Below are 115,030 nucleotides of genomic sequence, written 5' to 3' on the forward strand. Positions count from 1 at the left end.
GCGTGGACTACCAGGGTATCTAATCCTGTTTGCTCCCCACGCTTTCGCGCCTCAGTGTCAGTTACAGACCAGAAAGTCGCCTTCGCCACTGGTGTTCCTCCATATCTCTACGCATTTCACCGCTACACATGGAATTCCACTTTCCTCTTCTGCACTCAAGTCTCCCAGTTTCCAATGACCCTCCACGGTTGAGCCGTGGGCTTTCACATCAGACTTAAGAAACCACCTGCGCGCGCTTTACGCCCAATAATTCCGGATAACGCTTGCCACCTACGTATTACCGCGGCTGCTGGCACGTAGTTAGCCGTGGCTTTCTGGTTAGGTACCGTCAAGGTGCCAGCTTATTCAACTAGCACTTGTTCTTCCCTAACAACAGAGTTTTACGACCCGAAAGCCTTCATCACTCACGCGGCGTTGCTCCGTCAGACTTTCGTCCATTGCGGAAGATTCCCTACTGCTGCCTCCCGTAGGAGTCTGGGCCGTGTCTCAGTCCCAGTGTGGCCGATCACCCTCTCAGGTCGGCTACGCATCGTCGCCTTGGTGAGCCGTTACCTCACCAACTAGCTAATGCGACGCGGGTCCATCCATAAGTGACAGCCGAAGCCGCCTTTCAATTTCGCACCATGAGGCGCAAAATGTTATCCGGTATTAGCCCCGGTTTCCCGGAGTTATCCCAGTCTTATGGGCAGGTTACCCACGTGTTACTCACCCGTCCGCCGCTAACTTCATAAGAGCAAGCTCTTAATTAGTTCGCTCGACTTGCATGTATTAGGCACGCCGCCAGCGTTCATCCTGAGCCAGGATCAAACTCTCCAATAAAGTTTGTCTAGCATCTAAAATAAAAATTGACGTTTCACGTTGTTTGTTTCGTTCAGTTTTCAAAGAACTCGTTTGTCGCTCATTTGCGACTTCCTTATGTTAACATCTTCGTTTTTCGATGTCAACTAAGTTTTTTAATTTCTTTTTTCGCTTTCTGCCGTTTCGCATCAGCGACGGTTATTAATATAGCATGTAGAAAAATGAAATGCAATACTCTTTTTAAACTTTTTTATAAAAATAGCCAAGTTTCTTTATTAACCTCATATACTTAAATAAAATAGCCATTTTCACCCTATCCAATTACTACATATATTCTAAAAGCTAACACCTCATTTGGCAGGAAATCATAACCCCGTTGTTAAAAAGCTTAAGTTATAAATGCATATTGTACTCATTTATTATCGCTACATTGCATTGAACAAACTTATAAGGAGGAATATACATATGGACTATACCGATTTACTAATCAAGCTAGGTCTCTCTGCCATTTTAGGATTCGCTATTGGTTTAGAACGTGAGTTAAAGAGAAAACCACTCGGTTTAAAAACTTGCTTAGTCATTTCCATTATTAGTTGCCTCCTTACCATTGTTTCTATTAAATCAGCTTATACTTTACCTCATACAGACCATATAAACATGGATCCACTTCGCCTTGCAGCTCAAATAGTTTCAGGCATCGGCTTTTTAGGTGCTGGCGTTATTTTACGAAGAGGTAATGACAGTATTGCAGGATTAACTACCGCTGCTATGATTTGGGGCGCTTCGGGTATTGGAATTGCTGTTGGGGCTGATTTTTATCTTGAAGCAATTTTCGGCATGTGTTTCCTTATGATTAGTGTCGAACTTATACCATTAACAATGAAATTTTTAGGTCCTAGGTCATTCAGACAGCGAGATATTACCGTCAAACTAGTCGTACGCAATATGGATAACATCCCTATTGTTATTGAAGAAATACAAGAAATGGACATAAAAGTAAAGAACATAAAACTCAAAACACTAGAAAATGGCTCCCACTTTCTACACCTTAAATTATCTGTTGATCAAAAAAAGCATACAGCTGATGTTTATTATACCTTGCAGCATTTCGAAAGCGTTCAGCAAACAGAAGTTGAAAGTATGTAACACTTTCTATATAACGTTAAACGACTCTCTAAAATAGAGAGTTTTTCTTTTTTTCAAAATGGTAACAATGTAGCTATACAAAATGAGGAGGAATATAAATTTGAATTCACGTACCAATATAATAGATGTATTTCGAGACTCCATTATTTTTCGTTTAGTTACCTTCATTATCGTACTTATTACTGTGTTTGGTTTTCTAATATACAAATTAGAACCGAAGTATTTTTCTACATGGTTTGATGGTATATGGTGGGCGATTGTCACCACATTTACTATCGGTTACGGTGATTACGTCCCGCACACACCTGTAGGAAAACTCATCGGCATGCTCCTTATTTTACTAGGAACAGGATTTTGCTCCTATTATATGGTGCTATTCGCTACTGAAATGATCAGTAAACAGTATATGAAAATTAAAGGAGAAGAAGCGGCTTCTTGTCATGGCCATATGATTATTGTGGGGTGGAATGAACGCGCCAAACATGTAGTAAGTCAAATGCATATTTTACAACCAACCCTTGATATCGTGCTCATCGATGAAACACTTTCTTTGCTTCCAAGGCCGTTTCACCATCTGACCTTTATTAAGGGGTGTCCACATCACGATCAAACTTTGTTAAAAGCAAATATCAAGACTGCCCATACCATTTTAATAACAGCAGATAAAGAAAAAAACGAAAGCTTAGCTGATACACAATCGATTTTAAATATTTTAACTGCGAAAGGATTAAATCCAACTATCCATTGCATTGCCGAACTACTTACTTCTGATCAAATTCAAAATGCAACAAGAGCTGGAGCAACAGAAATTATTGAAGGGAATAAGTTAACAAGCTATGTCTTTACTGCGTCCCTTTTATTCCCTTCCATTTCAGGTGTATTATTTACACTTTATAATGAAATCTCAGAAAGCAAATTACAACTAATGCCCGTTCCTGCATCCTATATTGGAAAAACTTTCGAAGTTTGCAGTAACCTGCTTTTAAAACAAGATACTTTACTATTAGGTATACAGCGTGATGAACAATATCACATCAATCCTGTTCATTCTTTTATTACTATTGAAAGTGACGTCTTTATCGTAATTAAGCATTGATAAGATGCTGCTCTAGCTCTTTTACCAATACCTTTCCAATATCAACATATTTTCGTTTTATATCGCCATCTGCATCTTTCGGTTCTGCAAATTGATCTAATCCACTTGTCCCAGCTGCAAGCGTATTTACTTGATCATCAAGTTCGTCTTGATATACATGTGAAAGAAGATACGGTGTTTCAAGACGAACTATTACCCCTGGTACATCAAGTTCTCCTTCCACTGCTGTAAATGGTACTCGTAAAAACTGATAACCATCTTCCTCATCTATTTTATAATCGAAGCATCCTTTGTCATAATCCCAATTGCCACCGATGCTATACCCAAGTGGTTTCAACGTTTCCTCTAGCTTAAAAAGAGCATATGTATGACCTTCTAAATTTGATTGAATCGGAATCAATCTATTCATCCTTTCTAGACTTTTTCCTTAGCATGCCCGTTCCGATATGAATATATCGGCGGAACTAACATATATATCATATCGATTTACCAACAACATCTGACACTTCGCCTTCCACATTTAGACCATAAAAAAACTGTTGGGGGATCTTCCCAACAGTTTTTTTTGCTACATCGGTTCTGAGCAAGCCGCTTCCGCTTTTCTTCTGTCCAGCTTCAATGGCTAGAATGGTCGGTGGCTTCGCTTCTTCCGCCGAGGCAAACTACGCCTCTATGTCTGAAGCTCCATCCCCCTCCCATTCTGAGCAAGCCGCTTCCGCTTTCCTTCTGTCCAGCTACGCCTCCTAGTCCCTTCCGTCTAAGAACCTTCCGCACGAGAAAGTAAAAACACTTTCTGTACGGAAGGTTCTTAGCCATCGGGCCTAAACAGTCGGCTTCGCTTTTCTTATTTCAAACGTTCTTCTAATTCTGCTTTTAGTTCTTCGAATCCTGGTTTACCAAGTAGAGCAAACATGTTTTTCTTGTATGCTTCTACACCTGGTTGGTCAAATGGATTTACGCCTAGTAAGTAGCCGCTCATCGCACATGCTTTTTCGAAGAAGTATACAAGGTAACCGAATGTGTACTCATTTAATTCTGGAATGTTTACGATTAAGTTTGGTACTCCGCCATCGCTATGTGCAAGTAATGTACCTTCGTATGCTTTTGTGTTAACGAAGTCTACTGTTTCACCAGCAAGGTAGTTTAAACCATCTAAATCGTTCTCATCTAATTCGATTTTTAGTTCATGTGTAGCTTTTCCTACTTTAAGAACTGTTTCAAATAAGTCACGACGTCCTTCTTGAATATATTGACCTAATGAATGCAGGTCAGTTGAAAAGTTTGCTGAAGATGGGAAAATACCTTTTTGATCTTTTCCTTCACTTTCGCCAAATAACTGTTTCCACCACTCAGCAAAGTATTGAAGTGCTGGCTCATAGTTAACAAGCATTTCGATTGTTTTTCCTTTGTTATATAGAGCATTACGTACAACTGCATATTGGTAAGCTGGGTTTTCTTCAAGCTCTGATTTTGCAAAGTCATCATGTCCAGCAGCTGCACCTTGCATCATTTCTTCAATATTTAAACCGCTCACTGCAATTGGTAATAAACCAACTGGTGTTAATACAGAGAAACGACCGCCAACATCATCTGGAATTACGAATGTTTCGTATCCTTCTTCGTCAGCTAATGTTTTTAAAGCACCACGCGCTTTATCAGTTGTTGCATAAATACGTTTACGTGCTTCTTCTTTACCATATTTCTCTTCTAATAATTTACGGAACAGGCGGAATGCAATTGCAGGTTCTGTTGTTGTACCTGATTTTGAAATAACGTTAATGGAGAAATCTTTACCTTCTAATACATCCATTAAATCTTTCATGTAAGTGGAGCTAATGTTTTGTCCAACAAATAGCACTTGTGGAGTTTTGCGTTGTTCTTTAGAAAGCGTATTATAGAAAGAATGGTTTAACATTTCGATTGCTGCACGTGCTCCTAAGTAAGAACCACCAATACCTACAACAAGTAAAATGTCAGAGTCATTTTTAATTTTCTCTGCACTCTTTTGAATGCGAGCAAATTCTTCTTTGTCATATTGAAGCGGAAGCTCTACCCATCCAAGGAAATCGTTCCCAGCCCCAGTTTTTTCATGGATTGCATGATGTGATACTTTTACTGCATCACGTAAATACGTTAGTTCGTGTTCACTGATGAACGATAACGCTTTAGAATAATCGAACGTTACATGTGTGCTCATCTTTTTCCCTCCAATTATGTATATGTATTTCTGTATTCACTTTAGCGAAACTGAAGTTGTAAATCAAGCAATTGGAGAATTGTAAACGTCACCAATATATATTTTTTTTTAAAAGTTCATTTTTTGCATAAAAATTCGCACTTTTCGGTATAGATGTATATACATCCTATAATGGATATTTTTTATGTATAAAAACTACACAAGACAACCATTCTATAAAAGAGTTAAGTTGTATAAGGCGCACTTCCATTTTCGGATTTCGCTTTATATCCACCAAGGTGGATTCTTACTACTCACATGCACTAAAAGCTTGCTTATGCTTCAAATTTAAGGAGGACTATTCAAGATGAGTACTTTACAACGTATTGCATTAGTATTCACTGTAATTGGTGCCGTCAACTGGGGACTGATTGGATTCTTTCAATTTGATTTAGTAGCAGCTATCTTTGGCGGACAAAATTCAGCACTTGCACGAATCATTTACGGTATCGTTGGTATTTCCGGGCTTATCAACCTTGGTTTATTATTTAAACCATCTGAAAATCTTGGAACACACCCGGAAACACGTGAAGTTCGATAATAAACAAGTATACTTCGCGTTCCTTATCCGACATACGAATATGATTGCATGCAATCATATTTGCTAATATATATCATAACCAAGTAAAAGAGGATCGCTGTTTAGCGATCCTCTTTTACTTGGTTAACTGTGATTCTTCAATCCACTCTGTTAACTTTTCGCGAAGCGTATTAAACCCTTTATCAGATGGCTTTGGTACGATGATTCTTCCTTGCTTGCGCTTTGCTGCTTTTAACGATAAACTCATTTTTCTGTGTTCTTCATCAATTGAAAGTACCTTTACTTCTACCGTATCTCCGACCTTTAAAAAGTCATGAATATCTTTCACATATCCATTTGTAATTTCAGATATATGCACAAGCCCTTGCGTTTCTTGATCCAGCGCTACAAATGCACCGTAATCTTGAATTCCAGTTACTTTCCCTTTTACAACCACTCCTGTTGTGTATTGTTCTGACATATGAAACACTCCCATACGTTTACCATTTTCTCTGCTCTTTGCAGATTGCAGTAAAAGTACCCACCTCAAAATTCAGACAAATATAGCTACGCGAAGTGAGTAACTGCTCATAAATACGCGATTGGTGAAAGCATACTCTCAAGCAAACAAAATATATCACTCAAGAAAAACTTCACTCTATATTAGTAAATTATACCACCAGCTCCTCTTTCATTCAAAATCCATGAAAAAGTTTCCTTTAGTACGTATAATTTTCAAATATTGGGATAGAATACTAACACATGGCTTTCTAGTATTCCCCCCCTTTTATGGACAAAACGTATTCTGTTTTGTCCTTTTTTTATTTTCAACAAATCGTTGCATGCGCTTCATCGCTTCCATTAACTGCTCAAGCGAAGTTGCGTAGGAACAACGAATAAATCCTTCACCGCTCTCACCAAATACACTTCCAGGTACAACTGCTACTTTTTCTTCTAACAATAATTGTTCTGCAAATTCTGCTGAGGATAACCCTGTTGAAGAAATCGAGGGAAACACATAAAAAGCTCCTCCTGGCACATGGCATGTTAAGCCCATTTCGTTAAACGATGTCGTCATAAAATTACGACGTTTTTTATAACTGTCTCTCATTCGAATGACTTCATCATTCCCAAAGCGAAGCGCTTCCAATGCTGCAAACTGTGACATCGTCGGTGCGCACATCATTGAATATTGATGAATTTTCAGCATTAATTCTGAGAAATGTACAGGAGCCGCAATCATTCCAAGGCGCCATCCCGTCATCGCAAATCCTTTTGAAAATCCTGAAATTAAAATTGTATGGTCACGCATATTTTGAATGCTTGCAAAACTCGTATAGGCCTCGTCATATACAAGCTCTGCATAAATCTCATCCGATAATACAATGAGATTATACTTTTCCACGATTGTCGCTAACTTTTCTAATTCATCTCTGTTTAAAAGTGCTCCCGTTGGATTATTTGGAGAGCAAAGTAAAATAGCTTTTGTTTTTGTTGTAATAGCTGCTTCTATTTGCTCCGGCTGTACTTTAAATGCCGATTCTAAAGAAGTTGCTACTGGAACAGGCACTCCCCCAGCTAATGTAACCAGTGGTGCATATGATACAAAGCTCGGTTCGATGATGATCACTTCATCGCCTGGATTTACAATGGCGCGCATCGCAACATCTAATGCTTGGCTCGCTCCAACCGTAACAATAATTTCTTCATTTGGGTCATACGAAACATAAAATTGCTTTTGAAGATACTTTGCTATTTCTTGACGCAACTCCAATAATCCTGCATTTGCAGTATATGCTGTATATCCTTCCTCTAACGAACGAATACATGCTTGCCTTACATGCCATGGTGTAACAAAATCCGGCTCTCCCACTCCAAGTGAAATAACACCTTTCATACCTGCCGCTAAGTCAAAAAACTTACGGATACCGGATGGTTGTAAAGATTCTGCTGCTCTTGATAGTTCAAACTGCTTCATGGTGCCACCACAATTCGTTTATCATCATCCGTTTTGTCATAAATAAGTCCCTCATGTTTATATTTTTTCAAAATAAAATGAGTTGTTGTTGAAACAACCGATTCAATCGTTGCTAATTTTTCCGAAACAAACGTTGCTACTTCAGCCATACTTTTCCCTTCTAGCGTAATAGAAAGATCATATGTCCCTGACATTAAATAAACCGATTTCACTTCTGAATAACGGTAAATTTGCTCAGCAACTGCATCGAATCCAACTCCATGCTTCGGTGTAACTTTTACATCAATCATCACAGTTAAACCGCTATGTTCTTTTACTTTTGTCCAATCAATATGTGTAACATAATCCACAATGATTTTTTCTCTTTCTAATTTCTCAATCATTTCTTTTACTACTTCTGCTTCTATATTTAACATTTTCGCTAATGTTTTTACGGATAAACGACTATTTTTTTCAAGACAAGCTAACAATTCTAATTCTTTTTCAGTCACCATATTCCTCATCCTTCCTTTTATTTGTTTTTAAATTATACAGATATCCTTTTATGTTTGAAAAGAAGATTTTTTTAGAGAATTATGTAAAAATAAAAAAGAAAGGGGCTGAAACCGTGAAGCCAAAAGTATATATTGCTGATCGCGTTCCAAAATTTGTAGAAACATATATCTCTGAGCATTGTGAATATGAAAAATGGGATAGTAGCGAGAAGATACCTCGTGAAGTTTTATTAGAAAAAGTAAAAGATAAACATGGCTTACTTAACTTTGGTGCAAAAATTGACGAAGAGTTGTTACAAGCAGCTCCTTACTTAAAAGTTGTAAGTAACATTTCTGTTGGCTATGATAATTTTGATTTAGAAGCGATGAAGCGTAAAAATGTAATTGGAACAAATACTCCATATGTATTAGATGACACTGTTGCCGATCTTGTTTTCGCTCTTATGTTATCAGCAGGACGCCGCGTATGCGAACTTGATTCTTATGTGAAACAAGGGAAATGGGACGATGAAATTAAAAAAGAACATTTCGGGTTAGACATCCACCATAGTACAATCGGGATTATTGGAATGGGGCGAATTGGAGAGGCTGTTGCAAAACGAGCAAAATTCGGATTCGATATGAACATTCTTTATTATAACCGTCGCCGTAAAGAAGAGGCTGAACAAAAATTTGATGCCACATATTGTGATTTAAACACGCTATTAGCGCAATCAGATTTTATTGTCCTTCTAACTCCATTAACAGAAGAAACATATCATCTCATTGGAGAAAAGGAATTTTCATTAATGAAAGAAACAGCAATTTTCATTAATGCTTCCCGCGGGAAAACAGTCGATGAGGCTGCATTAATTGAGGCCTTGCAGCAAAAGAAAATCTTTGCAGCAGGTATCGATACATTTACACAAGAACCAATTGAAAAAGATAATCCACTCTTATCTTTAACAAACGTTGTTACTTTGCCCCATATTGGATCTGCGACATTAAAAACAAGACACGAGATGGCAATGACAGCTGCAAAAAATCTAGTGGCTGGGTTAGAAGGGAATACGCCGCCTAATATTGTGCGTGGATAAAGTGAAACTTTAATCGGTCGGGGGTCTTCATCTTCCCACCGATTATTAGCCTTTACCAATTGAACTTTTGAGGAATAAAACTAAATTATAAAAAAGGCAAGATGGATCATCCTCCATCTTGCCTTTTTTTGTTAACATAAATCTTTTTCTACTAGGAGATGATATGAAAAAAAACAATGGAGTGAAAGAAAATGAAACATGAGATAGAGCATCCTTACTTCACTTTTTCCACTCGCGGTACTACTGTTCATTACGAGTTATATGAACACCAAAGTAAAGAGGAAAAACCAACTTTTGTACTCGTTCACGGTTTTCTATCGTCCTCATTTAGTTACCGGCGGCTCATCCCATTGCTTGTCAAAGAAGGAACCGTTGTCGCACTTGATTTACCACCGTTTGGAAAAAGTGATAAATCAAATCAATTTACATATTCCTATCGTAATTTAGCAACTGTAATTATTGATTTAATGGAACATTTAGCATTACAAAACATCGTGCTAGTTGGACATTCAATGGGCGGACAAATCTCACTCTACGTCAATCGCCTACGTCCCGATTTAATTACAAAAACAATCTTACTATGTAGCTCAAGCTATTTAACAAGGGCAAAGTTTCCGCTCATCTACTCTTCCTATTTACCATTCTTTCATTTATACGTAAAAAATTGGATTATAAGAAGGGGCATTGTTCATAATTTAATGAATGTCGTCCATGATCACTCTTTAATTGATGATGAAATGATGGAAGGTTATGCTGCTCCCTTTTACGATAACCGTATTTTTCCTGCTTTAACGCGAATGATTAGAGATCGGGAAGGGGATTTATCGTCAGCAGAATTACGAAAAATCGAAACACCAACTTTACTCATTTGGGGCGAAAAAGACCGTGTGGTTCCTGTTCATGTCGGGCACCGATTACACGGTGACTTACCAAACTCTAAATTTATTTCATATAAAAATACAGGACACTTACTACCAGAAGAAAAACCAGAACATGTATATGAAGAGATCATGGCATTTTCAGCACAGTAATATTCATATATCGATTGCCACGTACAACATGCATTCCTAAAAAAGGCTGTCGAAACACCCGACAGCCTACAATGAACAGCTTCCACCTTCTTTTAGTACAAGTAATTCCTCTGCTAACTTCTCGCATTTTTCGATAGCTGGTACTTCTTCAAACGACATGAAATAAATGTGTTGTATTTTTTTCGCAATATATTTCGGATCATCAAACGCGCTTACCACGTACACAACATCACTTGCTTCTGTTTCATAAAATTCTGGTCCCATTTGAAAGGGATCCCAGTTCTTCACCATTTCCACCATCTTTTCATATACACCCATCTACTTCCCGCCTTTTCCACTTTTTAAATCTTTTCTTTATCGTATCATATCAGCTATGCTAGAAGAAGTAAGGAACTTTCACAAAACCATGAAGGGAGCAAAAATATGCAGCAATTTCATAAAACTGTAAATCGTCGTGGGACCCATAGTGTGAAGTGGGATACATACGAGAATGAAGAACTATTACATGCATGGATTGCCGATATGGATTTTCCGATTCCAGAGCCAATTCAAATTGCACTACAAAAACGTCTTGAACATCCTATTTTCGGCTATACAATACCGCCAGAAGAGATTACCAATACAATTTGTCACTGGACAAAAAGCCAATACAATTGGGAAATAAAAAAAGAGTGGATTGTATTTAGTCCAGGTATCGTTCCGGCTCTTAGTACAAGTGTGCAAGCTTTAACAAATGAAAATGATTCTGTGCTTGTACAACCACCTATCTATCCGCCATTCTTTGATATGGTCATAAAAAATCAGCGTCATCTATGTGAAAACCCGTTACATTTGCAAAATGGTTTCTACACAATGGACTTTGAACATTTAGAAACACAGTTTAAGCAAGGTGTAAAACTCATGCTTCTTTGCAGTCCGCATAATCCTATTGGACGCGTCTGGACAAAGGCTGAACTTACACAACTTGGAGATTTATGTGAACGATACAATGTAACCGTTGTCACGGATGAAATCCATGCCGACATTATTTTCTCAGGTCATACCCACACACCATTCGCTTCTTTATCTAAATCATTAGCGGCGCGTACCATTACTTGTATGGCACCAAGTAAAACATTTAATATTGCGGGGTTACAAGCATCCATCGTTATTATTCCAGATCAAAGGATTCGGGATGCTTTTACATCTGTGCAATACCGCCAAGGTTTTCATGGACTAAATATATTTGCTTATGTGGCAATGCAAAGTGCCTATACAGAGTGTAACGAATGGTTAACAGACATCCGTTTATATATGGAAGAAAATGCTCAGTTTGCTCGTGAATTTATTGAAACGCATATCCCTGCACTTTTTGTCATTCAGTCAGAAGGCACTTTTTTACTATGGGTTGATTGCTCTTGCCTTGGACTCTCTCAAGAAGAACGCACAAAGCAACTTGAAGAAAAGGGCAAAATTATTGTGGAACCAGGTGAAAAATATGGAACAGGTGGAAGGCAGCACATTCGTATTAATATCGGTTGTCCAAGAAAGCAACTTGAAGAAATACTGCGCAGACTGAAGTATACATTTTCATAATCAACTAAAGAAGCTACCTTTTCGAAGATAGCTTCTACTTTTTCTTGGCGGCTGCTGCCTTTTCTACAATGACACCACAAGCAATTCGATTCCCTGCATTTCCAGCAGGCTGCGACATTCCATCATCAGGCTTTTCCGTAATAATGATAGATGCACCATCTTTTCGATGAAGCGTTGTTTTTCCTTCTTCAAGTGATACATTCGGCGCCTCAATTTCCGCTTCAATCGTGCCTTTATCATCTGCAATTACATTCGGCAAATCACCATTCTCTGCACCTTTTGGATTCATAAGTCCGTGTTTCTTTTTCTCATCTAAATTAAAATGATTACCAGCTGATACAAAATGAGGTGCTTTACACTCCCCCATTTCATGAATATGTAATCCATGAGCTCCCGGTTTGAATCCTTCTGCCTTAATAGATATTTTCACACCACTTGTTTCTTGTTTCACTTTCGCTGTACCTACTTTATCACCAGAGGCGTTATGTAATTTCACCTCGATTTCTTTTGGGTTTCCTTTATCGCAACCTGTCATAAGAAACAGCAAACAACACCCAAATAAAAGCTGTTTTTTCATCACAATTCCCTCCAAAATACATTCTGCCCTTAGATTGTCCGAGCATAGAGGGAAACATACCACACGAAATTACTGTTTCTTCTCAGCTAATAACTTCTTTTCTACCTTCTGTAAACGTTCAGCTTCTCTCTTTGATACGCGAATAAACATGCGCCATGTTGCAATTGCACCGATGATAAATAAAACACAAACAATCCCGGGAATAATGTATTCCGTTTTATCTTCTGGAAAATATAATGGCATCATAAAAAAATCACTCCTTTATTTTTTCTATAGCCTGACTATATTCAATAAATCCCACGTCAAAATACATCTATACCTGTGAATTCATCGATGCATATGATGCATACCTTCATCACTTTAACTCATCAGAATTTTCTGTCACATTTCAAATTATAACATTTCTTACACACAAATTCATTCCCCACCAAATGATTTCTTTGACTCTCCCTTGCTCTTTCCTTACTATAAAATTGAGGTGAAAAATATGAGCGAAACATTCCAAATTGGTGATATCGTTACTGGCATTTACAAAACAGGAAAATATATCGGCGAAATTACAAACAGCCGTCCTGGGAGCTACGTTGTCAAAGTATTAGCTGTTTTAAAGCACCCTACGCAAGGCGATTTACATAATGTGAAACAAGCCGATGTACCATTTTTCCATGAACGACGCGCTTTAGCTTTTCGCGAACAAACCAATATTCCGCAACCAATGGTGAGAAAATATGAAGGGGATATCCCTGATTATAAAGAATCTCTGAAGGCGGCATTAGAAGCACAAATGAATATATTTTCGGAAGATGATTCTCCTTTTGCACAGCGTAGTTTGCAAACACTCCAGCAATTAAAACAAGATTACAAACTGTAAAAACAAAACGACCAAATTACACAGTTTGTAATTTGGTCGCTATTGTGTACTCACTTTCTTTAACACTTTCGAAAAGTCGATAAGCTCCCCTAAAGTCGGTGGAGATGGCTTTACTAAATATTCTTTGTCCTTTTCGACCAGCTTAAAAATATTATAAGTCGTCATCGCATCATCAAGCGCACAATGATGCTTTCCTGTTCCTACTTTCCCGTATGCCTCAATCGCTTTCCATAATCCAGTTTGATTCCGTTCTCCAAAGAAACGTTTATACTCGAGAGATAAATCTCGGCATTGTCCTGAAAAAGGGAACGCTACACCTACAGCCTCACAATTATGCTTCAGTACTTTCATATCCATATTGCCCCACGTGACAATCGTTGTTTGACAACGCTTTTCATATTGGACAAGCTTTTCGACAAGTTCCAAAAAAGAAATCCCTCCGTCTACCGCTTCCTGTTTAATCCCTAGAAATTTTTTGCACCGCTCTGTTAAACATGAAAAAGTTTCCGGCCTTACATAAGATGAATACGTATCTTCCACTACACAATCCACAACTGATACGAGTCCTACCTCAATAATCTCCGGAAAAAATCCCTTTGGCTTTTTCCTATTTTGTGGCATCGTGAACTCGAAATCTAAAAATAAAAATTGTTTTTCATCCATACGATCCCTTCCTTATCATTTCGTCTACTTTCTCCTCCTACACGAACATTCTCGAATGCTAATCATTCAGATTGGATGTATCTTATGTATATGTCAAATAACCGCAAATATTTTCAAAAAGGAGAAAAATTCATTTCCATAGAAAATATGACAAAACAAACCCTTTCATTTACATCCGACATTTTTCTACTTTATAATGGCTTTAAGTGTGTTTCTTCCAAAAATTTATGACACACTAAGAAAAGTTACCCGAAAGGAGATGGAATTTTTGCACGAAACAACGCAAGAAATCGCAAACTGGCAATATTACTTTGCAATCGCAGTCTTTCTAATTACATATGCCATTATCATTTCAGAAAAAATTAACCGTGCTGTTATCGCACTTCTTGGTGCAGCACTTATGGTAATAGTAGGTGTTGTTGATTTACACAATGCTTTTACAAAACATATCGAGTGGGGAACAATTACGCTACTGATCGGTATGATGATTTTAGTTAACATCACGAGTAAATCGGGCGTGTTCCAATATGTCGCGATTAAAGCTGCTAAACAAGCACAAGGAAATCCAATTAAAATTTTAATTTCTCTTTCTTTACTTACCGCACTTGGTTCCGCATTTCTAGATAACGTAACAACTGTACTTCTTGTTGTTCCTGTTACTTTATCTATTACGCGCATTTTACAAGTAAATCCTGTTCCATATTTACTTTCTGAGATTATTTTCTCAAATATTGGGGGAACAGCAACATTAATTGGTGACCCACCAAACATCATGATTGGTTCTGCGAATAAGCACTTAGATTTTAATGCTTTCTTATTCAACTTAGCACCAATCGTACTTATCATTATCGCTGTGACAGCAACAATGATTTATTTTATGTACCGCAAGCAGCTCATCGCTGATCCTGTACAAGTTAAAAAATTAATGAGCTTAGATGAAAAACAATACATTAAAGACCCTGTATTAATGAAAAAATCTTTAACAGTACTTGTTCTTACAATTATCGGCTTCATGACTCATTCTATTTTCCACATTGATGCAGCGGTAATCGCATTAACAGGCGCTACTGTACTTATGCTAATCGGTGTAAAAGAACATGAAATCGAAGAAGTATTTGCTCACGTAGAGTGGATTACCATTTTCTTCTTTGCTGGTCTATTCGTACTCGTTGGTGGACTCATTGATATTGGACTCATTAAAATGCTAGCTCAAAAAGTAATTAATTTAACAGGCGGAGATATTTCTTATGCATCTATCCTGATTTTATGGGTATCTGGTATTGCATCAGCAACGATCGATAACATTCCATTCGTTGCAACAATGATCCCTCTTATTAACGATATGGCAGTCGGTCTTGGTCTATCACCTTCTGATGCACAAATCGATGTACTATGGTGGTCATTAGCATTAGGAGCTTGTCTAGGTGGAAACGGAACATTAATCGGTGCTTCCGCTAACGTAATCGTAGCAGGAATCGCAAGCCGTGAAGGACATAAATTTAGCTACATGGAATTCTTAAAATTCGGTTTCCCGATTATGATCGTTTCATTAATTATTTCTCACATTTATATTTATCTGCGTTATTTAATGTAGAAATAAAAAGCGGCAGTGGCTCGCCCAGAATGTGAGGGGGATGGAGCTTCTGACATAGAGGCGCTCTTTGCCTCGGCGGAAGAAGCGAAGCCACCGAACATTCTAGCCGCTGGAGCTAGATTCCTTAAAAAGCACAAGTGGCTCGCAAACAAAGAAGGGCTATCGTTGCAACGATAGCCTTTCTTTTTCATATATCGGTGATTTTTTCAATATATCGACCGTTTCTTCACATATATCAGCGATTTTTTCAATATATCAACCATTCGACACAACATATCGACTGTTCGACAATGTTCAACAGAACACCTTAATTAAATCCTAATATTTCGTTGGCTCATTTCGAATTAAAAACAAATGAATCGGAAGAAAAATAGAACATGTTATCACATGAATAATCGTAAATAATACCGAGTTCGTACCATACCGGTCCAAAATGGCATATACCAAATAAATTGACAGAACAAGCGAGACTCCTGTTGCTAGCACACTTATAATCGGAACAAAATTTAAAATAAAACATAGAACATATATCCCAAATACTTTCCACCCTGCCTCTTCTTTCAAAAATCCAGGCAACTTCTCCCTTGCCAAATCCCCCCATACTTTACTATTTAAAAAAGGAATAAAAGCAAGAACACCATCATTAGCACCATCATCTTTCGCCATCGTATAAAGTGCAAATGCCGTTAATATATACGCAAGGATACCCCAAATTACAATAATTAAAATAAAAGTAAAACTAAGCGCTAAAAAACCAGCAAATATACCTTGATCTTCCATCGCTCCCTCTCCCTTCTACTCTCATCATATTTTTTATATCCATTTCCAATCACTTCTTTATATAATATGAATAAGAAGCCTGAAAGGAGAACGATTTTATGCATCCATTTGTAAAAGCCTTACAGCAACATTTCATTGCACATCAAAACCCTGAAAAAGCAGAACCAATGGCTCGATATATGAAAAACCATTTTCCATTTCTCGGTATTCAAACACCGGAAAGAAGAAAGCTATTACGTGAAGTCATACAAGTACATACACTTCCAGACAGAGAGGAATTTCAAATCGTCATTCATGAACTTTGGTCTTTACCAGAACGCGAATTTCAAGCCGCCGCTCTCGATTTATTACAGAAATATAAAAAACATCTCGATAAAACTCACATCCCCTTTTTAGAAGAGCTCATTATAACAAAGTCATGGTGGGATTCCGTTGATGGTATCGTCCCTACATTCTCAGGAGACATCTTCCTGAAATATCCAGATGCCATTCCTACCTATATTCCGAAATGGATCGCTTCAGAAAATATATGGTTACAGCGTGCTGCAATCCTATTTCAACTCAAATATAAACAGCAAATGGATGAAGCACTTCTCTTCTCGGTTATCGGACAGCTTAAGTCTTCAAAAGAATTTTTCATTCAAAAAGCAATCGGTTGGGTACTTCGTGAATATGCGAAAACGAGCCCAAATGTTGTATGGGAATACGTCCAAAACAATGAACTCGCTCCTTTAAGCAAACGTGAAGCGATTAAGCATATTCGTGCAAAAATGAGTGTCCCTTCAGAATAAAGAGTAGTAAAATAGGCGAGACTCTATCATAAATACAATCGTTCTTCTATTGTGATTTAAAAAAGAACATGATAGAATATGGTCATTATTATTAAATATAGTAGCGATGACGGACTTATAAGTACTTGCACAAAAAGCGATTCAGGGACAGTGAAAGCCTGAAAAAGCAAGGAAACGGCAGTCTCGAGCAATACGTGATAAAGTGGATGCGTGTTTACACACATCAACTAGGGTGGAACCGCGGGTATATACAAGCTCGTCCCTAGGCATAAATGCCTAGAGACGAGCTTTTTTGTATTTAAAAGCGGAAGCGGCTTGCTCAGAATGTGAGGGGGATGGAGCTTCTGACATAGAGGCGCTCTTTGCCTCGGCGGAAGAAGCGAAGCCACCGAACATTCTAGCCGCTGGAGCTGGATACCCTTAAAAGCGGAGGTGGCTCGTTCAGCTCTGACTGGCTAAGGTTCTTTCACACAGAAAGTGCTTTTTACTTTCTCGTGTGAAAGGTTCTTAGACACGAAGAGCTTGCCACCGGAGCTGGATACCCCTAAAAACGGAAGCGGCTTGCTCAAGAAAGCGCCTGCTCAACAAGTACACTCTGTCATCGCCAATACGTTAACTTTTAAAAGGAGGATTTTAATATGTATTCAATGGAACAAGTTGTAAACTTAGCAAAGCATCGTGGTTTTGTTTTCCCTGGTTCTGAAATTTATGGTGGTCTTGCAAACACTTGGGATTACGGTCCACTTGGTATCGAATTAAAAAATAACGTAAAAAAAGCTTGGTGGAAAAAATTCATTCAAGAATCTCCATACAACGTTGGTTTAGACGCAGCAATTTTAATGAATCCAAAAACTTGGATCGCTTCTGGTCACGTTGGTAACTTTAACGATCCAATGATCGACTGTAAAAAGTGTAAAGCGCGTCATCGTGCTGATAAATTAATCGAAGATGCTTTAGATGCAAAAGGCATCGAAATGATCGTTGATGGTCTTACTTTCGATCAAATGGCTGACTTAATGAAAGAACACGAAGTAAAATGTCCAGACTGTGGTAGCCAAGAGTTCACAGAAATCCGTCAATTCAACCTAATGTTTAAAACATTCCAAGGTGTTACTGAATCTAGCACAAACGAAATCTTCCTTCGTCCTGAAACAGCACAAGGTATTTTCGTAAACTTCAAAAACGTACAACGCTCTATGCGTAAAAAGCTTCCATTTGGTATTGGCCAAATCGGTAAAAGTTTCCGTAACGAAATCACGCCTGGTAACTTTACATTCCGTACACGTGAATTCGAACAAATGGAACTTGAATTCTTCTGTAAACCAGGCGAAGAACTAGAATGGTTCACATTCTGGCGTAACACTTGTAAAAACTGGTTACTATCACTTGGTATGAACGAAGAAAGCATGCGCCTTCGTGACCACGGTGAAGAAGAATTATCTCACTACAGTAACGCAACAACTGATATTGAATTTAAATTCCCATTCGGCTGGGGCGAACTTTGGGGCGTTGCATCTCGTACAGACTTCGACTTAAAACGTCACATGGAACATTCTAACGAAGACTTTAACTATATCGATCCACAAACGAACGAGCGTTACGTACCATTCTGCATCGAGCCATCTCTTGGCGCAGATCGTGTAACATTAGCATTCTTATGTGATGCATATGAAGAGGAGCAATTAGAAAACGACTCTCGTACAGTTCTTCGTTTCCACCCTGCTTTAGCACCATATAAAGCAGCTATCTTACCATTGTCTAAAAAGCTATCGGAAGGCGCTGGGGAAGTATTCGCAGAACTAGCAAAAGACTTCATGGTAGATTATGACGAAACTGGTTCTATCGGTAAACGCTACCGTCGTCAAGACGAAATCGGTACACCATTCTGTATCACATATGACTTCGACTCTGTGGAAGACAAAGCTGTTACAGTACGTGACCGTGACACAATGGAACAAGTTCGTATGCCAATTAGCGAATTAAAAGGCTTCTTAGAGAAGAAAATTCAGTTCTAATTATGGAAAGGCTGCCTCTTGGCAGCCTTTTTTATGTCTCATATTGCCTGAAGGTTGATATATATAAATCCAATTTGATTTTCTAACATATAAATTGTGGCTATGAAGACAGAGACTTTCACTCATTTTCTCCTTCTGTTTTACATGGCATGAGGCTAAAAAAGGCACTAACCGCTTCTGTACATGAGCGGATCCTCTTTCCCACCTAAAAGGAAGGGGGGTATGTTGGGTTTTCAATCCGTATTTATATATTAATAACTACTAAAAAAATAGGCTGCCCCCGGCAGCCTATTTTTCTCTTTTCTCTTTAATTGCGACTGTACATCTTGAAATGCATAGTAAATCATCATTTTCATCAATGATTCGTACATCCCAAACCATTGTGGTTTGTCCTTTATGGATTGGTGTACCGATCGCTGTTACGATTCCATCACGTTTTGAGCGAATATGATTTGCATTGATTTCAAGTCCAAAGCAAATACACTTTTCTTGATCAATTAAATTATAGGAGCCTACGCTCGCTACCGTTTCTGCCAATGCAACTGATGCACCACCATGTAAAAAACCAAACGGTTGGTGTGTACGTCCATCTACTGGCATCGTTGCCACCACTTTCTCCTCTGTCATTTCTAACAGTTCAATCCCAAGTGCATCCATCAATGTTTTTGGCATACTACTTCCCCCTTTTCCTTATTAAAAAATGTATAATTTCCCCTATTTCTTTTCAAACTATCCATAGCGTTTATCTAAGGAGGTTCCATCTATATGAAAAATAAATTCTGTATTCTATTACTCTTAGTCTCCTTGCTCATTATTGTACCAAATTGTACGAATGCAGCCCACCCTTCTGACCTGACAATCGATATTAAGACTGTTACGCAAAAAGGTAAGAAACCTTATTTAGAATATCAAATTAGTAGACCTTACTTTAGTAACTTTTACGATCCGGAATTTCAAAAGAAGTTGAATACATACTACAAGACAACGACAGATCGTTTTAAAACAACATTAACAAAAGAAGCGAAAAAATACTATAAAGAAGCTCAGGAATCAGATGCCCCTTTCCACCCATATGTTGCAAATGTTGATTATAAAGTCACATTACAGCAGTCTCCCTTACTTAGCTTATATGTAAATTATTATCAATATACAGGCGGAGCACACGGCCTCTATACATGGAAAGCAAATACATTTGATTTAAAAGAAAAGAAAATATTACGCTTAGCCGATTTATTTCAAAAGGGCAGCAACTATAAAGATATTATTCGTACAGAAATCGTTAAACAAATTAAACAAGATGAAAGTATTTACTTTCCAGATGCAGCTGAGAAAGTGATGAGTACAAAGAAATTCAATTACTTTTTAGAACCAGATAACCTTGTCATTTATTTCTCTTTATATGAGATCGCTCCTTATGCAAGTGGAATTCCGCAATTTCGGATTCCATACACATTATTTAGGGAATCACTAGAGCCTAACTATCAAAACATTTTAATTGACAATAAATAGATGAATTAGCTACGATAATGTTAACCTAACAACAGCAGGAGGTTAACATTATGAAACAATTACGTGCTTTAGACTTAGCACTAGCTGCCATGTTTGTTGCACTCATGGCAATCGGTGCGAATATCGTATCTTGGGCACCATTTTTACAAGTAGCTGGTGTTCCACTTTCTATGCAACCATTTTTCGCTATTTTAGCGGGACTTCTTCTTGGAAGCAGACTTGGTACCTTATCTATGACTGTTTATATGCTTGTTGGAGTTGCAGGAGCACCGATTTTCGCAAATTTCAAAGCCGGATTTGGAGCACTGTTAGATCCTACTGGCGGTTTTATTATCGCATTTATTATTGTTGCTTACATATCAGGAAAACTAGTAGAACAAAGAGAAAAACCACAGTTCGGTACATTTGCAATTGCTTCTTTTACCGGAATTATTTTAACGTATATCATCGGTACTACTTATATGTATGCAGCTGTAAACTTTTGGATGGGCGGAAATATGAGTTACAAAGCAGCTTGGGCAATTATGATGTGGTTTGCGGTGAAAGATATTCTTTTTACAATTATCGGTGCTGTCATTGCCCCTCGCATATATTATGCAGTTCGTCGTTCTGCTTATCAACATTCTCATTCGACACTATAATAATGAAAAAAAGAGTTACTCCGCTGCGTGGAGTAACTCTTTTTATATTAAGATTCTTGCTTCATTTGCTCTTCTAAAATTTTCTTCATCATAACAAGCATGTCATCTCTTAGCTCTTCATGCTGAAGTGCCATTTCAATTGTCGTTTGAACAAAGCCTACTTTTTCCCCAACATCGTAACGCTTTCCTTCAAAGTCATAAGCAAATACACGTTGAATTTCATTTAAGCTTTGAATCGCATCTGTTAATTGAATTTCGCCACCTGCACCAATATTCTGGTTTTCTAAGAACATAAAGATTTCAGGTGTTAAGATATAACGTCCCATAATCGCTAAGTTTGAAGGTGCTGTACCTTGCGCTGGCTTCTCAACAAACTTTCGAACTTGATAACGACGACCCTCTTGTTCTAATGGATCAATAATTCCATAACGATGTGTTTCTGTTTCTGGAACAGTTTGTACACCGATAACAGATGAAAGTGTTTTATCATATTCATCCATTAATTGGCGTAAACATGGCTTTTCAGCTTGAACAATATCATCACCTAATAAAACAGCGAATGGTTCATCACCAATGAATTTACGCGCGCACCAAACTGCATGCCCTAGTCCTTTTGGTTCTTTTTGTCGGATATAATGAATATCAACCATTTTAGAAGAAGCTTGGACTTTTTCAAGTAACTCATATTTTTTCTTCTCTAATAAGTTTTGTTCTAGTTCGAACGCATTATCGAAATGATCTTCAATTGAACGCTTTCCTTTACCAGTAACAATAATAATATCTTCAATTCCAGATGCCACAGCTTCTTCTACAATATATTGAATTGTTGGCTTATCTACAATTGGAAGCATTTCTTTCGGCATCGCTTTTGTTGCTGGTAAAAAACGCGTTCCTAATCCAGCAGCAGGAATAATCGCTTTTCTCACTGTTTTCATAATAAATACCCTCTCTTCTGTTCTAATCGTCACATACCTTTTCTTATTGTATGGTGTAATGCTCTAAATTCTATTAGGTGAAACTTTAATCGGCCCTTGGTAATCAAAATATTACAGGCAGTATACAACATCAATTCTTTTCTTCTTACAAAGCCTTACATATGAAATATCATTGCTCATTATACATAGAGCAGGTTTCTTCCAGATGCAAGAAAAAAGGAGGCCGTTCTACGTTCTCCTCTTTTCTCTTCCACTAATGGAAATAACACTCTATCTTATTATAAACGATTCATAACATCTTCTTTAATAGCAAGTAACTTTTGTTCACTATTTTGTAAGGAATCATCTTTCACACCAAAATAAAACTTGATTTTTGGCTCTGTTCCAGATGGACGTAAACAGAACCAAGAACCATCTGCTAATTGATATTTTAACACATTTGATTTCGGTAAGTGAATCTCTTCTGTACTTCCATCTTTTAGTGATGTAATGATGCTTGCTTTATAATCCTCTACTGAAGTTACTTTTAAATCAGCTACTTCTTTTGGCGGATTTTCACGGAATGATGCCATCATTTCTTGAATTTTTTCTGCACCATCTTTTCCTTTTAATGTTAGCGATACAAGGTCTTCACGGAAGAAACCGTATTTCACAAACACTTCTAATAAACCATCGTATAACGTTTTTCCTTGTGATTTATAATATGCAGCTACTTCACATGCAAACAATACAGATTGAACTGCATCTTTATCACGGCAAAACGGACGAATTAAGTAGCCATAGCTTTCTTCATAACCAAATTGGAATTCATACTGTCCGCTTTCTTCATACTGCTTAATCTTCTCACCGATAAATTTAAATCCAGTTAATGTATCTACTGTATCTAAACCGTACGCTTTTGCAATTGTGCGACCAATTTCAGAAGTTACGATTGTTTTTAATACAACACCGTTTTCTGGAAGTGTGCCGTTTTGTTTCTTTTGTGATAATAAATAGTCAAGCATTAACGCACCTGTTTGGTTTCCTGTTAATACTTGATACTGACCAGCGTGATTACGAACAGCTACGCCAAGACGGTCTGCATCCGGATCTGTTGCGATTAACACGTCTGCTCCTACTTTTTCACCGTCGCGAATCGCAAGTTCAAACGCTGCGTGCTCTTCTGGGTTTGGTGATTTTACTGTTGAGAAGTTTGGATCTGGTAACTCTTGTTCTTTTACAACCGTTACGTCTGTAAATCCAACTGCTTCTAAGCCGCGACGCGTTGGAATATTCGATGTTCCATGCAGCGGTGTAAAGACAATCTTTAAATCTTTTCCAACTTTTTGTACCATTTCTTTATTGATAATGACTGTTTTTAACTCTGCCAAGTATGCGTCATCTACTTCTTTTCCAATGATATGTAATAAGCCTTCTGCTTTCAATTGCTCCACATCAGCAACTTCTACTGTTAATTCATCTTCTACTTCATTTACATAGCTAATTAACTCGTCTGCTTCTTTTGGTGGTAATTGCCCACCATCTTCTCCATACACTTTATAGCCGTTATATTCAGGCGGATTATGACTCGCCGTAAGAACGATTCCACTTACTGTATGTAAATAACGAACTGCAAAAGAAAGTACTGGTGTTGGACGTAAACTTTCAAATACATATGTCGTAATACCATGTGCGCCGAGAGTTGCCGCTACTTCCATTGCAAATTCAGGTGATTTATGACGTGAATCATATGCTACAACAACGCCGCGCTTCTTCGCTTCTGCACCTAATTTTTCAATAAAGTGTGCTAGTCCCTTTGTTGCTTTTCGAACAGTATATACGTTCAAACGGTTCGTACCAGCACCCAGCTCCCCGCGCATACCACCTGTACCGAATTCTAAGTTTTTATAGAAGCTATCTTCTATTTTCTTTTCATCTTGCTGCATATTTTCTAGCTGTTCTTTTAATTCTGCATCTAAGCTTGCATAGGATAGCCAGCGACTATATTCTTGTTTCCAATCCATTTTCTAATCTCCTCTCGCATGTCATAACTACATTATATGAAAAAAACGACAGGTATCTCAATATATTTTAAAATCTAACAGGATTTTACTGTAAGCATTTGTATACACTAACCCTATATACTTTAAACAAAAAGGTGAGAAAAATGGAAGAATGGGGATTATCTGAAGAGTTAAAAATAAAAACGAAACAAATGATCGAAGTTGTAGAGGGCGAATTACGTGATATGAAGCAAACTGTTGAAAAAGACGGTGAGTGTATTTTATGTAAAATGGAAGAAATTCATCATTTACTAAGTAATGTTCAAACACTAGCAGCTTCTTATTATTTAAAGGCATATTTATCACCCTATACATCAGGCTATGCTCCCATTACAACAGCAATTCAACATTTAGGTGATAGAAAACATGGTGCGTTAATTGTTGTCGAAAGAAATGATTCACTTAATTCCCTTATTCAAACTGGAACAAAACTTGAAGCTTATTTAACTGTTCCACTGCTGGAATCCATCTTTTATCCAGGCAATCCGCTTCATGACGGAGCTGTTCTCATTAAAGGAAACCATATTGTTTCAGCTGCGAACATTCTTCCTTTAACAAAAAGCATAGAAATCGATTCAAAACTAGGAACACGACATCGGGCTGCAATTGGTTTATCAGAAAAAAGCGATGCACTCATATTAGTTGTCTCTGAAGAAACGGGTCGCAGATCCTTTGCTTTAAATGGAACGTTATATACAATTTCTTTATAAAAAAGGCAGCGTAGTCCGCTGCCTTTTCTATCCCTATCTTATTCTTCTCCAAAGCGTTCAACCAGTGTCGCAAGTGTACGAACCATTGCACCTGTCGCTCCAGCTGGGCCTAAATCATGTGCACTCGTTGTATCAGATGTTCCAGCAATATCTAAATGTACCCATGGCGTTTCTTCTGCAAATTCGCCAAGGAATGTTCCGGCCATTACCGCATGACCTTCGCGGCCTGGTGAGTTATTTAAATCAGCAAATTTGCTGCCTCGAACGCGTTCTTTATCACGCTCGAAAATCGGTAATTGCCAAATTGGCTCATCTGTTTCCATGGATGCTTCTAATACTTGTTCAAATAATGCTTCATTATTTGTCATTGCACCTGTTGTGTGATTTCCAAGCGCAACGATAACACCGCCTGTTAATGTTGCAATATCAACAAGGTAGTTTGCACCAAGTTTTTTTGCATACGTAATACCATCAGCTAATGCCAAGCGGCCTTCTGCATCTGTATTTAATACTTCAATTGTTTTACCACTCATAGATGTAATGACATCATCCGGTTTAAATGCAGTACCACTCACAACGTTATCAGTTGATGGGATAACAGCAACTACGTTTTGCTCTGGGCGAAGTTCACCGATAATCTCCATTGCGCCAAGAACTGCTGCGGCGCCGCCCATATCACCTTTCATTCCTACCATGCCTTCGCGTGGTTTTAAAGAGTAACCGCCTGTATCATATGTGATCCCTTTTCCAACGAATCCGATCACATCCGTCCACTCTTCTTTTCCTTTATAAATAAGAGCAATCATTTTTGGTGGCTCTGTAGAACCTTGGTTTACAGCAAGTAACGCACCCATACCAAGCTCTTCCATTTCTTCTTTCTCAAGCACTTTATAATCCATATCATATTTCTCAGCTAATTCAACTGCATACTCTGCAAGTGTTGTTGCTGTTAATACATTAGGCGGCATATTTACAAGTGTACGAGCTGAATTTGTAGCACGTCCATGCACATATCCTACTGTTAATGCAGCTTCAATTTCTTTTGCATCCTCCGCTGTAATAACCGCAAAGTTTTCTAACTCTACACTTTCTTTTTTGTCCGTTTTATATGTTTGTAAATCATATGTACCAAGACAAGATACTTCAGCTGCAATATGCGCAACATCAATTGCATCTAATTTATCTGTTACGAAAGAATCAAGTAAAATTGCAGCTTCTTGCACTTTGTCAGCTTTTAATGTTTTAAATGCTTTACTAAGTGAAGCACGTAACGTTTCTGTTGAGTATGATTCCTTTTTGCCAAGACCGACAAAATAATAACGTTTTACATTTGTTTTTCCTAAACTATGTACTTTGGAAATAGCTTTTTTCTTTGCACTCAGCTCTTTCTCTTCTAATAAAACTTGTAATTGTCCATCAAATGCTTTATCTAATTCCTGTACAAAACTACTCACTTTTTCTTCTTCAAATAAAGCAACGATAACTGCTTCATGACTCGCTAATTCTTTTTGTACTTGAAACATGTTCAAACCCCCTAGATTTCTCTACTTTCATTATAACTGTATTTTTCCAGAAATGCGATAATTCTAACTTTTCTTTCACTTCATATATAGAATCAGCTCCGGTAATGACGGCAAATGATGTAATGGATAGTCTTCCACTTCCCCGCCCCTTTTTCTTATATAAATCCAACTTGATTTTCTAACATATAAATTGTGACTATGAAGAACAAAAAGAGACTTTCACTCATTTTTTCCTTCTGTTTTTATATGGCATGGGACTAAAAAAGACACTGACCGCTTCTATGCATGGCCGGATGCTCTCGCCAATCTAAAAAGAATGGTTTGCTATTCGTTTTTTAATTTGGATTTATATATTGTGAACCAAGACAAAGAAAAAAGTCTAGTGTTAACCTCACTAGACTATCTCTGTTTCAAATATTGACCGCGAAACACTTGCAATGTTTCATCTTGGTTCAACATCGTTAACTGCTCTTCTGTCAACTTACCGTTCCCCATTTTCACTACGTATACATTTACTTTTTTCTTACCCCACTCACTATATACATCTTGAACCGTTTCATAATATAAATCGAGTCTATTTCCTTTTATAGCTCCCCCTTTATCTGCTACCACACCATATCCATAGCCTGGTACAAAAAGGATGGTCCCAATCGGAAACACACTTAAATCAGCTGCGATTGTAGAATATATGTCACGTTTTGCCTTTACACCTGAATATGTAATGCCATACTCTGGGTGCCCGGGCCTTTTACCAGTTGATTCTATCCCTGACGTATAACCAGTTGCTGTCATTTCCATTACACGATATTTAGACCAGTCTTTTCCCTGTTCTAAAGCATTTATCACTTCTTTACTCGGAACAACTTGTTGTGCTCTTTCTGCTGCATGTACTTCCTTTACATTGCTTTCTTGATATGTTTTTATAAGCTCTGTTAAAGACACTCCAGTGAATGCTTGCCATGTCACACATAATGCTGCTACAAGTAAACAAGTCATCATAATGCGAATACCATAACGTTTTAACATTTTTATATTCCACACTCCTTCATCGTTCATCATTCCCTATACGATAAAAAAATATGCAGAAAAAAATCCCCAGTAAACTGGAGACTAGAACATTTGATATCCACTTTTCCGAAGCTTCTTTATAACAACTCCTGCTAGAATTGCCCCGAGTAACCCTGTTGATAAAATAAAAAGATCGGCTTGTCCAAGACGTAAAACGCTTGTACCAAATAAAGAAAATGTTTCCTTAGGTTTTGAAAAATAATCCCAGACACTTGCTTTACTAATAATCAACATACAAACAATCGGATAAATGATAACCATCACCCAAGTAGCACGTAAAATCATGTTGAGTAAAAATCCAATTCCAAAGAAAAGTATAAAAAACAACATCATTGAAATCAGTAATACTGGAATACTCACTTTTCCCCACTCCTTCCATATATATTCAATCTAATTTCCCAACATATATTCATTTTAATTTTCAAGCATCTAAGTCGCGGCTATGAAAACAAAAGAAGATCTCCACTCGCTTTCTACTTTTGTTCTCACTTGGCATGGGACGAAAAAAGGCACTGACCGCTTCCATGCATGGCCGGATGCTCTCTCCCATTTAAAAAAATGCCTTGATGTTAGTTTTTTAATTTGGATTTATATACTTCTTATCCCCTGCCGTAAATACATGATACGATGTATATCCAAATTGATCTCCTGGATTTAATGTTGTATCCATCTTAAGAACCGGTCCTGTATTCCCTTCTAATAAATAACGAATTAATATGGAAGTATTTTGATCATATGCAATATCTTTCGGATATAAAAATGCGACTTCTGACAATTCCTCCTCTTGAACAGTAACCTCTTCTCCTTCTGGTTCCAATAGAAAAATAATCATGTTATCACTAATTTCATCACGAATAACACCAGAGCGAATACCAATCACTCCTTTTACATGTGTAGTAACGCCTGTCTCTTCCAAAACTTCACGTTTTACAGCTTCATCAATGGTTTCACCTTCATTGACAAAGCCCGCTGGTAATGACCATTTCCCTTTTAATCCGCTATATTTTTTCTTAACGAAGAGCCATCTCCCATCTTTTGTCGCTACTAGTCCGCTTACAGCTAGCCAAACTTTCCCACGCTTCCCCATGATGCAAAACCCCTTCCGATTAAACGAACAGAATATTCATTCTTTTCTATGTATTATACTATATTTTTCAGTGAGAATAATATAATCTTCCTTGTTCTTCAGTTACTACGTTTCTTTCTACCCTTCTACACCTTCCGTATATTTGATATAATGTTAATATATGTAATTTTATCACTTGTAAAAAGGTCTCGAATCACTTCAAAATTCTTCCTTGACATCACACCTATTCATTGCGAAAGGAGTTAAAAGTAAAATGAGAAATCCATCAAAAAAATCCAATATTGTATTTGTAACATTAATTTCTGCATTACTCTTCTGCGCTGTCTTAATTGTCTCTTCACTTTCACCACTTGCTAATTTAGGACCTAATGCAAATAAATTTAACTCTTTAGGCATGTGGAAATCAATCGGCACGATTTTACTATTTTATATCGTACCTCTATTTCTTTATATCGTAGGGGTGAAGACAATGCGATTCATTATGGCTTTTCTTTGCGGTATGGGGCTATTCATACATCTCGTGATACTTACAGTCGTATGTATTGTAATACGCGTAAGTGACTATAACGCCTCCTCTTTCTTAGGAGTCATCATTGTTTGCACAGCGGTAATAATCACAAACATCATTTGGTTTTTTGTTGCTTTTCGCCCAAAAAGAAATTCTACTTATACACTGAATGTACGATGAAATAGAAGTTTAAGAAAAGCTTGTATTACACAAAAAGCAGAAACGACTCATAGCCGTTTCTGCTTTTTTCTACTATATCCCTCTTTTGATTTTCCAACATATAAAACACGGCTGTGAAAACAAAAGTGGATCTCCACTCGTTTACTTCCCTTGTTTTAATATGGCATGGGGTAGGAAAAGGCCCTGACCGTTTCTACCCATGGCCGGATGCTCTCTTCCATCAAAAGAGAAAGTTTTTTTCATTTATATTTATATATTAAAAGAACTTCAATTTACCTTTTTTCAGAACTAATAAAGGTCCGCCAAGTAAGAATAAGTAACGGTTATCGATTACTTTCTTCATGAACGAAGCTTTCCAACCTGTTAATTTTTTACCCATAACAACGCCCATTGCATCGTCATGTCCTAATGAACATACAGATCCTTTATTATCGAATACGAATTTTTTCATTTCGCCTTTACCACGAACTAACACAGCTAAGTTGTGCGCAATGTTGTAACCTTGTTGAATCGCAATTTGCGCTGTTGGTGGGTATGGACGGTTAATTTCTTCATTAATGATTAACGCTGCGTCACCAACCATAAATACATCTTCATGACCTGGAGCATGCATATACTCATCAACTTTTACACGTCCACGCATTGCTTCAAAGCCAGACTCTTCCACAATACCATTACCGCGAACACCAGCAGCCCAAACAACAGTTTCAGATTTAAGTAATTCTACATCGTCACCGTTCGCAACAAGAATACCTTCTTCAGTTGCTTCTTTAATTGCTGTACCAATGCGGAATTCTACACCTTTTTTCTCTAACTGTTTTACAGCGTACTCCACTAATTCCGGATCGAAACCAGGAAGTGCAGACGGAGCAGCCTCCACACAGATGATACGTGCTTTTTCACGTGGAACATCATACTCTTTGCAAAGTTCAGGAATTCGGTTTGCAAGCTCACCTACATACTCGATACCTGTAAATCCTGCACCACCAACAACGATTGTTACTAACTCATCACGCTTTTCAGTCGCATATTGAGAGAACTTGTATTCCATATGCTCACGAATTTGACGAGTTGCATTAATGTTAGTAATCGAGAATGCATGCTCTTTCAATCCTTTAATGCCAAATGTTTCAGACTCAAAGCCAAGACCGATTACTAAGTAATCATACTCTAACTCAGCATTTTTTAAAATAACGCGTTTTTCAGCTGCTTTAATTTCTACAACTGTATCTTGTACAAAGTTTACTTTATTTGTATCAATAACGTCTTGAATGTCGAGACGGATTTTATCATGATGTAATGTGCCAGCTGCACTTTCATGTAACCAAGTTGCTTGGTAGTGATAGCTGTTGTTGTTTACTAACGTAATTTCAGCTTCACTTACAGATAATGCTTTTTGCAGACGAACAGTCGTAATCATCCCGCCATAACCTGCACCTAAAACTACGATTTTTGGAGTTTTCACTCAATCACAACCCTTTTCTTTATATAATAGTAATGAAAAATAAGACCAAAGTGTTAAACACTTACTTTGTCAAGAATGTGGAATTCCTCACATTCTCAAGCATAACAAAACTTATTCAAAAAATCTTACGAAATTTGTCATAAAAAATTAACATAATACTTTCCTATATTAGTCGGTTTCATTTCATAATTCAAGCACCTAGCGAATTATCAATATTTTAAAATAACATAGCGTTTTCAAGGGTTTTCCAACCTTTTTTACATGTATTTTCCTAGTTGGTATATTTTATACATTTTTAACTTAACTATGCACAAGCTTACATATAATTCAGTCATTTCTTGCAGTATTCTAAACCTAAATATGTTATCATTTATTGTAAAGTGTAATCTTATTTGCAGGATTTCCGTATACATATGAACAATATATGGAATCAATATCAAAATTCCATCTATAGGGGGAATAAATAGTGACAGAAAATCAAAAAGTTTACGACATAACGATTATCGGTGGAGGTCCAACAGGATTATTCACAGCGTTTTATGGCGGCATGAGACAGGCCAGTGTAAAAATTATTGAAAGCTTACCGCAACTTGGAGGACAATTATCCGCACTATACCCTGAAAAATATATTTACGACGTAGCCGGATTCCCGAAAGTACGCGCGCAAGAACTTGTTGATAATTTAAAGGAACAAATGAAAAAGTTTGACCCAACTGTTTGCTTAGAAGAAGCAGTTGATACCCTTGAAAAGCAAGCCGATGGCGTATTTAAGCTTGTAACAAATAAGGAAACGCACTATTCTAAATCTGTCATTATTACAGCTGGTAATGGAGCTTTCCAACCACGCCGTTTAGAATTGGAGGGTGTGGAAAAATTCGAGAAGAAAAATCTACACTATTTCGTTGATGATATGAATAAATTCGCTGGGAAACGCGTCGTTGTATTTGGTGGCGGCGACTCTGCAGTGGACTGGACAATGATGTTAGAACCAATCGCTGAACAAGTAACAATCGTTCATCGCCGTGATAAATTCCGCGCTCATGAGCACAGCGTAGAAAACTTAATGAACTCTCGCGCAGATGTAAAAACACCTTACGTTCCAGTCGAATTAATTGGCGAAGACAAGATCGAACAAGTTGTATTACAGCATGTAAAAACGGAAGAAAAAGTTGTGATTGACGTTGATGATGTCATCATAAACTATGGCTTCGTTTCTTCTCTTGGTCCAATTAAAAACTGGGGCCTAGACATTCAAAAAAACAGCATCGTTGTAAACTCTAAAATGGAAACAAACATCCCTGGTATTTACGCAGCTGGTGATATTTGTACATATGAAGGAAAAGTAAAACTGATTGCATGTGGATTTGGTGAAGCTCCAACAGCAGTAAACAATGCAAAAGCTTACATCGATCCAAATGCAAAACTGCAACCAATGCATAGTTCTAGTATGTTTTAATTTATAGATGAAACGGACTCCTTTCGTACGAAGGGGGTCTTTTTTTATAATCCTCTCCTCCTCTTTAAGACAAACTACAACACAAATATATAAATCCAATAAAAAAAACGAACATCAAACCATTCTTTTCAGATTGGCGAGAGCATCCGGCCATGCATAGAAGCGGTCAGTGCCTTTTTTCGCCCCATGCCATGTGAAAACAGAAGGAAAAAATGAGTGAAAGTCTCTGTCTGTTCTCCATAGCCATAATTTATCTGTTAGAAAATCAAATTAGATTTATATAGAAAGGTGGTTTTGATATGGATATTAGATGGAAAAGTGAAGATGTTATTTTTGACACACTAAGGGAAGCTGAAGTATGGGCTGACTCGATCGCAAACGAAATATACGGAAGAACGATTGACGGGTATATAACACCTGACTATAAGATTGCTTACGCTCTGTCATTTTTCTTAGCTTCTGTTCCTACCTTCATCGTTCACACAGAAGAAGCGGTAATTACAGATTCATTTATTTATAAAGTCTGGGTAACCACTTTAACCAATGCTGGGTAAAAAAACATTCAAAGGATACCTCTCAATCCTCCCCTTCTCTGTATAATTATGGTACAATCAAAAGGAACGTTTGTTCTCATAAAAAAAAAGGGGGATTATAAAACATGATTCAACCAAAGATTATTAAAAAAGAAGCTTTCCAAGCCATCGGTATTTCTATCACAACAAATAATGAAATGGAAACATCAGCTGAAGGACAGATTCCTCACCTATGGAACCACTACTATCAAGATCAAGTCATGAATCAAATTCCTAATAAAAACGCTCAAACAACACTAGCATTGTATTCAGATTACGAGTCCGATGAAACCGGAACATATACATACACAATTGGTATGCCGGTCTCTTCACTAGACACAATCCCTGGAAATATGAAATTTCTTACAATACCTACTCAGACATATGCAGTATTTACAACACGTAAGGGTCCTGTATCAGAAATCGTATACGAAACATGGCAAGATATTTGGAACTGGTCAAAAGAAAATAAACGCGCTTTTACAATTGACTTTGAGCTCTATGATGAAAGAGCTATTGATCCAAATGATGCACAGGTTGATATTTATATCGCACTCGCTTAATCCATTTCATACATTAATATTATTCTGCACTCTTTACCTCAAAAGACACAGCGAATCTTCGCTGTGTCTTTTTTGTTACTACACTACATTTTATAATGCAATCCATATTTATCAGTTCATTACATATACATTCAATTTCTCCAAACCTTACAAAACTGTGAGTTTTTTGTAAGATGAATCGATAGTACTTTACTGCATTCTACCGCATACTAAAAGTACAACAACAAACAATATTTCATGAGGTGATATATATGAACGGAAATAAATTATTATCTGCTTTTTCATACTGGAGTGTTTTCTTTGCTCCTATTTTATTCCCAATTATTGTTTGGATTATAGGTGAAAATGAAACGAAATCCCATGCAAAACGAGCGCTATGGACACATATTATTCCAAGTATCGCAGCCTTTGTAGGAATGATTGTAGTAGGAATTATGGGACTTGGTTCCAATCAACCTGATGTGACACTTGGCATCGGTGCGATTATTACTTTATGCATTTGTAGTATTATTAGCCTATACTTCTTTATTTGGAATATCGTAAAAGGAATTCAAGTCATGAAATCCTAACATGAAAAGCCATCAAACACTCCAAGCGGAGAGAACGTCTGATGGTTTTTTTATGTTTTCTACTGTAAGATGCCCCCCTCTTTTTTTGTCTTTAAAAATCCACTGGGCAAATCTTCTATTATTGTCTACAATGAAAAAGTACAGTATAGAAATATTAAAAACTGTATAAAACGATTGTTAACAGGATTTTATATTCATTTAAAATTGGTACATAGAAAGGAAGCAATATGGAGGAACTACAACAAAACAAATCTGCTCCAGTAGAAAGTGGAACACCTTTGCTAAAAAATACAAATTTCCTATTTCTCTGGGCAGCTACATTATTCTCAAGCTTTGCTTTAGCCTTTTTTACATTTTCCCAAACTTGGTACATAGCCAAAACATTAAATCTTGAAGCCTCACTAGGCGTTGTCTTTGTTGCGCTTAGCGTCCCAAGACTTATCTTTATGATTGTTGGAGGAGCTGTGGCAGATAAGTTTCCGAAAAAAAATATTATGTTTTACTCAAATATCATTCGTGCGCTTCTTGTCGCAACAATTTTAACTTGGTTTATCGTTGGTCATGTAACATTATATACGTTTGCTTTGTTTGCCTTGTTTTTTGGATTAGCGGATGCCTTCTTTTGGTCAGCGGACGGTTCCATTCTCCCTGAGCTTGTAGAAAAACACCGTTTAACACAGGCAAATTCACTTACACAAATGACAAACCAAGCGTCAGTCATTTTAGGACCTGTATTTGGTGGAATCCTCATTAAATTTAGTAATTATGAGACCATCTTTACCATTACCATTCTATTGCTCATTGTTGCTGCTATACTCGTCCAAAAAATTCAATATACCGTGCAAGTAGAACAGGATGCAGACAAAGGAATGTTTACATCTATTAAAGAAGGCATTTTGTACGTAAAGGAATCACCTTTTCTTTCAACATTCCTTATCTGTAGTGCCTTTCTAAATTTATTTTTAATCGGTCCAATGCAAGTTGGTTTCCCATTATTTATCAAAAACGTTCTTCATGGTGACTCGCTTCAATTTAGTTACTTAGAAGCCGCTGTTGGAGGCGGAATGGCAATTGGTGCTGTCATTGTTGGACTTAAAAATATTAATCGCAGACGCGGACTATTTTGCATCATTATGATGCTATTATCTGGCGTTTTCTTCTTATCCATTAACTTCAGTACAGCACTTTGGCAAGCACTACTCGCAGGCGCATTTTACGGTATTACCATTGCCATGGCCATCGTTCCATTAATGGCAATGATTCAATCTACTGTCAAAGAAGAAATGATGGGGCGTGTCATGAGCTTACTGATGCTGTCATCTATGGGCTTCATCCCGCTTTCCTATGCATTTACATCGCTCGCGCTTGCAGCTGGTATTCCGATTGTGACGATTATGAAAAGCGGTGCTATCGCTGTTATTGTCTTTGTACTATTTGTGGCGATTCGCGTTCCTGTTGTACGAAAATTCGATTGATCGAAAAGAGTCATGTATTATACGCATGACTCTTTTTTAAACGGATCGAATAAATCTACCTTTCTACTCCTTCTTATAGCCGCTCCCCACTCTAACCCAATATCTAAAAATAAATCGCGCATCGTACTATACAAAAGAGCCTTAACATCTTTACGAATTTCTCCTAACTTATACGCCCTGACAACACTTTTCACCCGCCATATAAGCTTCGCTCGCATATCTTCATCGACCATAAGTTGTTCCAAAAATACGCCTTGCTCTAATAATCCGCTCTTTTTATAAGCCAGTTCTACCTTACTCCAAAGTATATTAATCGTTTGCGGATTTCGTGACATCGGTACAATCGCATGTACAAACTGAACTGGAATATCATGACGACAATATGTTTCATCAAGCACATACGTTGTTTTTTCTTTTGTACTTCTTTAGAAAGGTTTTTAAAAAGAACCGTTTCCCTTTCTTCCCGTACCCCTTCCTCCTTACATCCATCTACACTTTCTCTCTTTTCACATGCGGACATTTCCATACGGTCATCCATGCGGTCAAGTGCAGTTTTACGAAACACATATAAGTTTGCACTATATCCCCCTCGCTTATATCTTTCTTTCGTAGGGATCTGCTCAATAATCCCAAGTTCCTCTAGTTTTGCAACAGAGCGACGCACCGTACGAATGCTTTTCTCTATCTTAGTCGCAATCGTCGCCATTAACGGACAAGCAACTCCAACTGTTTTTTGCTTTTCATTTACTGCATATCTTCCTAAAAACTGAATCACTAAAAAATCTGTTTTATTTATATTCTCTTTATAACGCACTAAAATTTGCTTTTGGTATGTATTAAATTCTTCTCTACTTTGAAATTCGCTATATGTTTTCATTAAATAATAGAAAGTTCCCATTTTTATCACCCCATATATAAATAGGTGCGATAAAGCAAAAGGGGTAATTGAATAATTTAAAAAGCGTAAAACATAAAAACAGGTCGCACTACAACATGCGACCTGTTTTACTTATCAATAAAAGCTATTGCTTACAATTAACCAACCCAAACACCATCATTATTAAATTTGTAATATTTACCATCAATCCATTTTGTTCCTGTTACCATCGTACCGAAAGAATCAAGGTAGTACCAGCTTCCACCAAGCTTTAACCACCCTTTATATTCAGATCCATCGCTCTTAAAGTAGTGCCAGTAATTACCGATTTTTTGCCAACCTGTTTGCATTACCCCGCCGTTATCAAAGTAGTAATATGTATTATTGATATAACGTTTTCCTGTTTCCATAATTCCGTATGATCCAAGATAATACCATTTTCCTCCATTAGATAACCAGCCTGTTTGTTTTGCTCCACTACTATTTAAGAAATACCAAGATCCTTTAATTTGAACCCAACCTGTTTGCATTGCTCCCGTGTTTTCATTTAGATAATAATATGTATATTTCCCTGTTTTTTTATCTTGAATGGAAACCCATCCTTTTTCCATTATTCCATATGATCCAAGGTAATACCATTTTCCTCCAGTTGCTAACCAGCCTGTTTGTTTTGCTCCACTACTATTTAAGAAATACCAAGATCCTTTAATTTGAATCCATCCCGTATGCATTGCTCCAGTGCTTTCATTCAGGTAGTAATATGCATATTTCCCTGTTTTTTTATCTTGAATTGACGTCCACCCTTTATGCATATATCCAAAAGAAGGATCAAGGTAATACCATTTCCCTCCAGTGGATAACCAGCCTTTTAGCTTATTACCATTTTGACCATAGTAATACCAATATCCATTTTGTTGAACCCAGCCCCTAGCCGCCTTAGCATAACTTACATTTGTAACTTTAGAAACTGTGTTATTCTGTTGAATAGCTTTGTTTCCATCTGCATAAGCTGCTGTTGGAATTAATAATGCAGCAGAAAGTAAAGATGTCATAATTACCTTTTTCATAAATTTTCCCCTTTTCAGAATATATATTTTCTATGCTATTTTACCAATTATCTGTAATACATTAAATGTTTTTTTTACGATATTTATACAAATAAATTATAAGATAGTTATAAAATATAGATGATGTGTCTTTACTCTGCAATTTACTATATACTTTCATTAAATTATATAAAGATTAATGAACGATGATTTGATGATTCCTAATGACATGAGGTGAAAAACATGATTGTAATTAGTGCTTGTTTAGCTGGTATTGCTTGTCGCTATGATGGAAATGACAATCTAATCTCAAAAATAGAAGAGCTATTACAGAAAGAGGAAACCGTCCTTGTTTGTCCAGAAGTATTGGGAGGTTTGCCTACACCACGCCCCTCCGCAGAAATCATCGGTGGAAACGGTGACGATGTACTAGATGGAAAAGCAAAGGTAATAGATAAAGACGGAAACGATGTAACAGAAGCTTTTGTACAAGGAGCTTATAAAGCGTTGAAAGAAATAAAAGATTTAAATCCCGAATACATCATTTTGAAAGAAAAAAGTCCGTCTTGTGGTAGTTCTACTATTTATACAGGAGAATTTAATGGAAACAAACAAGAAGGTTACGGTGTGACAACAGCTTTATTTCGAAGACATGGCTTTACAGTAATTTCAGAAGAAGATTTTGAAAACAAATAAAGGAGTTGACCTACAAGGTCAACTCCTTCTTCATTATTTCACACCTAATTTTTCTTTCACTTTCGCAGGAAGCTCGTCTTTTTTCACTTCTTCCCAAGCTGTTACACCTTTTTCATCAGAGTGGAATACACGTAGGAACGCTTCTTTACGAAGGTTTTTCACAGCTGTAAATTCCATTTCTTTTTCTTTACCATCTTTATCAAATGCAGGTAACTTGTACTCAAATGATTTGTGCTTCTGACCACCATCTGCTTGTTCAATTTTTTCTTTTCCATCAACTGTAATTTGAACATAGTACTCATCTTTTCCCATACGGTTTAAATCGCAACCAACTAACATTGTCGCAAATACAACTAAAATACTAAAAAGTGCAATATATCTTTTCACGTCATTCACCTCATGTGTTTTTTATTATGTTGTTATCATAGTCCTTTTTCATTTGAGGAGAAATTCAAAAACGTGACATGAACATTACACTTTTGTAAGATAACAAAAATAACCTCCTCACTTATATGTGAGAAGGTTAAGATTAACACTCTTCCGGCTTACCAGCATTCGTCGCTGTACGGAAAGATGATCCACATCCACATGATGCGATTGCGTTTGGATTATCAATTGTAAACCCACCGCCAAGCATCGATTGCTTGTAATCAATTTTTACTCCTTTTACAATCGGAGCACTTTCTTTATCAATAACAAATTCAACACCAAAAAACTCAAGAACTGTGTCGTCTTCATTTGGTTCTCTTTCAAATCCTAAACCGTAAGAAAGACCGCTACATCCACCGCCATGTACAGCAAGGCGAACGTATTTCTCTCCATCTTCAGCATCTTTCAACATATCCTTAATTTGAAATGCTGCTTGTTCTGTTACATCAATCATGAAATCCACCTTCCTTTCTTCTCTCGTTCTATTATACATCTTTACGCTTATATCTTGTACTCATACACTCCGCGGCAAATTACTTCTGCTGGACCTTTCATCAAAACGTTCCCTTCTTCTGTCCAGGCAATCATTAAATCGCCGCCTGCTAGATGAACCGTAATTTCTTCGCCGCGCTTCATTTTTTCATTTAACACTGCTGCCACAACTGCTGCACATGCCCCTGTTCCACATGCCTGCGTCACGCCTGACCCGCGTTCCCAAACACGGAAATTCATTTCATTGTCATTTACAATTTCAATGAATTCAACATTCACTCGTTCTGGGAACATTTCATGTGTCTCAAGCACCGGTCCTAATGTTGTAAGCGGCGCTTCTTCCACATCATCAACAAAAATAACCGCATGCGGATTTCCCATTGAAACACCTGTAAAGACATAGCGGTGATTATTATATAAGAAATCTTCACGAATGAATGGTGTTTCCCCTTCACCAAGCATCGGCAACTCTGCACGAGTTAAACGAGGCGCTCCCATATCAATTTTCACTAATGTAACAATATCACCTTCTACTGTTACTTCCGCTGTTACAATTCCAGCTAATGTTTCAATTGTAAAAACAGTTTCTTCTACTAGTTTATGCTCATACGCATATTTCGCTACGCAGCGCAGTCCGTTCCCGCAACTTTTCCCTTCTGAACCATCGTTATTAAACATACGCATTTTTACTGGCGCTATTTCCGATGGACAAATTAAAATCATGCCATCTGCTCCAATGCCAGTATTGATACTCGAAACCTTTTCCGCCACAAGAGCTAGCTCTTCCTCTGGAATTTGTTCTTCAAACATATTTACATATATATAACTATTTCCAAGACCATGCATTTTTGTAAAAGAAAATTGTTTCATCCTCATTCACTCCAAAAAAAATTTGTTGTTTTAAGTATAAAATGCATGCTTTTGGAACACAATAAGAACGTCCCCCGTTTCTCATATTTGACAACATTTTGATGGCTTTTATATAAGAGCCGTTCTTACACAAATCGTGTAAGAAAAAAGCCCTTCTCGGAAAGGGCCTTTTTTTATTTTATCGCGCTATTCACGGGCAGACCAATTAGTGAGAACTAATAATCAGTGCACTGAAGCCCACTGGTTAAAATTCTACTTTATACAAACATCCCTGCTATCGCAGCACTTAATAAATTGGCGAGTGTCCCTGCTACAATCGACTTTAATCCAAATTTAGCAATATCACTACGACGCGTCGGTGCCATTCCTCCAAGTCCACCAAGTAAAATAGCCACCGAAGATAAATTAGCAAATCCACAAAGAGCAAATGTAATCATTGCCGTCGTTTTTTCTGAAAGATTCCCCATTTGAGGAGCAAAATCAGTAAACGCTACAAACTCATTTAAAATTAACTTTTCTCCAATAAAACTTCCTGCTGTAATCGCTTCTGTCCACGGTACACCAATAACAAAAGCAAGCGGTGAAAAAATATAACCTAGTATGAGTTGTAGTGACAAATTGGGATAACCGAAAAGACCACCGATTCCACCAACAATTCCATTTAACAGTGCAATGATTGCAATAAATGCAATTAACATTGCCCCAACATTTAAAGCAAGTGATAATCCATCTGCAGCCCCACGTGCAGCTGCATCAATAACATTAGCTGGCTTTTGGTCATCATCTTTTGTGTCTTCCTCATGTGCCTTATGTACTTCTGGCTTTTCTGTTTCCGGAAATAATAGTTTCGCCATAATAAGTCCTGCTGGTGCCGCCATAACACTCGCAGCTAACAAATATTGAAGCGGTACGCCAAGCGCAGCATATCCAAAAAGAGTTGATCCAGATACAGACGCTAAGCCTCCGACCATAACTGCAAATAGCTCTGATTTCGTCAGACGCGGCATGTATGGACGAATTACAAGGGGTGCTTCTGTCTGTCCTAAAAAGATGTTTGCTGTAGCAGATAGCGATTCAGATTGACTTGTACCTAACAACTTTGCTAGTGCCCCACCGATAATTCGAACGACCCATTGCATAATTCCTAAATAATATAAAACAGCAATAACTGATGATAAAAAAATTAAAATTGGCAGTACACGAAACGCAAATACAAATCCAGCCATCTTCGTCGGATCCCCTAAGCTGCCAAATAAAAATAAAATACCGGCATTCGCAAAATCCATAATTCTTTGGACGAACTGTGTCACCTTCTCTAAAACCATTCGTCCTACATTCCACTCTAGCACGATAAAGCCAAATAATAATTGAATGGCAAGTCCGCCAAATATAGTACGTGCCGAGATCGCTCTTCTATTATTTGAAAGTAAATATCCAATCAGAAGAATAACGATAATTCCAGCGAGTCCCCAAATAATATTCATTTTGTCACCTCAAAGATTCAAATTCTTTGTTAGCATTTCCTTCGAAAGAATTTTTACTCTAATAGAATAGATGGCATAAAAAAAGACGTTGCTCATTTGCAACGCCTTAAAACATTGGATTTTCATCTAAGTAATCATATACATTTTTCACAAGTTCTTCTACTGTTGCCCCCTGCACAACTTCTCCGTTTACAAGTGCAAAAGGTCCTTCAAAACAAATACCACAATACCCTAAGCAGCCATACTCCATAACATCTAAATTCGGATCTTTTTCTAATTTCTCTAGTGCTGCTTGTGAGCCACTTGCAAGATTACCTACACAAAATTCGATTAATGGTTTAATCAAAATGCTCCCCCCTGTATCTCTAAAAATGAATCTATAATAAGAAAACTAAGCTGTTTCTTGTTGTTTTCATTACACTTGCTAAAATATTTAGTTGCTTCACTGTTTCATTTCAAACTAAAAGATCTTCGTTATATCAATTCACTTCGATTTCTCAGCATACAAATCACTGCTATGAAAACAGAAAAAGACCTCTACTTATTTCCTCCTTCTGCTTTCATGTGGCATGGGGACAAAAAAAGGCACTAACGACCGCTTCTATCCATCAGCGGACGCTCTCCACCCCAAAAGAAGAAGTTTATGTCAACTACATAACTTAATTGAAACAGTTTGCTCACTTTTCTTCTTATTGTACAACAGAGTACACATTCATGCATTGTTATTTGTTCACAAATTCGATATAATTTGAGTGAGTAAAGTCAAAATATTTTTTCAATATATAATTGTATGATTAGGGGATATTTCAACAGAAAAGGGGTAATCCATCATGAAACACCTCGTATTACTAGGTGGTGGCTACGGTGGGATGAGAATTCTGCAACGGCTTCTGCCAAACAATCAACTTCCAGATGATGTCCAAGTGACATTAATCGACAAAGTACCATACCACTGTTTTAAAACAGAATATTATGCATTAGTAGCGGGCACAATTTCAGAAACGCATATTCGCATTCCGTTTCCAGAGCACCCGCGTCTCAACATTCAATACGGTACCGTAACAAATGTTGATCTTGAAAACAAAGTCGTCCATCTCGATGGCGGTGAAGAAATTCAATATGATGATTTAATTATCGGACTTGGCTGTGAAGACAAATATCACGATGTTCCAGGTGCAAAAGAATATACACATAGCCTGCAATCTATTGAGCAAACACGTAAAACATACGAACAATTAAACAGTTTAGAACCTAACGCAACAGTTGCAGTTGTCGGTGCTGGATTAAGTGGCGTTGAAGTGGCAAGTGAACTTCGGGAAAGTCGTTCTGATTTGAAAATTTACTTATTTGATCGAAAGGATCGCATTTTATTCCCTTTCCCAGAAAAATTAAGTAGATACGTAGAAGAATGGTTCGTAAAGCATAATGTTACAATTATACGAAACTCTAACATTACAAAAGTAGAGCCAAACATTGTGTACAACCATGATGAACCGCTTGAATGTGATGCAATCGTATGGACAGCTGGTATTCAAGCAAATGAAGTTGTTCGAAACCTTCCAGTTGAACAAGATAGTAGTGGACGGGTTGTATTAACAAAATATCATAATATTCCGAATAATGAGCATGTTTATGTTGTAGGTGATTGCGCATCCTTACCGCACGCACCATCTGCACAACTTGCCGAAGGACAAGGTGAACAAATTGTCCAAATATTATTAAAACGTTGGAACAATGAAACACTTCCTGATGAACTACCTGTTATTAAATTAAAAGGTGTTCTCGGTTCTCTCGGTAAGAAACACGGATTCGGACTATTAGCAAATCAACCATTAATGGGACGTGTACCTAGACTTTTAAAGTCCGGTATTCTTTGGATGTATAAATATCATAATGGTTAAGAAAAAAAACAAGGGCAGGTTGCTCTTGTTTTTTTCTATTTTTCTCCTTTTTTGATACGATATGAATAGAATCAGAAAGGAGAAAATTATGTTTCTATTAAAAAATGTAATATATAAAGATATCCTGCACGTTCCTTACTTAGAGATTCACAAAGAAAAAATCACCTGCATTATCGGTGAAAGTGGCAGCGGAAAAAGTACATTACTTCGCATGCTTAATGATTTACAATCACCAACAGCCGGTGAAATTGAATATAATGGGACTTCTATTTCGTCTTATCCACCTATTCAATTACGCCGTGAAATTGTTATGCTAGGTCAAACACCACCTATCTTTGATGGAACAATAAAAGATAATTTGTTAATGGGACTTCGCTTTTCAGAGAAACCTTTTCCACCTAATAAAGCACTTCAAAAAGCACTAACAATTGTAAACTTAGAAAAAGATGTAACAAGTACCGCCTCTTCACTATCTGGTGGTGAAAAACAAAGACTCTCCTTAGCTCGTGTTTTACTTATGGACCCACCTGTTTATTTATTAGATGAGCCAACTTCTGCATTAGATGCTGATACAGAGAGGCGCGTCATGAAACAGTTTTCTGCCATTGCGAAACAAAAAAAGAAAACCGTTATCTTTATTACCCATTCACAAAGTCTCCCAGAAGAAATCGCAGATGACATTATTGAAATTAGTAAAGCTAAAGGTGCTATTAGAAAGGAAGTGCACGCACTTGAAGGGCGTTATTGAACTACAAATTTGGCAACTTGCTGCAGCATATATTTTCATTATCATTTTAATCGGACTTGTAAAACTAAAAGGAATACCTCGTGAAAAACAAATTACGATTGCTACATTACGCATGACTATTCAACTTGTACTTGTTGCATACGTACTTACATACATATTTGAAAATAGCAATCCATTTTATACAATTGCTATCATTACTTCTATTACGACATTTGCTATTTTTAACATTTATAAACGAGTAAACATCCCTATGTCAAAAGAATTGAAACGTGTGGCCGCACTCTCAATGATTGCGGGATCAATTGGGCCTCTTTTATTATTTATCTTTGTCATTATTGGACACGACCCTTGGTATGCTCCGCAATATATCGTTCCAATCGCCGGAATGCTTATCGGGAATGCGATGACCGGTATATCCCTCGGTGCGAATACATTCTTAAACAACATGAAATCAAGGCGCGAGCAGATTGAAGGAGCACTTATGCTTGGGGCCACTCCAAAACAAGCAGCTGCCCCCCTTGTAAGAGATGCTTTCGATTCAGCTATTTTGCCAACAATTAATTCCATGGTCGGAATGGGAATCATTAGCCTCCCAGGTATGATGACAGGGCAAATTTTATCAGGTGTTTCACCGTTTACCGCTATTCAATATCAAATTGCAATTATACTTGGTATTTCTGGAAGTACAGCTTTTTCTGTCATTATCTTTTTACAACTTGGGTATAAAACATTCTTTAATAAACGGTGTCAATTGAAAGAGATGGAAAAATAGTTAAGTATTTCAATCCAAATTATGGATATCATAGTAATAAATCTTTAAATTTGTATCGTTCAATAACGGAGGTATGCATAATGTATTATGTTAAATTAGTTAAAGGACAATCCTTCTATGCTTTTGATCATCGCTTCTTATTAGATCAAGAAGAACAAGTTACACAAAGGATTTTTAAATACCTATGCAAAAATGAGTTTTTCGAAGTACGTAAAGATGAGGATACTTCCACCGCGTAATAGTGAGTAGCTAAGTAGTGTGTAGGTTTAGGATCAATAAATTACTTTCTCTACAAACAGACCTCTATAGTAACTACTGCAGAGGTCTTAATATTTCATCCCTTATAATTTTTATATTATGTTTTTCTATTAAATATATTAAAATACTTATAGTTTCATCATGTTTTACACTAAGTTAAAATTTTACTTCATTTAAAATAAATCAATTTGTATTTCCCCCGCATTCACAGGCAGTAAAACCACCACTGATGGAAGTTTCACTTTATAAAGGTTTCGTTCTGCTCATTTTATACCAAAAGTAGAATCCAATAAAAAAAGCGTCGATACTATTTCTAGTATTGACGCTTTTTTTATCCTTCCCACTTCCTCCGGCACTCCTCTATCCCACTAAGCAGATACTTCTTCGTCATATCTGCCCGTTTCCAAATGGAAATCGTTCGTTTCTTTCCTTGATTATGACGTATCCGTTCTACCTCTTGTAACAAAGGCATCCATTTCCCAGAGGACGATTCCATCATATATTGTAATCCCTCATCTTTTGAAACAATTGTTTTATGCTCTAATGTATATAAAATACGCCCCATTGTGACAACAGCTGATTCTACCCATTCTTCAATTAGAAACAAGTATGGTTTTGACGCCTTTTCACTCCAGTACTGCTCTACGTTATATTTCATCGTTTCTACAACCTTACTCCATGGGGCCTCAAACAGAAGTTCACTTGCTTCTTCTCCAGTCACAGTAATTCCACGGTTCTTCAGTGTCCACCATGTCACAGCATTCACATCCCAGTGACCTACGTTAACTTTCCCGTCAGCACAATAGACATACTGCGGCATCTCTTGGTTTTGCTTCCCTAAATCAGCAAGTGGGATATACATACCGTCCATCCGTCCTCCGAGCTTACTTTCACTCAATTTTTTATGTAAATCACCTATTTGCAACTTCTCAAATTCACTGACTGTCTCTCTCGTTACCGTTACAAAATCAACATCACTCGTACCCAAATGAAATGCCCCTAGAGCAATTGAACCGTATACATATACCCCTACTAATTGTTCATTTAAAAAAATGTCTTGTAGTCCATTCACATATTGCTCCATTAGGTCCTTTACTTCTTCTGGTAACTCCTGTTTCACTACACCCTCCACATACATCCCCCTTAATAAAATTACCTTTAATAACTATTTTTTCCATATGAATTTGTAAGAAAAGCCTTTGCAATCACAAAGGCTTTTGTATTATAAATATTTCTCAATTTCCTCGTATACGTCCTTCAAACGAGGATTTCCTTCTCCAACGATTTCACCGTTTACAAGAACAACAGGATAAAATAAATCTTCTTCAATTACACGCTCTGCAAAAGCTTGCTTCTCAGCATCTTCTTGCTCTTCTTGAATATCAATGTATTCAAACTTGAATTTATCATCTTGTCCTTCATATTTGCGACCAATTGCCGCTTGTAGCCATTCAAATGTTTCGGCCGAAGACGGCATTCCAACGCAGCTCGCACAAATTACTTTCGCCCCATATACTTGAACATTTACCATCGTTTCTCCCCCATTTCCCTGTTCTAACAGTACCCTCTGGGGACTTCCCTCATAAGCACATCTCTTTACAAGTTCAATTCTTGTCCCCTATACTGAAAAAACACGTTGTAAACATGATACAATATTTTGACAATAAAACAAGAACAGAAAAAATAGATTTTCCCCTGTATCTTGATTATAATAAAATGGATGAAAGGAGTCGATAAAAATGGAAAACCCAAATATGCAAGAACAAGTACTAGAAGTATTAGATAAATTACGCCCGTTCTTACTTCGTGATGGCGGTGACGTTGAGTTAGTAGATATTGAAGAAGGTATTGTAAAACTACGCCTTATGGGAGCATGCGGTAGCTGCCCAAGTTCTACAATTACACTAAAAGCTGGTATCGAACGCGCACTACTTGAAGAAGTACCAGGCGTTATCGAAGTAGAACAAGTATTTTAATCTAAAAGCGGAAGCGGCTCGCTTAGAACCACTTTCACTAAATATTTATAAAAAAGAGACCACAATTGGTCTCTTTTTTATAAATTTCTATTAAGATAACCAATCCAATTTTCGAATTCCTAGCTTGTCGATAGGTAAACGAAGGAATTCATAAAAATTCTTCATAAATTGCTCTGAACGGTTCACATCGTGTAAAATGTCTTCTAAGTGATCTCGATACATGCTTTTTTGTTCTTCATCTGCGGTCAGATAGTACTGTTCTACCGTTTCAAAGTAGCGAAGCGGAAAGAGAAGACGCGCAAAGAGAAGACGCCACCCAAAAGAAGAAAGTGGATAATTTTTCTGATAATCCGTTACAAACTGAAAAATTGTTTGTTCCCAGCCTTTCTTCTTTTCCATCGATACATAGCGAATCCATTCTGCCAAATCTCTACTTGGATGATCATATACCCAATCGATGGGAATTTTTAATTTATTCGTTTGCTGCCATAATAAAGGAGTGAAGCGTTCTTGGCAAATTGTTGCCGCATCAGCAAGCTGAGGTGTATCATCTATTTCTGTATCCACAACATATTGAATTGCATTTTCAGCAATGCCTAAATAATACGGAAAAGACTCCATAAATAGTTGATCGAATACATCTGACGGCTGATTCATAAGTTGTGATTGCCAAAACTTCTCTAATTGATCCAGCCTTTTTTCCCATAATGACTTCCATTCACCAATGCGACTTAATTGTTCTATTTCTTCAGGAAAAAAGGCGCCTCGTTTATGGAATAAAGAAAGCTCGCTACCTAACGAAGTAGCATGTCGATCGAGCAAACGCATACCTTTTAATAAACAGTAATTTTTTTCTTCTAGCTCACTTACATAGTAACCGTGCACTGTCGGAACAAAAGTCGCAACAGTAATATCCCCTTGCTGGTTCATATAATCGCTTAATTTTTTCATTTCAACAAGTACATCTTCCTCCATATTCCCAATTGGAAGAAGTACATAAATTTTATTGCGAATCCAAAAGCTTTTATAGGGGCCAAGGGGGATTAATTCTTTGACATGCATTTGATAATGCTCATAAATATGCTGAATCATCATAGTCGCCACCTATGGTTTTTCTATATATATATGAGCTTGTGCTCGCCTTTCATTCCTATGCACATGATAAAGCAACAAAACGTATACAAATAATAAAAAGAAAAAAAGGTGATAACATGAAAGAATCAAATCAACTACAAGAAAGAGCATTACAACTACTACAAGAGCGTGGTGTAACAATCGATGATATTGCGGAGCTTGTTCATTTTCTTCAAAAAAAATACCATCCAAAATTAGAGATGTCCGAATGTCGTTACAATGTAGAACGTGTACTATCCAAACGGGAAGTACAAAATGCACTCATTACAGGAATCGAATTAGACGTCCTTGCTGAAAAAGGACTGTTAAGCAAACCATTACAAGATATCGTAAAACGTGATGAAGGTTTATATGGAGTCGATGAAGTAATCGCACTTTCAATTGTAAACGTGTATGGATCTATCGGTTTCACAAACTTTGGATACATCGATAAATTAAAGCCAGGTATTTTAGAATACTTAAATGATAAATCATCTGGAAAAGTTCATACATTCCTTGATGATATTGTGGGCGCAATTGCTGCCGCTGCATCTAGTCGCTTGGCTCATCGCGCTGAGCATGCGGAATAAGATCGCATATGCAGGCTGTCAGTTTCATGCTGACAGCCTTTTTTATGTTATATTTCACCGAAGGCCGATATACTTACTCCAAATCATATTCCATCAGTACAAACTCTCTTCCTCTGCTCATGAAAGTTGGACCTGCTTGAAAACCAATATTTCTATATAACTTAATTGCACGTTTATTAAAAGTTGCTACACTTAAACGTATCTTTTTAGCCTGAAATTTACTTACGGAAAACGCTAGTCCTGTTTGAAAGAAAGACTTCCCCATCCCTTTCCCTGTTAGCCCTGGCTTCATACCAAGCCCAATATCCACGGTATCTTTTCCTACGTATAACTTCGCAGCCCTTCCTCCTGGAACTTGTGCATTTTCTCCAAAACAAAAGTAGCCAATTAGTTCTCCATGTTCATTACAGCAGCCATAGTATGTTCCATCTAATAGTTCCTCTATTACCTCTTTACTTCCCGAAAAGCTGTATAACGAATATGGTTCTTCATACTGCCATGTATTGATTTCTTTTGCTTCTGCCCCTGTTAGTTTGTGTATATCCATCTCTCTTCTTCCTTTCTAAAACTACTTACTAACAAAGTTCTACATGAATCCCGAAATTCACCTTCCATTTTTGAAAAGTTTGCAAATTTTTAAAATACAAAATTGTAAATTTTTTCTATCGTGTTACGATTAAATTAACCATTCAAAATAAGGTGGTGGCAACATGCAGTATTTTTCCTATCTATCCCTTGAAGAAAAACAAAAACTTTTCTACCAAGAACCAATTATCTTTTCAAAGGATATCGCAAAAGACCAATTAGCTTACGCATTAGGAGCTACCCTATATACACCTGGAACAAAAAGGACCATTGCAGAGGACATCGTTAGAAAAAAGCATGAAGATACAATGTCGATTGTAATTTGTTTAGAAGACTCCATTAGTGATGGAGAAGTGAAACTTGCTGAGGAAAACGTCGTCATACAAATGCAACTACTGGCTTATATGATTCATGCGGGAAAGCTTCATCCATCAAATATACCACTTCTCTTTATCCGGATTCGTGAACCAAAACAAATGCACTCACTCGTTCACGAACTAGGCAATGCCATTCATTGTATAAGCGGTTTTGTCTTTCCAAAGTTCACGCCTTCTAACGGAATATCTTATATCGATGTACTAAGACATATAAACGAACAACATTCGCTTTCACTGTATGGGATGCCTATTTTAGAATCTCCTGAAATTATTTATAAAGAAAGTCGTATCAAGGCATTGTTATCAATTAAATCCATCCTAGATTCATACCGTGATTTCATTTTGAATGTCCGAATCGGCGCCACCGACTTTTCTGGCATATTCGGCATTCGCCGTAACAAGGATACGACGATTTATGACATTTCAATTATTCGTGATTGTATTTCTGATATTATCAATATTTTTTCTAGGTCAGCAGATGAATATGTTATATCTGGACCGGTGTGGGAGTACTTCGGAAATAATCAGCGCGTACTCAAACCACAGCTCCGGCAAACACCGTTTCGTGAATCATTCGGAAGCGCTGGGCTTACAATGCGTGAGGACATGCTTCATCGCTATGAAGATGGCTTAATTCACGAAGTTTTACTCGATCAGGCAAATGGATTAATTGGAAAAACGGTCATTCATCCTTCTCACATTAAACTCATACAAGCTATGCATGTTGTAACATTAGAGGACTATTTAGATGCAAAAGCTATTTTCGAATCTGCAAAGACGTATAACGGCGTAATGAAAAGCAACTTTTCTAACAAAATGAATGAAGTGAAGCCACATTATAATTGGGCGCGTAAAACACTTCTGAAATCTAATATTTACGGGGTGCTACATGAAGAACAAACTTTCATCGATCTCCTTACCGAAAAATCAAAGCAAAACGTACACGTACCACATTTTAAATAAAATAACAGTTCATATCGATGTACGAGATAATCCATATTTATTATCACTAGATCAGCTATTTCAAATGGCTGCAAGAATCAATAAGAAGCGTGGTTTTTTATTTGTGAGCACCATTTTAGGGAAACATCTTCCCATTCCACCTGCAATCTCTTTAACTGGAGGCTGCACTCTTGCTGCAAGATATATGGAGGTGCTACATCGTACAAATCATCCGTATCAAAAAGAAATTCTCAATCTGATTTCTTCTAAAGATAGCACCGGTAATGAACTAGAGGCGATTCTTCAATATCAATTTCCTTTAGAAAAAGAAGTTTTATTTATCGGATTCGCTGAAACAGCTACAGCATTAGGACACGCTATGTTTCAATGTTTTCAAAATGCAAAATACGTTCATACAACAAGGGAGACGATCTCACAAATCGATTCCGTCATTACATTTGAAGAAGAACATTCTCACGCAACATCTCATCGTTGTTATGTGGACAAAAGCTATTTCCTAAATGAACAGCCTATCGTCCTTGTGGATGACGAAATGACAACAGGAAAAACCGCGCTAAATATCATCAGATCCATTCAAGAAAAGTTCCCAAGAAAAGAATATATTGTTGCTTCTTTATTAGATTGGCGCTCAGATGCACATCGAAAACAATTCACAGAGCTCGAGCAAGATCTTGATATTACGATTCATGTGATTTCTCTATTAAGCGGTTCCATTGACGTAATCGGTAGTCCGATTGTTACTTCCTCTTCACATGGTGAAATGGTTGATAAATCAATAGAATCTAAGATAGAAAAACATATACTGCCATGCCCTACTTTACCGTATACCTCTCTCTGGCATGATATCAGCTACATACACTACACAGGGCGCTTTGGCATTTCATCTGATGATCAAAAGCATATCCACTCTTTTGCTAAACAGAATGGCCATGCTTTAAAGAAAAAACGAAAAGGTCAACAGACACTCTGCTTAGGAACCGGTGAATTTATGTATCTTCCAATGCGTATTGCTGCTGAAATGGGAGAAAACATTTCCTATCAATCAACAACACGGAGTCCGATTCATCCTTACGTAGGTGATACACGTTATGCTATTCATAGTCGTTTTTCCTATGAAAGCCCTGAAGACAAAGCAGTTACAAATTATTTTTATAACATCCAGCCTGGAGACTACGATGAAGTCTTTCTTTTTATAGAGCGTGATTTACAAGAAGATGCGTTCCAGCCTCTTCTTACACAATTACAAACTGTTATTCCGCTCGTTCATATCGTCTCATTTAGCAGCTTAGTAGAAAGCGATGGTGAAAAAATATGACCAAAGTCAAAACATTACAGCTTATCGGTAGTTATGCGAAAGAAGATGCTATTTTTCTATTAAAAGATATTAGTGATGTTATAGAAGAAAGTACAACAGAAGACAGAGAACAAGCCATTCAATCGGGCACACACTACTCTGAAATGCTTCCGATTGAATATAAGCCATCTAAAGCTTATATGGATTTATTTTTTGCTTCCCTCGAGCAATACAAGCGTAAGCTAGCTGTTGCTATCGGCGTAGTAGCTGAGCAAATTATAAAGACGAAAGGAAAGAATCTTGTACTCGTCTCACTCGCAAGAGCCGGTACACCAATTGGCGTTTTAATAAAACGATATATTCGTTACCAATATCATCTCGATTTGCCGCATTATTGCGTTTCTATTATTCGAGGGCGCGGCATTGATGAGAATGCACTTCACTATATTTTACAGCAGCATCCAAATCAAACGATTCAGTTCATTGATGGCTGGACTGGGAAAGGTGCCATAAAGAAAGAACTGCGCCAAGCTGTACATACATTTAACGAAAAGAATCATGAATATATTTCAGACTGTATGGCAGTGCTTGCTGATCCAGGTCATTGTACTTCCATATATGGAACGCGAGAAGATTTCCTCATTCCAAGCGCTTGTTTAAACGCAACCGTATCAGGATTAATTAGTCGTACAGTTTTAAATGAAGCTTATATTGATTCAAATGATTTTCACGGCGCCAAATATTATAAAGAACTCGAAACAGAAGATTTATCTCATTTCTTTATTGAAGAAATCGCAGCGTTATTCCCTTCTATTAGCGCTGACGTAACAAAGCAACTAGAGCATGTTATCGCTACCTATACCGAGCCTTCTTGGCAAGGTATGCAAGACATCACCTCTATTCAAAAGCATTTTGGAATAGAAAATATAAATCTAATTAAACCAGGCGTTGGAGAAACAACGCGTGGTTTACTAAGGCGAATGCCTTGGAAAATTCTAATTCGTGACAAAAACAATCCAGACCTACAACACATTTTACTTCTTGCAAAAGAAAAAAACGTACCAGTAAAACTCTATAAGGATATGACATACTCGTGCTGCGGACTAATTAAACCTCTCGGGAGGAAAACCTCATGATTTTTGCAAGTGACCTTGATCAAACACTTATTTATTCACGTAAAGCATTTCGTACTTCTATAGAAGATGAACACATTCAACTTATCGAAACGTTAGACGGGAAAGAGATCTCTTTTATTACACACAAAACCATCTCTTTATTAAAAGAACTACAATTACAAGCACAATTCATCCCAGTTACAACACGAACAATTGAACAGTTTCAGCGCATCACACTATTTCAAACAGAGGTCATTCCGGAATATGCGATTACAAGCAACGGAGGCAATATCCTTCATAACGGTAAATTAGATGCTACTTGGAAAAACATACAAACGGAGCGATTAGCAGCATGCATGGAAAAAGAAGATGTTCTAACAGAATTTCAAAATATCGCTCATGAAGAATGGGTCATTTCACAAAAAACAGCTGATGATTTATTTCACTACTGCATCATTAAGCGTGACAATATTCCATACGACGAATTACATTCATTCACCACTTGGCTCAATAAACAAGGATGGGCTCATTCTTTGCAAGGCAGAAAATTATATTTTGTGCCAAAACCTGTGAACAAATGGGATGCCGTTCAGTATATACAAGAAAAACTGCAAGTAAAAACCGTAATTACTGCTGGAGATTCCTTACTTGATTTATGTATGTTAGAAAGGGCGAATCATGCAATTGCCCCTCTTCACGGTGAACTCGAAACAAATCAAAGAAGTTTATTACCTCACATCGAAAGAACAAATGAAATTGGTATATATGCAGCGGAGGAAATTGTGGATAAAGCACTCCAAATGATTCATCATTCTCTTCCTACTACCTAAATTGATAAAAGGAGCGATTAGAATGGGAACTATTACTTTAAGAAAAGAAGCAGTACGCGTTGTATTAGAGAAAAAGAAATTAACAGGTGTTGTCGCAAAAGTTGCGTTCGTATTAGACATTTCCGGGTCAATGCGAACACTATACAAAAACGGTACTGTCCAAGAAGTTGTCGAACGTGTTCTTGCTGTAGCAAGCCAATTTGATGATGATGGTTCATTAGATATTTGGGTATATGATAATGAATTTTCAAGGTTACCATCTGTTACCGAGAAAGACTTTGCTAATTACGTAGAAAATCATATTTTAAATAATAACTCCATTCATAAATTTGGCCGAAATGATGAGCCACAAGTAATGGAAGATATCATAAAAAAATATACGATTGAAGAAAAAAGCGAAGAGCCTGCCTTTGTTATTTTCATTAACGATGGGGGCTGTAAAAAAGGAATTCAAAAACCGGTTGTATTCTCTTCTAACCAACCGATTTTTTGGCAGTTTGTCGGGATTGGAAATGGCAAATTCGACGTTCTTAGAAAGCTAGATGAAATGGAAGGTCGATTCATTGATAACGCAAACTTTTTCTATATTCGCGATATCGAAAAAACAACAGATGAAACATTGTATAACAACTTGTTGAATGAACTTCCGACGTGGATAAAAGAAGCGAAGGAGAAACGGATTTTATCACAGTAAACCAAGATTTTGTTAGCCACTGTGGAATGTTACACGATTTTTTCATGTTCCTGTTGATAGAATCACAATATTTGACTAAGCACTCATCCGGTAACTAAAATGGTTACATTAAATTCTTTATTATTTGAACAAACTATCAACATATCCACAAATAGGAGGAACAAACATGAAACATCTAGTTGTTTATGCACACCCTAATCCACAAAGTTTTAACCATGCAATTTTAGAAACTGTAAAAGGTGAATTGGAAGAAAACGGTCAAGAAGTACGCGTTCGCGATTTATATGAATTAAACTTTAATCCGATATTAGGGGCCTCTGATTTCGTCTCATTTTCTCAAGGCAATATACCAGAGGATATTAAAGAAGAACAAGAACACATCACTTGGGCTGACAGCATCATATTTATTTATCCAGTTTGGTGGGCTGGCCTTCCAGCAATCTTAAAAGGATATGTTGACCGTGTATTTAGTCATGGCTTTGCCTATGCTTACGGTGAAAATGGTATCGAAAAATTATTGAGTGGTAAAAAAGGATTATTATTATCCACAATGGGGAATTCAAAAGAAGCTTATACAGCAAGCGGTATGTTTGATGCGATGAAGAAAACGACTGATGCTGGAATCTTTGACTTTACAGGAATTGAAACGTTGGAGCACACATTCTATACGAGTGTCCCTTCTGTTGATGATGGTGCACGAAAACAATATCTTGAAGAAGTAAAAGAGGTTGTGAATCGCGTATTTTAATGAAAACACTCCACCTTATGCCAAGGTGGAGTGTTTCATTTTATGGTGAGCTTAGGAAGATATCTTTGCAAAATATTTTCTAACTCTCTCATATCTTCTTGTCTAATTAGTAAGTTTACATTGTCATGCCACTTTTCTCGCCCACGATATAAGAAGATATTTTCTTGCGGATTTTCCCATGTGGATATTTTATAACCTTTTAATTCTGCATAAGAATAGTAATTCATCCCATCAATAACTCCTTTTTCATACACCTTGACATCTTTAATTAGATGAATCACGAAAAGGATCGTAAAACAAATTGTTACCATGTAAGCTCCTATTTTAAGTAAAAATAGTTCGAAACTATCAATTTCTCCATCTATATAACGAACGTATGTAAGTATAAGTTGTACAAAGAAATAAGCTGGACCAAGCAAAGTAAACCATCGGATTTTTTTGCGTGGATAAGTGGCAATAAGGTCCCCTATATCCTCTTGTACACCCCTGACTTTATTCATTTTCCATATAGCAAATCCTAAAATACATAGTGTAAAAATAAGAATACTAATAGACATGATATGCATTTCTATCCCTCCAATCTCTATGTCATATCCCCATCAAGAATATAGTCTCTTTATATACTAACAAAACAATTTTACCATTTATATCCATTATATAAATATGCAATTATGCATAAAAAAACAGGCAATCCAAACGATTGCCTGTCCACTATTACATTTTCTCAATCCACTCCGTTAAGTTATGCACAACATGCGTTGGCTGCACATCGTATTCTGTTAACTTCTCCACAGATGTGACTCCAGTGTGGACAAGAAGTGTATGCATACCAGCATTTATCCCCGCTAAAATGTCAGTATCGTAGTTATCCCCAACCATTAATGCTTCTTCCTTTGCCATACCAAGTACTTTTAGTGCTTGCTCCATAATAATAGATTCTGGTTTTCCGATGAAGATTGGCTCTACACCTGTGGATACTGTAACGACAGATGTTAGTGAACCGTTCCCAGGTAGTAAACCACGCTCAGTTGGAATCGCAATATCTCCATTTGTTGAAATAAATGTCGCACCATTACGTACCGCAAGACATGCTTTTGCTAGCTTTTCATATGTAATTTCGCGATCTAATCCAACAACGACAAAGTCAGGATTTTCATCCACAAGCTTAAGCCCTTTTTCCACAAGTGCAGCGTGCAATCCTTCTTCACCAATCATATAAACAGATGCATCTTGTTTACGCTCATAAATAAAGTTCGCTGTTGCCATGCTCGTTGTGAAGACTTGCTCTGGCTTAGCTGGAATATCGAAACGAACAAGTTTTTCTGCTACTTGTTCTGGTTTACGAGTTGAATTATTTGTTACAAATAAATATGGGAGATCGCGCTCCTGCAAGGCTTTTACAAAGTCACTCGCTTCTTCAATTTGTTCTTCACCGCGATACATTGTACCGTCTAAGTCGATTAAATAGCCTTTATACATCTATGTCTCTCTCCTTTTTGTCCTAGCGTTCATACCCTTCTTATATTACCCGCTTTTTCCAAAGAAAAAAACGCTTCGTCTAAAAGCGTCCCATAACGTTCATTTTTTTTCTTGTATGTGATACGAACAATGACAGTCACCATCACACATATTTGATAATACCTTCACATTTTCATCCGAAAACAACCGCTTATACATATTTTCTTCCTCCAAACAAAGCTGTGGATATTTTTCAGCAACGGCTTTTAATGGACAATTTTGTTTTTGTAATATGTATGAGTTTTCTTCCTCTTGCTTCACTTGGACCATATATCCATTTTCCTCTTGAATAACGGCAACTTCCCGAAGCTTTTGCAGTACATGATCTTGGCGACTTACTCGCTTTTGTAATTGCTCTTCCATTCGATTCGTTCTTGCCTTTAAGATAGCATTTACAAGCGTTTCATCACCAATTTCCTCTAAATCCTCTAACATACCTAAAGCAAATTGCTTATAATCTTTCGGAAATGAATCTTCCCCTTTTTGGCTTAGACCGTATACATATGTTGGTCTACCAACGTGCTGGCGCACCATTTTCGATTGAATAACTTGTTCTTTCTCAAGCTTACTTAAATGTCGGCGTACTGCCATCTCTGTAATCTCTAAAAATTCGGCTAGCGATCCAACGGTTTGTTCACCATTTCTTTTTAAGATCTGTACAATCTCTTCCTTTGTTGTACGAGCTTGCCCCATTGCTCACCCCTTCTTCCTATTAACCTATAATAAAAAGTAGAAGATCCCCAAAAGGTGATTGGGGATCTTCTTACATTTATTCTGCCACGAATGCAGATACAGGTCCTAATTCCTTTTCTAAATAACGTCGAATATTCGCAGGGTATTTCTGTACCACAGCGATTTGTTTTTGAATCGTTGTATATAATTCCTCATGGTTCATTTGAATATAATCTTGCATAAGCATTTTACGAAGAAGGATTACCTCTTTAATTCCTTTTCCTTCTTCATCACTTATAACTTTTTCATCCATTAAAATATCAATAATATCTTCATAACTTCCTGGATCACGCATAATAAATCCATCTATCATTGCATTTCCAACATCTAATATGCAATCCATGATAAGATGCGACATACGCTCTAATGCGTAATATTCAAAAGGCGTTTCATATCGCTGCTTCTCTTGAAATGTATCTACTGCTTGTTCTAAACATGTTAACATTTGTTCTATTTTTTTTCTGTCTACAAAGTACATGAATGTCACCCACCTAGAAATAAAAGCATTTATATTTCAATTGTAACCGTTTCCCTTGAAAAAATCGACAATTTTTCGAATTCACCTTTTCCTCGTTATTTGTTATAGTTATAACTGTATGATTTTTGAAATTGGAGGAATGTCACCTTGGAACGTGAACTCGCACTAGAAATTGTCCGTGTAACAGAAGCAGCAGCCTTAGCATCCGCACAATGGATGGGCCGCGGAAAGAAAAACGAAGCAGATGATGCAGCAACTACAGCTATGCGCGATATGTTTGATTCAGTAAACATGGCAGGTACTGTTGTAATTGGCGAAGGAGAACTTGATGAAGCACCAATGTTATATATTGGTGAGGAACTAGGAACAGGTAACGGTCCAGAAGTTGATATTGCCGTTGACCCATTAGAAGGTACAAACATTGTTGCAAAAGGTCTTGCAAACGCAATGGCAGTTATCGCAATCGCAGATAAAGGAAACCTTCTTCATGCTCCGGATATGTACATGGAAAAAATCGCGGTTGGTCCAAAAGCAGCTGGTAAAATTAGCTTAGATGATCCAATTGAAAAAACAATTGAAATTGTAGCAGAAGCAAACAATAAAAAAATTCGTGACCTAACGGTTATCATCCAAGAACGTGAACGTCATCAAGATATTATTGACCGTGTTCGTGCAAAAGGTGCACGTGTAAAACTATTCGGTGATGGCGATGTTGGTGCGTCAATCGCAACAGCTCTTCCCGGAACAGGTATTGATTTATTCGTTGGTGTTGGTGGTGCTCCAGAAGGCGTTATCTCTGCAGCTGCACTGAAATGTCTTGGCGGAGAAATGCAAGCACGCTTAGTGCCAATGAACGAAGAAGAAGAAGCACGTTGCCGTAAAATGGGATTAGAAGATCCTCGTCAACTTCTTATGTTAGATGACCTAGTATCAGGAGATGATGCAATCTTCTCAGCAACAGGCGTATCTGCCGGCGAGTTATTAGATGGTGTAAAATTCCTTGGCGGAGATTTAGCAGAAACATATTCTATCGTTATGCGTTACAAAACAAGAACAGTGCGCTTTATTAAAACACATCACCATTTAGATCATAAGCCTCACTTAAATTTAGACATTTAAAAAGGAGCTTTTGTAATATGGAAGAACGTTTCTTTCTTTACGACGATACAGTCGATACAAAAACACGTTTCGTTAGCTTTATGGGAGAAAATGAGCGCCACGATTTAGCGCTTTTATATTCCGATCGTCATTACGGTAAAACAATTGTCCTTGATATGCAGCGCAATAAATTTGCAATCATTGGAACCGATGATTTAAACGAACCGGGCTACTTAGAGCACGCATTTTCTGTCTCTGAAGAAATTGCAGAGGAACTACGCTCATTCTTATTTGAACTTATATAATATTATGCACCAGCTATTATAGTAGCTGGTGTTTTTTTACGAAATGTATTTTGAATATTCCGACTTTTTTGTTATAATTATGAGCAAATCTATTTGGAAGAAAGGACGTCTACTACGTATGCCAACATTTACTTTGTAATGGATCAGCAATTGAATAGCACTACTCTCAAAAAAGCCGTGTGCTTTATCAAGGGAGTAGTCTGTTCATTTCCCATTACAAAGGAACGTAACACATCTGTAGTATGATGTTGTACGGAGGTTCCTCTTAAGGGAACCTCCTTTTATTTTTATCCATTTCTTCCCTATTCATACTGCAAGACATCCAAATAGCTGTATTACGTTCCTTTATCCCATATATACGAGGTGAAGGAAAATGCAGAAAGTACAACTTTCTTGGAATTTATATGAAAATGAATTTGAAACAACTGCCCTAAAACATTGTAAAAACTGTGGGCATACCACCCTTTTTATTGATACAAATATTCGCAGGCATAACGCAAATGGAAAGAACATTTACCGCTTTGCTATTTATAAATGCCCGAAAGGTCATACGTGGAATAAAAAACTTCACATTTATAAATCGTTTTCTGATCATGTGGAAACGATTGATGTGTTTCAAAAAGAACAAGTTGAAACAACAACTACCATCTCGATTATGCAATATAAAGAAGCTGGTACTACAGAAATAACCATTGTATTAGAAACAGTCTTTGGCTCCCATCGCATTGACAAAGCTTTATCAACATATATTTCAGATTGGAGCCGCACATTGATTGTAGACAGAATAAAGAACGGACACATTCAGTTGAATGGACAGAGGATGAAACCAAATACAACGCTTTCTGAAGGTGACCTTATTTCAATTTGCTTGTAAAAAAGAAATCCTCTTACGCTTACCGTAAGAGGATTTCTTTTATTTCTTCACTTTTCGCAATACAAAGTGTGCACAACCAAAATTACAGTACTCATATAAGTACTCCGATAAAGTACTAATTTTCGTATCATATGTCGCACGTTGGTTACTATCATCAAAAAATCCGCGTAATCTGAGTTGATCGTAGCCCCAGTCACCAACGATATAATCATATTTATTTAAAATTTCTGCATAGCGCTCTTTAAATGCTTCTTCACGAAAACCGTCACGATTGTCTTTAATTACTTCGTACTGAACATTATTAATGTTCACCGTAGCATGAATCTCTTGCTTTTGCTCCATCACTAACTTCCTTTCTAAGCATTCTTCTTTTTATCGTATCACAAAGCCCAACAACCAACAATTTCAAATACAAAAAATTGAAAAGTAGTACATGCTATGGAGAAGGAGGTGATACATCGTGAAAAAACAAATAATACTCTCTCTTCTCACCCTTTCCTTATTTGCAGGGTGTCAAACAGCAAATAAAGCTGAAATGGAACGTGAGGAAGGCAGCCGTGTTCTTGTTTCCAATAGAAACGACATGTATCATACAGAAAATACAAATACAAGGCTCACAAGAGTCGGCTATTCCTCTAAACAAAAAGACGAAGTATCTAACAAACAAGTAGGCGCAATTAACCGTGAGAAAGTAGCTGAAATGATTACAAATATGACCGTACAACTCCCTGACGTCACAAATGCCGCTACGCTTGTCACTGACGATGAAGTATTTGTTGTATACCGATCAAATACTTCAGACCCTGGGCTAGTAACAGATCAAGTCTATAGAACTGCTTTGTCCATCGTTCCTCGCTATTATAAAGCATATGTATCAACAGACCAAAAATTGATTACACAAATTCAAGGGCTGCAATCTGGTACATTAAACAATAAGGAATATGAGCAAAGCCTTGATATGTTAAAACGCGAAATGGGGAAAAATCCACATTTAAATAATAGTCAAAATGCTACGCTAAGTGACATGATAAAGAAGTAAAGTGAAACTCTCCATCCAAATTATTGAAAAACAGGAGCTAGCAGGCTCCTGTTTTTGTTGTTATTTGTCGCATCGTCGATATCCTTTGTCGAATCGCTGATATATTGAGAAAATCGCCGATATATTTTGAGAAACGTTCGATATATTTAAATTTACGCCGATAAAATTTCATTTACCATTTTACACCAACAAAATCGATCACTAAAAGCCCCATCTTTTTATTTTTTACGCTTATCTGCATACACTGCCATTGCCTCACACATAAACTGTGCTAACCCTTCTCCAAACTGATCAATATTTTTTGTAAAGCGTTCATCATCGACATACATTTGCCCTAATCCTTTAAACGCCTCTAATGAATATTGACCAAAGTTTTGCAAGTAATCATACCATACTTGGATCGCTTCTTGCGCTTCTTTAGAATCAGGTGCACCATGCCGAAGTGTAGCAAGATTTCTATAAATATTATTAAACTCTTCTTGCTTTTCCTTAGACATACCAGCAGCTGCTTTATTCGCCTTTTCCACAGCTTCGTCTCCCCATCGTGTGCGTGCTTCTTCTTCATATGGGTTATGACTAAAATCAAATCCTTCAAATTTTTCTTTGTTCGTCATTTCAATCTCTCCTTTTGTATGCTGAATCGTCTTATCAATTGTCGCAATCACCTTATCCAGTCGAGCTCGCTTTTCAAGTAACATTTTCCGGTGCATCTGAAGCGCCTCTTGCCTGTCAAATGAAGGACTACTGATAATTTCTTTAATCTTCTTTAAAGGGAAGCCAAGCTCTTTAAAAAATAAGATTTGCTGTAATAGCTCTAGATTTTCATTGGAATACAAACGATAACCAGACTCGGTCGTTTCATCTGGGGTTAAAAGCCCAATTTCATCATAATGATGCAGTGTGCGCACACTAATACCAACTAAATCGGCTACTTCTTTTACCTTCATTGCCATGATTTCGCCTCCCTTAATACATACAATAAAGTATTACGCAACGTGAGAGTCAACTGAAAAAACTCTTTTTTAATACCTATATTTTTTCTAAGGTAAACGATTCCCATAATTCCCTGTATAATATAAAAGTACATATATTAGAAAGTGGTGAAAAGTATGGTTTCAAATGCTGTAATGGCCAGTATCATTACACAGCTTGTACTCTCGGTTCTCGTTCCGATTATAGTACTTGTTTATTTTCGAAAAAAATACCATATAAACTGGAAAATAGTTGGGATTGGCGTTCTTATCTTTATCGGATTTGCACAAATTCTCGAAACGCCTTTTCACGTATTTATGTTAGGGAACGAGACAACATCAGAAGTCTTAAAGAATCCATTTCTTTATGCCATCTATGGCGGACTCACTGCTGCTATCTTTGAAGAAACAGGACGGTTCATTGCCTTCTTCTACTTACTTAAGAAATTCCGAGAATATAAAGATGGTTTAGCATATGGAATTGGACATGGAGGAATTGAATCTATTTCAATTGGAGCTCTAGCTAGTCTCCAAACTCTATACTTTGCTATTTCAATCAATAATGGAAGTTTTTCAAAGCTTATTGAAAAAGCTCCTCAGCTCAGTCAAGTACAAGATCTATTGCTTAGCACGCCTTCCTATCTCTACTTACTAGGTAGCTTAGAGAGGATTTTCGCACTGATCCTGCAAATCGCTTTCACAATGCTTGTATTATATGGCGTAAAACATAAGAAATATATTTTTGTCTTATACGCTGTACTTTTCCACGCTTTTGTGGATTTCTTTGCGGCCCTATATCAGAAGCACGTAATCAACATATTCATTACAGAGGGCCTCATGGTTGTGTTTGCAATTTGCGCTTTTATCCTTATTCGCAAAATGAAAGAAAAACTGATTACAGAATCCACTACAAGCTAAGCCAACATGGCTTAGCTTTTTTGTATAGAGGACTTTTTCCCTCTTTGTCGAAGTATGTATCGTCAACTAAAAAAATGAGGGATGGATTTTGAAAAAACTTATTGTTATACGTCACTGCTCAGCTGCTGGACAAGAGCAAGATGCAGCACTAACAATTGCAGGAAGAGAGCAAGCAAACGCTCTTGCGAAGTTTCTCATAAATAATAACCTGCAAATACAGTCCATTATTTCAAGCCCGTTTACTCGTGCTATTCAATCCATTGCACCATTTGCATTACAAGCTAATTTACCAATTCAAGAAGACGACAGACTATCAGAGCGCATATTAAGCGAGGTTCCAATGGAAGATTGGCTAAACAAACTAGAACATACTTTTACAAATATAGATATTGCCTTTTCAGGCGGAGAGTCAACAAAACAAGCGATGAACCGCGTTGCATCGCTTATTCAAAATGTTTTAAACCAAGAACAACAAGTAACATTACTTGTTACACATGGAAATTTATTAACACTCCTTTTAAAATACTTTGATAATCGGATTGGTTTTCTAGAGTGGAAAAGCTTAAGCAATCCTGATGTGTATGAAATTACGATTGATGAACAAACAACAATCCACAGATTGTGGGGAGCTACTGTTGAAAACTGTAACACAAAATAATATTGAACAAGAACATATTTGCTGTGCAATGTCAGATAAGAAAGTGAAACGTGGTGTCGAGCTAAAAAAAGAGTGGTTACAAGATCGATTTGAAGAAGGACTTGTATTTAAAAAGCTAGATGTGAAAGGAAAAGTGTTCATTGAATACCTTCCAGCTGAGTACGCATGGGTACCTATCTCCGCACCAGGATACACATGTATCAATTGCTTTTGGGTATCAGGGCGCTTTAAAGGGCAAGGATACGGAACAGAGCTCTTAGAAGAATGTATTCAAGATTCTAAAGCAAATGAGAAGCATGGTATCGTTGTTATTTCAAGTAAGAAGAAACGCCCATATTTATCAGATGGCAGCTACTTAAAGAAAAAAGGATTTCAAGTATGTGATACAGCACCGCCTTATTTTGAATTACTTGTGTATAAGTTTGATTCAAATGCTCCTTCACCACATTTTATAGCAAGTGCCAAAAACATGAAAATACCAAATCAAAACGGCTTAGTTGTCTATTATACAAATCAGTGTCCTTACACTGATTATTACATTCATCAAGAATTAGCCAATATCACAAAGCAATATAACATCCCTTTTGAATACATTCAGTTGACATCGCGAGAAGATGCGCAGCATGCTCCTTGTGCCTTTACAACATACGGAGCTTTTTACAATGGAAAATTTTTGACACATGAAATTTTAAGTGCGAAAAAATTTAAAAAAGTGATGATGAAACTGCAACAAATATAGAAAGGGGTATCACCAAAATATGTACGAAGAAGTTATCTCTTTATTACATAAAACAAATGCTTCCTACGAAAAATTTGAACACGAACCCGTTCTCGATTATGAGACGGATCGAGTCGTTCGTGAACGTCTCGGCTTGCAAGGTGCTCCTAGTAAAAGCTTATTTTTAAAATCAAAATCTGGATTCTATTACGTTTTCTTCACACTGGAAGGAACTCGTCTCGAGAGAAATGAAATGAAGGAACTTACCGGTGAGCGCTTATCCATTTGTTCACCTGATGAACTAAGGGAACAAACAGGATGTATTCCTGGATGCGTCGCTCCTTTTGGCTATTCACAAGAAGTAACGATTATTGTGGATAGCTCCGTTTATAACTATGACAAAATTTTAATTACACCAGGTGTTCCGGAATTTACAATTGAATTATCCACAGAGGAATTAAAAAAAATTTTATCCACATGTCAAAATAATGTTTTGGAGTATAGAAAAGCAAATTAAAAAACCTAGGTAAAACATTTCTTTTAGGTGGCAGAGAGCGTCCGACCGTGGATAGATGCGGTCAGGGACTCTTTTCGCCCCATTCCATGTGAAAACCAAAAGATTCAACCAGTAGAGATTCCTCTTTTATTTTTATAGCCATAGTTTATGTGTCAGCAAATCACTATGAATGGATATCAAAAACAGAGCTAATGATTCAGCTCTGTTTTAATGTGCGCTAGATCCTGACATATTTAGTACTGCTACCCCGCCTATGATAAGTACTAATCCAACTGCTGTTTGCCACTTGAAGGCATCTTTCCAAACAAGCACACCAATTAATGCCGTTAAAGCTGTTCCTACTCCTGACCAAATGGCATATGCCGTACTAAGTTGTATATGTTGCAATGCTTTTGACAGAAAGAAAAATGCTGAGGCAAACCCTAACACGACTCCTATGCTGGGCAATACTTTTGTAAAACCATTTGAGACCTTTAACATGGATGTACCAAATACTTCACTTACAATCGCAATTGCTAAAAACAGAAAGGCTTTCATACAGTCCCTCCTAAAAAATCCTTCTTAGCATGTCACTAAGAAGGATTTTTTACAATTATTTTGCTGCTGCTGTATTTTCTTTCGCAGAGCGTACTTGCTCATCTGCATGATAAGAAGAACGAACAAGCGGACCAGCTTCACAGTGGCTAAATCCTTTGCTAAGTGCAATTTCTTTCAGCTCAGCAAATTCAGCTGGTGTGTAGTATTTAATAACTGGTAAATGCTTTTTAGATGGTTGTAGATATTGTCCAAGTGTTAAAATATCCACATTGTTCGCACGTAAGTCGTCCATTGCTTCAATTAAGTCTTCTCTTGTTTCACCTAGTCCCACCATAATGCTAGATTTAGTTGGAATATCAGGTTGCATTTCTTTTGCACGACGTAAAAACTCTAATGAACGAGGGTATTTTGCTCTAGCGCGAACTCGGTCAGATAATCGACTTACTGTTTCAATGTTATGGTTTAAAATATCTGGTTTTGCATCCATTAACATTTTTAAGTTTTCTTCTACCCCGCCCATATCAGATGGTAACACTTCAATAGACGTGAATGGATTTTTACGACGAACAGCGCGTACTGTTTCAGCAAAAACAGCTGCTCCGCCATCTTTTAAATCATCACGTGCAACCGCTGTTATAACAACGTGTTTTAAACCCATTTGTACAACAGAATCTGCTACGCGTTCTGGTTCTTGTAAATCAAGCTCTGTTGGTAAGCCTGTTTTAACCGCACAAAAACGACAAGCACGTGTACAAACCGCACCTAAGATCATAAATGTTGCTGTTTTTCTTACTGCCCAACATTCGTGAATGTTTGGACATTTTGCCTCTTCACAAACGGTATGAAGCTGCTTAGAACGCATCATTTTCTTTAAGCCTGTATAGTTTTCATTTGTATTTAACTTAATTTTCAACCATTCGGGCTTGCGCTTATATTCTGTTTGTTTTGCCATGTTATCAACTCCGCACAATATGAAATAGTTTACCGTGTTCGCTTCTTTCAATGTAACATATCTATTCTAACGTATGAAAGCGATTTGCTCAAATGAAGATTCCAAGAATTTTTACCAATGATTTACTATAATGAAATATCTCGTATATCCCACACTAAAAAGAGTGATGTTGTGAAAGGAGTTTATTTTCATGCTTCGAAAGATTGCCCTATTTCTTTCTATTTACTTTTTTCTTGGGCAAGGTATTGCCTATGGTGAAGTGGATCAAAATCAAATTTATGAAAAGCGCATGACATTATATAAGGAAACTGAAAAAAATACTAATATTCCATGGTATTATGTAGCAGCAATTGATCAATATGAACGTAACATTCGTAGCGTAAGAAAAGATATTCCGAAAAAACCTGATGCCGTCATATCCATTTACTTTAAACCAGAAATGTGGTCTGGTCCTGCCAATGCCACTTACAATGATACATTACCCCATACGATTTCTCTCTTTGGCGGGATTGGTTTAGACGGCGATAAAGATGGATTTGCAAATGCAAATAACGACCAAGATCTTTTACACACAATGGCAACTATTATAAAGAAGCAAGGGACTTCGGAAGACCGTATTAAAATTATGCTGTGGGAATATTATAGACGCGCAAAAACGGTTGAATTAATTACCGAGTACGCTCGAATCTATAAGCACTATGATCGCATTGACTTACAAGGAAATGCTTTTCCCCTTCCTGTCTATAGCGATAATAGCTACCGTAGTACATTCGGTGCTGGTCGCAGCTTTGGCGGAAGACGTATCCATGAAGGCACCGATATTTTTGCAGGACATGGTGTACCCGTAAGATCTACCTGCTACGGCATTATCGAAACAAAGGGCTGGAACCGCCTCGGTGGCTGGCGCATCGGTATCCGCGATTTATATAACAATTATCATTATTACGCACATTTAGGCGGTTTTTCGAAAGAAATACAACTTGGTCAAATTGTCGAACCAGGAAAAGTCATTGGCTTCGTTGGTAACACAGGCTACGGCCCTCCTGGCACATCTGGGAAATTCCCTCCGCACTTACACTTTGGTATGTATAAAGACAACGGCTATACAGAATGGGCTTTTGATCCATATATGCATTTAAGTTTGTGGGAGCGAAAAGAACGTGCAAATTTAAAAAACAACCGTAGCTAATCGCTACGGTTGTTTCCTTTTAGATCCTATAATGTCTTTTCAAACTTACTCATCCGTTATAGTATCTTGTTAATCATCCGCTTTCTTCCCTTTACTATCTGGCACAACAACTCCACCGCTTCCATAATAAGATGGTACCTCTCCTTGTACAATTCGCGTCGCAATCGGGATATGCTGTTTCACCTTAACTTCTTTTGTGCGAAAGGGAATAATCACCTGCAGCGTCACATCGACTTCCATGACCACTTCAATTGCGGTATTGTTAATCCCGTGTGGCTTTACATTTTGCTTAATATCCGTATTCACATGGCCGATTGTTGTAAAATCAATCGGAATATCTGGCCCTAAATTACCAAGGAGTGCATTATCCGTTATGCGCCCAAGGGGAACAGACATCGACACTCCGCTCTCTTCTGGCAAACCGAGCGCCTTCATATCCCCATTCTCTACTTGATGCAAATATTTCTCTATGTATGCAGTAGTCGATGTTAAAATCTCATTTACTTGCTTTGTATTTAAATCGATTGTGGATACTTTTCCATTCTTATCGTTTTGTACTTTCATTAATGAATCCACATCAAACCCTTCCTTAATCCGATCCTTTACTGCCTTCGTCATGACAACCGTTGCCATTTTATGTGTCTGCACTTCCCCATACTTGATCAATGTCGGCTGAATACTTTTATTCACAATCCAGAATCCTTGTAAAGTTAACAATAAAAAAATGATAAATGAGATGAGTAGTACATGCCGAAAAGGAAGCGGCCCTTTTCGAAACCGCGAAGCTTTTGGACGAAATGTACGCATAAGAAAACCCTCCTTCTTATATCATTTCTATGCAAGAAAGAGGGACGATATATGCTTATATCATTTTTAATAGTGCATCTTTTCCAATTGTTCCTGCTGGAATGCCTAAAGCCTCGGCCCCAGTCGTAACCGATTCAAGCGGTGCTTCAAGCAGTTGTTCAATTGTTCTCACACCAACTGCGCGGCCAGCAATAATTCCTCGGTCTCCTAATTTCTCATTTAAGAGACCGACATCTAAAGCGCCGCACATAATATATCCTTTATCGCTCATAACAGCCAGCAAATTTGTTTTTGGGAGCTTTACGCTAACCGCTATAAACGTATAGTTATCAATGATAATCGGTTCCACATTCACCATCGTTCACACACTCCTCTCTTTCTTATCTTTATGAAAAGAGAAAAATGAGTGTTACAGGTTAACTAGCCTATAGTTTAATGGAAGATGTATAAGTTATTAACATCTCTGCTAACACATCTCGTAACAGTTCTGGCATATAATATTGCTTTTCAGAAAGTGTGGATAGTTCTGGGTATAAGTACCCGAACGTAAACATATCAATCGTTCCAACAGTATATACGCGATCTAATTCTAAAGATTCCCCATTAATGAGCACATCTTTAAGTAAAATTTTATTTCCAGGAATCGTATCCGGAATAACTTCTATACCATCATAAATCATTTTCCCCATCACTTTCCCGCGAAAACCGAGCCCTTTTACTTCAAGCTCTTCCATACTTGGACAACGTGCTTTTAAAATAACTTCCCGTAATGTTTTACCTTTTACTTTTAGTGCACATGGATTAATAGGATGTGGACAAATGCGGTGAATATCGCCTCGTGTGACAATCCCTTCTTCTAATCCTTCTAATAATACACCCGCATTCACCATGCCCACTTCAGCATTACACCACTCTTTTAATGCACTTGCCAGCATACTAGGAAATGGTGTTTCCTTAAACCAATCAATTGGTAAAGGCTCCTTCAGCTCAACCACAGGCTCTGCCATTATATTTTTACTTTCTTCTTGCAACATTTCAATTGTGGATAAAGGTTTGTTATAAGCACTTAAACGCTCTGTTTTAATCGCTCTACCATCCTTTTTCAACAACTGCCCTGTTTCCTTATCCACAGTAAGCTGAACATGGCCGATGTAGCGCCCCCACTTTTCACAGCAACAAAGTAAAGTTCCATTCACGAGAACACCACGTTCAAATAGGTGATGTGTATGCGCTCCTAAAATTACATCGATATCATAATTCTCCGCCATATACTCATCGGCACTTTTCCCAAGATGAGAAAGTACAACTGTAATATGCGCTTTATCTTTTACTTCTGCCAAAATGGATTCTAAATGCATCATCGGATCTTCAATATGCCAATCTAACATTTTATAGAACTCCGGATAGGCTACTGTTAAACCGATTAAAGCTATTGTAATCCCCTCTGTAGTTGTATGAAGTTTATACGGCTTCGCCCAAGTAGGACGAACGCCCTCTTTTTCAAATAAATTCGCTACGAGCACCTCAAATCCAGCATGATCATATAAATGGTTTAAATGCTCCTTCGCTAATGTAATCCCTTCATTATTTCCAATCGTTACATAATCATATAACGCCTCGTTTAGTAACTTCGTATTCCCCAGTCCATTTGTTGCTTCCGTAATACTATGAAAACGATCCACGTGATCGCCAATATCTAACGTTAAAACAGATTCCCCCGCTTCTTGTCTTCGCTTTTTCTCTTCTAGTACAAACCTAGAAATTTGCGGCCAATTTTCAAAATGACTATGTATATCGTTTGTATGATAAAGGTGGATGATTGTTTCTTTATTGATATCCAGAGAAAAAACCTCCTCTCATTTCCTTACTGCATTTTACGCTACGCGCTTGCGATAATCCTGTAAATACTTTTCGCCTTTTCTTGCTATTTTACATTGTACTCTCATTAGGTGAAAAAGCAAAAAATTCTCCTTTTCATATAGAACTTCCCTTCTTTAAATATCTAACTTGTTTTTTGAAAGAAATATAAATTTCCTTCAAAAAACAAAAAATAATTCCCACCACTGATTATTAGCCTTCACCAATTGAACTTTTACGGGTAGTTAATCCGCTACCCGCCTTCTTTGCTTCTTCTGGGCTTTCAGATGGAAATCTTACTGATTGTTAATGTGGGAGAAATTTGAATATACTCACTCACATGAACATTTTTTATATAAAAATTCTGAAAATATATTGCATTTTTGATACGAAATATATATATTGTATATAGAGTGTATATACAATATAAAGACTAAGAGGGATTTGCATGCAAATAATTATTTCAAACAGTTCTAAGGAGCCAATTTACGAACAAGTTACCAATCAAATAAAGTCACTAATTTTAACTGGTGATTTAAAAGAAGGATCGTCACTCCCATCAATGCGCCAGCTGGCAAAGGACTTACAGATTAGTGTTATTACGACAAAGCGCGCGTATGAGGAGCTAGAAAAAGCAGGCTTTATTTATTCAATTGTAGGTAAGGGCTCTTTTGTTGCTGAACAAAATTTAGATGTAGTACGTGAGAAAAAATTAAAAGTGATTGAAGAACAATTATTGGCTGTCATTACTAATAGTAAGGAAATTGGGCTACCCTTAACGGAACTGCAAGAATTATTAACTATTTTATATAAGGAGTAAACGATATGGAAAATATAGTAGAGCTACACAATGTTAGTAAAACATTTCAAGGTTTTTCAATAAAACAATTAAATTTACAAATTAAAAAAGGATTTGTAACAGGCTTCATTGGCGCAAATGGTGCAGGGAAATCGACAATCATTAAAATGATAATGAACTTATTAAAGCCAGATGCAGGCGAGATTAAAATTTTTGGATTAGACTATGCATCGCACGAAAAGGAAATTAAAGAGCGCATCGGTTTTGTTTTTGATAGTAACGTATTTTATGAAGGCTTAAATCTAAAAGATATTAAGCGAATCGTCGCACCTGCTTACAAAAATTGGGACGATACCATATTTAAGCGTTATATAGAGCAGTTTGAATTACCGATGAATAAAGCGATTAAAACTTTTTCAAAAGGTATGCAGATGAAAGCTTCATTAGCGCTTGCGCTATCACACCATGCCGAGTTGATTATTATGGATGAGCCAACAGCTGGCTTAGACCCAATATTTAGACGGGAGTTACTCGATTTACTGCATGAATTAATGCTGGATAGCAATCGTACAATTTTCTTCTCTACACATATTACGACGGATTTAGATCGCATCGCTGATTTTATTACCTTTTTAAAAAGGGGAAAATTAATCTTTAATCAGTCGATTCATGAGGTGGGAGAAAACTATGCTCTCGTCAAAGGCAGTACGGATTTATTAGATCGCGATACAGAAAAAGCCTTTATGCATGTTCATCGTGCACCAACTGGCTTTGAGGCATTAACGAATAATGTAGCCGAAGTTGAAGAAATTTTTGGTAATGAGGTTATAATTGAACGTGCCTCATTAGAAGATATTATGTATTATTCGAAAGGAGTAGGGTACCATGCTTAATTTAATCAAGCGCGATTTAATTTTACAGAAGAAACAATTGCTAGTTTATTTAGGCTGCATTATCTTTTTTATTGTGATGAACACGCACCCTATTTTGCTCTTTACAATTACAAGTATTTTTATTCCCTTTAATACGCATGCCTATGACGAAAAAACTGAAACAAATATTTTATTAAATTCTTTACCATATACCCGTAAGGAAATTGTCGCTTCACGCTATATTGGGGCAATTGTTTACATGTTGCTAGCAATTGCTGTAACAAGTTTAATGCTTATCATCTTTCAAAAGTCATTTACTATAGAGCATATTGTAATGGGCAATACACTATTTTTGCTATTTGCAGCCATTACCTTTCCACTATTTTATCAATTTAAGCATAAGCATATGTCGTCCATTGTCATGGTTTCATTTTTAGCATCAGCTTATTTGGGTCCACCTGCTGTACAATTTCTAGCAACACAGTTTAGTACAGTTACCGATGCTATTTTCAGCTTATCTGTACCTGCATTGTATACCGTAGCTACATTTATTATCATATGTGCTTATATCATTTCATGGGGAGTATCATTCATCATTTATCAACGTAAAGCTTTTTAATTCAGAACATTTCCTATTATCAAAACTTCCTTAATGCATGATAGCATATACGCATCCATAACGAGATTATGGTTTCTTTATAGAAAACGAGAAAAACTCGAGATCTAAACATTTAGATCTCGAGTTTTTCCATGTCATTTATTGTCGAGCGGTCGATATCTCATGTCGAATCGCCGATATATTTGCCTCGCACAAAAAAGCGCCCTGCTTGGCAGGGCGCTTCCACTTTAAATATTAACCAATAGAACCTTCCATCTCAAACTTGATTAGGCGGTTCATTTCAACTGCGTATTCCATTGGAAGTTCGCGAGTGAATGGCTCGATGAAGCCCATTACGATCATTTCTGTTGCTTCTTGCTCAGAAATACCACGGCTCATTAGGTAGAATAATTGTTCTTCTGATACTTTTGATACTTTCGCTTCGTGCTCAAGTGAAACGTGATCGTTTTTAATCTCGTTGTAAGGGATTGTATCAGATGTAGATTGGTTATCCATGATTAACGTGTCACATTCGATGTTAGAGCGAGAATTTGTCGCTTTTGGTCCGAAGTGTACAATACCACGGTACGTTACTTTACCACCATGTTTTGCAATCGATTTAGAAACGATTGTTGAAGATGTATTTGGTGCTAAGTGAATCATTTTCGCACCAGCATCTTGGTGTTGGCCTTTACCAGCAATCGCGATAGATAATGTTAAACCACGAGCGCCTTCGCCTTTTAAGATAACTGCTGGGTATTTCATCGTTAATTTAGATCCGATGTTACCGTCAATCCATTCCATCGTTGCGTTTGCTTCACAAACAGCACGTTTTGTAACTAGGTTGTATACGTTGTTCGCCCAGTTTTGGATTGTTGTGTAACGGCAATATGCATCTTTCTTAATGATAATTTCTACTACCGCACTGTGCAGTGAGTTTGTTGTGTAAACAGGTGCTGTACAACCTTCTACGTAGTGGACGTGTGCGCCTTCGTCTACGATAATAAGCGTACGCTCGAATTGTCCCATATTTTCAGAGTTAATACGGAAATACGCTTGAAGTGGCGTATCAACTTTTACACCTTTTGGAACGTAGATGAATGATCCACCAGACCAAACTGCAGAGTTTAATGCTGCGAATTTGTTATCAGTTGGTGGGATTACTTTTCCGAAATGCTCACGGAAAATATCTTCGTTCTCTTTTAATGCGCTATCTGTATCTTTGAACACGATTCCTAGAGCTTCTAGGTCTTCTTTCATGTTGTGGTATACAACTTCAGATTCGTACTGTGCAGATACACCAGCTAAATATTTTTGCTCAGCTTCTGGAATACCTAATTTATCAAATGTTGCTTTAATTTCATCAGGTACTTCATCCCAAGACTTCTCAGATTTCTCAGATGGTTTTACGTAGTACGTAATTTCATCGAAATCTAAGTCGTTTAAGTCGCCGCCCCATTGTGGCATTGGCATTTCATAGAACTTATCCAGTGATTTCAAACGGAAGTCTAACATCCACTGTGGTTCTTCTTTCATACGTGAAATCTCTTCAACGATTTCTTTTGTTAAACCGCGTCCAGCACGGAAAATCGAAACGTCTTTATCCTTGAAACCATATTTATAATCGCCGATATCTGGCAGTTGCTTCGCCATGTTGGTATGTCCCTCCTTAGATAACCTCGTTTTTAGGAACCCTTCACATTACTTATCTTCGTTTAAGCCTTTTTCTAACGCTTTCCAAGCTAATGTTGCACATTTAATACGTGCTGGAAACTTGCATACGCCTTGTAATGCTTCAATATCTCCTAAATCTACGCTGTCATCATACTCTTTTCCTAGCATCATGTCAGAGAAAATTTTAGAAAGCTGAAGTGCTTCTTCAATTTTCTTTCCTTTTACTGCTTGCGTCATCATCGAAGCTGAAGACATAGAGATAGAACAACCTTCTCCTTCAAACTTCGCTTCTTGCACAATCCCATCTTCTACTTTCATCGTAAGTTGAATACGATCGCCGCAAGTTGGGTTGTTCAAGTTAACTGTAACACTATCTTCTAACACGCCATGGTTACGAGGATTTTTATAATGATCCATAATAACTTGACGATATAACGTATCTAAATTATTAAATGACATTTGTGAAATACTCCTTTGTTTTCGTTAGCGCTTCAACAAATGTATCAATTTCTTCTTTTGTATTATATAAATAGAAGCTTGCACGTGCTGTAGAAGAAGCTTTTAACCACTTCATAAGCGGTTGTGCACAGTGATGTCCTGCGCGAACCGCAATGCCTTCTACGTCTAATACTGTTGCCACATCGTGAGGATGTACTTCATCAATATTAAATGTCACAAGACCAGCGCGATGCTTTGGACCATAAATTGTTACGCCATCTACTTCTGATAGTCTTTCTAAAGCGTACTGCGCTAATTCATGTTCATGCTTTTCAATATTATCAAGACCGATCTCTTCTAGGAAATCAATTGCCGCTCCAAGTCCAATCGCGTTACCGATAATCGGTGTACCCGCTTCAAACTTCCACGGAAGTTCTTTCCACGTAGAATCTTGCAAGTCTACGAAATCAATCATTTCACCGCCAAATTCAATTGGCTCCATATTTTCTAGCAATTCCTTCTTACCATATAATACGCCGACACCTGTAGGCCCGCACATTTTATGAGCGGATAACGCGTAGAAATCACAGTTTAAATCTTGTACATCCACTTTCATATGAGGTGTACTTTGCGCACCATCAACGACCATAATTGCACCGTTTTGATGAGCGATTTCTGCAATTTCTTTTACAGGATTAATCGTTCCAAGTACGTTAGACACATACATGATAGAAACAATTTTTGTATTCGGTGTAATTGTTTGACGGGCATCTTCAATAGAGATAGTTCCGTCTGGCTGAAGCGGAAGATATTTTAAAGTTGCGCCTGTTTTCTTCGCAACTTGTTGCCACGGAATAATGTTACTATGGTGCTCCATGTAAGAGATGACGATTTCATCGCCTTCTTTTACATGTTCCAGGCCATAGCTGGCTGCTACTGTATTTAATGCAGTTGTTGTTCCGCGCGTGAAAATAATTTCTTCCATTGATTTTGCATTAATAAACTTGCGAACTTTCTCGCGTGCACCTTCATACGCATCGGTAGCTTTCGTACCGAGCGTATGAACACCGCGATGCACGTTAGAATTATATTCTTTATAGTAACGCTCTAACGTTTCAATGACTTGAATTGGTTTTTGAGAAGTTGCTGCACTATCGAAATATACAAGTTGTTTACCGTTCACCTTTTGATCAAGAATTGGAAACTGTTTGCGTATTTCATGAATATCCATTAGCGAACTTTCCTTTCAATTACCTCAACAAGCTGTGCTTTTACTCCTTCAATTGGAAGCTCATTTACTACAGGTGCTAAGAATCCATGGATGACTAAACGTTCTGCTTCTCTTTTCGGAATACCACGGCTCATTAGGTAGTATAGTTGAATTGGATCTACGCGACCTACAGAAGCTGCGTGACCTGCCATTACATCGTCTTCGTCAATCAGAAGAATTGGGTTTGCATCACCGCGTGCTTTTTCATTTAACATAAGAACGCGAGAAGATTGCTGTGCATTTGATTTAGATGCACCGTGTTCAATCTTACCGATTCCGTTAAAGATAGATGTTGCGCTATCTGTTTGTACACCGTGTTTTAAAATGAAGCCTTCAGAGTGTTTACCGAAGTGAACAACTTTCGTTGTAAAGTTTTGTGTTTGAGACCCGCGGCCAATTGTTACTGTTTTTGTATCAGCAAATGATCCGTCGCCCATTAAGTTCGTTACGTTCTCTGAAATTGTATTTCCGTCATTCATAAGGCCTAATGCCCACTCAATACGGCCGTCACGTCCTACAACACCGCGGCGGTTTACGTAAGATGTTACATCTTTCGCTAATAGATCAACTGCACCGAATTTCACTTGTGCACCTTGTTCTACGATTACTTCTGCCACGATATTTGCAATACCTGTAACAGTTTCATGTGCTACGTAGTTTTCTACGTATGTTGCAGAACTGTTCGCATCAGCTACAAATAATACGTGGTTATATACGTTTGCTTCTTCGCCGTCTACTAAGAATACAGCTTGAAGTGGCGTTTCAAGAACAACGTTTTTCGGAACATATACAAATGCTCCGCCGTTGATTAATGCTGCATGAAGTGCTGTTAAACGATGTTCGTCTACCTTCACACCGTCTTTCATTAAATACTTTTGTACTAGTTCAGCATGCTCATTTGCAGCTGTTACGATATCCGTGAAAATAACACCTTTTTCTTTCGCTTCATCAGCTAAAGAAACGAATGCAGTTGTACCAGTGCGGCCCACTAGTACGCTGTTATTTTCATCGATTAAGTTTTTCACCGTTTCTGGAAGTTCCGCTAAAGAACTTACAGGCTCTTGCTTAGGAGTAGCGCCTTTTCCGATAAAATCCCATTTATCGATTTTTGTTTTATCAGGCGTTGGCATTGGAAGTTCAGTTGCTTGTGCAAGAGCTTGTAAGCGGAACTCAGTCAACCAAGCAGCTTCGTTAACTTCGCTAGCGCGCTGACGGATTGTTTCTTGATCGAAAGGTAATGTACCGATTGTCATGTTTATGCTCCTCTCTTACGCTTCTTGCTCTGCTGTTTCGTCTTCAATACCTAGTTCTTTTTTAATCCAGTCGTAACCTTCAGCTTCTAGACGTTGTGCAAGCTCAGGGCCACCAGATTTAACAATGCGACCGTTCATCATAACGTGAACGAAGTCTGGAGTGATGTAGTTTAATAAACGTTGGTAATGCGTAATCATTAGGCAGCCGAACTCTTCGCCGCGCATTTCGTTAATACCTTTAGATACAACTTTTAATGCATCGATATCAAGACCAGAGTCGATTTCATCTAAGATTGCGATTTTTGGCTCAATCATCATTAATTGAAGAATTTCGTTACGTTTTTTCTCACCGCCAGAGAAACCTTCGTTTAAGTAACGTTGTGCCATTTCTGGATCCATTTCTAGGAACTCCATATTTTTATCTAATTTACGGATAAATTTCATAAGAGAAATTTCGTCGCCTTCTTCACGACGTGCGTTAATTGCAGAACGTAAGAAGTCAGCGTTTGTTACTCCGCTAATTTCACTTGGATATTGCATTGCTAGGAATAGACCCGCTTGTGCGCGCTCATCTACTTCCATTTCTAATACATCTTCACCGTCGATGATGATGCTACCTTCTGTTACTTCATATTTCGGGTGACCCATAATTGCAGAAGATAAAGTTGATTTACCTGTTCCGTTAGGTCCCATAATTGCGTGGATTTCTCCACCTTTTACTTCAAGGTTTACACCTTTTAAAATTTCTTTACCGTCGATTGATACATGTAAGTCTTTAACCGTTAATGTAGAACCAGTCATCTCAATACCTCCATTAATCCTCTATATACATTTTAAAAATTCCTAAAACATTCACATTCTCATTTTATTCTCATTCTAATTTTATATCAAATAAAATGATATCGCAAACGCTGAAAAAAAGTAACACTTTTTTCACAAATGTATATAAGTATTTCCCTCACATCCTACTATGATACACCTTTCTTCTTATTTATATAAAGAAAAAAGGGCTGGAAATTTCCTAGCCCCTTTCATGTCTACTCATTTACCGGAAGTACTGCTCCCTTATATTCTTTATTAATAAAATCTTGAATTTCTTTTGAATGTAAAACTTCTACTAATTCCTTAATTTCTTTTTTCTTTTCATCGCCTTTACGAACGGCAATAATATTTGCATACGGAGAATCTGATCCTTCAATTGCAATTGCATCTTTTGTAGGATTTAATTTTGCATCAATTGCATAGTTTGAATTAATGAATAACGCATCACCTTCATTATTTTCGTATAGCTTTGGCGAAAGCCCTGGCTCAACATCTGTTTTAAACTTCAAGTTCTTTGGATTCTCCACGATATCTTTGACTGTCGCTTTAACGATATCTACACCATCTTTCAGTTTAATGACGCCGCCTTTTTGCAATAATGCAAGCATACGACCGCGTTCTGCTACGTTATTACTCATAATAACCGTTCCACCATCTGGAAGGTCTTTTAATTTTTTATATTTTTCGGAATATATTCCCATTGGCTCTAAATGGATTTTCCCTGCATTTACAATTTTATATCCCTTTTCCTCGATCTCCTTATCTAAATAAGGAATGTGTTGAAAATAGTTGGCATCAATGTCTTTATCGGCTAACGCTTTATTAGGTAACACATAATCTTGGAATGTTTCAATTTTTAGTTTGATTCCTTTTTTCTCTAATATTGGCTGTGCTTTTTCTAAAATAACAGCATGTGGCACGTTAGAAGCTCCCACAACAAGTGTACTTTCATCTTTCCCGCCGCAAGCAGCTAATGCAAATACAAAGACTGCTATAAAAATGGTTAATATAATTTTCTTCATCAGATGTCACCCTTATTTTTGTAATTTTCATAACTTTTTTCATATATGCATTTTATTAGGTACAAAATAAGAGCTGGCATTTACCAGCCCTTTTGATACCTACTATTCTTTTACAGGAACAACTGCGCCTTTATATTCCTTGTCAATGAAGTCTTCAATTTCTTTAGAATGCAGCACTTCTACAAGAGCTTTAATTTCTTTCTTATCTTTATCACCTTTACGAACCGCTACTACGTTTGCATATGGAGAGTCATTTCCTTCAATCGCGATTGCATCTTTTTCTGGGTTTAATTTCGCATCAATCGCATAGTTAGAGTTAATTAGAACAGCATCGCCTTCTTTATTGTTATACACTTGTGGCAATAAACCAGGCTCGATATCCGTTTTAAATTTTAGATTTTTTGGATTATCTGCAATATCTTTTGTAGTTGCTTTAACTGGATCTACCCCATCTTTAATTTTTAAAATACCTTCTTTTTGTAAAATCGCTAAACCACGTCCATGGTCAGCGACAGAGTTACTCATAATAATCGTCGCTCCATCTGGAAGGTCTTTTAAGCTCTTATACTTTTGAGAATATACACCAATTGGTTCTAAATGAATTTTTCCGGCTACTTCAAAATCGTATTTTTTATCTTTAATTTCTTTTTCTAAGTATGGAATGTGTTGGAAGTAGTTCGCATCTAATTCCTTATCCGCTAATGATTTATTCGGCAATACATAGTCTTGGAATGTTTCAATTTTTAATTCAATTCCCTTTTTCTCTAATAAAGGTTTTGCCTTTTCTAAGATAACAGCGTGCGGTACGTTAGAAGCTCCTACAACAAGTTTCTTTTCATCTTTATCTTTCCCACCACAAGCAGCTAAACCAAAAATTGACGTTGAAATAAGTGCTGTAAGTAATAATTTTTTCATTTGAAACACCCTCCCATTTTAATTATCGTTTATCAATTCGAATTGTTACACGATCACCAATCCACTGAATTAAAAATACAACGAGTAATACACAAATTGTTGCAACGATTGTTACATCGTTATTTCCACGCTGAAATCCTTCTAAATAAGCAAGTGTACCAAGACCACCAGCACCGACAACACCAGCCATCGCTGTATAGCCTACAAGTGCAATTGTCGTTACTGTAATACCAGATACAAGTGCTGGCAAAGATTCTGGAATCAATACTTTCCAAATAATCGTACTCGTTTTTGCTCCCATTGCTTTTGAAGCTTCTATTACTCCTTTATCAATCTCACGAAGTGCAATTTCAACCATCCTTGCATAAAATGGTGCCGCTCCAATAATTAAAGCTGGTAGTGCTGCGCTTGCTCCAAGAATTGTTCCAAGGAGAATCTTCGTAAATGGAATTAATAAAATAATTAAAATGATAAATGGAATGGAACGAAAGATATTTACAAATGCTCCAATCGCTGTGTGAATCGCTCTATTTTCCCATAAATTATCCTTTGCCGTCATGAAAAGTAATAGTCCTAAAATAAGACCTAAAACAAATGTCGCAAATGCTGCGATTGCCGTCATATATAATGTTTCACCTGTTGCTTCTAGCATTTGATTCCAGTCGACGTTCGCGAGTAACTTATCCATGTGCAATCACCTCCAGCTCTACTTGCTCTTGATGGATTCCTGCTATTGCTTGTTGGATTGCCACTTCCTCACCATTTAAGTGAATCACTAAACTTCCATACGATCCATTGTTTGTTTGAGCAATATTCCCTTGAAGTACACTTACTTCTATATCATCCCGCCTCATTAATCTCTGGAGTACTGGACGCTCTACAGAATCACCAATAAACTGTAAACGAATGACTTTTCCATCTGGATATTTTTCTAATAAACTCTCAATTGTTTCATTTGTATCTTCAGAATCTGTTAGCTGTTGTACAAATCGCTTTGTAATCTCCTTCTGTGGGTTACGGAATACCTCTAGTACAGGACCCGTCTCTACAATTTTTCCTTTTTCCATGACTGCAACACGATTACAAATTTTACGAATCACATGCATCTCATGTGTAATAAGTACAATTGTTAAGCCAAGACGTTTATTAATATCTAGTAGTAAATCTAAAATTTGATCTGTTGTTTCAGGGTCAAGCGCTGACGTCGCTTCATCACATAGCAGCACTTTCGGATTATTTGCTAATGCTCTCGCAATCCCAACGCGCTGCTTTTGTCCACCGCTTAATTGAGACGGATATGCATCGCCTCTTCCTTCTAATCCAACAAGATGAATTAACTCATCTACTCGTTTTTTTCGCTTTTCCTTATCCACTCCCGCAATTTCAAGTGGAAAAGCAATGTTCTCACGTACAGTTCGTGACCACAGTAAATTAAAATGTTGAAAAATCATTCCGATTTCTTGTCTTGCCTTTCGAAGTTCATTCCCAGTAATTGCTGAAATCACACGATTTGCTATCGTAATCTGTCCTGAAGTTGGTTTCTCTAATTGATTAAATAATCTGATTAAAGAACTTTTACCAGCGCCACTATATCCGATAACACCAAAGATCTCGCCTTTTTCTATTTTTAAATTGGCATCATCTACAGCAGTGACATCACCGCTTTTTGATTTATATATTTTCTTTACATTTTCCAATAAAATCATGATGTTCACCCCTTTTTGAATTAAAAAGCGTAAGCAGCTCGTTCAGATTTACTCCCACAATTTTTATTTTTGGTGTAAGAATTACTTAAATCTAACCGTCGCCATAGCTAAATTTCTTATTAGCTCCTCTTATTATTCGAATGTCCTCCTCATTCAAACAACAAAAAAACCTTTCTGCTTTTAGAATGAGCAGAAAGGTTTATATGCGTATATCAACATGATCCCTTCCTCTCATCTCTCAAAGCATTTGCTTTGCAGGAATTGGCACCATTTCAATCTAAAAATTGACGGTTGCCGGGCTTCACAGGGCTCAGTCCCTCCACCTCTCTTGATAAGAGAAATCAGATTTAATTTTCGTCTGATTTGAAATTTATGAAATTGTCTATATTTTATGACTTGAATTGTATCAATATACACCCACTATGTCAACAAAAAAATTCTTAAAAAACGAAACTTCAGACTATTAAGCACCTACTGGCATTGGCTTACATATATGAAATACGGATTCTAATAATAACATCGTACGATACGTTCCGTTATATTGCACACGTCCGCTGTGCAATAGTGTTTGCAACCGAACATTTCCAGTAACTAATCGCCTTAAATCTTCTTCCTGAAAGCAAATAAGTTGTTCCGTTCCCCGTGTCTCTTTCAAAAGCTGTATATACTCTCTTGAAATTTGAAGTGAGCAACACTCATCTCCAAAACGAAAATTGATCGTTTTTTCTCCTTGCCGAAGAAGCGGTTCTAGATGATATTGGCTATTAGCATACGTTACAAATGATTGAAGCAACGAATATAATCTCATTCTAGTCACATCCTTCATCTCACTTTCTCCTAATACCATTCCATCTTCTCAAACAGCAATCCTGTTACTTTCTCTCGACAAATAACGTACCGCTTTGATACCTCGACATATTTCCCAGAAAATATGTCGAGGCGGCAAAAACTTTGCCGCCTACTGTAATTCTTTATATAAATATTCAACTGAATGAAATGCATATATTTTCTTCACAATTGTTCCACGCTCAAATACGAGTAAGCAAGGTACACTTTCTACTTCATACTCTCGCGCTAAATGCGGGGCATAGTTTAAGTCTAGCATTCCTATTTCTAATTCAGATATAGTTGCTTCTACCACTGTTAGCATCTTCTTTGCTAATTGGCATGTTCCACACATCGGTGTATATACATATAACACTGTTTTTTCTTGGTCTGCTATTAGAGCTGTAGCTTCAGCACCTGTCCAGTCAATCACTTCTATCATTCCTTACCGTAAATATTCTGTATAAACGTCAATGTCAGCTCCCCATAATACGTTCGCTAAATGATTAGAAGGAGCAGTAGCCACTTCACGGTACGAACGATCAATGTAAATATGCTCGGCCTGCGGGAATTCTTTTCGAAATTGTTTTCTAAGCTTTTCACCTGCAGCATCAGCATCCACTAATACATACACTTCTTTATCAAAAAACTGATCAATGAGCTCATCCATTTTCGACAAACCAATTGTACCATTTGTACAAACAATTTCCACTGGTTCACGAATAATAGATTCAATCTTTCTTCTATCTGATTTTCCTTCGACAATAATGACTTTCTCTACATAGACCATACGTCATCACCCGATCACCATATACTATAAAACAACCTTACTTTAGTATATAGTATATTCGATATTTTCATGTTGTTTCCTGTTTATTTTTACAAAGAAAAGCGGAGGCGGCTCACTCAGAATGTGAGGGGGATGGAGCTAAATCAAGAAAAGCGCAAGCGGCTCGTTCAGAACAGGAGGACGTTGGAACTCCTGACGTAGAGGCGCTCTTTGCCTCGCAGGAAGGAGTGAAACGACCGACTGTTCTAGCCGCTGGAGCTAGACAAAGAAAAGCGCAAGCGGCTCGTTCAGAATGTGAAGGGGATGGAGGTTCTGACATAGAGGCACTCTTTCATTCACACAATACAAAATAAAAAGGACAGCACACTGGCTGCCCTTTTTGGTGACTAGAATTAGTCCTGGTTTGTCATTTCTGCATATTTTTCTGCAGATAATAACTTTTCTAATTGGCTTTCATCAGAAAGTTCAACTTTAACCATCCATGCACCTTCGTACGGAGATTCGTTAACAAGTTCTGGTTGGTCACTTAATTCTTCGTTTACTGCTACAACTTTACCACTTACAGGTGCGTATAATTCAGAAACTGTTTTAACAGATTCTACACTTCCGAATGGCTCGTCAGCTTCAAGTGTTGCACCTACTTCAGGAAGTTCAACGAATACGATATCGCCTAACTCGTTTTGTGCAAAATGAGTAATACCGATAACAACTTGGTTGCCTTCAGTTTTTACCCATTCGTGTTCTTCAGAGTAACGTAAATGATTTGGAATGCTCATGACTGTACCTCCAGTGAATGTATTAATTATGTAAAAATACCTTATTGGTACTTTTTCCACACACTTTCAAACTGCTCTTCGTTAAAACCAAGTGTTACATTCGTGCCATCTGTTACGATTGGACGTTTAATCAACATGCCATCAGACGCTAAAAGTTCAAACATTTCGTCCTCACTTGCATCCTTTAATTTATCTTTTAAGCCAAGTTCACGGTAACGCATTCCACTTGTATTAAAGAATTTTTTTAATGGCAATTCACTTTTTGCATGTAAATTACGCAAATCTTCTTTTGACGGTGGATTTTCAACAATATGAATCATTTCATATGCTACATCGTTTGCCTCAAACCATTTTTTCGCTTTTTGACATGTGCCACACTTTGGATATGAATAAAATGTTACTGTCATAAATTCACCTACTTTTTTACTAACCTTTACCTTTATCATATAGAAAACGTTTTATTATTTCAAACGATTCTTCTCTAAACTTTAACTTATTTCGTGATAATTTTCTTTTATCCTGCAAATTTTTCTTATTTTTCCGGTATTTCTGTATAAATTGCAAGTATAAAAATATATATGTATGCCGAATACACATATTAAACAAACGTTTATTTAATAGATTCGCCGCTACAAAAGCGAACATACGTCTTAAACAAACGTTTGATTAATTGAACTCCCTCTACACGAGCTTAAGATAGGGGGGATTCTCCGTTAAAATGATAAAAAAAAGCTCCTAATCTAGAGCTCCTTCACTGTCTACTCAAATAATCCGCAATCGTTTGAAACACGTATATATACATATTATGAATACTTTGCTCTGAAATCGTATCATTGTATAAATCAGTGCCCCAAAATTGCCCTTCCCCACTTCCTATATTTACAAATCCTTGTGTATACATCATCGCTCTATCTCTTGGTGCATTGTTATAATCTAGATCTTTTTCAGTAAAAATTAAATACGGTCGATCTTTTAAACCAACAAAAAACACTGGCTTTTTTAAGCCTAAAAATAGATCTGTATATTTTTCTTTTGATGCTTCTTCAAAATGTTCTTTCATAACAAGAAATCCATCAACTTTCTCTGATTTCTCCTTCATTTCATCTAACTTTACCTTCTCAAACTTTATATTTCGAAACGTGTCTTTTGGCGCTTCACCGACAACTCCAATAGTCAATGCCCTTCCGCTATACCCTTGAACAGGCGGTATATCCTTATTCTTTGCACACCCAGCTCCTACTAGGCATAACAATATAAGAAAACAAAAATTAAGCGAACGCTTCATTTCTACTCCCCCATCCCAAAAGTCAAGTGACAAAAATGTAAGGCAAATCCAAAAAATGTAAGTAAAATCGATAGCTCATTTTGATTTTCTATATTATAATCAATTGGATTTACTTTCATTACTAAACACTAGGAGATACTCATGAAAAAATATAAACTTTCATCTTTTCTTCCATTAAGTTATATACTTCTACTCGTACTCGTAAGTCCCCTTTACGATGTACTAAATAAATCTACTGTTCACGCTGTAAACGTTACAACTGTAGTAGATGATTGGATTCCATTTGTAAAAGCATTTATCATTCCATATTTACTGTGGTTTCCATACTTATACGGAGCACTTATTTATTACTGCTTTGCTGATCGAAAGCAATATTATGTCACTTTAAGTAGTGTAATTCTTGGAAAGCTTGCTTGTTTTTCTATTTATTACTTTTGGCAAACGACTGTACCGCGTCCAACCGTCGTTGGAACAGACATATTTTCTGAACTAGTTCGCTATATTTATAGTATTGATCAACCCGTAAACTGTTTCCCTAGCATTCATGTGCTTACGACATTTGTCATTATGTTAGCTGCCTTTAAACGCCGAGAACAACATGCTTTTGAATATTATATTCTTACTTTCTTTGGTACACTCATCATTTTATCAACACTATTTACAAAGCAGCATGCCTTCATAGATGCCGTTTCTGGGATGACGCTAGCAAGTATACTATACTTTGGTATTCAGCTAGTATTAGTAAAAGAAACGGTGACAGTTCCGATGAAACAAAATCATAAAATGTAAACAAAAAAGCAGACTGTGGCTTCTTCAGTCTGCTTTTATCTATATAAAGGAGATTTTCAGGTGCAATACGTTGTTTGGCGATTAAGATTGCGGCACAGTCATATCGCCAGAATGAATTCGACCCGCTTTTTTTAATGCGATATATATTATATAAGAAACAGCTACTGGGATTACGATATAAGTGATCACCATCGCTGGTACAACACCGAATCCTTGGCTGGAGATTAAATTAATTGGTGCAATCAGAGAACTTAATCCAAGACCTGCGATTTCTTTACCTGCTTCTAATTGGAAAATCAGTGCAGATACAGGGCCCACAATGGCGCTAGCAACGACAGTTGGGACGAGAATCATTGGATTTTTAGTAATGTTCGGCAATTGGACTTTCGGAGTACAAAGGGCCTGTGCTAAAATACCACCTAAATTGTTTTCTTTTGCTGAGATAACAGAGAATCCGATAAATTGAGCGACGCATCCTGCAAGTGCTGCACCTCCTGCAACACCATCTAGGCTAAGTGCAATTGCTAGAGCTGCTGATGACGCTGGTGAGATTAATAATAGTCCCCAAACAACCGCAAGCACGATAGAAGCAATAAATGGACTACCAGCTGAACTATCTTTAATAAATGCGCCAATTGCATTTAAAACAGGACTAATATTTTGAGATAACCAAATACCGACTATGCCAGAACCAAGTATTGCTACAAATGGAACGAGCATCATATCTAAAGCAGTTTTTCCGCTTAACCGTTTACCGATATAAACTGCTAAAGTTGCTGTTAATAACGCACCAATCGGTTCACCAGTTTTAATGATTAGACCAGCTTCAGTAATCGAAATGGATCCTGCTCCAATCGCCCCGGCAACCATCGCTGAGAAAATGACAAGTCCGTTTGCTCCAAGCATAAAAGCAATCCCTGCTCCAATTGCTGGTGCCATCAGTGATTTCGCAACAACTCCAATTGTAATCAACATCGGAATATCAACAATTCTTCCAATATTTTCGATAAGTAAACCAATTCCAAGGGATACGAAAATACCTTGTGCAATTCCGGCAGAACCTTTAAAGACACGAGACATTATATATTCCTTCATCTGCTTCACCTTCTCCTAGTTTAGTAGCCGATTGTTTTCATATAGTCACGTAAAATATCATTTGATTGTGCAAATCGGCCTTCTTCAGTTTCTGTTAAGTTTAGTTCAACAACTTCTTTCACACCATCTCTTGTAATAATTGCTGGTACACCTGTGCAAATATTATATTCACCATACTCACCATCTAAAATTGCTGAAACAGCAATTACACGGTGATCATCATTAAAGATAGAGCGTGCGATATAAGCTAGTGAGTTACCAATGCCGTAATAAGTAGTTCCTTTACGTTTATAAATTTCCCAACCAGCTTTGGCAGTTTTCTCAACAATTTCATCTAAGTCAATTTCACCGAAACGCTCTTTTTGTTCATCTAAAATTTGTAAGATTGGTTTCCCACCAACTGTAACGTGAGACCAAGCAACCATTTGGGAATCACCATGCTCACCTAATGAATAACCGTGAATACTACGAGGATCCACTTCAAGCATTTCAGATAAAATTGTTCTTAAACGTGAAGAATCTAACGATGTTCCAGTACCAATCACGCGATTTCTTGGCAATCCAGACAATTTCCAAACTTGATAAGTAATAATATCAACTGGGTTTGATGCGATTAAGAAAATGCCATCAAATCCACTTTCCATTACACCTGCTACAACACTTTCCATAATCTTTGCGCTTGCTCCTAGAGTATCTAAACGACTTTGTCCTGGTTTTGGCGCTGGACCTGCTGTAATAATCACAATGTCCATATCTTTGCAGTCTTCATAAGTAGCTGCATATACTTTTGTTCTTGTATTTGTAAAATTAATGCAGTGCGATAAATCCATCGCTTCTCCAACTGCACGTTCATGATTTATATCAATTAATGTCAGTTCTTCACAGATACCTTGATTCACAATTGAATACGCACAGCTTGATCCAACTAATCCAGTTCCAATAATTGCGATTTTTCTTGTGTTTCTATTCATAAGAATCTCTCCTAAGTATTTCTGTATTGTTTTTGTTTGTTCTTTACACTTTTTATTATAGAGATTCTCACTATAGAAACCATGGATACTTTGTGAAATGTTGAGCAAGTTTTATGTATATTTTGTGAAACACGCTACTCTGTTTTCGTCATATTTGTTACAACTGGAAAAATATTTTATACATCTTTATTGACATATATACAAATAAAAAAGCGAGGGAATGATCATCTGATATTCACTCGCTTTTTTTATTCATTACTGTGCGCTTAATTGACTTTTCGTTTGCTGAACAACCATTGGATTTGCAGGAGCCGCTGGTTTATAATACCCTTTTTGCAATGCATATTTATATACATTACGTTGTCTCATCTCATCCTGGTTTCGAATGTGAATCAGCGTTTGATGTAGCTGTTCGTTATTTGACTCTGCTATGTAATGCGCATAACTTGCTAAGCTTGCATTTAATCCCGCTAAATAATCATTCACCATATCTTTTTCATTCATATTTCATAACCTCCTATCCTAAAAAGGACATTAATTGTTGTTTTGTGTTTCTTGCAGCTTGCGCATCTTGTTGTAGTATTTGCTTTAGTTGAGGATCTGTACATTGCTGTGCATATTGATCTAATTTATTTGCAATTGTTGTATGCCCCCCAATAATATGGCGTAAGTTTTCTAATTCAAGCTCTGTTAAATTTGGCATAATTAAGACCTTCCTTTCTTTGTTCATTCATCATTTAGTATTTATTTATTTTTGGATTGTATGCACGAGTTAACCTTTTTCTTGATTTACTCAAAAAAGACATAGTATGCAATTATAGATAAGTATCAAAGTCCTATATTTTATAGTTTTTATAGATAAATTATTATATAATACTTATAGAATGAAAATTCAAAAAATAGAACCTAATAATTATTAAGCAAACCATTAGTTAAAGGAGATATGAACATGAAAACACACGAATTCTTTACAAAAATTCAAAAAAGCTACGATCCCAATCCAAGCCAAGATGCTCTAACCTTTACTTTATTTGGTTTCTTATTAGCTCTATATACGTTTTTAAAACCTGCAAAATAACATACAAAAGAGCTGTTTACAAGTTACTCTATAAAACAGCTCCTTTTTAGATTGTGGATAAAGGCTTCGCCCACCTGTTTTTGTTATCGTTCTTTGTCGGAACGCCGATACATTTGAATTTGTGCCGATAAAATTTTATGTATTAATTTTCTATCAACCCACTCTACTGCTGAACTCTCTACTCTTTCTATCACTGGTACGTTTTATTATAACGTTTCTCCTTTCCACCTAATATTTTCTCTTCAAAACTACAATTGATAGTGAATAAGAACCTAACACCCCTGCCAATAAAAACGCATTTGCTAATTTATACTGCTCAGCTGTCAATGAATACAGGTTACCAATTAAAAAAATAATCAAATACGAAAGTAAGAATACTTTTTCAAAGACAGTATGAGAACCCCTCCGCAATAGAATTACTATTCGAAGGTGTCACACAATTCCATGTAACTCCTAAAAAACATGATCCAATCATTTACGATGCATCTCTTATCTTCCAAAACAATTTATTTTATTAGGCCGATGACAGTAGCTGGAAACCTGATCAGGTTATAGAATATGAAGTAAGCTGGATTTCTGCAAAAAATGTAAAATGGAGAGATGTTAGTTCGTGGATGGGAGATAAAATGAGATACGGAGTAATGAGTGAAGATTAATATATACATAAAGTAACAGTGACGATTCACATATCAATATTTCATCGTGGTAGACAAAAGTAAATGAAATTTTATCAGCGTAAATCCGAATATGTTGGCGATTCAACAAGGGATATCGACATTCCGACAAAGAACAACAAAAAAGCAGTAGCCAAACGTGGCTACTGCTTTCCCTTACTTATTAAACTGTATAACGCTCATCCTCTAAAATCTTCGCAGCAATTTCACGCTTCTTCGGAATTACGTTAAGCGGCGTGTGGCGTGTGAATTTGCGAAGCGCTGATAACATCATGCGCAGCATATCACCATTTTCAACTGCGATAATTGTTTCTTTTGCATCTGCTTCGATTTGGTTGAACGCTTCTTGGCAGAATACTTCTGTGTATAATACTTTTTGTTTATTCTTTTCAAGACCAGTTGCTTTAATTGCTTTTTCTGTACGAAGAACAGCTGATTCCATTGCGTATAAGTTGCTTACGATATCAGCGATATTAACAAGAACTTCTTGTTCTTTATCTAATGCTTTACCGTATTTTTGAACAGCTAATCCAGCTACCATTAAACCAATTTTCTTCGCATTATTTACTAAATATTTTTGAAGTGCTAATGGCTCGTCGCCTACTTCTTCAGGTATCATCATCATTAACTCTTCTTGTAATTTTTGTGCTTTTTGAAGAAGTGGTAATTCACCTTTCATTGCTTTACGTAAGAATGTACCTGGTACGATTAAACGGTTGATTTCGTTCGTACCTTCGAAAATACGGTTAATACGAGAATCACGGTACATTCTTTCAATCTCGTACTCTGCCATAAATCCGTAACCACCATGGATTTGAACACCCTCATCTACTACATAGTCTAATACTTCCGAACCGAATACTTTATTTAAAGAGCACTCAATTGCATATTCAGCAATAGAAGCTGCGACAGCTTTACCGTCTTTTACTTGCTCTTCTGTTAATGTACTCATATGGCTTTCAAATAAACCTACTGTACGGTATACAGAGCTTTCAGCTGCATAAATTTTCGCTGCCATATTCGCTAATTTTTCTTGAATTAATGGGAAGCGAGCGATTGGTTGTTTAAACTGTTGACGTTGGTTTGCATATTGTGCTGAAATTTCTAACGCACGTTTAGAAGAACCAACTGTACCAACACCTAATTTATAACGACCGATATTTAAAATGTTGAACGCGATAACATGACCTTTACCAATTTCACCAAGTACATTTTCTTTCGGAACAAGTGCATCTTCTAAAATTAATGTACGGGTAGATGAACATTTAATACCCATTTTCTTTTCTTCTGGGCTTGTAGATACGCCAGGATATTCTTTCTCAACGATAAATGCTGTGAAGTGCTCGCCATCAACTTTTGCGTATACGATAAATACATCAGCAAAAGCAGAGTTTGTAATCCATTGTTTCTCACCATTTAATACATAGTGTGTACCTTCTGCATTTAAACGAGCTGTTGTTCTTGCACCTAATGCGTCAGATCCAGATCCTGGCTCAGTTAATGCGTATGCAGCTAATTTTTCACCAGTTGCTAAGGCAGGTAAATATTGTTTCTTTTGCTCTTCGTTACCAAATAATACGATTGGTAACGATCCGATCCCAACGTGCGCACCGTGCGTAATTGCAAATCCACCAGCACGAGAGAATTTCTCTGCGATTAATGCTGAACTAACTTTATCAAGACCAATTCCGCCGTACTCTTCTGGTACGTCAGCACCTAGTAAACCAAGCTCGCCAGCTTCTTTTAATAAGCGAACAGAGCGATCAAATTCATGTTGCTCTAAATACTCAAGCTCTGGCAGAACTTCATTTACGATAAAGTCCTCTGTTGTTTTCGCTATCATTTTATGCTCATCGCTGTAATCCTCTGGTGTAAATACTTGATCAATTGTAATCTCATCAACTAAAAAGCTACCGCCCTTAACTGCGCTTCCTACTATTTTCTCCATGAAAATTTCCTCCTTCATATTTTCATAAGCCGCTTCTCTCATTTTGAGAGAAGCTGGCTCTCCCTTTGTTTTTTATACCCTTTAGTTACTTCCATTCTTCTTTATCTAATCCAGTTCCAGTGGCTAGAACAGTCGGCCATTTCGCCCCTTCCTCCGAGGCAAAAGGCGCCTCTATGTCAGGAGCTCCAATGTCCTCTTGTTCTGGACGAGCTCCTTCCACTTTTTATAGAAGTTCAAACACCCCAGCAGCTCCCATGCCGCCGCCGATACACATTGTTACGATACCGAATTGCTCGTTGCGGCGTTTCATCTCATGAATAAGAGATAACGTTAATTTTGCTCCTGTACAACCAAGCGGATGTCCAAGTGCAATTGCACCGCCGTTTACATTTACCTTTTCTTCATCTAGACCAAGCTCACGAATAACTTGGATTGATTGAGATGCGAATGCTTCATTTAGCTCAAATAAGCCGATATCAGATAGCTCTAATCCTGCTAACCTTAACGCTTTTGGAATTGCTGCGATTGGTCCAATTCCCATTACCTCTGGTGGTACACCAGCAACTGCAAATGAACGGAATTTTGCAAGTGGCTTCATGCCATCACTCACTGCTTTTTCACGATCCATAAGAAGAACAGATGCTGCACCATCACTCATTTGTGAAGAGTTACCAGCCGTTACAGAACCACGAACGTTAAATGCTGGACGTAGTTTCCCTAAGATATCTAGCGTAGTATCCGCTCTTACGCCTTCATCTTGTGAGAAAGTAATCATTTCTTCTTGAATTTTATTATTTGCTCCTACAGTACGAAGCGTTACATCTACAGGTACTGTTTCATCAGCAAATTTCCCTTCAGCTAATGCTTTCGCTGCACGCTGGTGACTTCTTACCGCAAATGCATCTTGCTCTTCACGGGAAATGCCATATTTCACAGCAACTTGCTCTGCTGTATGGCCCATGCCCATATAATATTCTGGAGCCGCTTCTACAAGACGGCTATTTGGACGAACGACATGCCCCATCATTGGAACTAAACTCATCGATTCAGCTCCACCAGATAACACCGCTTCAGAATGACCAAGCATAATGCGCTCTGCACCGTAAGCGATACTTTGCAGTCCTGAAGAACAGTAACGGTTAATTGTAATAGCCGGAACATCATAAGAAAGTCCTGCTAATCCTCCGATATTACGTGCCATATTTAAGCCTTGCTCTGCTTCTGGCATCGCACAACCAAAAATTAAATCATCAATTGGTCCTTCATAGTTATTCGCACGCTTTAACGTTTCTTTTACTACTAATGCTCCTAAATCATCAGGACGAACTGTTTTTAATGAACCTCTCTTTGCCTTACCAATTGGTGTTCTTGCTCCCGCAACAATGACAGCTTCTCTCATGAACGATATCTCCCCTCGTTATTAGTTACGTAATGGCTTTCCTTTTACAAGCATGTGCTGCATTCTTGCTTGTGATTTCATCTCACTTACTAAGCTAATAAATGCTTCGCGCTCCACATCTAATAAATATTGCTCATCAACTTCTGTTCCGTACGGCACTTTTCCGCCAGCAATGACATATGCAAGCTTTTTCGCAATGTGTAAGTCATACTCGGAAATGTAACCAGATAAGTGCATTGCTTCTGCTCCAAGTAAAAGCGTTGCATATCCTGTTTCACCAACAACCGGTATCTTTTTACGAATCGGTGCTTTATAGCCCGCTTCATATAAAGCAAGAGCTTTTTGTTTTGCATCGTATAGTAAGTGATCACCATTCACACTAATACCATCTTTATCGCCTAAGAAGTTGCGAGAAACAGCCTCTTGCGCTGATGTAGATACTTTCGCCATCGCAACTGATTCGAACACTTTATTCGCAACCTTTTGCAGGTCAAACTCCACACCGTTTGCCATTTTATTTAAATGTTTAATATATAGTTCTTTGTTACCGCCACCGCCAGGGATTAAGCCAACGCCAACTTCTACTAATCCCATATACGTTTCACTAGAAGCTTGAATACTCGCTGCTGGTAAACATACCTCTGTACCGCCGCCAAGCGTCATGCCATATGGCGCTGCAACAATTGGCTTAGAACAGTACTTAATTTTCATCATTGCGTCTTGGAAGTTTTTCACAACCCACTCAATTTCAAAGTAGTTGTCATCTTGCGCTTCCATTAAGATCATTGCAAGGTTTGCCCCAACGCAGAAGTTTTTCGATTGGTTCCCGATAACAAGACCTTTGTAGTTCTTTTCAACTTCATCAACAGCGTAATTAATCATTTGCGTAATATCCATACCGATTGCATTGCTCTTCGAGTGGAATTCTAAACAAAGGACGCCATCTCCTAAATCGATTAAGCTTGCACCACTATTTTTCTTTAGTACACCATTTTTCTCTTTTAATTGTTTAAGGGAAATTGCTTTTTTATTGCGTTCAATCAATTTGTATTCGCCGTTATCGTAGTAATAGCTTTCGCCGTTATCATGTTTATAGAAAGTGCTAAACCCTTTCTCTAACATGTCTTTCACCCATGCCGGAACAACTTTTCCGTTCTCTTCCATCTTTTGAACGGATTTTTCTACGCCAATTGCATCCCAAATTTCAAATGGTCCTTGCTCCCAACCAAATCCCCATTTCATCGCTTGATCAATTGCAACAATGTCATCCGCAATTTCTTTATGAAGCTTCGCAGAATATAAAAGGGTTGGCGTAATAATATTCCATAAAAGCTCTCCTGCACGATCCTTCGCGTATACAAGCGCTTTCAATTTATTCGCTAATCCTTTTTCTTGTTTGCTTAATTCTACGGAAGCAGCTTTTAATTTTTTACGAGGTCCATACTCCATTGTTTCAGGATTTAACTCTAAAATTTCTTTTCCTTGTTTTAAGAAGAAACCTTGACCAGTTTTACTTCCAAGCCATTTTTTATCTAGCATGTCATGCATGAAAGCAGGTACTTTAAATACGTCACGCTCTTCTTCTTGTACATTTTCATATACGTTGTTTGCAACATGAACGAATGTATCTAAACCAACAACATCTAACGTACGGAACGTTGCACTCTTCGGACGACCAATTAATGGGCCTGTTACAGAATCAACTTCCCCAACGCTATAACCGCGCTTCATCATTTCTTGCAATGTTACAAGTAAGCCGTACGTGCCGATGCGGTTTCCAATAAAGTTTGGTGTATCTTTTGCGATAACAACGCCTTTTCCAAGAACGTCTTCGCCGAATAATTTCATAAAGTTTAACACTTGTGAATCTGTTTCTTTTGTCGGTATAATCTCTAGAAGTTTTAAATAACGTGGTGGGTTAAAGAAGTGCGTTCCTAAGAAGTGTTTTTGGAAGTCATCTGAACGACCTTCTGCCATTTTTTCAACGGAAATACCTGATGTATTTGAACTCACAATCGAGCCAGGTTTACGAACTGCATCTACTTTTTCAAATAATTTCTTTTTAATATCTAAGTTTTCAACAACAACCTCAATAATCCAATCTACATCAGCAAGACGCTCAAGGTCATCTTCTAAATTCCCTGCTTCAATCAGTGCTAAGTTATCTTTCACCGTAAGAGGAGCTGGCTTTTGCTTTACTAATTTTTGCAGTGCCCCGTTACTAAAACGATTTCTCACACTTTTATGTTCTAATGTAAGCCCCTTCGCTTCTTCTTCTTTTGTAAGCGCCTGTGGCACAATATCAAGCAGTAATGTTGGTATACCGATATTGGCTAAATGTGCAGCAATCCCTGAGCCCATTACGCCAGAACCGAGAACAGCAGCCTTTTTAATTTGGAACATTCATTTCTCCCCCTATTCTTGAATGAATGCTCATTCAATTTTTCGACATACGTCGCAATCAATGAGTGAGCCTCTACTAATAAATATATGATACCGTTTAAATTTTCGCAATATATTTATTGATAAAATTTTCTGAAATAAATACTTTTCTTTTATTCGGTTATCCTATAACTGTGTATTTTCGCGATAAAATACGCTTTTTCCTTTTTTAGAATTTGACGAAAACGGAGGAATATATATGGGAAAACTTAAGAAAGACCCTTCAAAAGCAGGCGTTAGCGCAGCAAGTGTAACAGGAAACGCAGGACCGGTTGATCGCGGCATTGAAAAAGGCCGCCAAGGTAACAACCAGCAATACAAAAAGCACAACATGGGTGAAAAATAATCCTATATGTGTTTGTTCAAAAGGAGGATAAAGAGAGCCGAACAGTTCGAGGCACGGAAGCCGGGAGGATACGGAGTGTAGCTGGGACTACATGAGTACCGGACTGGCGACGTAACGAAGAAATGCGAAAGCTATCTTTACCGGACTTTTTGAACTTCCGCTATATGTGCTTGTTCAAAAAGGAGGATAAAAAGAGCCGAGCAGTTCGAGGCGCGGAAGCCGGAAGGATACGGAGTGTAGCTGGGACTACATGAGTACCGGACTAGCGACGTAACGAAGAAATGCGAAAGCTATCTTTACCGGACTTTTTGAACTTCCGCTATATTTTTGGGCAGAGAACGTGGCATAATGAGTATTGGGCTGCTTTTCTGCCCAATTTATTTGTATACATAAGTAAAAGAGGGACTAAGTGATGAAACGAACAATAGTCATGATTGTGATGATTGCTACACTGTTTACAAGTATGATCTTCTGCTCTTATGCAAACAGGCAAAAAAACGTAAGAGCTAATCAGCCTGCTATTACAGGCAAATACGCCATTACAATTGATGCCGATACTGGCGAAATTCTATATGGAAAACGTGAACAAGAACGCTCTTATCCAGCAAGTATAGCAAAGATGATGACAACTCTTCTATTATTAGAAAATGTGAAAAAAGATGAAGAAATTACAATCACAGAGAACGCGATAAAAACAGAAAGTCAAAGTAAGAAAATTAAACTTCGTGCCGGCGAAAAGTTAAAAAGAGATGAAGCGCTGAAACTGATGCTCATCATCAGTGCCGATCCCATTTCTGAATCCATTGCGGAACATATTGCAGGGTCAAAAGAGAAGTTTGTAGAAATGATGAATGCGAGGGCCAAAGAACTTGGAACAAAGCATGCGACTTTTAAAAATGCGAGCGGGGCTGATGCAATGGGCAATAAAGTATCACCTTATGACATCGCCATCATTACGAAGGAAGCATTAAAGTATCCGATTGTGCTAGATTATATGAACACAACGCGCACAACATTACATACTTCACAGAGGTCTCCAAAAATCGCAAACTATGGCCGTGAAGAACTTTACGATGATCCATATGCAATTGGAAGTAAAAGTGGTTTATCTGCTTTAGGAAAATACACGGTCGTCACAGTCGATGAAAAAGACGGTAAACGAGTTATTAACGTTGTACTATCTTCTACCCGTACTCAGTTATATCCTGATACGAAAAAGATGGCACATTATGCATTCAAGCAATTAAAATAACCAAGGAGTATGTTTCTCCTTGGTTATTTTTTGATCATTCCTTTTAAAACGAACGCAACGTTTGCTGGACGTTCTGCTAGGCGGCGCATGAAATAACCATACCAGTCATTTCCATATGGTACGTAAACACGCATTTTATAGCCTTCTTTTACAAGCTCAAGCTGACGTTCTGTACGAATACCATATAGCATTTGGAATTCAAATTGATCACGTGAAATATTATGTTCTTCGGCAAGTTTCTTCGTATATTCAATAATTGCCTCATCGTGAGAAGCAATAGCAGTATAGTTTCCATTTAATAAGTGCATTTTAATAATTTTCTTATAATTGTCATCTACATCTTTCTTTTCCGGGAACGCAACTTCTTCAGATTCTTTATAAGCGCCTTTTACAAGACGTAAATTTGGGCTATATGCATTTAAATCCTCAATATCCTTTTCTGTACGATATAGGTACGCTTGAATAACAGTACCGATATTATCGTATTCAGATTTTAATTGCTTAAAGATATCAATTGTTTTCCCGCAGCGCGTATAGTCTTCCATATCAATCGTAACAAACACGCCGTTTTCTTTTGCAGCCTCTAAAATGCGGCGCATATTATTCATTACGATTTCATCTGAGATATCTAATCCCATAGAAGTCATCTTTAAAGAAAGCTGTGAATCTAGTTTTTCACGTCCAATTGCGCGAATTGCTTCAATCGATTGGTTCGCCATTTCATTTGCTTCCGCTTCATTATCAACGAACTCACCTAAATAATCGATTGTTACACAAAGGCCTTGCTTGTTTAATTGTTTAATTGCTGCAGCAGCTAAATCAATTGTCTCCCCTGCGACAAAGCGCCCTGCACCAAAGCGTAAACCGTACTTCTTAGCCAGTTTTGTTAACGCTTTATTTTTTGATAAAAAAAGAAACGAATTGCGCATTAATTGTTCCATGTAATTCACCCCTATGACTGTACTTTATCTGTTTTTTACCCCTCTTCAAAATTATATCATTGTTTAAAATTATTTGATACAAATAATTATTTAGATAATTTATAAAATACTATAAAAATGTTTAAAAGCCTATAATGTCGCTTTCAAATATCCAAAAAAATTTTTCGACATTTAAAAAGAAACTAGAAAAACAAGTGAATAACTAGCCTAAAAATAAAAATTCGACACTACTCATCACACCTCTTACTTCTCCCCATAAATTATATAAAAATATTAATATGACTGAAGATGAATACAAATATAAGAGCCTGAGTGCACTTAATTCACTCCTATAAAAATCAAGTGTAAAGGTGGGAGAGGATCCCTGTTGAAATAAGAATAGCAAGTGTAAAAACATAGAATCCCGTTTTCATTTACAGGTACTCCCCTACATTGCATATACAATTTTTTCAGGGTGGAAAATAACAATTGGAGTGTGAAAAATGACAGGAAGAATAAATGCACAATACGTTCGGATTGAACCTTGGAACGATACCAATCTTACTTTACTTCGTCTTATGAATACATCTGAAATGTTAGAATACCTAGGAGGTCCTGAAACCGAAGAACAACTCCTTGCTCGCCACGAACGGTACCTTAGGATTAGTAGACTTGGGACCGGACGTATGTTTAACATCGTCCTACTCCCGCAACTCGAAATTGTTGGTAGTGTTGGCTATTGGGACAACTACTGGCAAGAAGAGACCGTGTACGAAATTGGATGGAGTGTCCTACCAGCATTTCAAGGTAGAGGAATCGCAACAAAAGCCATTGAACAAGCTATCGCTCATGCTAGAATGGAACAAAAGCACAGATTCATTCATGCCTTTCCTTCCATTAGTAATCCTGCTTCAAACGCTATTTGCAAAAAACTCGGCTTCTTATTTATTAGTGAGTGTAATTTTGAATATCCACCAGGAAGTATTATGCGATGCAATGATTGGCGTTTAGAAATAGCTTCTACAACATAAAGCAATACCTTTATAGACACGTATTTTGTTGCATGTTATTGACTAATTTAGTGGAATAGCAGGAATAAAAATGAAAGCTTGAGGACTATTTTTCCTCAAGCTCTTTATGCGACAGTTACAAAATGATTTCTAACGCTTATTTATGATTTCGATGTTCTTCATTTAATCTTTTAATATCCGCAATTAAGTTCACTATTTCTTCTTTTCCATCTGGATACGTCTCATTCCAATGTTTCACTAAAGCTGGCATTGTTTTTGCAATGTAAGAGTACAGTGCCCACTTTTTCACCTGCTCTTTCCTCTCTTCGCTGCTTTCTCCTAGTAATAATTCTGTATACTTTTCAAGCAAGCCATCAAACTGTTCATTAAATTTGTCACTCACCTTCTCTTCCTCCTTCTCCAATCTCCATCATTAATATTAAAAAAGTGTATCACGAATAAAGTCTTCTTGCCTAATTTATCCATATAAAAAAGCAGCGAAGATCGCTGCTTTTTCTTATAATTTTGATCGAACAGAGTTTAATTTTTTCTCCATTGTGCTCTCTTTATCGCGACGATCATCAATACGGATTGTTGTCGCTACACGCTTTGCACCTTTTGTATATGGTACCTCATGCATTTGTTGAATCACTTCAAGTAATACAGGAAGATCCCCTTCAATTACTGTATTCATTGGTGTTAATTGATACTTCACGCGATCCGCATTTTTCTCTAACACTTTTTGTACTTCTGCTACGTATTCACTTACGCTTGGATTACCTGTTCCAACTGGAATAATCGACACATCAACAATTGCCATGATCGTTTCCCTCCTATGTTTGCTTCATTTCTATTGTACAAAACTCTCTCCGACTTTACTAACCATAACTATACTTTTAATTTATTTTTCATAATATGCTTATTCGTAGTAATCCTTCTTCATCTGTTGTGCATATATTGATGTTACCCTTTTTTAATCACCTTATCCTTTTGAAAGGAAGTGGACACATGAAAAAGTTGTTTCTTACTTTATTAGCTATTCCTCTTCTATTTGGAACAACAGCTTGTGACATATGGCAGAAGGACTCAAAACCGGTAGAAAAAACTGAGCCGAAACCTGAGCCAAAGCCGGAGCCAAAACCAGCACCAGCACCTAGTCCAACCCCACAACCTACCCCAACTCCACCACCTAATCCAACTCCACCACCAGCTTCAGTAGATACGGCCCAAATCATGCAAAAGCTAGTAAATGCAATTAACTCAGTTGGCAGTTCAAATGGTATTAGCATCAGCAACGTTAAACTCTTTACTGAAACAGCACAAATCGCGACATATAACGGAACATTTAATACTACATTTGGATTAGGCGTTTCCATTTATAAAGCAACTGGTGGTATTGCCGCTGTTGCTATCGCTGGATCAGGTACATCTAAAGAACAAATCGATGCCTTTTATTCCACAATCAAAACTGTTATTCGTTCGCTTGATTCATCTCTAAGCGAACAAGATTTAAATACCATATTAGAAAAACTCGGTTCAAAAGATTACTTTCAAACAAAGCAATTCTCAACTCAAGCAATTAACGGTACATTAACTGTTACTGAAAGTAATGGTGCGCTCATGTTCAAGGCGCTTCATAATTAAACACACCGCAAAGAATAGGGGTCCAGGCTGACTCTATTCTTTCTTTTTTCCTCGTTAAAAAGTGAAGCACTTGTGTAAATACATATACTTCTTTATTCTTAGAGTAGAATCTATCTTGTTCGGGAGGCATTATGTTACAAAAATTCGGTTTCTCACAATATGAAAGCCAAGCATATGAGGTCGTAGTCTCAAGCGTTGAACCATTAGATGCAACAACGATTGTAAAGCATTCAGGTGTTCCAAAAGCGAAAATATATGAGGTATTAGCGCGCCTCATCGATAAAGGAATGGTCATGGATTCCGTCTCAGAAAAGAAAAAGTTATATACCGCCCTGCCACTAGACCTTGCCATTCAAAAATTAACGACAGAGTTTCAATCGAATATTAAAGAACTTCAAACAAACATTTCAAAGCGCTCTTTTACAGATGATCGTGTTTGGAGTTTAAAAATGCAATCTTCTATTCAAGTACAAAGTAAACAGTTAGTAGAAGAAGCGAAACAGTCTATCCGTATTTCCGCTTGGAATGATACCTTTTTGGATTATCTTCCTTTACTTGAAACAAAAGCAGAACAAGGCGTTGATATTGAGGCACTTGTAGTCGGTAATGTAGAAACAAAACTTGAAAACGTTCATTTCCTTATCCCAACCGAGGAACCTAATGCGTTAGAACGTTACTTACTTCTTATTATCGATGATCGTGAAATTTTATTTGCTGGAGTAGAGCAAGAATCATGGCAAGCAATGAAAACAATGTCCCAGCCATTCGTGAAATTCTTTACAGAGTTCTTCTATCATGATGTTGCTCTTGCAAAAATTACACAGAAGCATAACGATCTTTTTATGAATGATGAAGAGATACGAAGCATTTTAATGAAGTTGAGATATTAAAAATAGCAAAGGATCTACCTTTGCTATTTTTTATTTTGCTTTGTTATCTCAGATAACAGCTCAATAATTTGCTCATTTTGCTTCACCTGTTTCTCAGAATTATGATAGAGGAAACGAATCCATCGCAGTACAAAAGCAATCAAAAAACTGGTAACACTATCGCAAAGAAGCCAATCGTTGATTCAAAATCCATATACCATCACTCCTTCCCCCTGTACCCTTCAATTTATTACAAACAAAAAAGAACCTATCAAACGATAGATTCCTTCTTTGCTACATGAGTAGATTGTCCTCTCGTAATCGAAAAGATTGCGCAAAGTAATGCTAAAATCACAAAACCGCCGCCTACCCAAGCATTATATATAACAGACGATTGTTCAATAACAGCTCCGCCCACTGTTGAGCCAAGCGCAATACCTAAATGAAGAGCTGAGTTATTTAAACTTTGTTGAATACCAGCTGATTCTGGTGCAATTTCAATTAAATAGTTTTGCTGAGCTGGTGAAATAGCCCAGCTTAACATGCTCCAAATTCCCATCATGATGATAAATAACGGGAATGAGAATGTCATCATCGGTAAGATAAAGATGGCACATGCAAAGACGATAATAATAGAGATAATACTTTTCTTCGATCCCCATTTATCTGCAAGCCAACCACCAAATCCACCACCGATTACTGCTGCAATACCGAAAATAAAGTAAAACACGCTAATCCAGTTTGCCTCTACATGCATCACATCTTTTAAAAACGGTGTTAAATATGCATATAGTGTTAAATGCCCTGTTAAAAATAAGAACGATGTTAACTGTGCACTCACGATTTTTTTATCTTTCAAAGTAGCAATTTGTTCTCTTATAGACAATACAGCTACCGGTGGAACCTTTGTTAAAAATAAAGAGATACTAGCAATTGCTATAACCGTTAATACCGAAATTAAAACAAATGGTGCACGCCATCCGTATGCATTCCCAAGTACAAGACCTAATGGTACACCAAGTACAAGCGACCCACTAATCCCCATAAAAATAATTCCGATTGCACGTGCACGGAAATGAGGTTCTACAACACTAGAAGCTAGCGTTACCGATAACGCAATGATTAGGGAGCCACTTGCTGCACAAATGACCCTTGAGAACATTAGCATCGCATAATTCACACTAAACGCTGAAATAATATTTCCGATTAAAAAAATAGATAATGCCCCGATATATAATGTTTTGCGCTCAATTTTCCCTGTCACCGCTAATAAAATTGGACCTGATAGAGCAAATACAACCGAAAATATTGTAATAAGCTGGCCCGCTGCACTAATAGATACACCTAAATCATCCGCTACTAAATCGAGCGTTCCTCCAATAATTAACTCAACCGTCCCGACTACGAATGCCGCAATGGCTAAAATATATACACGAAAATTCAAGTTTTTCCCCACACTTTCTCTCGTTCACTATTGGTTACTACAATCATAGTAACCAAAATAACAAAAGCAATCAAGTGTAAATTCTCCTATATGCCTTCGGAAATTTTTTACAAATAAAATGGAAACATATTAGATTTCATCTAATATGAAGAACAAGAATAGGGAAAGATGAAATGAAATTTATCTATCTGCACTCCTGCCTTGTCTAATACATATGGATAAATAACATGATTAAATGAGGGGGGTTTTTCAATGTATAGAAATGCCTATCATGGTAACCCAGCACCTATATTTAGACAAAGAATTACTCTACAACAAGCAAAAGAAATCGCCCTAAAGCAAATACCTGGGCAAATTCTACACGTAGACATGGATTTAGAACATGGAGTCTTAGTTTATGAAATATTCATTTTGACACCACAAAACAGATTATTCGAGGTAGAAATACTCGCAAAAACAGGAAAAATCTTAAAAATCGAAGAAGAAAATGATTTTGACTAAAGCCAAGTATTTTTAAGAAGATGAAGCTCTTACTATCAGAATAAAGATAATAAAAAAACGCATGAATGCTCCATGCGTTTTTTCTCTATATCATCCTCATTCTTTACACACCAGTTTCTTTTTTCTTATTTAAATACCAATAAACAGGAAGGCCTGTAAATACCATTCCGATCGATAAGAAGCAGCTTAGCGGATCATTCATAATCGCACTTCCAATTACGAATAATGACCCTAAAATTGCTACGATTGGTACAATCGGGAATAGCGGCACACTGTATGCGCGTTCTTTCCCTTCATTACGTTTTCGTAAAATGAAGACCCCAATAAATGTCATCACATAGAAAATATAAATGATAAATACAGAAATCTCAGAGAGCTTATTTGGATCACTAATAATCATTAAAATAATCCCTAATATAATTTCAACAGTAATTGCATTTGCTGGTGTTTTAAATTTTTCATGTGCTTTTGCAATAAACTTAGAAAATGGAAGTTGTCCGCGTTCTGCCATTGACATTGGAATACGCGGGAATGTTAAAATCTTTCCGTTTAAGCAACCGAAAATAGAAATAATAATACCGATACTAATGATTTTCCCGCCATGTTCCCCAAGGAGCATGCCTGCTGCTGTCGCTGTCGCATTTTCTCCAAGATCTACAATCTTTGTTGCTGGTAATACTTTTAATAACGCCAAATTAATTAATACGTAAGCAGCTGTTACAATTAAAATCCCTACTGTCATCGCCTTAGGTAATAACTTTGTTGGATTTTTCATTTCACCGCCGATAGAAGCAAGTAAAATCCAACCATCATAAGCAAATAACGTTGCTAAAATCGCCATCCCAATACTTTGATTTTCTGATATTGGTACAACTACATTAAAGATATCGCTATTCCCTTTCCAAAAACCTAACACAACAATTAATACGATTGGAATCATCTTTCCAACTGTCGTAATGGTTTGGACAATCCCCCCATATTTTGTTCCAATACTATTTACAACACCAAGAAATACAACTGTTCCAATTGCTATCGGTAAATTCCATAATTTATCTAAATAGAAAAAGTTAATTACTAAAGAACTAAAATACAAACCTAATGTCCCAATAATAGCTGGACCATATACAATTGTTTGCATCCAACCGGATAAGTATCCCCAAAAGCTCCCGTAAATTTCCTCTAAATACGTATACAATCCACCATTTTTCGGAATTTGCGCTCCAATTTCAGCTACCGTTAAACCACTAGCTAATGTTAACAATCCACCTATTACCCAAGCGAGGATTGCCATATTCGAACTCCCTGAGTAATCTAATACGCTCCCTGGCTTCATAAATACACCAGACCCAATAATAGTCCCTACAACGATAGATAGTGCTACAGTTAAACCAATTTTGTTTTTCTCATCATGATGCATGCTGCGTATCCTCCTTCCAATTCTAGTGTGATGCAAAAATGAAATAAAAAAACACTCCTCCCTAAAAAAGGGACGAGTGTTATATTCGTGGTTCCACCCTTGTTTAATTGATAAAATAAAACACACTTCACCAATTTCTCAAGTCTAGATAACGGTTTTTGCCGGCAAGCAATTACTAGATGTTTATTCACTGCTGCAGTTCAGAGGTGGTAATCCATTTCTTCGTATTAGGAAGCTCACAGCCAAAGGCTTCCCTCTCTGAGAATCGTAAAAAATTGATCGTGTCCTCATCATCACTTCTTTATGTCGAATTTTGTAGTTATTGTTCATTATATTGAATTTTTAGAAATAATCAATATATTTTTTTATATAACATACAAAAAATATTTCCTCTTATATTATAACAGAACCTCATATATTTCTCTAATTTCCGATAAAAAAGGACAGATTTCTTCAAGAGAGAAATCTATCCTTAAGATAAGATTTTTAGTGTTTCTTTCGGTTGCCCACACGAAAGAGACTTCTATCAATCGTTTGTATTTTTTCTATATTTCAATTCGCTATTCGCCTTTTTCCATTAAAAATTTACTATCCTTACTTGGAAAATCAACACCTAACTCCGTCAATTGTGCTTTTGCTTTGTCCATAATCACCTTCGCTTTTTCTTTCGTTGCATCATCAAGATTAACGAATATTTCCTCGTGTTTCTCTTTTTCAAGAAGGTTCACTCCTAGTTCTGATAATTTCTCTTTTACTTGTTCGTGAGTTAATGTACCAGATTTTTTCTGCTCCATGATCGCTTTTGCTTTTTCTTTTGTAGCATCATCAAGATTCGCAAACATTTCTCCTCGCTTCCCTTTTTCAGGAAGAGTTACACCTAATTCCTTCAATTTCTCTTCTACTTGCTTATGTGTTAATGTACCGGATTTCTTCTGATCCATAATTGCTTTTACTTTTTCTTTTGTAGCGTCATCCAAGTTTGCTAGCATCTCACCACGCTTCCCTTTTTCAGGAAGGTTCACACCTAGTTCTGACAATTTCTCTTTTACTTGCTCGTGAGTTAATGTACCCGATTTCTTCTGATCCATAATCGCTTTTACTTTTTCTTTTGTAGCATCATCTAAGTTAGCGAACAGTTCCTTGTATTTTCCTTTCTCCGGAAGGTTCACTCCTAAATCCGATAATTGTTTTTTCATATCTTCCATAATTGTTTTTACTTTTTGTTTCGTGGCCTCATCTAAGTTCCGCTTCGTATTTTCTTTTGTAGTTTGTTCCGCCTCTGATATAGTATTTGCATCGTTAGTTGCCGCAAACGCAGGGATACTTGCTCCTCCTATGATTCCTAGTGATAAAGCTCCGGCAGCTACTAAATATCCAACTGTTTTTTTCTTCTTCATAGAAATTTTCCTCCCTCATCTTTTCAAAAACATGTACACTTTCGTATACAATGCATATAGTAAAGTTGGTTTCTTAACTTTTCCTTAACTACTTCTAAAAGAAATTCTGATTGTATATATGGTAGCAAACCTTAATTAGAGCAGCTTTCTCATGCCATGTTAAAAGGGAAATGTTACAAAACTATAAGAAAAACTATAGTGAACTGCCAAGGGTATTTCGTATAAAATGGTGAATGAAATTTTATCGGCGATTTTTCAAATATATCGAACATTTCCCACCATATATCAGCGCAAATTCGAATATATCAGCAATTCGACAAAGAATATCGATCAACCGACAAATAACAACAAAAAATAGGAGCCTCCTAGCTCCTATTTCCCGACAAACTGAAAAAGCCACTCCTAAATTAGAGTGGCTTTCTTTTATGCATTTTGTAATTGTCCTTCTTCACGTTCCATCACTTTTCGTAATACAATCATTTGCACCATTGTAAATATGTTACCTGTAACCCAGTACAACACAAGTCCTGATGGTGCGGCAAATCCCATAAATAAAATCATTGCCGGCATCATGAATTGCTGCATTTTAAGCATTGGAACTTGCTCTCCTGCCGATGCACTAGACTGCATAATTTTCATTTGAATAAACGTGGTTAGTGCTGCAAGAATCGGTAATATATGATACGGATCTGCATGTCCTAAGTTTACCCATAAAAATGAAGATGTACGAATCTCTTCAGTTCGGCTAATCGCATAATACAATGCTGAGAAAATCGGCATTTGTATCAAAAGTGGTAAGCAACCAGCTAGTGGATTCCAACCGCCTGTTTTCATTAGTTCTGACATTTCTTTTTGATATTGTTTTTGTTTTTCAATATCTTTGCTTACATCACCATGTTTTTCTTTCAGTTTCTGCAGCTCTGGCTGCATCTTTTTCATTTTCATTTGACTGCGATATTGCGAGACAGCTAATGGAATCATCGCTAAGCGAACCAAAAGCGTAATGATAATAATCGCAATCCCAAAGCTTCCGCCAGGTACATGATGAGCCACAAATTGAAGCATAAGTGAAATTGGGTAAACAAAATAGTGATCCCAAATCCCCGTACTATTTGCATCAATTGGTGCCGCATTGCTACATCCAGATAAAACAAAAACAAATAATAATGATAAACTAACGAGCACAGCTCGGTATGATTTTAACATGTTCATTCCTCCAATGTTTCGTAATTAGTTAGCGAAACATTGGTGTATACGGGCCAACCTCGTCACTCTCTCCGCTCGATTCTTGTCTACGAACCGACCGAATCATTCCATATTTATAGAAGGTGGAAAAAAGCGACGTATTTCCTATATGTTCTTCACATGTATCAACTAGTGCGAAAGCCCTTTGTCTACCGCTTGATGCTTGCTGCCGTACAAAGCGAGAAATATTAGCAAGAAAAAAGACTTCTAATAAACAAAGCGCTGTCGTTACAAAAGTTATATATAAACCCAAATCTTGCAATAAAAACTCCATCGCTTCACATCCTTAATACGTTCATTCTAGCACATTCTCCAAGCGTTCTCTATTTCCTTTTATTTTCAAAAAAAAGTTTTGCATATTCTCTCACAAAAACGATACAAAAAAACATTGTATTCGCTTTCTTTAGTATATTCACACACATAACTGAATAGGTTTGATTTGTTAGAAATTTATAAAATTTTTGCATTATAATAAAACTATTGCCAGTTTTTGAAAAAAGCATTATTCTCTTCTTGTAATCAAAAACGAATATGGAGATGAAACATACTATGGGTCAATTAGGAGACGCCGATTACGTTCCCGACACCGCCTTTTTATCCTTCCCAGCAGCTAGAACATTTCATTTAGAATTTATAATACAGTTGATTGTTATTTTTGTAGCTTCCATTTTGTATGCTATTTCTATGAATATGTTTTTTATCCCGCATAATATGATTAGCGGTGGTTTCGCTGGTGTAGGGATGATTATCGGTTATTTAATGCACTATAATATCGGTGCACTTATCTTTTTACTAAACATCCCACTACTTGTTCTAAGTCATTTTTACTTAGGAAAGAAAACAACTTTCTTAACAGCTTACTTCGTGGCAGTATCATCACTTGCCATGAACATTATCCCCGTACATCAAGTATCAGATGATATTTTACTTTCTTCGGTATTTGGTGGCGTTATCTGTGGTGCATCCTCAGGGATTATATTCCGATTTGCATCTTCGACTGGTGGATTTGATATTGTTGGATTGATTGTAGCGAAATATAAAGACATTTCGATTGGCGCTATTATTTTTGGCTTCAACTTAGTCTTGCTTGTGGTTGCTGGCTTTATTTTCGGATGGGATATTACACTGTATACGTTAATTAGCCGTTTTGTTGTCAGCAAGGTAATCGATGCTGTGCATACAAAACACATTAAATTAACGATCATGACAATTACAGAAAAAGGCGAGGAAATTAAAAGCGCACTACTGCATCACGGCATACGTGGTGTGACGATGGTAGACGCTGTCGGCGGCTATACCAACCATAAGAAAAAAATGATTTACACTGTCGTAACTCGTTACGAGTTAGGAGAAATAAAGCGCATTATTCGTCACGTCGACAATCATGCGTTTATGAATATTACAGAAACCGTTGAAATCGTTGGACGTTTCAAACGTATATAAGAAAGCGCAAGGAACTAGAATTCCTTGCGCTTTTACTTTTACACTTATTACAAAATCAGATAATTCTATTATTCTCTCGTTAAATATGCTATAATACAATAAGACTTACAAAAAAGAATGTATAGACTTGGGAGTTTCTCTTACTTTTATAAGCAAAAAGAAACGAGAAGTCGGGTATATCTCAATGCAAGTTTGCGTAATAACTAATTATTATCACATCATACAAGAAACGGTTTAAAAAAGCCGATCATCTTAGTTATTCTTCTTTAATCTTTTATAAAAAAGATACGTACAACTAACACTCACTTCTATTATACCTACCTTTTTGACTTCCAAATCATCTTATTATATAAGGAGATGAACATATGAATCAAAATATACGCTATATAGTAGCTGTACTGTTTGCTATCATCGGTGGTACGATTTGCTTCTGGACAAACATTCAGCTTGGAGAACATATCGTTTTTAATGGAATCGAATCACTTGTAAGCGCTTCAATATTAGGTGGATACATTTTCTTCCTCTTTAATCCAGAAGAAAATGCTCAAAAAACAATGCTATTAACAATGATCGGAATCGTCGGAGGATGTATTTCCTACTCCATGACAAATTATACATTACCACTTCAATTAAGCTCAGCTTTCTTCCACGGTCTTTGGACTTGGTTTATCGCATTTTGCTTAGCAGATGTATTTAATCTATTGCAAGACCCAGAAGAAGAAACTGGTCGAGGAGTCGAAAGTAATTCTTAATAGAAAAGAGGCTAGAAGATAAATCTTCTAGCCTCTTTTTTCAATATATCGACCGTTCGACAAAGCACAACACGCCCCTCAGAGCCCAAGCAACTTCTCTCCAAACTGAACGATACATACAATAATTAACACAATCGCTAACAGCTTCAGTGCTACATACGTCACTTTACAGAACACGTAAATAAGCAATAGTAGCAAAATAAGCGTCAAAATACCCATATGTACTGCCTCCACAACGTTCTCTTCTTCTTATAGGAAGTCCCTTCATTCTACTCTTCTCATTTCATTTGTGAAACCTAATAAATTTACATAAAGGAAAGAGGATATCTTACTCAGCGTAAGATATCCTCTTTCCTTTTACTAGACTACTAGTTTCTTTTGCAACTTCTCAAGCCATTCCCTCTCTAATTGCAAACAGCCTATTCCACTCTTTTCAGCATCCTTTAACTCTTTTTCTGCTTTCCTTAAATATGTATGAAAGGAGCCCATATCCTCCTGCAAATATTTCAAAATCGCCTGTGCACGATAATAACTATGTGGATCTAATTTCGTTATAGCATGAGCATGCTGCTTCATATCATGTAGAGAAACATCGTCCATATCATATAGCACCTTATATAACAGATACCAACTATGAAAACCACTGACAAAATATTTATTTTCTTTTGTAACAGGTGTTTGTAGAACTCGCTCTAAGTAAGTTATGCCTTTTTTCATTCCTTCTCTTTCACAGCGGTAATAGAACACAAGCATAAGGTCACTCATTATTTTCCTTACATCTTTGCTACTCTTTATTTTTTCTGCACTTATTTCTACTATCTTACCATCCCAATCTTTTGGCCTTTTTGAACTTAACAGCGCGCTGGATACTTGAATACTATGCAAATGCTGCCGAGCCTTCTCATCACCTTTAATTAAAATTAAAAATTGCTTGCCATCACTAAGCATGATTCCCTTCATCGGAATCGCTGTGGCCAAAGAGATTACAAAATGGAGTACAGAAAAATATAAAAGGAATTGATAATAACTCACCATGTATATGTAGCCTGATACAGCGCCGCACACAAAACTTGTTAGCGGTCCACCTAAAGTCATCCATGCCCATTTTTTTGAAAGGTTTGGTGTATATACAGAAGGAGGCAATAACATTGCAACGCCACCAAAATACATCCACCTTTTATTTTCTCTTATCCGCATTTTCCCCTCTTCTTTTTGGATCGTAATAGGTCCTGCCGTCATAAATTTAAATTGCAAACCATTTAACAAACCAAAAATAACATGCCCCAGTTCATGAATGGCAAGAACAAGCACCAGAATAACTAATACTCCCCATAGTTCCAATAAACCTTGTGTTTTTTCCGGCCTAATCCATCCATATATCACTGAACAAGCAAAAGCAATAACTATAGAAAAAACAGGCCTTTTCAAAATGTCCACCGCTTTTCTCTCCTCTATAATCTTTAACATTAATAAATCATTTTTTTATGCATTTCATACATGTATTTCCCGATATGTAGTATCCAAACAAGTGAAATAATACCAATTAGAAAGAAATCCGCTTCCCTTACAACTGTATAACCAATTGACAGAATCCATGCCCATGCAAGCACACCATTTGTAAATTGATATGCCTTGTAACCCGCTTCATGAACGATATGCTTTTGTCCCTCATCTGCATTTCTCGCCCACATTTCCATGGATTGTGAATATGTAACGGATTGTTCTGGGTATAACTTATTATATCGATTCTTCATAATAAAGCCACTCCATATAACAAGAATCAAACATACAGTAGCTATAACAAAGTTTACAATTTCAAATAACGACGGAGTTCCATCTGTAAATGATCGATAATACATAATCGCAGCACAACTCGCCCAAGACCATACAATAACTTCACTTATACGTAAATAAATGAGCATAGTCCCTAGTCTACGCCCCTGTATACTTTCTTCTTCATCACGTAACTTTGCTAATGTTCGCACATTCTTTCCAAACAAGAATAACCCCGCTGTACAAAACATAAACAGCGCAGCTATTGCGACATAAGAATCATCTTTGGTTGACCTAACATCAAAATAATGAACTAGTATGTATCCAACGATTAAACCCACTAGCATAGACAACAAGAATTTTATAATAAAAAAACATTGTATCTTTTATCCTACTCTCCATCTTCTTCCCCCTCAACTAACGTAAATATCTCTTCCACCGGTACCCCAAAAACTTGCGCAATCTTAAGCGACAAAACAATCGATGGCGCATAATCACCTCGCTCAATTAAGCTAATCGTCTGCCGCGATGAATCAATTACTTTCCCTAACTCACCTTGTGACATTCGGTGCTTCGCCCTGAATTCCCTCACTCGATTTTGAAGCTTCATATCTAACCTCTTTTTCATTTATTTAATTAAAATTGTAAATAATATCCTTACATTTGTCAATTATCATTGTCATTTTGACATTAATATATGGCAAATTCAACTATACATTCATACTAAGAAATTTTATATAATATATTTAAAATACATAATATGCGAGGTGAAATATGGAGAAAAAATCGATTTTTTCTTATCTTCTCATCAAACTTTCAGCAGCTTTTATTCTCTATCTTTCTTTTGGAATACTTTTCTTTCTAACAAATGAATTTGATTTATATGAGCTCTCAGACTTTATATGTAACGCCCTATATAACCCTTGGACTTATGCGCTTTTCTTCTATGCAATCTTATGCTCGCTCTTAATTGATAAGCTAAGTTCAAAACAAACAAGCATGATAAAAAAGAGCTTGCTCTACATCATGTGCGGTTATCTCTACTTTCTCCCTTTTCAATTATTTTACGATGAACACATTATTTTCTTTTTCATTGCCGGTTCTATCGGAGCAATCTGTGCGATTTACTTTTACTTATGCACTCTTATCGGAGAGAAATTTAAATGGTTTCGCTATATAGCTTCTATCATTATTCCCGCTTTATTTATTACAATTGCTTCAATTGATTTTACAAAGAAAGAACACTGGGTAGAACACACTACAAAAAATGAATTTGAAGCAACTTTTTCATATTTGAACGGCGAACATAAAATTCCTATTCACGCTCAAAAAGGAGAGGCACTTGAAATCAATATTCAATTTCTTATCGAGGAAAATAGGAACTATGGTCACGGCCTTCGTTTTTCTAGCGAATTTAGCAGAAGCGAACCTGTTTCAGAAATAAACGAAAATACTTACTTACTTTCAGTAACTAAAACGGGAACATATTATATTGTAGTGGCTGGCCACAACCTGAAAGGGAAAATAAAAGCAAGCTGGAAAGTACATTGAACTCCCTTCACCTTCACTTCGTTTAGAAGAGGTTGTCTTCTCGGTTAAAACGATAAAAAAGAGCAGTGCTTATAAGCACTGCTCTTTCCAATTTTCGACATAGAATGGATTCCATATTAATTTGCGCTTTGTACAAATACGCGTTTTAATTGCTTGCGGAAACGAACCCCTAACGTAATAGCTACAATGACAATCACTCCGAAAATAATTTTCCCGATGTGCTGTCCAAGTACTCCAAATATATCATGTAAGTTTCCACCTAACCAATAACCGCCGATTAAGAAGAAAGATACCCAGAATAGAGCGCCAGAGTAGATCGTAATCGCAAAGCGGCGGAACGGTAAATTAATGATCCCTGCAAAGTATCCAGTAAAGTGACGTACGCCTGGAATAAAGAAGCCGATGAAAATAAGAAAATATCCATATTTATCGAACCACATTCTCGTTAAATCAATTTTTCTTTGTGTTAAAAACACATACTTCCCATATTTCTGCACAAAAGGCATACCAAGTTTATTCCCTAAAAGGTACTGAATTGTCATTCCAACGCTTGTACCAATAAATGACAAAATAATTAAAAGTGGTAATTGTAAATCTCCTTTATGCGCCAAAAAACCTGCATATGCTAATGTCGGCTCTCCAGGAAACGGAAGCGCAATATATTCTAACAGCAATCCTACAAGTACAACATAATAGCCGTATTGCTGAAATAATTCATGAATCCATTCCATGTCGATCTCTCCTTTTCTGTCTTATCTACAGCATTTACCACGCACAAACTGTTACTATTATTGTATAAAAAAAATGTCGAAATAACTATCACAATAACTTACATTTAGATTACATTTTTGTAAGGAAAGTACTAAAATAATCCATATTCATGCAAATTCTCCTAATATCTATTATATATTTGCAAATTTTTTCATTTCTCCTTTATTATATACGAAAAAATTGCGTTTTTCTCTTATTTTCGCATAGTTAACTTTAAAAAAGTTCATTTATCTTTATTTTTAATTGAAAATCTAAAAGAGATTGCTATAAACTAGAGTTATAATAATTATCCAATGTTTTATACCCAAACTCACACAAGATTGTGAGTGGCGGAATTTTGTAGAGTTTCCACTCTGTTTCGTTCGCCCGTTGTCCTGAACTGGACAGCGGGCGTTTTTTATTTATAAAGGAGGATTTTTTGTGGAGAAATTTAAGTTTTCATTATTAGTTTTATTTGGTGCCTGCAGCTATGGCGTACTTTCGACAATTTTCAAGCTGGGCTTTATGAATGGGTTTTCTGCGCATGAGCTATTAGGTGGACAATATGTATTTGGCTGGGTCGGACTTTTATTACTCGTTCTTTTCTTTTCACGTCATAAAATCTCGAAAAAACAAGCATTTTCCTTATTGGCTGTCGGAACAACAATGAGTATGACTGGAATTTTCTACGCTATTTCTGTAGAA

The 115,030-nt window shown here is 37.1% G+C and carries 130 protein-coding genes, 1 rRNA gene, 3 pseudogenes, 1 riboswitch and 1 other annotated feature (1 of these 136 cut by a window edge); of the genes and pseudogenes, 57 read left to right on the plus strand and 77 right to left on the minus strand.

The window, feature by feature from the left end:
* A 16S ribosomal RNA gene (locus KFD70_RS02775) occupies positions 1–819 on the minus strand; the annotation flags it as partial.
* Between the two features lie 444 nt (positions 820–1,263).
* On the opposite strand from KFD70_RS02775, the gene KFD70_RS02780 reads away from it, so the two are divergent.
* Both KFD70_RS02780 and KFD70_RS02785 read left to right on the plus strand, forming a co-directional pair.
* Positions 1,264–1,944, plus strand: coding sequence for an MgtC/SapB family protein (locus tag KFD70_RS02780; RefSeq protein WP_336453492.1), 681 nt, complete (start codon positions 1,264–1,266; stop codon positions 1,942–1,944).
* Between the two features lie 82 nt (positions 1,945–2,026).
* Positions 2,027–3,040: an ion channel gene (locus KFD70_RS02785; RefSeq protein ID WP_431612908.1), complete on the plus strand. Its 1,014-nt coding sequence runs from the start codon at positions 2,027–2,029 to the stop codon at positions 3,038–3,040.
* Here KFD70_RS02785 and KFD70_RS02790 read toward each other — a convergent pair.
* The gene (locus KFD70_RS02790; RefSeq protein ID WP_336453490.1) at positions 3,030–3,440 is read right to left on the minus strand and encodes a YugN-like family protein; all 411 of its coding nucleotides are present in this window, start codon (positions 3,438–3,440) and stop codon (positions 3,030–3,032) included. The genes KFD70_RS02785 and KFD70_RS02790 overlap by 11 nt on opposite strands.
* A gap of 444 nt (positions 3,441–3,884) precedes the next feature.
* Positions 3,885–5,237, minus strand: coding sequence for a glucose-6-phosphate isomerase (locus tag KFD70_RS02795; RefSeq protein WP_336453489.1), 1,353 nt, complete (start codon positions 5,235–5,237; stop codon positions 3,885–3,887).
* Positions 5,238–5,583: 346 nt separating this feature from the next.
* On the opposite strand from KFD70_RS02795, the gene KFD70_RS02800 reads away from it, so the two are divergent.
* Positions 5,584–5,817: a DUF378 domain-containing protein gene (locus KFD70_RS02800; protein WP_336453488.1), complete on the plus strand. Its 234-nt coding sequence runs from the start codon at positions 5,584–5,586 to the stop codon at positions 5,815–5,817.
* A gap of 115 nt (positions 5,818–5,932) precedes the next feature.
* On the opposite strand, the gene yugI is transcribed toward KFD70_RS02800, so the two are convergent.
* The 3 genes from yugI to KFD70_RS02815 all read right to left on the minus strand — a co-directional run bounded on the left by yugI (position 5,933) and on the right by KFD70_RS02815 (position 8,268).
* Complete coding sequence (gene yugI, locus KFD70_RS02805; protein WP_174103759.1) at positions 5,933–6,277, minus strand: S1 domain-containing post-transcriptional regulator GSP13; 345 nt, start codon at positions 6,275–6,277, stop codon at positions 5,933–5,935.
* Between the two features lie 306 nt (positions 6,278–6,583).
* Positions 6,584–7,774: an aminotransferase gene (locus KFD70_RS02810; RefSeq protein ID WP_336453487.1), complete on the minus strand. Its 1,191-nt coding sequence runs from the start codon at positions 7,772–7,774 to the stop codon at positions 6,584–6,586.
* Positions 7,771–8,268: an Lrp/AsnC family transcriptional regulator gene (locus KFD70_RS02815; protein ID WP_336453486.1), complete on the minus strand. Its 498-nt coding sequence runs from the start codon at positions 8,266–8,268 to the stop codon at positions 7,771–7,773. The genes KFD70_RS02810 and KFD70_RS02815 overlap by 4 nt, the downstream gene beginning before the upstream one ends.
* 113 nt (positions 8,269–8,381) lie before the next feature.
* Between KFD70_RS02815 and KFD70_RS02820 the strand changes: the two genes are divergently transcribed.
* On the plus strand, positions 8,382–9,344 hold the full coding sequence (locus KFD70_RS02820; RefSeq protein WP_336453485.1) for a 2-hydroxyacid dehydrogenase: 963 nt from the start codon (positions 8,382–8,384) through the stop codon (positions 9,342–9,344).
* A gap of 191 nt (positions 9,345–9,535) precedes the next feature.
* The gene (locus KFD70_RS02825; protein ID WP_336453484.1) at positions 9,536–10,375 is read left to right on the plus strand and encodes an alpha/beta fold hydrolase; all 840 of its coding nucleotides are present in this window, start codon (positions 9,536–9,538) and stop codon (positions 10,373–10,375) included.
* Positions 10,376–10,441: 66 nt separating this feature from the next.
* Here KFD70_RS02825 and KFD70_RS02830 read toward each other — a convergent pair whose 3' ends face one another.
* Entirely contained in the window at positions 10,442–10,693 is a 252-nt protein-coding gene (locus KFD70_RS02830; protein ID WP_336453483.1) for a DUF1871 family protein, read from the minus strand.
* Between the two features lie 105 nt (positions 10,694–10,798).
* Here KFD70_RS02830 and KFD70_RS02835 point away from each other — a divergent pair, with 105 nt between their 5' ends.
* Positions 10,799–11,950 carry a MalY/PatB family protein gene (locus tag KFD70_RS02835; RefSeq protein ID WP_336453482.1) on the plus strand — a complete coding sequence of 384 codons (1,152 nt, stop codon included), beginning with the start codon at positions 10,799–10,801 and terminating at the stop codon, positions 11,948–11,950.
* Between the two features lie 34 nt (positions 11,951–11,984).
* Here KFD70_RS02835 and KFD70_RS02840 read toward each other — a convergent pair whose 3' ends face one another.
* Positions 11,985–12,527: a superoxide dismutase family protein gene (locus KFD70_RS02840; protein ID WP_336453481.1), complete on the minus strand. Its 543-nt coding sequence runs from the start codon at positions 12,525–12,527 to the stop codon at positions 11,985–11,987.
* Positions 12,528–12,596: 69 nt separating this feature from the next.
* Positions 12,597–12,773, minus strand: a complete 177-nt coding sequence (locus tag KFD70_RS02845) for a hypothetical protein (protein WP_174103747.1) — start codon at positions 12,771–12,773, stop codon at positions 12,597–12,599.
* A 241-nt stretch (positions 12,774–13,014) separates the two neighbouring features.
* Here KFD70_RS02845 and kapB point away from each other — a divergent pair, with 241 nt between their 5' ends.
* Entirely contained in the window at positions 13,015–13,398 is a 384-nt protein-coding gene (kapB, locus tag KFD70_RS02850; RefSeq protein ID WP_336453480.1) for a kinase-associated lipoprotein KapB, read from the plus strand.
* Between the two features lie 39 nt (positions 13,399–13,437).
* Here kapB and kapD read toward each other — a convergent pair whose 3' ends face one another.
* On the minus strand, positions 13,438–14,061 hold the full coding sequence (gene kapD, locus KFD70_RS02855; RefSeq protein WP_336453479.1) for a 3'-5' exonuclease KapD: 624 nt from the start codon (positions 14,059–14,061) through the stop codon (positions 13,438–13,440).
* A gap of 268 nt (positions 14,062–14,329) precedes the next feature.
* Between kapD and KFD70_RS02860 the strand changes: the two genes are divergently transcribed.
* On the plus strand, positions 14,330–15,655 hold the full coding sequence (locus KFD70_RS02860) for an ArsB/NhaD family transporter (RefSeq protein ID WP_336453478.1): 1,326 nt from the start codon (positions 14,330–14,332) through the stop codon (positions 15,653–15,655).
* A 318-nt stretch (positions 15,656–15,973) separates the two neighbouring features.
* On the opposite strand, the gene KFD70_RS02865 is transcribed toward KFD70_RS02860, so the two are convergent.
* On the minus strand, positions 15,974–16,435 hold the full coding sequence (locus KFD70_RS02865) for a hypothetical protein (protein ID WP_336453477.1): 462 nt from the start codon (positions 16,433–16,435) through the stop codon (positions 15,974–15,976).
* A gap of 98 nt (positions 16,436–16,533) precedes the next feature.
* Here KFD70_RS02865 and KFD70_RS02870 point away from each other — a divergent pair.
* The 3 genes and pseudogenes from KFD70_RS02870 to KFD70_RS02880 all read left to right on the plus strand — a co-directional run bounded on the left by KFD70_RS02870 (position 16,534) and on the right by KFD70_RS02880 (position 19,241).
* Positions 16,534–17,258: pseudogene (locus KFD70_RS02870) on the plus strand (DNA alkylation repair protein).
* A gap of 260 nt (positions 17,259–17,518) precedes the next feature.
* A complete protein-coding gene (locus KFD70_RS02875) occupies positions 17,519–17,650 on the plus strand; it encodes a hypothetical protein (RefSeq protein ID WP_431612909.1) in 132 nt (43 codons plus the stop codon).
* 214 nt (positions 17,651–17,864) lie between these two features.
* Entirely contained in the window at positions 17,865–19,241 is a 1,377-nt protein-coding gene (locus KFD70_RS02880; protein WP_336453476.1) for a glycine--tRNA ligase, read from the plus strand.
* Positions 19,242–19,529: 288 nt separating this feature from the next.
* Here the strand turns inward: KFD70_RS02880 and KFD70_RS02885 are convergent, their stop codons facing one another.
* Positions 19,530–19,913 (minus strand): hotdog fold thioesterase, encoded by a 384-nt coding sequence (locus KFD70_RS02885; protein WP_098491833.1) that lies wholly within the window; start codon positions 19,911–19,913, stop codon positions 19,530–19,532.
* A 93-nt stretch (positions 19,914–20,006) separates the two neighbouring features.
* Here KFD70_RS02885 and KFD70_RS02890 point away from each other — a divergent pair, with 93 nt between their 5' ends.
* Together KFD70_RS02890 and KFD70_RS02895 are read left to right on the plus strand one after the other, a co-directional pair.
* Positions 20,007–20,750 (plus strand): DUF3298 and DUF4163 domain-containing protein, encoded by a 744-nt coding sequence (locus tag KFD70_RS02890; protein ID WP_336453475.1) that lies wholly within the window; start codon positions 20,007–20,009, stop codon positions 20,748–20,750.
* A gap of 50 nt (positions 20,751–20,800) precedes the next feature.
* Positions 20,801–21,391, plus strand: a complete 591-nt coding sequence (locus tag KFD70_RS02895) for a biotin transporter BioY (protein ID WP_336453474.1) — start codon at positions 20,801–20,803, stop codon at positions 21,389–21,391.
* Positions 21,392–21,438: 47 nt separating this feature from the next.
* Here the strand turns inward: KFD70_RS02895 and galU are convergent, their stop codons facing one another.
* Both galU and KFD70_RS02905 read right to left on the minus strand, forming a co-directional pair.
* Entirely contained in the window at positions 21,439–22,326 is an 888-nt protein-coding gene (gene galU / locus KFD70_RS02900) for a UTP--glucose-1-phosphate uridylyltransferase GalU (protein ID WP_336453473.1), read from the minus strand.
* 278 nt (positions 22,327–22,604) lie between these two features.
* The gene (locus tag KFD70_RS02905; RefSeq protein ID WP_431612911.1) at positions 22,605–24,329 is read right to left on the minus strand and encodes a phospho-sugar mutase; all 1,725 of its coding nucleotides are present in this window, start codon (positions 24,327–24,329) and stop codon (positions 22,605–22,607) included.
* A 143-nt stretch (positions 24,330–24,472) separates the two neighbouring features.
* Between KFD70_RS02905 and cdaS the strand changes: the two genes are divergently transcribed.
* Positions 24,473–25,078 (plus strand): sporulation-specific diadenylate cyclase CdaS, encoded by a 606-nt coding sequence (cdaS, locus tag KFD70_RS02910; RefSeq protein ID WP_336453471.1) that lies wholly within the window; start codon positions 24,473–24,475, stop codon positions 25,076–25,078.
* A gap of 38 nt (positions 25,079–25,116) precedes the next feature.
* Here cdaS and KFD70_RS02915 read toward each other — a convergent pair whose 3' ends face one another.
* The 4 genes from KFD70_RS02915 to KFD70_RS02930 all read right to left on the minus strand — a co-directional run bounded on the left by KFD70_RS02915 (position 25,117) and on the right by KFD70_RS02930 (position 28,756).
* The gene (locus tag KFD70_RS02915; RefSeq protein ID WP_431612912.1) at positions 25,117–26,601 is read right to left on the minus strand and encodes a leucyl aminopeptidase; all 1,485 of its coding nucleotides are present in this window, start codon (positions 26,599–26,601) and stop codon (positions 25,117–25,119) included.
* 399 nt (positions 26,602–27,000) lie between these two features.
* Positions 27,001–27,627, minus strand: coding sequence for a 3D domain-containing protein (locus KFD70_RS02920; RefSeq protein ID WP_336453469.1), 627 nt, complete (start codon positions 27,625–27,627; stop codon positions 27,001–27,003).
* Positions 27,628–27,711: 84 nt separating this feature from the next.
* Positions 27,712–28,029, minus strand: a complete 318-nt coding sequence (locus KFD70_RS02925; protein ID WP_336453468.1) for a YuiB family protein — start codon at positions 28,027–28,029, stop codon at positions 27,712–27,714.
* A 217-nt stretch (positions 28,030–28,246) separates the two neighbouring features.
* Positions 28,247–28,756, minus strand: a complete 510-nt coding sequence (locus tag KFD70_RS02930; RefSeq protein WP_336453467.1) for an NUDIX hydrolase — start codon at positions 28,754–28,756, stop codon at positions 28,247–28,249.
* A 253-nt stretch (positions 28,757–29,009) separates the two neighbouring features.
* Between KFD70_RS02930 and KFD70_RS02935 the strand changes: the two genes are divergently transcribed.
* Positions 29,010–29,444 (plus strand): DUF5391 family protein, encoded by a 435-nt coding sequence (locus tag KFD70_RS02935; protein WP_336453466.1) that lies wholly within the window; start codon positions 29,010–29,012, stop codon positions 29,442–29,444.
* Positions 29,445–29,700: 256 nt separating this feature from the next.
* On the opposite strand, the gene KFD70_RS02940 is transcribed toward KFD70_RS02935, so the two are convergent.
* Entirely contained in the window at positions 29,701–30,909 is a 1,209-nt protein-coding gene (locus KFD70_RS02940; RefSeq protein ID WP_431612913.1) for an NAD(P)/FAD-dependent oxidoreductase, read from the minus strand.
* A 466-nt stretch (positions 30,910–31,375) separates the two neighbouring features.
* On the opposite strand from KFD70_RS02940, the gene KFD70_RS02945 reads away from it, so the two are divergent.
* The 5 genes from KFD70_RS02945 (at position 31,376) to KFD70_RS02965 (ending at position 35,544) form a co-directional block, all read left to right on the plus strand.
* A complete protein-coding gene (locus KFD70_RS02945; RefSeq protein ID WP_336453464.1) occupies positions 31,376–32,365 on the plus strand; it encodes an NAD(P)/FAD-dependent oxidoreductase in 990 nt (329 codons plus the stop codon).
* A gap of 305 nt (positions 32,366–32,670) precedes the next feature.
* Entirely contained in the window at positions 32,671–32,919 is a 249-nt protein-coding gene (locus tag KFD70_RS02950) for a hypothetical protein (RefSeq protein WP_336453502.1), read from the plus strand.
* Between the two features lie 104 nt (positions 32,920–33,023).
* Positions 33,024–33,500 (plus strand): GyrI-like domain-containing protein, encoded by a 477-nt coding sequence (locus KFD70_RS02955; RefSeq protein ID WP_336453463.1) that lies wholly within the window; start codon positions 33,024–33,026, stop codon positions 33,498–33,500.
* A gap of 251 nt (positions 33,501–33,751) precedes the next feature.
* The gene (locus KFD70_RS02960; RefSeq protein ID WP_098492748.1) at positions 33,752–34,069 is read left to right on the plus strand and encodes a magnetosome magnetite crystal formation protein family; all 318 of its coding nucleotides are present in this window, start codon (positions 33,752–33,754) and stop codon (positions 34,067–34,069) included.
* Positions 34,070–34,296: 227 nt separating this feature from the next.
* Positions 34,297–35,544 carry an MFS transporter gene (locus tag KFD70_RS02965; protein ID WP_336453462.1) on the plus strand — a complete coding sequence of 416 codons (1,248 nt, stop codon included), beginning with the start codon at positions 34,297–34,299 and terminating at the stop codon, positions 35,542–35,544.
* A 17-nt stretch (positions 35,545–35,561) separates the two neighbouring features.
* Here KFD70_RS02965 and KFD70_RS02970 read toward each other — a convergent pair.
* Positions 35,562–36,442 (minus strand): annotated as a pseudogene (locus KFD70_RS02970) (helix-turn-helix domain-containing protein).
* A gap of 137 nt (positions 36,443–36,579) precedes the next feature.
* Positions 36,580–37,488, minus strand: a complete 909-nt coding sequence (locus KFD70_RS02975; protein ID WP_420792371.1) for a PspC-like choline-binding domain-containing protein — start codon at positions 37,486–37,488, stop codon at positions 36,580–36,582.
* Positions 37,489–37,710: 222 nt separating this feature from the next.
* Here KFD70_RS02975 and KFD70_RS02980 point away from each other — a divergent pair, with 222 nt between their 5' ends.
* Positions 37,711–38,163: a 2-thiouracil desulfurase family protein gene (locus tag KFD70_RS02980; RefSeq protein WP_336453461.1), complete on the plus strand. Its 453-nt coding sequence runs from the start codon at positions 37,711–37,713 to the stop codon at positions 38,161–38,163.
* Positions 38,164–38,196: 33 nt separating this feature from the next.
* Here the strand turns inward: KFD70_RS02980 and KFD70_RS02985 are convergent, their stop codons facing one another.
* From KFD70_RS02985 to KFD70_RS03005, 5 genes are all read right to left on the minus strand, one after another.
* A complete protein-coding gene (locus tag KFD70_RS02985; RefSeq protein WP_336453460.1) occupies positions 38,197–38,550 on the minus strand; it encodes a YxeA family protein in 354 nt (117 codons plus the stop codon).
* Positions 38,551–38,692: 142 nt separating this feature from the next.
* Positions 38,693–39,046, minus strand: a complete 354-nt coding sequence (locus KFD70_RS02990) for a HesB/IscA family protein (protein WP_098492694.1) — start codon at positions 39,044–39,046, stop codon at positions 38,693–38,695.
* A gap of 47 nt (positions 39,047–39,093) precedes the next feature.
* Entirely contained in the window at positions 39,094–39,954 is an 861-nt protein-coding gene (dapF, locus tag KFD70_RS02995; RefSeq protein WP_336453459.1) for a diaminopimelate epimerase, read from the minus strand.
* A gap of 257 nt (positions 39,955–40,211) precedes the next feature.
* Complete coding sequence (locus KFD70_RS03000; RefSeq protein WP_336453458.1) at positions 40,212–41,438, minus strand: NupC/NupG family nucleoside CNT transporter; 1,227 nt, start codon at positions 41,436–41,438, stop codon at positions 40,212–40,214.
* A gap of 106 nt (positions 41,439–41,544) precedes the next feature.
* The gene (locus tag KFD70_RS03005; protein WP_017150175.1) at positions 41,545–41,784 is read right to left on the minus strand and encodes a YuzB family protein; all 240 of its coding nucleotides are present in this window, start codon (positions 41,782–41,784) and stop codon (positions 41,545–41,547) included.
* Positions 41,785–42,268: 484 nt separating this feature from the next.
* Here KFD70_RS03005 and KFD70_RS03010 point away from each other — a divergent pair, with 484 nt between their 5' ends.
* From KFD70_RS03010 to KFD70_RS03025, 4 genes are all read left to right on the plus strand, one after another.
* Positions 42,269–43,339, plus strand: coding sequence for an NAD(P)/FAD-dependent oxidoreductase (locus tag KFD70_RS03010; protein WP_336453457.1), 1,071 nt, complete (start codon positions 42,269–42,271; stop codon positions 43,337–43,339).
* 88 nt (positions 43,340–43,427) lie between these two features.
* Positions 43,428–44,087, plus strand: a complete 660-nt coding sequence (locus tag KFD70_RS03015; RefSeq protein ID WP_336453456.1) for an ABC transporter ATP-binding protein — start codon at positions 43,428–43,430, stop codon at positions 44,085–44,087.
* On the plus strand, positions 44,071–44,859 hold the full coding sequence (locus KFD70_RS03020) for an ABC transporter permease (protein ID WP_336453500.1): 789 nt from the start codon (positions 44,071–44,073) through the stop codon (positions 44,857–44,859). Before KFD70_RS03015 ends, KFD70_RS03020 begins: the two co-directional genes overlap by 17 nt.
* A gap of 80 nt (positions 44,860–44,939) precedes the next feature.
* Positions 44,940–45,098, plus strand: coding sequence for a YqbF domain-containing protein (locus tag KFD70_RS03025; RefSeq protein WP_336453455.1), 159 nt, complete (start codon positions 44,940–44,942; stop codon positions 45,096–45,098).
* A 350-nt stretch (positions 45,099–45,448) separates the two neighbouring features.
* Here KFD70_RS03025 and KFD70_RS03030 read toward each other — a convergent pair whose 3' ends face one another.
* On the minus strand, positions 45,449–46,249 hold the full coding sequence (locus tag KFD70_RS03030; protein WP_336453454.1) for a nucleotidyltransferase domain-containing protein: 801 nt from the start codon (positions 46,247–46,249) through the stop codon (positions 45,449–45,451).
* Positions 46,250–46,339: 90 nt separating this feature from the next.
* On the minus strand, positions 46,340–46,648 hold the full coding sequence (locus tag KFD70_RS03035; protein ID WP_336453453.1) for a YuzD family protein: 309 nt from the start codon (positions 46,646–46,648) through the stop codon (positions 46,340–46,342).
* A 208-nt stretch (positions 46,649–46,856) separates the two neighbouring features.
* Between KFD70_RS03035 and KFD70_RS03040 the strand changes: the two genes are divergently transcribed.
* A complete protein-coding gene (locus KFD70_RS03040) occupies positions 46,857–47,093 on the plus strand; it encodes a NifU family protein (protein WP_000431179.1) in 237 nt (78 codons plus the stop codon).
* A 90-nt stretch (positions 47,094–47,183) separates the two neighbouring features.
* Here the strand turns inward: KFD70_RS03040 and yutH are convergent, their stop codons facing one another.
* Positions 47,184–48,185, minus strand: a complete 1,002-nt coding sequence (gene yutH, locus KFD70_RS03045; RefSeq protein ID WP_336453452.1) for a spore coat putative kinase YutH — start codon at positions 48,183–48,185, stop codon at positions 47,184–47,186.
* Between the two features lie 119 nt (positions 48,186–48,304).
* On the opposite strand from yutH, the gene KFD70_RS03050 reads away from it, so the two are divergent.
* Positions 48,305–48,796, plus strand: a complete 492-nt coding sequence (locus KFD70_RS03050; RefSeq protein ID WP_336453451.1) for a phosphatidylglycerophosphatase A family protein — start codon at positions 48,305–48,307, stop codon at positions 48,794–48,796.
* Between the two features lie 73 nt (positions 48,797–48,869).
* Here the strand turns inward: KFD70_RS03050 and KFD70_RS03055 are convergent, their stop codons facing one another.
* Positions 48,870–49,343, minus strand: coding sequence for a GNAT family N-acetyltransferase (locus tag KFD70_RS03055; protein WP_336453450.1), 474 nt, complete (start codon positions 49,341–49,343; stop codon positions 48,870–48,872).
* Between the two features lie 163 nt (positions 49,344–49,506).
* Here KFD70_RS03055 and KFD70_RS03060 point away from each other — a divergent pair, with 163 nt between their 5' ends.
* The 6 genes from KFD70_RS03060 to KFD70_RS03085 all read left to right on the plus strand — a co-directional run bounded on the left by KFD70_RS03060 (position 49,507) and on the right by KFD70_RS03085 (position 55,402).
* Complete coding sequence (locus KFD70_RS03060; RefSeq protein ID WP_336453449.1) at positions 49,507–50,721, plus strand: HpcH/HpaI aldolase/citrate lyase family protein; 1,215 nt, start codon at positions 49,507–49,509, stop codon at positions 50,719–50,721.
* Complete coding sequence (locus KFD70_RS03065; protein ID WP_336453448.1) at positions 50,648–52,036, plus strand: phosphoribosyltransferase family protein; 1,389 nt, start codon at positions 50,648–50,650, stop codon at positions 52,034–52,036. The genes KFD70_RS03060 and KFD70_RS03065 overlap by 74 nt, the downstream gene beginning before the upstream one ends.
* Positions 52,033–53,151: a cysteine protease StiP family protein gene (locus tag KFD70_RS03070; RefSeq protein ID WP_336453447.1), complete on the plus strand. Its 1,119-nt coding sequence runs from the start codon at positions 52,033–52,035 to the stop codon at positions 53,149–53,151. The genes KFD70_RS03065 and KFD70_RS03070 overlap by 4 nt, the downstream gene beginning before the upstream one ends.
* Positions 53,148–53,960: an HAD family hydrolase gene (locus tag KFD70_RS03075; protein WP_336453446.1), complete on the plus strand. Its 813-nt coding sequence runs from the start codon at positions 53,148–53,150 to the stop codon at positions 53,958–53,960. The genes KFD70_RS03070 and KFD70_RS03075 overlap by 4 nt, the downstream gene beginning before the upstream one ends.
* A gap of 22 nt (positions 53,961–53,982) precedes the next feature.
* Positions 53,983–54,654 carry a vWA domain-containing protein gene (locus KFD70_RS03080; RefSeq protein WP_336453445.1) on the plus strand — a complete coding sequence of 224 codons (672 nt, stop codon included), beginning with the start codon at positions 53,983–53,985 and terminating at the stop codon, positions 54,652–54,654.
* A gap of 166 nt (positions 54,655–54,820) precedes the next feature.
* Entirely contained in the window at positions 54,821–55,402 is a 582-nt protein-coding gene (locus KFD70_RS03085) for an NAD(P)H-dependent oxidoreductase (protein ID WP_336453444.1), read from the plus strand.
* A gap of 35 nt (positions 55,403–55,437) precedes the next feature.
* On the opposite strand, the gene KFD70_RS03090 is transcribed toward KFD70_RS03085, so the two are convergent.
* The 4 genes from KFD70_RS03090 to KFD70_RS03105 form a co-directional block, all read right to left on the minus strand.
* Positions 55,438–55,968 carry an iron ABC transporter substrate-binding protein gene (locus tag KFD70_RS03090; protein WP_336453443.1) on the minus strand — a complete coding sequence of 177 codons (531 nt, stop codon included), beginning with the start codon at positions 55,966–55,968 and terminating at the stop codon, positions 55,438–55,440.
* Positions 55,969–56,116: 148 nt separating this feature from the next.
* Positions 56,117–56,881 (minus strand): TIGR01457 family HAD-type hydrolase, encoded by a 765-nt coding sequence (locus KFD70_RS03095; protein WP_336453442.1) that lies wholly within the window; start codon positions 56,879–56,881, stop codon positions 56,117–56,119.
* A 99-nt stretch (positions 56,882–56,980) separates the two neighbouring features.
* Positions 56,981–57,613: a helix-turn-helix transcriptional regulator gene (locus KFD70_RS03100; RefSeq protein ID WP_336453441.1), complete on the minus strand. Its 633-nt coding sequence runs from the start codon at positions 57,611–57,613 to the stop codon at positions 56,981–56,983.
* 76 nt (positions 57,614–57,689) lie between these two features.
* Complete coding sequence (locus KFD70_RS03105; RefSeq protein WP_336453440.1) at positions 57,690–58,130, minus strand: DUF86 domain-containing protein; 441 nt, start codon at positions 58,128–58,130, stop codon at positions 57,690–57,692.
* 147 nt (positions 58,131–58,277) lie between these two features.
* Here KFD70_RS03105 and glpX point away from each other — a divergent pair, with 147 nt between their 5' ends.
* The 3 genes from glpX to KFD70_RS03120 all read left to right on the plus strand — a co-directional run bounded on the left by glpX (position 58,278) and on the right by KFD70_RS03120 (position 60,407).
* A complete protein-coding gene (gene glpX, locus KFD70_RS03110; RefSeq protein WP_336453439.1) occupies positions 58,278–59,249 on the plus strand; it encodes a class II fructose-bisphosphatase in 972 nt (323 codons plus the stop codon).
* 17 nt (positions 59,250–59,266) lie between these two features.
* Positions 59,267–59,533, plus strand: coding sequence for a DUF3055 domain-containing protein (locus KFD70_RS03115; RefSeq protein WP_003208880.1), 267 nt, complete (start codon positions 59,267–59,269; stop codon positions 59,531–59,533).
* 373 nt (positions 59,534–59,906) lie between these two features.
* Positions 59,907–60,407, plus strand: a complete 501-nt coding sequence (locus KFD70_RS03120) for a S4 domain-containing protein (protein ID WP_336453438.1) — start codon at positions 59,907–59,909, stop codon at positions 60,405–60,407.
* Between the two features lie 39 nt (positions 60,408–60,446).
* Here KFD70_RS03120 and KFD70_RS03125 read toward each other — a convergent pair whose 3' ends face one another.
* On the minus strand, positions 60,447–60,749 hold the full coding sequence (locus KFD70_RS03125; RefSeq protein WP_336453437.1) for a YutD family protein: 303 nt from the start codon (positions 60,747–60,749) through the stop codon (positions 60,447–60,449).
* A 118-nt stretch (positions 60,750–60,867) separates the two neighbouring features.
* Here KFD70_RS03125 and KFD70_RS03130 point away from each other — a divergent pair, with 118 nt between their 5' ends.
* On the plus strand, positions 60,868–61,446 hold the full coding sequence (locus KFD70_RS03130) for a YhcN/YlaJ family sporulation lipoprotein (RefSeq protein ID WP_336453436.1): 579 nt from the start codon (positions 60,868–60,870) through the stop codon (positions 61,444–61,446).
* Between the two features lie 218 nt (positions 61,447–61,664).
* On the opposite strand, the gene KFD70_RS03135 is transcribed toward KFD70_RS03130, so the two are convergent.
* The gene (locus KFD70_RS03135) at positions 61,665–62,399 is read right to left on the minus strand and encodes a MerR family transcriptional regulator (protein WP_336453435.1); all 735 of its coding nucleotides are present in this window, start codon (positions 62,397–62,399) and stop codon (positions 61,665–61,667) included.
* 156 nt (positions 62,400–62,555) lie between these two features.
* Between KFD70_RS03135 and KFD70_RS03140 the strand changes: the two genes are divergently transcribed.
* The 4 genes from KFD70_RS03140 to KFD70_RS03155 all read left to right on the plus strand — a co-directional run bounded on the left by KFD70_RS03140 (position 62,556) and on the right by KFD70_RS03155 (position 65,228).
* Positions 62,556–63,335, plus strand: coding sequence for a YhfC family intramembrane metalloprotease (locus KFD70_RS03140; protein WP_336453434.1), 780 nt, complete (start codon positions 62,556–62,558; stop codon positions 63,333–63,335).
* 88 nt (positions 63,336–63,423) lie between these two features.
* Positions 63,424–63,993 carry a histidine phosphatase family protein gene (locus KFD70_RS03145; protein ID WP_336453433.1) on the plus strand — a complete coding sequence of 190 codons (570 nt, stop codon included), beginning with the start codon at positions 63,424–63,426 and terminating at the stop codon, positions 63,991–63,993.
* Positions 63,994–64,021: 28 nt separating this feature from the next.
* Complete coding sequence (locus KFD70_RS03150) at positions 64,022–64,732, plus strand: GNAT family N-acetyltransferase (protein WP_336453499.1); 711 nt, start codon at positions 64,022–64,024, stop codon at positions 64,730–64,732.
* A 19-nt stretch (positions 64,733–64,751) separates the two neighbouring features.
* Entirely contained in the window at positions 64,752–65,228 is a 477-nt protein-coding gene (locus tag KFD70_RS03155) for a YbaK/EbsC family protein (RefSeq protein ID WP_336453432.1), read from the plus strand.
* A 207-nt stretch (positions 65,229–65,435) separates the two neighbouring features.
* On the opposite strand, the gene KFD70_RS03160 is transcribed toward KFD70_RS03155, so the two are convergent.
* On the minus strand, positions 65,436–65,765 hold the full coding sequence (locus KFD70_RS03160) for a DMT family transporter (protein ID WP_336453431.1): 330 nt from the start codon (positions 65,763–65,765) through the stop codon (positions 65,436–65,438).
* Between the two features lie 55 nt (positions 65,766–65,820).
* Entirely contained in the window at positions 65,821–66,717 is an 897-nt protein-coding gene (lipA, locus tag KFD70_RS03165) for a lipoyl synthase (RefSeq protein ID WP_336453430.1), read from the minus strand.
* 190 nt (positions 66,718–66,907) lie between these two features.
* On the opposite strand from lipA, the gene KFD70_RS03170 reads away from it, so the two are divergent.
* Entirely contained in the window at positions 66,908–67,906 is a 999-nt protein-coding gene (locus tag KFD70_RS03170) for a M23 family metallopeptidase (RefSeq protein ID WP_336453429.1), read from the plus strand.
* Positions 67,907–67,975: 69 nt separating this feature from the next.
* Here KFD70_RS03170 and yunB read toward each other — a convergent pair whose 3' ends face one another.
* The 3 genes from yunB to KFD70_RS03185 all read right to left on the minus strand — a co-directional run bounded on the left by yunB (position 67,976) and on the right by KFD70_RS03185 (position 70,554).
* Positions 67,976–68,713, minus strand: coding sequence for a sporulation protein YunB (gene yunB / locus KFD70_RS03175; RefSeq protein WP_336453428.1), 738 nt, complete (start codon positions 68,711–68,713; stop codon positions 67,976–67,978).
* Between the two features lie 55 nt (positions 68,714–68,768).
* The gene (locus tag KFD70_RS03180; RefSeq protein ID WP_026594181.1) at positions 68,769–69,071 is read right to left on the minus strand and encodes a YunC family protein; all 303 of its coding nucleotides are present in this window, start codon (positions 69,069–69,071) and stop codon (positions 68,769–68,771) included.
* 67 nt (positions 69,072–69,138) lie between these two features.
* Positions 69,139–70,554: a bifunctional metallophosphatase/5'-nucleotidase gene (locus KFD70_RS03185; RefSeq protein ID WP_431612963.1), complete on the minus strand. Its 1,416-nt coding sequence runs from the start codon at positions 70,552–70,554 to the stop codon at positions 69,139–69,141.
* A gap of 464 nt (positions 70,555–71,018) precedes the next feature.
* On the opposite strand from KFD70_RS03185, the gene KFD70_RS03190 reads away from it, so the two are divergent.
* The 3 genes from KFD70_RS03190 to KFD70_RS03200 are packed head-to-tail and all read left to right on the plus strand — an operon-like array spanning position 71,019 to position 72,860.
* Positions 71,019–71,390, plus strand: a complete 372-nt coding sequence (locus tag KFD70_RS03190; RefSeq protein ID WP_336453427.1) for a GntR family transcriptional regulator — start codon at positions 71,019–71,021, stop codon at positions 71,388–71,390.
* A gap of 5 nt (positions 71,391–71,395) precedes the next feature.
* Positions 71,396–72,262 carry an ABC transporter ATP-binding protein gene (locus KFD70_RS03195; RefSeq protein WP_336453426.1) on the plus strand — a complete coding sequence of 289 codons (867 nt, stop codon included), beginning with the start codon at positions 71,396–71,398 and terminating at the stop codon, positions 72,260–72,262.
* Complete coding sequence (locus KFD70_RS03200; protein WP_336453425.1) at positions 72,255–72,860, plus strand: ABC-2 transporter permease; 606 nt, start codon at positions 72,255–72,257, stop codon at positions 72,858–72,860. Before KFD70_RS03195 ends, KFD70_RS03200 begins: the two co-directional genes overlap by 8 nt.
* A 234-nt stretch (positions 72,861–73,094) precedes the next feature.
* Here the strand turns inward: KFD70_RS03200 and sufB are convergent, their stop codons facing one another.
* The 15 genes from sufB to KFD70_RS03275 all read right to left on the minus strand — a co-directional run bounded on the left by sufB (position 73,095) and on the right by KFD70_RS03275 (position 85,615).
* On the minus strand, positions 73,095–74,492 hold the full coding sequence (gene sufB / locus KFD70_RS03205; RefSeq protein ID WP_336453424.1) for a Fe-S cluster assembly protein SufB: 1,398 nt from the start codon (positions 74,490–74,492) through the stop codon (positions 73,095–73,097).
* A 48-nt stretch (positions 74,493–74,540) separates the two neighbouring features.
* Positions 74,541–74,972, minus strand: coding sequence for a Fe-S cluster assembly sulfur transfer protein SufU (gene sufU / locus KFD70_RS03210; protein ID WP_017153241.1), 432 nt, complete (start codon positions 74,970–74,972; stop codon positions 74,541–74,543).
* The gene (gene sufS, locus KFD70_RS03215; protein WP_336453423.1) at positions 74,962–76,182 is read right to left on the minus strand and encodes a cysteine desulfurase SufS; all 1,221 of its coding nucleotides are present in this window, start codon (positions 76,180–76,182) and stop codon (positions 74,962–74,964) included. Before sufS ends, sufU begins: the two co-directional genes overlap by 11 nt.
* A complete protein-coding gene (sufD, locus tag KFD70_RS03220) occupies positions 76,182–77,474 on the minus strand; it encodes a Fe-S cluster assembly protein SufD (RefSeq protein WP_336453422.1) in 1,293 nt (430 codons plus the stop codon). The genes sufS and sufD overlap by 1 nt, the downstream gene beginning before the upstream one ends.
* Positions 77,475–77,489: 15 nt before the next feature.
* Positions 77,490–78,275: a Fe-S cluster assembly ATPase SufC gene (gene sufC / locus KFD70_RS03225; protein ID WP_336453421.1), complete on the minus strand. Its 786-nt coding sequence runs from the start codon at positions 78,273–78,275 to the stop codon at positions 77,490–77,492.
* Between the two features lie 236 nt (positions 78,276–78,511).
* Positions 78,512–79,318 (minus strand): methionine ABC transporter substrate-binding lipoprotein MetQ, encoded by an 807-nt coding sequence (gene metQ / locus KFD70_RS03230; RefSeq protein WP_336453420.1) that lies wholly within the window; start codon positions 79,316–79,318, stop codon positions 78,512–78,514.
* Between the two features lie 102 nt (positions 79,319–79,420).
* Positions 79,421–80,233, minus strand: coding sequence for a methionine ABC transporter substrate-binding lipoprotein MetQ (gene metQ / locus KFD70_RS03235; protein WP_336453419.1), 813 nt, complete (start codon positions 80,231–80,233; stop codon positions 79,421–79,423).
* A 22-nt stretch (positions 80,234–80,255) separates the two neighbouring features.
* Positions 80,256–80,921 (minus strand): methionine ABC transporter permease, encoded by a 666-nt coding sequence (locus tag KFD70_RS03240; RefSeq protein ID WP_336453418.1) that lies wholly within the window; start codon positions 80,919–80,921, stop codon positions 80,256–80,258.
* A complete protein-coding gene (locus tag KFD70_RS03245) occupies positions 80,914–81,939 on the minus strand; it encodes a methionine ABC transporter ATP-binding protein (protein WP_336453417.1) in 1,026 nt (341 codons plus the stop codon). Before KFD70_RS03245 ends, KFD70_RS03240 begins: the two co-directional genes overlap by 8 nt.
* Positions 81,940–82,167: 228 nt before the next feature.
* Positions 82,168–82,277, minus strand: a riboswitch (SAM riboswitch).
* Positions 82,278–82,402: 125 nt separating this feature from the next.
* Positions 82,403–82,747 (minus strand): hypothetical protein, encoded by a 345-nt coding sequence (locus tag KFD70_RS03250; protein WP_336453497.1) that lies wholly within the window; start codon positions 82,745–82,747, stop codon positions 82,403–82,405.
* Positions 82,748–82,897: 150 nt separating this feature from the next.
* Entirely contained in the window at positions 82,898–83,206 is a 309-nt protein-coding gene (locus tag KFD70_RS03255) for a thioredoxin family protein (protein WP_336453416.1), read from the minus strand.
* A 3-nt stretch (positions 83,207–83,209) separates the two neighbouring features.
* The gene (locus KFD70_RS03260; protein WP_000263236.1) at positions 83,210–83,554 is read right to left on the minus strand and encodes a toprim domain-containing protein; all 345 of its coding nucleotides are present in this window, start codon (positions 83,552–83,554) and stop codon (positions 83,210–83,212) included.
* 392 nt (positions 83,555–83,946) lie between these two features.
* Positions 83,947–84,330, minus strand: a complete 384-nt coding sequence (gene gcvH / locus KFD70_RS03265) for a glycine cleavage system protein GcvH (protein ID WP_336453415.1) — start codon at positions 84,328–84,330, stop codon at positions 83,947–83,949.
* Positions 84,331–84,371: 41 nt separating this feature from the next.
* Positions 84,372–84,737, minus strand: a complete 366-nt coding sequence (locus KFD70_RS03270; protein ID WP_026049293.1) for an arsenate reductase family protein — start codon at positions 84,735–84,737, stop codon at positions 84,372–84,374.
* Positions 84,738–85,081: 344 nt separating this feature from the next.
* The gene (locus KFD70_RS03275; RefSeq protein ID WP_336453414.1) at positions 85,082–85,615 is read right to left on the minus strand and encodes a hypothetical protein; all 534 of its coding nucleotides are present in this window, start codon (positions 85,613–85,615) and stop codon (positions 85,082–85,084) included.
* A gap of 141 nt (positions 85,616–85,756) precedes the next feature.
* On the opposite strand from KFD70_RS03275, the gene KFD70_RS03280 reads away from it, so the two are divergent.
* Positions 85,757–86,404, plus strand: a complete 648-nt coding sequence (locus KFD70_RS03280; RefSeq protein ID WP_336453413.1) for a phosphatase PAP2 family protein — start codon at positions 85,757–85,759, stop codon at positions 86,402–86,404.
* Between the two features lie 81 nt (positions 86,405–86,485).
* Here KFD70_RS03280 and KFD70_RS03285 read toward each other — a convergent pair whose 3' ends face one another.
* The 4 genes from KFD70_RS03285 to KFD70_RS03300 all read right to left on the minus strand — a co-directional run bounded on the left by KFD70_RS03285 (position 86,486) and on the right by KFD70_RS03300 (position 89,173).
* Positions 86,486–87,499, minus strand: coding sequence for a PTS sugar transporter subunit IIC (locus KFD70_RS03285; RefSeq protein WP_336453412.1), 1,014 nt, complete (start codon positions 87,497–87,499; stop codon positions 86,486–86,488).
* 20 nt (positions 87,500–87,519) lie between these two features.
* On the minus strand, positions 87,520–88,470 hold the full coding sequence (locus tag KFD70_RS03290; RefSeq protein WP_336453411.1) for an L-lactate dehydrogenase: 951 nt from the start codon (positions 88,468–88,470) through the stop codon (positions 87,520–87,522).
* A gap of 255 nt (positions 88,471–88,725) precedes the next feature.
* On the minus strand, positions 88,726–88,974 hold the full coding sequence (locus KFD70_RS03295) for a spore coat protein (protein ID WP_336453410.1): 249 nt from the start codon (positions 88,972–88,974) through the stop codon (positions 88,726–88,728).
* 13 nt (positions 88,975–88,987) lie between these two features.
* On the minus strand, positions 88,988–89,173 hold the full coding sequence (locus KFD70_RS03300; RefSeq protein ID WP_012096045.1) for a hypothetical protein: 186 nt from the start codon (positions 89,171–89,173) through the stop codon (positions 88,988–88,990).
* A 246-nt stretch (positions 89,174–89,419) separates the two neighbouring features.
* Between KFD70_RS03300 and KFD70_RS03305 the strand changes: the two genes are divergently transcribed.
* A complete protein-coding gene (locus KFD70_RS03305) occupies positions 89,420–89,548 on the plus strand; it encodes a hypothetical protein (RefSeq protein ID WP_336453409.1) in 129 nt (42 codons plus the stop codon).
* A gap of 228 nt (positions 89,549–89,776) precedes the next feature.
* Here KFD70_RS03305 and KFD70_RS03310 read toward each other — a convergent pair.
* The 4 genes and pseudogenes from KFD70_RS03310 to KFD70_RS03325 all read right to left on the minus strand — a co-directional run.
* Positions 89,777–89,926, minus strand: a pseudogene (locus tag KFD70_RS03310) (DUF2178 domain-containing protein); the annotation flags it as partial.
* 459 nt (positions 89,927–90,385) lie between these two features.
* Positions 90,386–92,170, minus strand: a complete 1,785-nt coding sequence (locus tag KFD70_RS03315; RefSeq protein ID WP_336453408.1) for an acyl-CoA dehydrogenase FadE — start codon at positions 92,168–92,170, stop codon at positions 90,386–90,388.
* Positions 92,171–92,393: 223 nt separating this feature from the next.
* Complete coding sequence (locus KFD70_RS03320) at positions 92,394–93,569, minus strand: acetyl-CoA C-acetyltransferase (RefSeq protein ID WP_336453406.1); 1,176 nt, start codon at positions 93,567–93,569, stop codon at positions 92,394–92,396.
* Between the two features lie 21 nt (positions 93,570–93,590).
* Complete coding sequence (locus KFD70_RS03325) at positions 93,591–95,972, minus strand: 3-hydroxyacyl-CoA dehydrogenase/enoyl-CoA hydratase family protein (RefSeq protein ID WP_336453405.1); 2,382 nt, start codon at positions 95,970–95,972, stop codon at positions 93,591–93,593.
* Positions 95,973–96,210: 238 nt separating this feature from the next.
* Between KFD70_RS03325 and KFD70_RS03330 the strand changes: the two genes are divergently transcribed.
* Together KFD70_RS03330 and KFD70_RS03335 are read left to right on the plus strand one after the other, a co-directional pair.
* Positions 96,211–96,357: a YuzL family protein gene (locus KFD70_RS03330; RefSeq protein WP_174102368.1), complete on the plus strand. Its 147-nt coding sequence runs from the start codon at positions 96,211–96,213 to the stop codon at positions 96,355–96,357.
* Between the two features lie 412 nt (positions 96,358–96,769).
* Entirely contained in the window at positions 96,770–97,609 is an 840-nt protein-coding gene (locus KFD70_RS03335; protein WP_336453404.1) for a D-alanyl-D-alanine carboxypeptidase family protein, read from the plus strand.
* Between the two features lie 23 nt (positions 97,610–97,632).
* Here the strand turns inward: KFD70_RS03335 and KFD70_RS03340 are convergent, their stop codons facing one another.
* Positions 97,633–98,550 carry a proline dehydrogenase family protein gene (locus tag KFD70_RS03340; protein ID WP_336453403.1) on the minus strand — a complete coding sequence of 306 codons (918 nt, stop codon included), beginning with the start codon at positions 98,548–98,550 and terminating at the stop codon, positions 97,633–97,635.
* A 482-nt stretch (positions 98,551–99,032) separates the two neighbouring features.
* On the opposite strand from KFD70_RS03340, the gene KFD70_RS03345 reads away from it, so the two are divergent.
* Entirely contained in the window at positions 99,033–99,560 is a 528-nt protein-coding gene (locus KFD70_RS03345) for a GNAT family N-acetyltransferase (protein ID WP_336453402.1), read from the plus strand.
* A gap of 136 nt (positions 99,561–99,696) precedes the next feature.
* Here the strand turns inward: KFD70_RS03345 and KFD70_RS03350 are convergent, their stop codons facing one another.
* On the minus strand, positions 99,697–99,942 hold the full coding sequence (locus KFD70_RS03350) for a YusU family protein (RefSeq protein ID WP_336453401.1): 246 nt from the start codon (positions 99,940–99,942) through the stop codon (positions 99,697–99,699).
* A 114-nt stretch (positions 99,943–100,056) separates the two neighbouring features.
* Positions 100,057–100,359, minus strand: coding sequence for an MTH1187 family thiamine-binding protein (locus KFD70_RS03355; protein WP_001018864.1), 303 nt, complete (start codon positions 100,357–100,359; stop codon positions 100,057–100,059).
* A gap of 188 nt (positions 100,360–100,547) precedes the next feature.
* Here KFD70_RS03355 and KFD70_RS03360 point away from each other — a divergent pair, with 188 nt between their 5' ends.
* A complete protein-coding gene (locus KFD70_RS03360; RefSeq protein WP_336453400.1) occupies positions 100,548–101,183 on the plus strand; it encodes an adhesin in 636 nt (211 codons plus the stop codon).
* Between the two features lie 131 nt (positions 101,184–101,314).
* Complete coding sequence (locus KFD70_RS03365) at positions 101,315–102,073, plus strand: TrmB family transcriptional regulator (RefSeq protein ID WP_336453399.1); 759 nt, start codon at positions 101,315–101,317, stop codon at positions 102,071–102,073.
* 250 nt (positions 102,074–102,323) lie between these two features.
* Here KFD70_RS03365 and KFD70_RS03370 read toward each other — a convergent pair whose 3' ends face one another.
* Complete coding sequence (locus tag KFD70_RS03370; RefSeq protein ID WP_336453398.1) at positions 102,324–103,496, minus strand: MFS transporter; 1,173 nt, start codon at positions 103,494–103,496, stop codon at positions 102,324–102,326.
* A 252-nt stretch (positions 103,497–103,748) separates the two neighbouring features.
* Between KFD70_RS03370 and KFD70_RS03375 the strand changes: the two genes are divergently transcribed.
* Positions 103,749–103,997, plus strand: coding sequence for a PepSY domain-containing protein (locus KFD70_RS03375; RefSeq protein ID WP_336453397.1), 249 nt, complete (start codon positions 103,749–103,751; stop codon positions 103,995–103,997).
* A gap of 103 nt (positions 103,998–104,100) precedes the next feature.
* On the opposite strand, the gene KFD70_RS03380 is transcribed toward KFD70_RS03375, so the two are convergent.
* From KFD70_RS03380 to KFD70_RS03395, 4 genes are all read right to left on the minus strand, one after another.
* The gene (locus KFD70_RS03380; RefSeq protein ID WP_336453396.1) at positions 104,101–105,414 is read right to left on the minus strand and encodes an APC family permease; all 1,314 of its coding nucleotides are present in this window, start codon (positions 105,412–105,414) and stop codon (positions 104,101–104,103) included.
* Between the two features lie 65 nt (positions 105,415–105,479).
* Positions 105,480–105,717 (minus strand) — a binding site (T-box leader).
* Positions 105,718–105,974: 257 nt separating this feature from the next.
* Positions 105,975–106,811, minus strand: coding sequence for a hypothetical protein (locus KFD70_RS03385; protein ID WP_336453395.1), 837 nt, complete (start codon positions 106,809–106,811; stop codon positions 105,975–105,977).
* A 423-nt stretch (positions 106,812–107,234) separates the two neighbouring features.
* On the minus strand, positions 107,235–108,017 hold the full coding sequence (locus tag KFD70_RS03390; protein ID WP_336453394.1) for a membrane protein insertase YidC: 783 nt from the start codon (positions 108,015–108,017) through the stop codon (positions 107,235–107,237).
* Between the two features lie 28 nt (positions 108,018–108,045).
* A complete protein-coding gene (locus tag KFD70_RS03395) occupies positions 108,046–108,330 on the minus strand; it encodes a hypothetical protein (RefSeq protein WP_336453393.1) in 285 nt (94 codons plus the stop codon).
* Between the two features lie 275 nt (positions 108,331–108,605).
* On the opposite strand from KFD70_RS03395, the gene KFD70_RS03400 reads away from it, so the two are divergent.
* Positions 108,606–109,499, plus strand: coding sequence for a YitT family protein (locus KFD70_RS03400; protein WP_336453392.1), 894 nt, complete (start codon positions 108,606–108,608; stop codon positions 109,497–109,499).
* 365 nt (positions 109,500–109,864) lie between these two features.
* A complete protein-coding gene (locus tag KFD70_RS03405; RefSeq protein WP_336453391.1) occupies positions 109,865–110,251 on the plus strand; it encodes a DUF3938 domain-containing protein in 387 nt (128 codons plus the stop codon).
* Positions 110,252–110,329: 78 nt separating this feature from the next.
* Here KFD70_RS03405 and KFD70_RS03410 read toward each other — a convergent pair whose 3' ends face one another.
* From KFD70_RS03410 to KFD70_RS03425, 4 genes are all read right to left on the minus strand, one after another.
* Positions 110,330–110,470, minus strand: a complete 141-nt coding sequence (locus tag KFD70_RS03410; protein WP_336453390.1) for a DUF3985 family protein — start codon at positions 110,468–110,470, stop codon at positions 110,330–110,332.
* Between the two features lie 141 nt (positions 110,471–110,611).
* Complete coding sequence (locus KFD70_RS03415) at positions 110,612–111,688, minus strand: site-2 protease family protein (protein WP_336453389.1); 1,077 nt, start codon at positions 111,686–111,688, stop codon at positions 110,612–110,614.
* A gap of 29 nt (positions 111,689–111,717) precedes the next feature.
* Positions 111,718–112,251 carry a DUF3169 family protein gene (locus tag KFD70_RS03420; protein ID WP_479846041.1) on the minus strand — a complete coding sequence of 178 codons (534 nt, stop codon included), beginning with the start codon at positions 112,249–112,251 and terminating at the stop codon, positions 111,718–111,720.
* A 164-nt stretch (positions 112,252–112,415) separates the two neighbouring features.
* Positions 112,416–112,634 carry a helix-turn-helix transcriptional regulator gene (locus KFD70_RS03425; RefSeq protein ID WP_336453388.1) on the minus strand — a complete coding sequence of 73 codons (219 nt, stop codon included), beginning with the start codon at positions 112,632–112,634 and terminating at the stop codon, positions 112,416–112,418.
* 164 nt (positions 112,635–112,798) lie between these two features.
* Between KFD70_RS03425 and KFD70_RS03430 the strand changes: the two genes are divergently transcribed.
* On the plus strand, positions 112,799–113,575 hold the full coding sequence (locus tag KFD70_RS03430) for a hypothetical protein (protein WP_336453387.1): 777 nt from the start codon (positions 112,799–112,801) through the stop codon (positions 113,573–113,575).
* Between the two features lie 116 nt (positions 113,576–113,691).
* On the opposite strand, the gene KFD70_RS03435 is transcribed toward KFD70_RS03430, so the two are convergent.
* Positions 113,692–114,306: a DedA family protein gene (locus tag KFD70_RS03435; RefSeq protein WP_336453386.1), complete on the minus strand. Its 615-nt coding sequence runs from the start codon at positions 114,304–114,306 to the stop codon at positions 113,692–113,694.
* Positions 114,307–114,766: 460 nt separating this feature from the next.
* Between KFD70_RS03435 and KFD70_RS03440 the strand changes: the two genes are divergently transcribed.
* On the plus strand, positions 114,767–115,030 hold the 5' portion of the coding sequence (locus KFD70_RS03440) for an EamA family transporter (RefSeq protein WP_336453385.1). The gene runs 639 nt beyond the window's last position; only the first 264 of its 903 coding nucleotides appear in the window; it begins with the start codon at positions 114,767–114,769; its stop codon lies off the right edge, out of view.

The organism is Bacillus pfraonensis, assembly GCF_050768835.1.
GTDB lineage: Bacteria > Bacillota > Bacilli > Bacillales > Bacillaceae_G > Bacillus_A > Bacillus_A pfraonensis.

Bases quoted from the DNA above. Each gene is read 5' to 3' on its own strand.
- KFD70_RS02780 (WP_336453492.1), top strand. From the start codon at position 1,264: ATGGACTATACCGATTTACTAATCAAGCTAGGTCTCTCTGCCATTTTA.
- KFD70_RS02785 (WP_431612908.1), top strand. From the start codon at position 2,027: ATGAGGAGGAATATAAATTTGAATTCACGTACCAATATAATAGATGTA.
- KFD70_RS02795 (WP_336453489.1), bottom strand. From the start codon at position 5,237: ATGAGCACACATGTAACGTTCGATTATTCTAAAGCGTTATCGTTCATC.
- KFD70_RS02800 (WP_336453488.1), top strand. From the start codon at position 5,584: ATGAGTACTTTACAACGTATTGCATTAGTATTCACTGTAATTGGTGCC.
- yugI (WP_174103759.1), bottom strand. From the start codon at position 6,277: ATGTCAGAACAATACACAACAGGAGTGGTTGTAAAAGGGAAAGTAACT.
- KFD70_RS02810 (WP_336453487.1), bottom strand. From the start codon at position 7,774: ATGAAGCAGTTTGAACTATCAAGAGCAGCAGAATCTTTACAACCATCC.
- KFD70_RS02815 (WP_336453486.1), bottom strand. From the start codon at position 8,268: ATGGTGACTGAAAAAGAATTAGAATTGTTAGCTTGTCTTGAAAAAAAT.
- KFD70_RS02825 (WP_336453484.1), top strand. From the start codon at position 9,536: ATGAAACATGAGATAGAGCATCCTTACTTCACTTTTTCCACTCGCGGT.
- KFD70_RS02830 (WP_336453483.1), bottom strand. From the start codon at position 10,693: ATGGGTGTATATGAAAAGATGGTGGAAATGGTGAAGAACTGGGATCCC.
- KFD70_RS02835 (WP_336453482.1), top strand. From the start codon at position 10,799: ATGCAGCAATTTCATAAAACTGTAAATCGTCGTGGGACCCATAGTGTG.
- KFD70_RS02840 (WP_336453481.1), bottom strand. From the start codon at position 12,527: ATGAAAAAACAGCTTTTATTTGGGTGTTGTTTGCTGTTTCTTATGACA.
- KFD70_RS02845 (WP_174103747.1), bottom strand. From the start codon at position 12,773: ATGATGCCATTATATTTTCCAGAAGATAAAACGGAATACATTATTCCC.
- kapB (WP_336453480.1), top strand. From the start codon at position 13,015: ATGAGCGAAACATTCCAAATTGGTGATATCGTTACTGGCATTTACAAA.
- kapD (WP_336453479.1), bottom strand. From the start codon at position 14,061: ATGGATGAAAAACAATTTTTATTTTTAGATTTCGAGTTCACGATGCCA.
- KFD70_RS02865 (WP_336453477.1), bottom strand. From the start codon at position 16,435: ATGGAAGATCAAGGTATATTTGCTGGTTTTTTAGCGCTTAGTTTTACT.
- KFD70_RS02880 (WP_336453476.1), top strand. From the start codon at position 17,865: ATGTATTCAATGGAACAAGTTGTAAACTTAGCAAAGCATCGTGGTTTT.
- KFD70_RS02885 (WP_098491833.1), bottom strand. From the start codon at position 19,913: ATGCCAAAAACATTGATGGATGCACTTGGGATTGAACTGTTAGAAATG.
- KFD70_RS02890 (WP_336453475.1), top strand. From the start codon at position 20,007: ATGAAAAATAAATTCTGTATTCTATTACTCTTAGTCTCCTTGCTCATT.
- KFD70_RS02895 (WP_336453474.1), top strand. From the start codon at position 20,801: ATGAAACAATTACGTGCTTTAGACTTAGCACTAGCTGCCATGTTTGTT.
- galU (WP_336453473.1), bottom strand. From the start codon at position 22,326: ATGAAAACAGTGAGAAAAGCGATTATTCCTGCTGCTGGATTAGGAACG.
- KFD70_RS02905 (WP_431612911.1), bottom strand. From the start codon at position 24,329: ATGGATTGGAAACAAGAATATAGTCGCTGGCTATCCTATGCAAGCTTA.
- cdaS (WP_336453471.1), top strand. From the start codon at position 24,473: ATGGAAGAATGGGGATTATCTGAAGAGTTAAAAATAAAAACGAAACAA.
- KFD70_RS02915 (WP_431612912.1), bottom strand. From the start codon at position 26,601: ATGTTTCAAGTACAAAAAGAATTAGCGAGTCATGAAGCAGTTATCGTT.
- KFD70_RS02920 (WP_336453469.1), bottom strand. From the start codon at position 27,627: ATGTTAAAACGTTATGGTATTCGCATTATGATGACTTGTTTACTTGTA.
- KFD70_RS02930 (WP_336453467.1), bottom strand. From the start codon at position 28,756: ATGGGGAAGCGTGGGAAAGTTTGGCTAGCTGTAAGCGGACTAGTAGCG.
- KFD70_RS02935 (WP_336453466.1), top strand. From the start codon at position 29,010: ATGAGAAATCCATCAAAAAAATCCAATATTGTATTTGTAACATTAATT.
- KFD70_RS02955 (WP_336453463.1), top strand. From the start codon at position 33,024: ATGATTCAACCAAAGATTATTAAAAAAGAAGCTTTCCAAGCCATCGGT.
- KFD70_RS02960 (WP_098492748.1), top strand. From the start codon at position 33,752: ATGAACGGAAATAAATTATTATCTGCTTTTTCATACTGGAGTGTTTTC.
- KFD70_RS02965 (WP_336453462.1), top strand. From the start codon at position 34,297: ATGGAGGAACTACAACAAAACAAATCTGCTCCAGTAGAAAGTGGAACA.
- KFD70_RS02975 (WP_420792371.1), bottom strand. From the start codon at position 37,488: ATGAAAAAGGTAATTATGACATCTTTACTTTCTGCTGCATTATTAATT.
- KFD70_RS02980 (WP_336453461.1), top strand. From the start codon at position 37,711: ATGATTGTAATTAGTGCTTGTTTAGCTGGTATTGCTTGTCGCTATGAT.
- KFD70_RS02990 (WP_098492694.1), bottom strand. From the start codon at position 39,046: ATGATTGATGTAACAGAACAAGCAGCATTTCAAATTAAGGATATGTTG.
- dapF (WP_336453459.1), bottom strand. From the start codon at position 39,954: ATGAAACAATTTTCTTTTACAAAAATGCATGGTCTTGGAAATAGTTAT.
- KFD70_RS03000 (WP_336453458.1), bottom strand. From the start codon at position 41,438: ATGAATATTATTTGGGGACTCGCTGGAATTATCGTTATTCTTCTGATT.
- KFD70_RS03010 (WP_336453457.1), top strand. From the start codon at position 42,269: ATGAAACACCTCGTATTACTAGGTGGTGGCTACGGTGGGATGAGAATT.
- KFD70_RS03015 (WP_336453456.1), top strand. From the start codon at position 43,428: ATGTTTCTATTAAAAAATGTAATATATAAAGATATCCTGCACGTTCCT.
- KFD70_RS03025 (WP_336453455.1), top strand. From the start codon at position 44,940: ATGTATTATGTTAAATTAGTTAAAGGACAATCCTTCTATGCTTTTGAT.
- KFD70_RS03035 (WP_336453453.1), bottom strand. From the start codon at position 46,648: ATGGTAAATGTTCAAGTATATGGGGCGAAAGTAATTTGTGCGAGCTGC.
- KFD70_RS03040 (WP_000431179.1), top strand. From the start codon at position 46,857: ATGGAAAACCCAAATATGCAAGAACAAGTACTAGAAGTATTAGATAAA.
- yutH (WP_336453452.1), bottom strand. From the start codon at position 48,185: ATGATTCAGCATATTTATGAGCATTATCAAATGCATGTCAAAGAATTA.
- KFD70_RS03050 (WP_336453451.1), top strand. From the start codon at position 48,305: ATGAAAGAATCAAATCAACTACAAGAAAGAGCATTACAACTACTACAA.
- KFD70_RS03055 (WP_336453450.1), bottom strand. From the start codon at position 49,343: ATGGATATACACAAACTAACAGGGGCAGAAGCAAAAGAAATCAATACA.
- KFD70_RS03060 (WP_336453449.1), top strand. From the start codon at position 49,507: ATGCAGTATTTTTCCTATCTATCCCTTGAAGAAAAACAAAAACTTTTC.
- KFD70_RS03065 (WP_336453448.1), top strand. From the start codon at position 50,648: ATGAAGAACAAACTTTCATCGATCTCCTTACCGAAAAATCAAAGCAAA.
- KFD70_RS03070 (WP_336453447.1), top strand. From the start codon at position 52,033: ATGACCAAAGTCAAAACATTACAGCTTATCGGTAGTTATGCGAAAGAA.
- KFD70_RS03075 (WP_336453446.1), top strand. From the start codon at position 53,148: ATGATTTTTGCAAGTGACCTTGATCAAACACTTATTTATTCACGTAAA.
- KFD70_RS03080 (WP_336453445.1), top strand. From the start codon at position 53,983: ATGGGAACTATTACTTTAAGAAAAGAAGCAGTACGCGTTGTATTAGAG.
- KFD70_RS03085 (WP_336453444.1), top strand. From the start codon at position 54,821: ATGAAACATCTAGTTGTTTATGCACACCCTAATCCACAAAGTTTTAAC.
- KFD70_RS03090 (WP_336453443.1), bottom strand. From the start codon at position 55,968: ATGCATATCATGTCTATTAGTATTCTTATTTTTACACTATGTATTTTA.
- KFD70_RS03095 (WP_336453442.1), bottom strand. From the start codon at position 56,881: ATGTATAAAGGCTATTTAATCGACTTAGACGGTACAATGTATCGCGGT.
- KFD70_RS03100 (WP_336453441.1), bottom strand. From the start codon at position 57,613: ATGGGGCAAGCTCGTACAACAAAGGAAGAGATTGTACAGATCTTAAAA.
- KFD70_RS03105 (WP_336453440.1), bottom strand. From the start codon at position 58,130: ATGTACTTTGTAGACAGAAAAAAAATAGAACAAATGTTAACATGTTTA.
- KFD70_RS03115 (WP_003208880.1), top strand. From the start codon at position 59,267: ATGGAAGAACGTTTCTTTCTTTACGACGATACAGTCGATACAAAAACA.
- KFD70_RS03120 (WP_336453438.1), top strand. From the start codon at position 59,907: ATGCAGAAAGTACAACTTTCTTGGAATTTATATGAAAATGAATTTGAA.
- KFD70_RS03125 (WP_336453437.1), bottom strand. From the start codon at position 60,749: ATGGAGCAAAAGCAAGAGATTCATGCTACGGTGAACATTAATAATGTT.
- KFD70_RS03135 (WP_336453435.1), bottom strand. From the start codon at position 62,399: ATGGCAATGAAGGTAAAAGAAGTAGCCGATTTAGTTGGTATTAGTGTG.
- KFD70_RS03140 (WP_336453434.1), top strand. From the start codon at position 62,556: ATGGTTTCAAATGCTGTAATGGCCAGTATCATTACACAGCTTGTACTC.
- KFD70_RS03150 (WP_336453499.1), top strand. From the start codon at position 64,022: ATGTCAGATAAGAAAGTGAAACGTGGTGTCGAGCTAAAAAAAGAGTGG.
- KFD70_RS03155 (WP_336453432.1), top strand. From the start codon at position 64,752: ATGTACGAAGAAGTTATCTCTTTATTACATAAAACAAATGCTTCCTAC.
- KFD70_RS03160 (WP_336453431.1), bottom strand. From the start codon at position 65,765: ATGAAAGCCTTTCTGTTTTTAGCAATTGCGATTGTAAGTGAAGTATTT.
- lipA (WP_336453430.1), bottom strand. From the start codon at position 66,717: ATGGCAAAACAAACAGAATATAAGCGCAAGCCCGAATGGTTGAAAATT.
- KFD70_RS03170 (WP_336453429.1), top strand. From the start codon at position 66,908: ATGCTTCGAAAGATTGCCCTATTTCTTTCTATTTACTTTTTTCTTGGG.
- yunB (WP_336453428.1), bottom strand. From the start codon at position 68,713: ATGCGTACATTTCGTCCAAAAGCTTCGCGGTTTCGAAAAGGGCCGCTT.
- KFD70_RS03180 (WP_026594181.1), bottom strand. From the start codon at position 69,071: ATGGTGAATGTGGAACCGATTATCATTGATAACTATACGTTTATAGCG.
- KFD70_RS03190 (WP_336453427.1), top strand. From the start codon at position 71,019: ATGCAAATAATTATTTCAAACAGTTCTAAGGAGCCAATTTACGAACAA.
- KFD70_RS03195 (WP_336453426.1), top strand. From the start codon at position 71,396: ATGGAAAATATAGTAGAGCTACACAATGTTAGTAAAACATTTCAAGGT.
- KFD70_RS03200 (WP_336453425.1), top strand. From the start codon at position 72,255: ATGCTTAATTTAATCAAGCGCGATTTAATTTTACAGAAGAAACAATTG.
- sufB (WP_336453424.1), bottom strand. From the start codon at position 74,492: ATGGCGAAGCAACTGCCAGATATCGGCGATTATAAATATGGTTTCAAG.
- sufU (WP_017153241.1), bottom strand. From the start codon at position 74,972: ATGTCATTTAATAATTTAGATACGTTATATCGTCAAGTTATTATGGAT.
- sufS (WP_336453423.1), bottom strand. From the start codon at position 76,182: ATGGATATTCATGAAATACGCAAACAGTTTCCAATTCTTGATCAAAAG.
- sufD (WP_336453422.1), bottom strand. From the start codon at position 77,474: ATGACAATCGGTACATTACCTTTCGATCAAGAAACAATCCGTCAGCGC.
- sufC (WP_336453421.1), bottom strand. From the start codon at position 78,275: ATGACTGGTTCTACATTAACGGTTAAAGACTTACATGTATCAATCGAC.
- metQ (WP_336453420.1), bottom strand. From the start codon at position 79,318: ATGAAGAAAATTATATTAACCATTTTTATAGCAGTCTTTGTATTTGCA.
- metQ (WP_336453419.1), bottom strand. From the start codon at position 80,233: ATGAAAAAATTATTACTTACAGCACTTATTTCAACGTCAATTTTTGGT.
- KFD70_RS03240 (WP_336453418.1), bottom strand. From the start codon at position 80,921: ATGGATAAGTTACTCGCGAACGTCGACTGGAATCAAATGCTAGAAGCA.
- KFD70_RS03245 (WP_336453417.1), bottom strand. From the start codon at position 81,939: ATGATTTTATTGGAAAATGTAAAGAAAATATATAAATCAAAAAGCGGT.
- KFD70_RS03250 (WP_336453497.1), bottom strand. From the start codon at position 82,747: ATGAGATTATATTCGTTGCTTCAATCATTTGTAACGTATGCTAATAGC.
- KFD70_RS03255 (WP_336453416.1), bottom strand. From the start codon at position 83,206: ATGATAGAAGTGATTGACTGGACAGGTGCTGAAGCTACAGCTCTAATA.
- KFD70_RS03260 (WP_000263236.1), bottom strand. From the start codon at position 83,554: ATGGTCTATGTAGAGAAAGTCATTATTGTCGAAGGAAAATCAGATAGA.
- gcvH (WP_336453415.1), bottom strand. From the start codon at position 84,330: ATGAGCATTCCAAATCATTTACGTTACTCTGAAGAACACGAATGGGTA.
- KFD70_RS03270 (WP_026049293.1), bottom strand. From the start codon at position 84,737: ATGACAGTAACATTTTATTCATATCCAAAGTGTGGCACATGTCAAAAA.
- KFD70_RS03275 (WP_336453414.1), bottom strand. From the start codon at position 85,615: ATGAAGCGTTCGCTTAATTTTTGTTTTCTTATATTGTTATGCCTAGTA.
- KFD70_RS03280 (WP_336453413.1), top strand. From the start codon at position 85,757: ATGAAAAAATATAAACTTTCATCTTTTCTTCCATTAAGTTATATACTT.
- KFD70_RS03285 (WP_336453412.1), bottom strand. From the start codon at position 87,499: ATGAAGGAATATATAATGTCTCGTGTCTTTAAAGGTTCTGCCGGAATT.
- KFD70_RS03290 (WP_336453411.1), bottom strand. From the start codon at position 88,470: ATGAATAGAAACACAAGAAAAATCGCAATTATTGGAACTGGATTAGTT.
- KFD70_RS03295 (WP_336453410.1), bottom strand. From the start codon at position 88,974: ATGAATGAAAAAGATATGGTGAATGATTATTTAGCGGGATTAAATGCA.
- KFD70_RS03300 (WP_012096045.1), bottom strand. From the start codon at position 89,173: ATGCCAAATTTAACAGAGCTTGAATTAGAAAACTTACGCCATATTATT.
- KFD70_RS03305 (WP_336453409.1), top strand. From the start codon at position 89,420: ATGAAAACACACGAATTCTTTACAAAAATTCAAAAAAGCTACGATCCC.
- KFD70_RS03315 (WP_336453408.1), bottom strand. From the start codon at position 92,170: ATGGAGAAAATAGTAGGAAGCGCAGTTAAGGGCGGTAGCTTTTTAGTT.
- KFD70_RS03320 (WP_336453406.1), bottom strand. From the start codon at position 93,569: ATGAGAGAAGCTGTCATTGTTGCGGGAGCAAGAACACCAATTGGTAAG.
- KFD70_RS03325 (WP_336453405.1), bottom strand. From the start codon at position 95,972: ATGTTCCAAATTAAAAAGGCTGCTGTTCTCGGTTCTGGCGTAATGGGC.
- KFD70_RS03330 (WP_174102368.1), top strand. From the start codon at position 96,211: ATGGGAAAACTTAAGAAAGACCCTTCAAAAGCAGGCGTTAGCGCAGCA.
- KFD70_RS03335 (WP_336453404.1), top strand. From the start codon at position 96,770: ATGAAACGAACAATAGTCATGATTGTGATGATTGCTACACTGTTTACA.
- KFD70_RS03340 (WP_336453403.1), bottom strand. From the start codon at position 98,550: ATGGAACAATTAATGCGCAATTCGTTTCTTTTTTTATCAAAAAATAAA.
- KFD70_RS03345 (WP_336453402.1), top strand. From the start codon at position 99,033: ATGACAGGAAGAATAAATGCACAATACGTTCGGATTGAACCTTGGAAC.
- KFD70_RS03355 (WP_001018864.1), bottom strand. From the start codon at position 100,359: ATGGCAATTGTTGATGTGTCGATTATTCCAGTTGGAACAGGTAATCCA.
- KFD70_RS03360 (WP_336453400.1), top strand. From the start codon at position 100,548: ATGAAAAAGTTGTTTCTTACTTTATTAGCTATTCCTCTTCTATTTGGA.
- KFD70_RS03365 (WP_336453399.1), top strand. From the start codon at position 101,315: ATGTTACAAAAATTCGGTTTCTCACAATATGAAAGCCAAGCATATGAG.
- KFD70_RS03375 (WP_336453397.1), top strand. From the start codon at position 103,749: ATGTATAGAAATGCCTATCATGGTAACCCAGCACCTATATTTAGACAA.
- KFD70_RS03380 (WP_336453396.1), bottom strand. From the start codon at position 105,414: ATGCATCATGATGAGAAAAACAAAATTGGTTTAACTGTAGCACTATCT.
- KFD70_RS03385 (WP_336453395.1), bottom strand. From the start codon at position 106,811: ATGAAGAAGAAAAAAACAGTTGGATATTTAGTAGCTGCCGGAGCTTTA.
- KFD70_RS03390 (WP_336453394.1), bottom strand. From the start codon at position 108,017: ATGTTAAAATCATACCGAGCTGTGCTCGTTAGTTTATCATTATTATTT.
- KFD70_RS03395 (WP_336453393.1), bottom strand. From the start codon at position 108,330: ATGGAGTTTTTATTGCAAGATTTGGGTTTATATATAACTTTTGTAACG.
- KFD70_RS03400 (WP_336453392.1), top strand. From the start codon at position 108,606: ATGGGTCAATTAGGAGACGCCGATTACGTTCCCGACACCGCCTTTTTA.
- KFD70_RS03405 (WP_336453391.1), top strand. From the start codon at position 109,865: ATGAATCAAAATATACGCTATATAGTAGCTGTACTGTTTGCTATCATC.
- KFD70_RS03410 (WP_336453390.1), bottom strand. From the start codon at position 110,470: ATGGGTATTTTGACGCTTATTTTGCTACTATTGCTTATTTACGTGTTC.
- KFD70_RS03425 (WP_336453388.1), bottom strand. From the start codon at position 112,634: ATGAAGCTTCAAAATCGAGTGAGGGAATTCAGGGCGAAGCACCGAATG.
- KFD70_RS03430 (WP_336453387.1), top strand. From the start codon at position 112,799: ATGGAGAAAAAATCGATTTTTTCTTATCTTCTCATCAAACTTTCAGCA.
- KFD70_RS03435 (WP_336453386.1), bottom strand. From the start codon at position 114,306: ATGGAATGGATTCATGAATTATTTCAGCAATACGGCTATTATGTTGTA.